Annotated in this window: 116 protein-coding genes, 2 pseudogenes and 1 riboswitch (1 of these 119 cut by a window edge); of the genes and pseudogenes, 26 read left to right on the top strand and 92 right to left on the bottom strand. The window is 50.5% G+C overall.

The features are described from left to right. The first annotated feature begins 72 nt into the window (after positions 1 to 72). Positions 73 to 834: an IclR family transcriptional regulator gene (locus AC3G2T_RS19140; protein ID WP_474680842.1), complete on the top strand. Its 762-nt coding sequence runs from the start codon at positions 73 to 75 to the stop codon at positions 832 to 834. Positions 835 to 962: 128 nt separating this feature from the next. Further along, positions 963 to 1226 (top strand): hypothetical protein, encoded by a 264-nt coding sequence (locus AC3G2T_RS19135; RefSeq protein WP_488436549.1) that lies wholly within the window; start codon positions 963 to 965, stop codon positions 1224 to 1226. A gap of 59 nt (positions 1227 to 1285) precedes the next feature. Here AC3G2T_RS19135 and AC3G2T_RS19130 read toward each other — a convergent pair whose 3' ends face one another. Continuing rightward, positions 1286 to 1972 carry a PIG-L deacetylase family protein gene (locus AC3G2T_RS19130; RefSeq protein WP_474680841.1) on the bottom strand — a complete coding sequence of 229 codons (687 nt, stop codon included), beginning with the start codon at positions 1970 to 1972 and terminating at the stop codon, positions 1286 to 1288. A gap of 184 nt (positions 1973 to 2156) precedes the next feature. Between AC3G2T_RS19130 and AC3G2T_RS19125 the strand changes: the two genes are divergently transcribed. Continuing rightward, the gene (locus tag AC3G2T_RS19125) at positions 2157 to 2381 is read left to right on the top strand and encodes a hypothetical protein (RefSeq protein WP_474680840.1); all 225 of its coding nucleotides are present in this window, start codon (positions 2157 to 2159) and stop codon (positions 2379 to 2381) included. Positions 2382 to 2396: 15 nt separating this feature from the next. Next, complete coding sequence (locus tag AC3G2T_RS19120) at positions 2397 to 2708, top strand: hypothetical protein (RefSeq protein ID WP_474680839.1); 312 nt, start codon at positions 2397 to 2399, stop codon at positions 2706 to 2708. An 11-nt stretch (positions 2709 to 2719) separates the two neighbouring features. On the opposite strand, the gene AC3G2T_RS19115 is transcribed toward AC3G2T_RS19120, so the two are convergent. From AC3G2T_RS19115 to AC3G2T_RS18980, 28 genes are all read right to left on the bottom strand, one after another. Next, positions 2720 to 4807, bottom strand: a complete 2088-nt coding sequence (locus tag AC3G2T_RS19115; RefSeq protein WP_488436548.1) for an MMPL family transporter — start codon at positions 4805 to 4807, stop codon at positions 2720 to 2722. Between the two features lie 12 nt (positions 4808 to 4819). Then, complete coding sequence (locus AC3G2T_RS19110) at positions 4820 to 5974, bottom strand: NAD(P)/FAD-dependent oxidoreductase (protein ID WP_474680837.1); 1155 nt, start codon at positions 5972 to 5974, stop codon at positions 4820 to 4822. Positions 5975 to 5998: 24 nt separating this feature from the next. Beyond that, entirely contained in the window at positions 5999 to 6706 is a 708-nt protein-coding gene (locus tag AC3G2T_RS19105; protein ID WP_488436564.1) for a methyltransferase domain-containing protein, read from the bottom strand. Then, positions 6699 to 7850 (bottom strand): type III polyketide synthase, encoded by a 1152-nt coding sequence (locus AC3G2T_RS19100; protein ID WP_488436563.1) that lies wholly within the window; start codon positions 7848 to 7850, stop codon positions 6699 to 6701. Before AC3G2T_RS19100 ends, AC3G2T_RS19105 begins: the two co-directional genes overlap by 8 nt. 164 nt (positions 7851 to 8014) lie before the next feature. After that, positions 8015 to 9559, bottom strand: coding sequence for an FAD-dependent oxidoreductase (locus AC3G2T_RS19095; RefSeq protein WP_488436547.1), 1545 nt, complete (start codon positions 9557 to 9559; stop codon positions 8015 to 8017). A gap of 118 nt (positions 9560 to 9677) precedes the next feature. Beyond that, positions 9678 to 11114: a hypothetical protein gene (locus AC3G2T_RS19090; protein ID WP_488436546.1), complete on the bottom strand. Its 1437-nt coding sequence runs from the start codon at positions 11112 to 11114 to the stop codon at positions 9678 to 9680. 99 nt (positions 11115 to 11213) lie between these two features. Further along, entirely contained in the window at positions 11214 to 11654 is a 441-nt protein-coding gene (locus AC3G2T_RS19085; RefSeq protein ID WP_488436545.1) for an AAA family ATPase, read from the bottom strand. Between the two features lie 2 nt (positions 11655 to 11656). Further along, entirely contained in the window at positions 11657 to 12394 is a 738-nt protein-coding gene (locus AC3G2T_RS19080; protein ID WP_488436544.1) for a tRNA(His) guanylyltransferase Thg1 family protein, read from the bottom strand. A 225-nt stretch (positions 12395 to 12619) separates the two neighbouring features. Further along, complete coding sequence (locus AC3G2T_RS19075) at positions 12620 to 13768, bottom strand: Ger(x)C family spore germination protein (protein WP_488436543.1); 1149 nt, start codon at positions 13766 to 13768, stop codon at positions 12620 to 12622. Continuing rightward, positions 13765 to 15240 carry a spore germination protein gene (locus tag AC3G2T_RS19070; RefSeq protein ID WP_488436542.1) on the bottom strand — a complete coding sequence of 492 codons (1476 nt, stop codon included), beginning with the start codon at positions 15238 to 15240 and terminating at the stop codon, positions 13765 to 13767. Before AC3G2T_RS19070 ends, AC3G2T_RS19075 begins: the two co-directional genes overlap by 4 nt. Continuing rightward, the gene (locus AC3G2T_RS19065) at positions 15230 to 16321 is read right to left on the bottom strand and encodes an endospore germination permease (RefSeq protein WP_474680830.1); all 1092 of its coding nucleotides are present in this window, start codon (positions 16319 to 16321) and stop codon (positions 15230 to 15232) included. Before AC3G2T_RS19065 ends, AC3G2T_RS19070 begins: the two co-directional genes overlap by 11 nt. A 66-nt stretch (positions 16322 to 16387) precedes the next feature. Beyond that, positions 16388 to 16774 (bottom strand): hypothetical protein, encoded by a 387-nt coding sequence (locus tag AC3G2T_RS19060; RefSeq protein WP_474680829.1) that lies wholly within the window; start codon positions 16772 to 16774, stop codon positions 16388 to 16390. Between the two features lie 24 nt (positions 16775 to 16798). After that, positions 16799 to 17221, bottom strand: a complete 423-nt coding sequence (locus AC3G2T_RS19055) for a tetratricopeptide repeat protein (protein ID WP_488436562.1) — start codon at positions 17219 to 17221, stop codon at positions 16799 to 16801. 82 nt (positions 17222 to 17303) lie between these two features. Next, a complete protein-coding gene (locus AC3G2T_RS19050) occupies positions 17304 to 17714 on the bottom strand; it encodes a hypothetical protein (protein ID WP_474680828.1) in 411 nt (136 codons plus the stop codon). A 27-nt stretch (positions 17715 to 17741) separates the two neighbouring features. Beyond that, positions 17742 to 18149, bottom strand: coding sequence for an immunity 22 family protein (locus AC3G2T_RS19045; RefSeq protein WP_474680827.1), 408 nt, complete (start codon positions 18147 to 18149; stop codon positions 17742 to 17744). 47 nt (positions 18150 to 18196) lie between these two features. Then, positions 18197 to 18994: a hypothetical protein gene (locus tag AC3G2T_RS19040; protein WP_488436541.1), complete on the bottom strand. Its 798-nt coding sequence runs from the start codon at positions 18992 to 18994 to the stop codon at positions 18197 to 18199. Between the two features lie 5 nt (positions 18995 to 18999). Next, a complete protein-coding gene (locus tag AC3G2T_RS19035) occupies positions 19000 to 19482 on the bottom strand; it encodes a hypothetical protein (protein WP_488436540.1) in 483 nt (160 codons plus the stop codon). 206 nt (positions 19483 to 19688) lie between these two features. Next, the gene (locus AC3G2T_RS19030) at positions 19689 to 22268 is read right to left on the bottom strand and encodes a heavy metal translocating P-type ATPase (RefSeq protein ID WP_488436539.1); all 2580 of its coding nucleotides are present in this window, start codon (positions 22266 to 22268) and stop codon (positions 19689 to 19691) included. 315 nt (positions 22269 to 22583) lie between these two features. Beyond that, entirely contained in the window at positions 22584 to 23582 is a 999-nt protein-coding gene (locus tag AC3G2T_RS19025) for a type I glyceraldehyde-3-phosphate dehydrogenase (RefSeq protein WP_488436538.1), read from the bottom strand. Positions 23583 to 24012: 430 nt separating this feature from the next. Beyond that, positions 24013 to 24762, bottom strand: a complete 750-nt coding sequence (locus AC3G2T_RS19020) for an HpcH/HpaI aldolase family protein (RefSeq protein ID WP_488436561.1) — start codon at positions 24760 to 24762, stop codon at positions 24013 to 24015. 30 nt (positions 24763 to 24792) lie between these two features. Continuing rightward, positions 24793 to 25932 carry a M20 family metallopeptidase gene (locus tag AC3G2T_RS19015; protein WP_488436537.1) on the bottom strand — a complete coding sequence of 380 codons (1140 nt, stop codon included), beginning with the start codon at positions 25930 to 25932 and terminating at the stop codon, positions 24793 to 24795. 6 nt (positions 25933 to 25938) lie between these two features. Further along, positions 25939 to 27447, bottom strand: a complete 1509-nt coding sequence (locus tag AC3G2T_RS19010; RefSeq protein WP_488436536.1) for an alkaline phosphatase family protein — start codon at positions 27445 to 27447, stop codon at positions 25939 to 25941. Between the two features lie 48 nt (positions 27448 to 27495). Beyond that, complete coding sequence (locus tag AC3G2T_RS19005; protein WP_474680818.1) at positions 27496 to 28809, bottom strand: ABC transporter substrate-binding protein; 1314 nt, start codon at positions 28807 to 28809, stop codon at positions 27496 to 27498. A 33-nt stretch (positions 28810 to 28842) separates the two neighbouring features. Further along, complete coding sequence (locus AC3G2T_RS19000; protein WP_488436535.1) at positions 28843 to 29667, bottom strand: carbohydrate ABC transporter permease; 825 nt, start codon at positions 29665 to 29667, stop codon at positions 28843 to 28845. Continuing rightward, entirely contained in the window at positions 29664 to 30575 is a 912-nt protein-coding gene (locus AC3G2T_RS18995) for a carbohydrate ABC transporter permease (protein WP_488436534.1), read from the bottom strand. Before AC3G2T_RS18995 ends, AC3G2T_RS19000 begins: the two co-directional genes overlap by 4 nt. A gap of 47 nt (positions 30576 to 30622) precedes the next feature. Continuing rightward, positions 30623 to 31840 (bottom strand): pyridoxal phosphate-dependent aminotransferase, encoded by a 1218-nt coding sequence (locus AC3G2T_RS18990; RefSeq protein WP_488436533.1) that lies wholly within the window; start codon positions 31838 to 31840, stop codon positions 30623 to 30625. A 179-nt stretch (positions 31841 to 32019) separates the two neighbouring features. Continuing rightward, complete coding sequence (locus AC3G2T_RS18985) at positions 32020 to 32808, bottom strand: DeoR/GlpR family DNA-binding transcription regulator (RefSeq protein ID WP_488436532.1); 789 nt, start codon at positions 32806 to 32808, stop codon at positions 32020 to 32022. Between the two features lie 573 nt (positions 32809 to 33381). Further along, positions 33382 to 34272, bottom strand: coding sequence for an aldo/keto reductase (locus tag AC3G2T_RS18980; RefSeq protein ID WP_488436531.1), 891 nt, complete (start codon positions 34270 to 34272; stop codon positions 33382 to 33384). A 77-nt stretch (positions 34273 to 34349) separates the two neighbouring features. Here AC3G2T_RS18980 and AC3G2T_RS18975 point away from each other — a divergent pair, with 77 nt between their 5' ends. Further along, positions 34350 to 34880: a TetR/AcrR family transcriptional regulator gene (locus tag AC3G2T_RS18975; RefSeq protein WP_488436565.1), complete on the top strand. Its 531-nt coding sequence runs from the start codon at positions 34350 to 34352 to the stop codon at positions 34878 to 34880. A gap of 205 nt (positions 34881 to 35085) precedes the next feature. Here the strand turns inward: AC3G2T_RS18975 and AC3G2T_RS18970 are convergent, their stop codons facing one another. The 4 genes from AC3G2T_RS18970 to AC3G2T_RS18955 are packed head-to-tail and all read right to left on the bottom strand — an operon-like array spanning position 35086 to position 39163. After that, positions 35086 to 36174 carry a GerAB/ArcD/ProY family transporter gene (locus tag AC3G2T_RS18970; protein ID WP_474680812.1) on the bottom strand — a complete coding sequence of 363 codons (1089 nt, stop codon included), beginning with the start codon at positions 36172 to 36174 and terminating at the stop codon, positions 35086 to 35088. 16 nt (positions 36175 to 36190) lie between these two features. Beyond that, positions 36191 to 36415, bottom strand: coding sequence for a hypothetical protein (locus tag AC3G2T_RS18965; RefSeq protein WP_488436530.1), 225 nt, complete (start codon positions 36413 to 36415; stop codon positions 36191 to 36193). Between the two features lie 24 nt (positions 36416 to 36439). Beyond that, entirely contained in the window at positions 36440 to 37564 is a 1125-nt protein-coding gene (locus AC3G2T_RS18960; RefSeq protein WP_488436529.1) for a Ger(x)C family spore germination protein, read from the bottom strand. Positions 37565 to 37624: 60 nt separating this feature from the next. Next, a complete protein-coding gene (locus AC3G2T_RS18955; protein WP_488436528.1) occupies positions 37625 to 39163 on the bottom strand; it encodes a spore germination protein in 1539 nt (512 codons plus the stop codon). Between the two features lie 245 nt (positions 39164 to 39408). Between AC3G2T_RS18955 and AC3G2T_RS18950 the strand changes: the two genes are divergently transcribed. Continuing rightward, the gene (locus tag AC3G2T_RS18950) at positions 39409 to 39918 is read left to right on the top strand and encodes a GrpB family protein (RefSeq protein ID WP_488436527.1); all 510 of its coding nucleotides are present in this window, start codon (positions 39409 to 39411) and stop codon (positions 39916 to 39918) included. A gap of 130 nt (positions 39919 to 40048) precedes the next feature. Here AC3G2T_RS18950 and AC3G2T_RS18945 read toward each other — a convergent pair whose 3' ends face one another. The 8 genes from AC3G2T_RS18945 to AC3G2T_RS18910 form a co-directional block, all read right to left on the bottom strand. After that, positions 40049 to 42187 (bottom strand): glycoside hydrolase family 3 N-terminal domain-containing protein, encoded by a 2139-nt coding sequence (locus AC3G2T_RS18945; protein WP_488436526.1) that lies wholly within the window; start codon positions 42185 to 42187, stop codon positions 40049 to 40051. 4 nt (positions 42188 to 42191) lie between these two features. Then, positions 42192 to 43577, bottom strand: coding sequence for a family 4 glycosyl hydrolase (locus AC3G2T_RS18940; RefSeq protein ID WP_474680806.1), 1386 nt, complete (start codon positions 43575 to 43577; stop codon positions 42192 to 42194). 45 nt (positions 43578 to 43622) lie between these two features. Next, complete coding sequence (locus AC3G2T_RS18935; protein ID WP_488436525.1) at positions 43623 to 44456, bottom strand: carbohydrate ABC transporter permease; 834 nt, start codon at positions 44454 to 44456, stop codon at positions 43623 to 43625. Between the two features lie 4 nt (positions 44457 to 44460). Then, positions 44461 to 45381, bottom strand: a complete 921-nt coding sequence (locus AC3G2T_RS18930; RefSeq protein ID WP_474680804.1) for a carbohydrate ABC transporter permease — start codon at positions 45379 to 45381, stop codon at positions 44461 to 44463. 78 nt (positions 45382 to 45459) lie between these two features. Beyond that, positions 45460 to 46776, bottom strand: a complete 1317-nt coding sequence (locus tag AC3G2T_RS18925) for an ABC transporter substrate-binding protein (RefSeq protein ID WP_474680803.1) — start codon at positions 46774 to 46776, stop codon at positions 45460 to 45462. A 28-nt stretch (positions 46777 to 46804) separates the two neighbouring features. Then, positions 46805 to 47530, bottom strand: a complete 726-nt coding sequence (locus AC3G2T_RS18920; RefSeq protein ID WP_474680802.1) for a glucosamine-6-phosphate deaminase — start codon at positions 47528 to 47530, stop codon at positions 46805 to 46807. Next, positions 47527 to 48465, bottom strand: a complete 939-nt coding sequence (locus AC3G2T_RS18915) for an ROK family protein (RefSeq protein ID WP_488436524.1) — start codon at positions 48463 to 48465, stop codon at positions 47527 to 47529. The genes AC3G2T_RS18920 and AC3G2T_RS18915 overlap by 4 nt, the downstream gene beginning before the upstream one ends. A 206-nt stretch (positions 48466 to 48671) precedes the next feature. After that, on the bottom strand, positions 48672 to 49799 hold the full coding sequence (locus AC3G2T_RS18910; protein ID WP_488436523.1) for an ROK family transcriptional regulator: 1128 nt from the start codon (positions 49797 to 49799) through the stop codon (positions 48672 to 48674). A gap of 320 nt (positions 49800 to 50119) precedes the next feature. Between AC3G2T_RS18910 and AC3G2T_RS18905 the strand changes: the two genes are divergently transcribed. Both AC3G2T_RS18905 and AC3G2T_RS18900 read left to right on the top strand, forming a co-directional pair. Beyond that, a complete protein-coding gene (locus AC3G2T_RS18905; RefSeq protein WP_474680799.1) occupies positions 50120 to 50635 on the top strand; it encodes a helix-turn-helix transcriptional regulator in 516 nt (171 codons plus the stop codon). A gap of 217 nt (positions 50636 to 50852) precedes the next feature. After that, positions 50853 to 51221 carry an HsmA family protein gene (locus AC3G2T_RS18900; RefSeq protein WP_474680798.1) on the top strand — a complete coding sequence of 123 codons (369 nt, stop codon included), beginning with the start codon at positions 50853 to 50855 and terminating at the stop codon, positions 51219 to 51221. A gap of 261 nt (positions 51222 to 51482) precedes the next feature. On the opposite strand, the gene AC3G2T_RS18895 is transcribed toward AC3G2T_RS18900, so the two are convergent. The 4 genes from AC3G2T_RS18895 to AC3G2T_RS18880 form a co-directional block, all read right to left on the bottom strand. Continuing rightward, positions 51483 to 53087 (bottom strand): extracellular solute-binding protein, encoded by a 1605-nt coding sequence (locus AC3G2T_RS18895; RefSeq protein ID WP_488436522.1) that lies wholly within the window; start codon positions 53085 to 53087, stop codon positions 51483 to 51485. 69 nt (positions 53088 to 53156) lie between these two features. After that, a complete protein-coding gene (locus AC3G2T_RS18890; protein WP_488436521.1) occupies positions 53157 to 54029 on the bottom strand; it encodes a carbohydrate ABC transporter permease in 873 nt (290 codons plus the stop codon). Between the two features lie 13 nt (positions 54030 to 54042). After that, positions 54043 to 55005, bottom strand: coding sequence for an ABC transporter permease (locus AC3G2T_RS18885; RefSeq protein WP_488436520.1), 963 nt, complete (start codon positions 55003 to 55005; stop codon positions 54043 to 54045). 176 nt (positions 55006 to 55181) lie between these two features. Further along, positions 55182 to 56003 (bottom strand): helix-turn-helix domain-containing protein, encoded by an 822-nt coding sequence (locus AC3G2T_RS18880; RefSeq protein WP_488436519.1) that lies wholly within the window; start codon positions 56001 to 56003, stop codon positions 55182 to 55184. 407 nt (positions 56004 to 56410) lie between these two features. Between AC3G2T_RS18880 and AC3G2T_RS18875 the strand changes: the two genes are divergently transcribed. Further along, positions 56411 to 57760, top strand: coding sequence for a cytochrome ubiquinol oxidase subunit I (locus AC3G2T_RS18875; RefSeq protein WP_488436518.1), 1350 nt, complete (start codon positions 56411 to 56413; stop codon positions 57758 to 57760). Continuing rightward, positions 57757 to 58773, top strand: a complete 1017-nt coding sequence (locus AC3G2T_RS18870) for a cytochrome d ubiquinol oxidase subunit II (protein WP_488436517.1) — start codon at positions 57757 to 57759, stop codon at positions 58771 to 58773. Before AC3G2T_RS18875 ends, AC3G2T_RS18870 begins: the two co-directional genes overlap by 4 nt. A 14-nt stretch (positions 58774 to 58787) precedes the next feature. Here AC3G2T_RS18870 and AC3G2T_RS18865 read toward each other — a convergent pair whose 3' ends face one another. Beyond that, the gene (locus AC3G2T_RS18865) at positions 58788 to 59168 is read right to left on the bottom strand and encodes an ArsR/SmtB family transcription factor (protein WP_488436516.1); all 381 of its coding nucleotides are present in this window, start codon (positions 59166 to 59168) and stop codon (positions 58788 to 58790) included. Between the two features lie 273 nt (positions 59169 to 59441). Between AC3G2T_RS18865 and AC3G2T_RS18860 the strand changes: the two genes are divergently transcribed. Beyond that, positions 59442 to 59786: a hypothetical protein gene (locus AC3G2T_RS18860; RefSeq protein ID WP_488436515.1), complete on the top strand. Its 345-nt coding sequence runs from the start codon at positions 59442 to 59444 to the stop codon at positions 59784 to 59786. A 45-nt stretch (positions 59787 to 59831) separates the two neighbouring features. Beyond that, on the top strand, positions 59832 to 60857 hold the full coding sequence (locus tag AC3G2T_RS18855; protein ID WP_488436514.1) for a cation diffusion facilitator family transporter: 1026 nt from the start codon (positions 59832 to 59834) through the stop codon (positions 60855 to 60857). A 71-nt stretch (positions 60858 to 60928) separates the two neighbouring features. Here AC3G2T_RS18855 and AC3G2T_RS18850 read toward each other — a convergent pair whose 3' ends face one another. From AC3G2T_RS18850 to cidR, 7 genes are all read right to left on the bottom strand, one after another. After that, entirely contained in the window at positions 60929 to 61318 is a 390-nt protein-coding gene (locus tag AC3G2T_RS18850; protein WP_474680790.1) for a winged helix-turn-helix transcriptional regulator, read from the bottom strand. A gap of 213 nt (positions 61319 to 61531) precedes the next feature. Beyond that, on the bottom strand, positions 61532 to 62089 hold the full coding sequence (gene hxlB, locus AC3G2T_RS18845; RefSeq protein WP_488436513.1) for a 6-phospho-3-hexuloisomerase: 558 nt from the start codon (positions 62087 to 62089) through the stop codon (positions 61532 to 61534). A 5-nt stretch (positions 62090 to 62094) separates the two neighbouring features. Then, the gene (gene hxlA, locus AC3G2T_RS18840) at positions 62095 to 62727 is read right to left on the bottom strand and encodes a 3-hexulose-6-phosphate synthase (protein ID WP_488436512.1); all 633 of its coding nucleotides are present in this window, start codon (positions 62725 to 62727) and stop codon (positions 62095 to 62097) included. Between the two features lie 124 nt (positions 62728 to 62851). Then, the gene (locus AC3G2T_RS18835) at positions 62852 to 63145 is read right to left on the bottom strand and encodes a hypothetical protein (RefSeq protein WP_488436511.1); all 294 of its coding nucleotides are present in this window, start codon (positions 63143 to 63145) and stop codon (positions 62852 to 62854) included. A 48-nt stretch (positions 63146 to 63193) separates the two neighbouring features. After that, a complete protein-coding gene (map, locus tag AC3G2T_RS18830; RefSeq protein WP_488436510.1) occupies positions 63194 to 63943 on the bottom strand; it encodes a type I methionyl aminopeptidase in 750 nt (249 codons plus the stop codon). 1 nt (position 63944) lies between these two features. Next, the gene (locus AC3G2T_RS18825; protein WP_488436509.1) at positions 63945 to 64547 is read right to left on the bottom strand and encodes a TetR/AcrR family transcriptional regulator; all 603 of its coding nucleotides are present in this window, start codon (positions 64545 to 64547) and stop codon (positions 63945 to 63947) included. Positions 64548 to 64696: 149 nt separating this feature from the next. Beyond that, on the bottom strand, positions 64697 to 65608 hold the full coding sequence (cidR, locus tag AC3G2T_RS18820) for a cidABC operon transcriptional activator CidR (RefSeq protein ID WP_488436508.1): 912 nt from the start codon (positions 65606 to 65608) through the stop codon (positions 64697 to 64699). Between the two features lie 201 nt (positions 65609 to 65809). Between cidR and AC3G2T_RS18815 the strand changes: the two genes are divergently transcribed. From AC3G2T_RS18815 to AC3G2T_RS18795, 5 genes and pseudogenes are all read left to right on the top strand, one after another. After that, positions 65810 to 66193: a CidA/LrgA family holin-like protein gene (locus AC3G2T_RS18815; RefSeq protein WP_474680783.1), complete on the top strand. Its 384-nt coding sequence runs from the start codon at positions 65810 to 65812 to the stop codon at positions 66191 to 66193. Beyond that, positions 66181 to 66870, top strand: coding sequence for an LrgB family protein (locus tag AC3G2T_RS18810; RefSeq protein ID WP_488436507.1), 690 nt, complete (start codon positions 66181 to 66183; stop codon positions 66868 to 66870). The genes AC3G2T_RS18815 and AC3G2T_RS18810 overlap by 13 nt, the downstream gene beginning before the upstream one ends. Positions 66871 to 66953: 83 nt before the next feature. Further along, positions 66954 to 67679: a polysaccharide deacetylase family protein gene (locus AC3G2T_RS18805; protein ID WP_474680781.1), complete on the top strand. Its 726-nt coding sequence runs from the start codon at positions 66954 to 66956 to the stop codon at positions 67677 to 67679. Positions 67680 to 67848: 169 nt separating this feature from the next. Further along, positions 67849 to 67987: pseudogene (locus AC3G2T_RS18800) on the top strand (cell wall hydrolase); the annotation flags it as partial. An 80-nt stretch (positions 67988 to 68067) separates the two neighbouring features. Beyond that, positions 68068 to 68154: riboswitch (cyclic di-GMP riboswitch) on the top strand. Between the two features lie 91 nt (positions 68155 to 68245). Beyond that, on the top strand, positions 68246 to 68404 hold the full coding sequence (locus AC3G2T_RS18795; protein ID WP_474680780.1) for a hypothetical protein: 159 nt from the start codon (positions 68246 to 68248) through the stop codon (positions 68402 to 68404). Between the two features lie 157 nt (positions 68405 to 68561). Here AC3G2T_RS18795 and AC3G2T_RS18790 read toward each other — a convergent pair whose 3' ends face one another. From AC3G2T_RS18790 to AC3G2T_RS18725, 14 genes are all read right to left on the bottom strand, one after another. Next, positions 68562 to 69218, bottom strand: a complete 657-nt coding sequence (locus AC3G2T_RS18790) for a FusB/FusC family EF-G-binding protein (protein ID WP_474680779.1) — start codon at positions 69216 to 69218, stop codon at positions 68562 to 68564. A gap of 282 nt (positions 69219 to 69500) precedes the next feature. Beyond that, complete coding sequence (locus AC3G2T_RS18785) at positions 69501 to 70376, bottom strand: YitT family protein (protein ID WP_488436506.1); 876 nt, start codon at positions 70374 to 70376, stop codon at positions 69501 to 69503. A 76-nt stretch (positions 70377 to 70452) separates the two neighbouring features. Next, a complete protein-coding gene (locus AC3G2T_RS18780; RefSeq protein WP_488436505.1) occupies positions 70453 to 71196 on the bottom strand; it encodes a DUF3105 domain-containing protein in 744 nt (247 codons plus the stop codon). Positions 71197 to 71203: 7 nt separating this feature from the next. Then, positions 71204 to 71671 carry a signal peptidase II gene (lspA, locus tag AC3G2T_RS18775; RefSeq protein WP_488436560.1) on the bottom strand — a complete coding sequence of 156 codons (468 nt, stop codon included), beginning with the start codon at positions 71669 to 71671 and terminating at the stop codon, positions 71204 to 71206. Position 71672: 1 nt separating this feature from the next. After that, on the bottom strand, positions 71673 to 72536 hold the full coding sequence (locus AC3G2T_RS18770; protein ID WP_488436504.1) for a VOC family protein: 864 nt from the start codon (positions 72534 to 72536) through the stop codon (positions 71673 to 71675). Positions 72537 to 72808: 272 nt separating this feature from the next. Further along, on the bottom strand, positions 72809 to 73501 hold the full coding sequence (locus AC3G2T_RS18765) for a response regulator transcription factor (protein ID WP_474680775.1): 693 nt from the start codon (positions 73499 to 73501) through the stop codon (positions 72809 to 72811). Next, the gene (locus AC3G2T_RS18760) at positions 73498 to 74976 is read right to left on the bottom strand and encodes a sensor histidine kinase (protein ID WP_488436503.1); all 1479 of its coding nucleotides are present in this window, start codon (positions 74974 to 74976) and stop codon (positions 73498 to 73500) included. Before AC3G2T_RS18760 ends, AC3G2T_RS18765 begins: the two co-directional genes overlap by 4 nt. A gap of 15 nt (positions 74977 to 74991) precedes the next feature. Continuing rightward, positions 74992 to 75738, bottom strand: coding sequence for a DUF2705 family protein (locus AC3G2T_RS18755; RefSeq protein WP_488436502.1), 747 nt, complete (start codon positions 75736 to 75738; stop codon positions 74992 to 74994). Then, positions 75731 to 76468, bottom strand: coding sequence for an ABC transporter ATP-binding protein (locus AC3G2T_RS18750; RefSeq protein WP_488436501.1), 738 nt, complete (start codon positions 76466 to 76468; stop codon positions 75731 to 75733). Before AC3G2T_RS18750 ends, AC3G2T_RS18755 begins: the two co-directional genes overlap by 8 nt. 101 nt (positions 76469 to 76569) lie before the next feature. Then, positions 76570 to 77487, bottom strand: coding sequence for a hypothetical protein (locus tag AC3G2T_RS18745; protein ID WP_488436500.1), 918 nt, complete (start codon positions 77485 to 77487; stop codon positions 76570 to 76572). Positions 77488 to 77642: 155 nt separating this feature from the next. Next, positions 77643 to 78992, bottom strand: a complete 1350-nt coding sequence (locus AC3G2T_RS18740) for a polysaccharide deacetylase family protein (RefSeq protein WP_488436499.1) — start codon at positions 78990 to 78992, stop codon at positions 77643 to 77645. A 2-nt stretch (positions 78993 to 78994) separates the two neighbouring features. Next, positions 78995 to 80197 carry an MFS transporter gene (locus AC3G2T_RS18735; RefSeq protein ID WP_488436498.1) on the bottom strand — a complete coding sequence of 401 codons (1203 nt, stop codon included), beginning with the start codon at positions 80195 to 80197 and terminating at the stop codon, positions 78995 to 78997. Between the two features lie 86 nt (positions 80198 to 80283). Continuing rightward, positions 80284 to 81399, bottom strand: a complete 1116-nt coding sequence (locus AC3G2T_RS18730) for an MGDG synthase family glycosyltransferase (RefSeq protein WP_488436497.1) — start codon at positions 81397 to 81399, stop codon at positions 80284 to 80286. Between the two features lie 183 nt (positions 81400 to 81582). Beyond that, positions 81583 to 82857, bottom strand: coding sequence for a glycoside hydrolase family 18 protein (locus AC3G2T_RS18725; protein WP_474680767.1), 1275 nt, complete (start codon positions 82855 to 82857; stop codon positions 81583 to 81585). A gap of 162 nt (positions 82858 to 83019) precedes the next feature. Here AC3G2T_RS18725 and AC3G2T_RS18720 point away from each other — a divergent pair, with 162 nt between their 5' ends. Next, positions 83020 to 83697, top strand: coding sequence for a phosphatase PAP2 family protein (locus AC3G2T_RS18720; RefSeq protein WP_474680766.1), 678 nt, complete (start codon positions 83020 to 83022; stop codon positions 83695 to 83697). 23 nt (positions 83698 to 83720) lie between these two features. Here the strand turns inward: AC3G2T_RS18720 and AC3G2T_RS18715 are convergent, their stop codons facing one another. Then, positions 83721 to 84302 carry a DedA family protein gene (locus AC3G2T_RS18715; protein ID WP_488436496.1) on the bottom strand — a complete coding sequence of 194 codons (582 nt, stop codon included), beginning with the start codon at positions 84300 to 84302 and terminating at the stop codon, positions 83721 to 83723. Between the two features lie 191 nt (positions 84303 to 84493). On the opposite strand from AC3G2T_RS18715, the gene AC3G2T_RS18710 reads away from it, so the two are divergent. Further along, the gene (locus AC3G2T_RS18710) at positions 84494 to 85315 is read left to right on the top strand and encodes an undecaprenyl-diphosphate phosphatase (RefSeq protein WP_488436495.1); all 822 of its coding nucleotides are present in this window, start codon (positions 84494 to 84496) and stop codon (positions 85313 to 85315) included. On the opposite strand, the gene AC3G2T_RS18705 is transcribed toward AC3G2T_RS18710, so the two are convergent. Beyond that, on the bottom strand, positions 85263 to 85715 hold the full coding sequence (locus AC3G2T_RS18705) for a hypothetical protein (protein WP_488436494.1): 453 nt from the start codon (positions 85713 to 85715) through the stop codon (positions 85263 to 85265). The genes AC3G2T_RS18710 and AC3G2T_RS18705 overlap by 53 nt on opposite strands. Positions 85716 to 86226: 511 nt before the next feature. Here AC3G2T_RS18705 and AC3G2T_RS18700 point away from each other — a divergent pair. Together AC3G2T_RS18700 and AC3G2T_RS18695 are read left to right on the top strand one after the other, a co-directional pair. Next, entirely contained in the window at positions 86227 to 86694 is a 468-nt protein-coding gene (locus AC3G2T_RS18700; protein ID WP_474680763.1) for an Rrf2 family transcriptional regulator, read from the top strand. Between the two features lie 94 nt (positions 86695 to 86788). After that, entirely contained in the window at positions 86789 to 87451 is a 663-nt protein-coding gene (locus AC3G2T_RS18695; RefSeq protein WP_474680762.1) for a nitroreductase family protein, read from the top strand. 129 nt (positions 87452 to 87580) lie between these two features. Here AC3G2T_RS18695 and AC3G2T_RS18690 read toward each other — a convergent pair. Next, positions 87581 to 87742, bottom strand: a pseudogene (locus tag AC3G2T_RS18690) (ATP-binding cassette domain-containing protein); the annotation flags it as partial. Between the two features lie 181 nt (positions 87743 to 87923). Between AC3G2T_RS18690 and AC3G2T_RS18685 the strand changes: the two are divergent. Continuing rightward, positions 87924 to 88586, top strand: coding sequence for a nitroreductase family protein (locus tag AC3G2T_RS18685; RefSeq protein ID WP_488436493.1), 663 nt, complete (start codon positions 87924 to 87926; stop codon positions 88584 to 88586). A 52-nt stretch (positions 88587 to 88638) separates the two neighbouring features. On the opposite strand, the gene cntE is transcribed toward AC3G2T_RS18685, so the two are convergent. From cntE to AC3G2T_RS18660, 5 genes are all read right to left on the bottom strand, one after another. Then, a complete protein-coding gene (gene cntE / locus AC3G2T_RS18680) occupies positions 88639 to 89847 on the bottom strand; it encodes a staphylopine family metallophore export MFS transporter CntE (RefSeq protein WP_488436492.1) in 1209 nt (402 codons plus the stop codon). Positions 89848 to 90206: 359 nt separating this feature from the next. After that, entirely contained in the window at positions 90207 to 91154 is a 948-nt protein-coding gene (locus tag AC3G2T_RS18675; RefSeq protein ID WP_488436491.1) for an alkaline phosphatase family protein, read from the bottom strand. 24 nt (positions 91155 to 91178) lie between these two features. After that, positions 91179 to 91763: an undecaprenyl-diphosphatase gene (locus AC3G2T_RS18670; RefSeq protein ID WP_488436490.1), complete on the bottom strand. Its 585-nt coding sequence runs from the start codon at positions 91761 to 91763 to the stop codon at positions 91179 to 91181. Next, positions 91760 to 93205 (bottom strand): HAMP domain-containing sensor histidine kinase, encoded by a 1446-nt coding sequence (locus AC3G2T_RS18665; RefSeq protein ID WP_488436489.1) that lies wholly within the window; start codon positions 93203 to 93205, stop codon positions 91760 to 91762. Before AC3G2T_RS18665 ends, AC3G2T_RS18670 begins: the two co-directional genes overlap by 4 nt. Continuing rightward, the gene (locus tag AC3G2T_RS18660) at positions 93202 to 93876 is read right to left on the bottom strand and encodes a response regulator transcription factor (RefSeq protein ID WP_488436488.1); all 675 of its coding nucleotides are present in this window, start codon (positions 93874 to 93876) and stop codon (positions 93202 to 93204) included. The genes AC3G2T_RS18665 and AC3G2T_RS18660 overlap by 4 nt, the downstream gene beginning before the upstream one ends. Before the next feature lie 188 nt (positions 93877 to 94064). Between AC3G2T_RS18660 and AC3G2T_RS18655 the strand changes: the two genes are divergently transcribed. Then, positions 94065 to 94364 (top strand): hypothetical protein, encoded by a 300-nt coding sequence (locus AC3G2T_RS18655; protein WP_474680755.1) that lies wholly within the window; start codon positions 94065 to 94067, stop codon positions 94362 to 94364. A 26-nt stretch (positions 94365 to 94390) separates the two neighbouring features. Here AC3G2T_RS18655 and AC3G2T_RS18650 read toward each other — a convergent pair whose 3' ends face one another. Next, positions 94391 to 94654 carry an HPr family phosphocarrier protein gene (locus AC3G2T_RS18650; RefSeq protein ID WP_474680754.1) on the bottom strand — a complete coding sequence of 88 codons (264 nt, stop codon included), beginning with the start codon at positions 94652 to 94654 and terminating at the stop codon, positions 94391 to 94393. A gap of 150 nt (positions 94655 to 94804) precedes the next feature. On the opposite strand from AC3G2T_RS18650, the gene AC3G2T_RS18645 reads away from it, so the two are divergent. Both AC3G2T_RS18645 and pdaA read left to right on the top strand, forming a co-directional pair. Continuing rightward, entirely contained in the window at positions 94805 to 95761 is a 957-nt protein-coding gene (locus AC3G2T_RS18645) for an SPL family radical SAM protein (RefSeq protein WP_488436487.1), read from the top strand. A 107-nt stretch (positions 95762 to 95868) separates the two neighbouring features. Continuing rightward, positions 95869 to 96630: a delta-lactam-biosynthetic de-N-acetylase gene (gene pdaA / locus AC3G2T_RS18640; RefSeq protein WP_488436559.1), complete on the top strand. Its 762-nt coding sequence runs from the start codon at positions 95869 to 95871 to the stop codon at positions 96628 to 96630. A gap of 184 nt (positions 96631 to 96814) precedes the next feature. Here pdaA and AC3G2T_RS18635 read toward each other — a convergent pair whose 3' ends face one another. The 7 genes from AC3G2T_RS18635 to AC3G2T_RS18605 form a co-directional block, all read right to left on the bottom strand. Then, the gene (locus tag AC3G2T_RS18635) at positions 96815 to 97063 is read right to left on the bottom strand and encodes a hypothetical protein (protein WP_488436486.1); all 249 of its coding nucleotides are present in this window, start codon (positions 97061 to 97063) and stop codon (positions 96815 to 96817) included. Positions 97064 to 97167: 104 nt separating this feature from the next. Further along, on the bottom strand, positions 97168 to 98112 hold the full coding sequence (locus AC3G2T_RS18630) for a glycosyl hydrolase (protein ID WP_488436485.1): 945 nt from the start codon (positions 98110 to 98112) through the stop codon (positions 97168 to 97170). 39 nt (positions 98113 to 98151) lie between these two features. Beyond that, entirely contained in the window at positions 98152 to 98976 is an 825-nt protein-coding gene (locus AC3G2T_RS18625; RefSeq protein ID WP_474680739.1) for a carbohydrate ABC transporter permease, read from the bottom strand. After that, entirely contained in the window at positions 98973 to 99857 is an 885-nt protein-coding gene (locus AC3G2T_RS18620; RefSeq protein ID WP_488436484.1) for a carbohydrate ABC transporter permease, read from the bottom strand. Before AC3G2T_RS18620 ends, AC3G2T_RS18625 begins: the two co-directional genes overlap by 4 nt. Before the next feature lie 11 nt (positions 99858 to 99868). Further along, entirely contained in the window at positions 99869 to 101161 is a 1293-nt protein-coding gene (locus AC3G2T_RS18615) for an ABC transporter substrate-binding protein (protein ID WP_488436483.1), read from the bottom strand. Between the two features lie 123 nt (positions 101162 to 101284). After that, entirely contained in the window at positions 101285 to 102799 is a 1515-nt protein-coding gene (locus tag AC3G2T_RS18610) for a response regulator transcription factor (protein ID WP_488436482.1), read from the bottom strand. Between the two features lie 19 nt (positions 102800 to 102818). Then, the gene (locus tag AC3G2T_RS18605) at positions 102819 to 104657 is read right to left on the bottom strand and encodes a cache domain-containing sensor histidine kinase (RefSeq protein ID WP_488436481.1); all 1839 of its coding nucleotides are present in this window, start codon (positions 104655 to 104657) and stop codon (positions 102819 to 102821) included. A gap of 670 nt (positions 104658 to 105327) precedes the next feature. Between AC3G2T_RS18605 and AC3G2T_RS18600 the strand changes: the two genes are divergently transcribed. Next, positions 105328 to 105561, top strand: coding sequence for a hypothetical protein (locus AC3G2T_RS18600; protein WP_488436480.1), 234 nt, complete (start codon positions 105328 to 105330; stop codon positions 105559 to 105561). Here the strand turns inward: AC3G2T_RS18600 and AC3G2T_RS18595 are convergent. From AC3G2T_RS18595 to AC3G2T_RS18555, 9 genes are all read right to left on the bottom strand, one after another. Continuing rightward, positions 105527 to 106309: an SDR family NAD(P)-dependent oxidoreductase gene (locus AC3G2T_RS18595; RefSeq protein WP_474680733.1), complete on the bottom strand. Its 783-nt coding sequence runs from the start codon at positions 106307 to 106309 to the stop codon at positions 105527 to 105529. The two genes, AC3G2T_RS18600 and AC3G2T_RS18595, sit on opposite strands and share 35 nt — an antisense overlap. 27 nt (positions 106310 to 106336) lie before the next feature. Continuing rightward, positions 106337 to 107275 carry a DMT family transporter gene (locus AC3G2T_RS18590; RefSeq protein ID WP_474680732.1) on the bottom strand — a complete coding sequence of 313 codons (939 nt, stop codon included), beginning with the start codon at positions 107273 to 107275 and terminating at the stop codon, positions 106337 to 106339. Positions 107276 to 107459: 184 nt separating this feature from the next. Then, complete coding sequence (locus AC3G2T_RS18585; RefSeq protein ID WP_488436479.1) at positions 107460 to 108299, bottom strand: 1,4-dihydroxy-6-naphtoate synthase; 840 nt, start codon at positions 108297 to 108299, stop codon at positions 107460 to 107462. Beyond that, positions 108296 to 108955: a futalosine hydrolase gene (locus AC3G2T_RS18580; protein ID WP_488436478.1), complete on the bottom strand. Its 660-nt coding sequence runs from the start codon at positions 108953 to 108955 to the stop codon at positions 108296 to 108298. Before AC3G2T_RS18580 ends, AC3G2T_RS18585 begins: the two co-directional genes overlap by 4 nt. Before the next feature lie 89 nt (positions 108956 to 109044). Then, entirely contained in the window at positions 109045 to 109890 is an 846-nt protein-coding gene (locus AC3G2T_RS18575; RefSeq protein WP_488436477.1) for a carbohydrate ABC transporter permease, read from the bottom strand. A gap of 15 nt (positions 109891 to 109905) precedes the next feature. Beyond that, positions 109906 to 110808, bottom strand: coding sequence for a carbohydrate ABC transporter permease (locus tag AC3G2T_RS18570; protein WP_474680728.1), 903 nt, complete (start codon positions 110806 to 110808; stop codon positions 109906 to 109908). A gap of 100 nt (positions 110809 to 110908) precedes the next feature. Next, positions 110909 to 112171 carry an ABC transporter substrate-binding protein gene (locus AC3G2T_RS18565; RefSeq protein WP_474680727.1) on the bottom strand — a complete coding sequence of 421 codons (1263 nt, stop codon included), beginning with the start codon at positions 112169 to 112171 and terminating at the stop codon, positions 110909 to 110911. A 201-nt stretch (positions 112172 to 112372) separates the two neighbouring features. Beyond that, positions 112373 to 113971 carry a response regulator gene (locus tag AC3G2T_RS18560; protein WP_488436476.1) on the bottom strand — a complete coding sequence of 533 codons (1599 nt, stop codon included), beginning with the start codon at positions 113969 to 113971 and terminating at the stop codon, positions 112373 to 112375. After that, positions 113968 to 115343 carry the 3' portion of a cache domain-containing sensor histidine kinase gene (locus AC3G2T_RS18555; protein WP_488436475.1) on the bottom strand. Its footprint extends 406 nt past the window's final position, so the window shows 1376 of its 1782 coding nt (coding positions 407-1782); the start codon falls outside the window, past its right edge; its stop codon occupies positions 113968 to 113970. The genes AC3G2T_RS18560 and AC3G2T_RS18555 overlap by 4 nt, the downstream gene beginning before the upstream one ends.

Below are 115343 nucleotides of genomic sequence, written 5' to 3'. Positions count from 1 at the left end.
GAAATGGCCTTATTATCGAATTGGCGAGTGGGCATCACTAAATTGAACTCGGTTTTGGACAGGTGAGGAAAGATGGAGGATATCAAAAAAGGGACGGTTATCCAGTCCCTGCAAGTTGGACTTACGATTTTGAATTTAATTGCCAAGCATGGACAGCCCATGTCTTTTACGGACATATCCGAAAGGCTGGATATTACCAAAAGTAATTTGTACAAATATTTAAATACGTTTTGCCAAATGGGTGTATTGTACCGCGATAAGAAAAACAGTACATATATTTTGGGCAGCAAACTGATCGAATATGGGATGACTGCGGCTAATCAGGAAAATTTAGTGGACCGCGTTACCCCGTATTTGCACGAAATAACCCGGGAATGCAACGAAACGGCGCTGCTATCCGTGTGGACCGCGAACGGACCGGTGGTGGTGCAGCTTGTTAGCACAAGCCAGGGGTTTAACATCGGGGCCCAGTTGGGAACGAACCTGCCTCTTCTCTCAGCGGCGGGGAAAGTGTTTGCGGCATTTGCCGACCCGGTATTGATCGAGGAATGGAAAAAAAGCGAGCTGCAAAAGATCCCTTTTGACCGGCGAAAAGAGATGGATAAAGAAATTGAGGTTATACAGGCGGAGAAAATCGCTTTCGCGCGGGAGCCGCTAGTTCCGTCCGTTTCCTCCGTATCCGTGCCGATTATGAATTTTAAAAATCAGCTTTTAGGCGTACTGACCGTTGTCGGCTTCAATCATACGATCCCGGATCGCGCCGACGAACAATTGAGCCGGTACTTACTGAAAATGGGACAAGAACTTTCCGAAGGATTCGGGTATTCGTTATAAAAGAATCTGAGGCTGGCGACCCGGGTCAAATCGCCTGTGAAGTCTCGACAGGGCTGGGAGCTAGTGGGATAACACGCGCCGCTCCACCGGGGTAGTTCGTGGAACCGCGTAACTGGGCAGGCAGCAGCTTGGCAAAGAGAAAACCTGCAAAAGTGCAGGTTTTTTCTTCGAAATTGGTTCATTTTGGCGAAAAGCCTGCAAAAGTGCAGGTATTTTCGCTGAAAGTGAGTCTGAGTCCATGTGTTCGGCGAAAAGCCTGTACTTTTGCAGGAATTCAGCGTGGCCAGCGGTCAAGAACGAAAATTCATGTATTTTTGCAGGTTTTCTTCGTACAGCCAAGGCAGATAGTGGCTATCGACTCTGATGTAGGGGTCTTGCACAGCCTGACCTGAGGCCAAGCCTCAGGTCTTTTTGCGCTTCATGCATTACAGCCGGCTGACACGCCTGCCCTTCACCAAATCCACGCCTCATCTGTCGAAGGCCAATGAACGCCATCCTCCCAAGCCAAAACGAACGATTCGTACCTGCGCTGCTCAGGACACGCATCCAAAGGGCCAAAATACCGCCCGATCGCCAACTTTTGCGACTGGTGCGCCTGCAAAGCTTTCGCTTTGACGGGCCAATAGGGTTTGGAATCAACGGTTAATGACGCGCGGCGCCCTTGTTCCAGCAGCGGATTGGACAAGACGTAGTACAGCTTTTTGACCGAAGGGCACCTTCCCTCCAGCACTGCTTTTGTCACTATGCGCGAGATAGCCATGTGGTCCGGATGATAGTTGCCCCCATCTTCAGGAAACGTAACCACAACCTGCGATTCGTGGACTTGAATAAAGTCCGCTACCCGCTGCACAAACGTTTGTTCCTCTGCCGTATTCAGTTTGCCGTCCGGGTAGCCCAGAAACTGCACGGCGGACAAACCGAGAATTTCGGCTGCCGTCCGCATCTCCTTCTCGCGGATTGCGGCCAGCTCCTCATCGGTGGCGTGGCTGTAGGCCCCATTCTTTTTCCCCGCCTCCCCATTCGTCGCCTGCAGAAGAACGGATTCGTTCGCCTCATCGGCAAGTTTGCGGATCAGCGCCGCACAAAGAAACGACTCATCGTCGGGATGGGCAAAAATAAACGCAACGGGCTTAGTCATTTCGGCAAGTCTCCTTTTTCATCTGCTGGTAGCAAATCTCCTTTTTATTTTAGCGCATTCCGGCTGCTATGTGTACAGCCCTGCCCGCGATGAAAATTCAAGGAATTGCTTTTCACCGTCATGGACAACCTACCAATGAAACGGGTTCAACCACAAATTCAACCGTCAAGGAGGCCGAAACCCGATGATGCTGACCGTCTTGCTTTCCGTGGCTTTCATCATCGCCGCCGTTGCATTTATTATGACCGTCGCAGTCATGCGCAAACAGCAAAACGATGAGCTGGACAAAGGAATGAACCTCACCTCGGTGCGCCATCCCTTTATAGCGAATCCGATTTTTATCGCGCTTGTGCTGTTTCCGTTTGCCGTCGTTTTGGGCGCGGCGATCTGGATGTATTATTTCCGCTGATTTGGAGGGGCAGACATGGACAGGGACAAATATTACGTATCCGTTCAATCGAGAACGATTATGCAAAATCAAGGCGACGCCGCGTACGAATTGGATATCCTCGCTACGCCCGAAGAGATTGTGATGCTTCAGGAATTGTTTGTGAACGAGGAAGATTACGATGAAGCGACTTTTTTCAGAACGCATGCGGCAGCCGTTCCTTACCATCACGATCACGACAATGACGGCCATGACGCCAGCCTGAAAGACATTTATCAAACACTGTACAACCTGGGAACGGCGGAGACGAAAGCTCATATCGAGCGCATGGGAATTTTAAGCGATTGAACATTCGCGGCTTATTTCATCCAACCGGGCGCCCACCAATTCCATTTGCCGAGCAGCTTCATTAAGGACGGTACCAAAATCATGCGGACCACCGTAGCGTCTATGAAAATAGCGGCCGCAATGCCGACGCCCAACTGCTTGACTCCGGCAACTTCTCCGAATGCGAACGGTGCTGTCACCGCAATCATAATGGCCGCGGCCGAGGTGATGATTTTGCCCGTTGAAGCCAGTCCTGTCCTTACTGCGAGGTCGTTGTCCGGCTGGCGGCGGTAGGCCTCGCAAATGCGCGATACCAGGAATACCCCGTAATCCATGCTGATGCCGAAAACGAGCCCGAAAATAAATACGGGAATCATAATGGCAATCCGGTCCGGTTCCATCCCCAAATGACCCTCCTGGAAAATCCATACAAGAATGCCAAACGAGGCTCCTATGCCGAGCAAGTTCATGACAATCGTTTTGAGCGGAATAAGAACGGAGCGGAACGCGACAAACAGGACAACGAAATTGGAAATAAAAATAAATGCGAATACTTTTCCGATATGTTCAAAAATAGCGTCAAAAACTTCCTGCTCGTACTTCGGCTCCCCGCCAATAAGAAAAGGAATGCTTCCCGCCTTCCCCTCCTCCTCCCACTGCCTGACCCAATTGAGCGTTGCCGGCGCAGCCCGATCTCCTTTTAACATGACATGAATCAGGACGGGAATCTCCCTCACGGTAGGTCCGGACATCGCAGGCCAGCCGGGTGAAACGAGCTGCGCCCGCTGCACGTACGGGTCGCTTTCCAGTCTGCGCAGCAACGCGTCAAGCTTGCGCCGCCCGTCCTCCTGCTTCAAGAAGCGCGTGCTCTCTTGGACGGCGATATAAACCTGCGAAGTGACCGGCGAAGCAAAATGCGCTTGATACGCTTCGGCGGCCGCGCGGGAATCGTAGCCTTTCGGCAAGGAAGCGGCGTCCGGAATGGCGACCTTCATTTGGCTTAAAGGCAGGAAGCATACGAGCAGCAGCAGCGAGGCCAGAATGGCCGATCGCGCCGGCTTTTTCATGGCGTACAGTGACAATCCGTACCAAAAGTTCGCTTTTCCCGGCCTGGCAGCGGGCCTGCTTTCCGCTTGAATCGCCGGCCATACAAACGAAAACAGCGCAGGCAGCAAAGTGAACGTCAGCAGCACCGACACGGCGAGCACCGCCATCGCGCCTAGAGCAACCGTAGCGAACATCGGCAGCGGGATAAACAATATCCCCGCTAAACCGAGAAATACGCATGCTGAGGAAAATAACACGGCCTTCCCCGCTGTACGCGCGGTGGCGAGAAACGCCTGTTCCGGAGCGGCGTGCCTTAGCTCCTCGCGAAACCGGCTGACCAGCATAAGCGCAAAATCGATGCTGAGCGCCAGGCCCACCATCGGAATGACATTCAACACAAAATTGGAAACTTCAATCGCCGTGCCGATCCTATACATCAACCCCATAGTGACCGTCACTCCGATAACGCCGGCGATTACGGGAATCATCGCGGAGACGATGCCGCCAAAAGCGAGCCACAATATACAAAAAGCGGCCGGAATGCCAATCAGCTCGGCGCTCAGCAAATCACGCCGGCTGGCCGCGTTTACATCCGCCTGCACCGCGGATTTCCCCGTCACCGTCACGTTGATGGAAGACTGCTTCGGCAGCCGCCGATGAATGTCATCAAGAACCGGTTTCATTTCATACGGCTTTTGCTGAAAGCCGAGAAGCGCGTAAGCGTAATTGCCGTCAAGCATGTCCGGCTTTTCCAGCGGCGACGCAGAGAAGCTCAAACCTTCGATTCCGTGAAGGCTCAGCATCGTTTGCCGGATGAACTTGCGGAATTGCTCACCGGAAACGTGCTGCCGTTTTTCAAACACAAGGATAACAGGCTCTTCGGGAATGTGGAAATTAGCGGCCAGGATGCGCTGAACCTGGGCATAGGAGCCATCCGGCCGCAAGCCGTGATCTTTCAGGACGGAAGCCAGTCTGGGGGCGTCCTGCCCGACCAGCAGCAGGAGCAGCGTCCACAGCACGACGATGCTTTTCGGATATCGCAGCGGCAGAACGGCAAGCTTGCGGAAGCCCATATCCGCGCTCTCCTACACATCTAACTGCCGGTTCGGATTGCTTTCTTTCAACCGGGTCCTCTGCACAAAGCCCGACGCCAGTCCCGGCGCGGCATGCGCAAGTCCAAGCAAAACCCGCGGCAAGACCGGGACGCCCAGCAGCCGGTGCACAAGCGTTCCCCACCTCAGGGGGCCCGTGAATTCCCTGCGGACGGACGCAGCGTAATCGCGCTGCCAGTCCGTGAGCGAGATCGCTCCCCGCAAAAAGCGGTCGGCATACGACGCGCACAGCTCGGCCGAGCGCAGAGCCATCGACATGCCGTCGCCGCAAAGCGGCGGGATCATCGAGACTGCGTCCCCTGCGAGGGGAATCTCGTCCCACGCAAGCGGTTTGCGGCTCAGCTCAACCGGCGCAACGGCCGCCTGGGTTCCCGCAACCGGAGCGCCTTGCGCCAGCTTTTCCCGCAGCCTTGGACTACGGCGGGCGGCGGCTTCTATCATCGCCGGAATCGTTTTGTGCGCGTTGTCGGCAACACTTCTTGCCAGCAGCGCCGCGACATTGACGAGTCCGTTCTCAACGGGTGAAATGCCCAAGTACCCGCCGGAAAAAAAATAGAGCTCAACAACCGGCTCCATGTCGATTCCGCTATAGTGGGATTTTACGCCCACATAGGCATGTTTGGCGGAAGCGGCGGGCTTCCGGCCCGGCAGCCCCTTGGCGCCACACGCGGCGATGACGATCCGCGCCCGAAAGGTGGCTGCCGCCTTGTGCCGGCGCGCTTCAACCGTGTACCCTGCGGCATCGGGGTACACGTTCGTTACCGTCGTCGCGGTGTGCAGCCGCACGCCCGACCTTACCGCGGCGCCGTGAAGCGCGGAGTCGAGCGCATACCGGCTCACGCCCCAGGCGGTGCCGGGCAAAGCAATGCCCAGCGGGGCGCCGCCGCCGGGGATCAGACTCGCCCGATGGATCGGACGAGGACAAAGCGCTTCCACGGTCTCGCGCAGCCCGAGCGCCGCCAGCGTGCTTTGCGATTCCGGGGACAGAAATTCCCCGCAAACTTTATGGCGCGGAAACAGCCGGCGGTCGATCAGCACCGTCTCCCACCCTTTGTCCGCGAGAGCTTTGGCCAGGCTGCTCCCGGCAATTCCCGCGCCCAGAACCGCCGCATCGTAGTACCCGTTCATCGTCCTCAACTCCGTTGAATGAATTCACGTTTTTCGAATGACCGCCACGTATCGGAACAGCGGCCTCCAGGCATAGAACAGCTCGGCTGCGTCCAGCGCTTCTCCGAGCTTCTTCCAATCTTCGGAACGAAACCCTTTGGCTACGGACAAAGGCCCGTCATGAACAATGTACCGGTTGCGGGAAACGATTCGCGCGGTCAGCCATACCGCAAACCACGGAATCCAGTGCCGGTGTATGTCATTGATCACCACGCCTAATCGCGACGCTCGGAGCATGCTTCCCACCGCCACAGGCAGAACGCCTGCGGCAAAATGGTGCGCGAACTGCGTTCCCGTGACCACATCTGCGCACGCCGCCTCAAGCTCAAACAAATCGCGGCGCACAACCCGAACGCGCGGTTCGCTGCGAAAAAGCCGGCTGGCCTCTTCGCACGCCTCTTCCGTAATGTCTGCGAGCGTAATCCGCAGATCGATCCCGCTGCTGTCCGCCCATCTCAGAAGCTGCCGGTTCACATCGCCCGACCCCGATCCGATGTCCAATATGGATAGCCGGCTCGGCTTATTCGATTCCGCCCATAATCGCCGTATCCCGTAAAGGGCGGGGCCGGCGGCGCCGAAAATCCGGTTCAGCAATCGCAGATCCCGCAATGCCTCCTGAAGCTCGGAGCCCCCTTGGGACAGATCGTCCATCAGTTCGGGCTTCTCGGCCCGCCGCCGCAGCAGGCTAAACATGTGCGGCACCTGTCAGCCGCCTCGGGATAACGGGGCTCGGAACATAGTCGAACCGGAGCAGCTCGGCGGTAAGTCCGGGGCCGAAAGCAAGCGCGATGCCGCTGGCCGGTTCTGCGCCGCGGTTCGCCAAGTCCCGCTTCATTTGCTGCAGGACGAATAAAATCGTCGCCGAAGACATGTTGCCGTAATCGCGAAGCACCGCCCGGCTGGGGCCTGCCTGCTCGTCCGCAAGTTCAAATACGTCCTGCAGCGTATCGACGATGCCCCGGCCTCCCGGATGAATCGCCCAAAGATCCGGCTTGCGCTTGCCATGCAGCAGCAGTTCCGCCTCTGCGGGAATGAATCGGCCGATCAGTTTGGGAATATGCGGCGAAAGGTATAGATCGAAACCGTAATTGCCAACCTCCCACACCATTTCGCCGGCGGAGTCCGGCAGCAGCACGGAATGCCCCTGGCCCAGCTGAAAAATGCCTCTGTGATGAGGCCCTGCGGAGCCGATGATACAGGCGGAAGCTCCGTCGCCGAAAAACGATGCGCCGAACAGCGCTTCCCGCGTGCCGGAGGGCTGCATATGCAGCGTGCACAGTTCCACGCAGACGACCAGTACTTTGGCGGCCAGATCGCCGGAAACGATGTGCCCGGAAAGGGCGACGGCCTTCAATCCGGCCGCACAGCCCAAAAATTGCAGCGGAATCCGGGTCACTGTAGCGCTCAGTCCCAACTGCCGGACGAGCTCCGCATCGAGGCCCGGCAAAAACTGTCCGGTACAGCTGACCGTGATCAGATGGCTTATCTCCGAAGCGTCCGTTCCGCTGTCCGCCATAGCTTTCCGGGCGGCTTCCAGTGCGAGGGGAACGGATTCTCTCTTATAAACTTTCATGCGTTCGGCGGTCGTCGGGACGTCATCGAACGAGTCGCGGGGCAAATACCGGCATTCGGCAGCCGATTCGAGCAGGTTCGGCTCGCACGTATACCGCGTCTGTACCCCGCACTGCTTGAAAATCCGCTTCGCCCAGCGTACGGAATCGGGGTGATTTTTCAATGCCTCGGCCAATCTGTCGGCCGTATCCGACTGATCGATACGATACGCCGGCACGGCCGTCCCTATTCCCAGGACCGCAGTGATGGGAGCTTGCTTTTCCATTTCCAACATCCATCTCCTCCCGCAATGTGCGACGTTCTCAACTGGGACAAGTGCTGCCGCTTTAACCATAACTATTCCCGTTTGCTTCTCAATATGACTGACGTCTGCCGCCGGGCAAAAATAAAGAGCCGCTCTGTAGTCAGAGCAGCCCTTCGATCCGGACGTCACGAGGATTCGACGACGGTTTGCAGCGGCTTTTTCGCCGGCCCTTCAAGCACGTCTCCTTTATAAGAAAATCTGGAGCCATGGCACGGGCAATCCCAGGAACGTTCCCCCTGGTTCCATTCGACTTCGCATCCCATATGCGTGCATGTCGTGTCTACCATATGCAGCCCGCCTTGCTGATCCCGGTACGCTCCGGCTCTCTTGCCGTTCACCCTCACGACGGCGCCTTCGTCGGGCTCCAGCTCCTGCGGCGTCCTGTGAACCATCTCCAGCTTGCCTTCGACAAGATGCTTCGCCACGTCCGCATTTTGCACGATGAACGTCTTCAAATCCGGATCGGCATGAAATCTGGCCGGTTTGAAAAGATCCCGGTACGGGCTCCCTTTGCCCGTTATCTCCTTTTCCAGCAGCAGCGCCGCCGCAGTTCCCGTAGTCATGCCCCATTTCTTGTAGCCTGTCGCAATCCAAATGTTTGCTTCGTCCGAGCCCGTCTTTCCGATATAAGGGAACTTGTCCAGCGTAACTAAATCTTGAGCCGACCAGCGGTAGCGGATTTCCTTCAACGCAAAATGATCTTCGGCAAAATATTGCAGCGCCTCGTAATGCTGCATCGTGCAGACGCCTTGCCCCGTTTTGTGGCCTTCGCCTCCGATGAGAATAAGCCTTTCGCCATTCACCGTGGCCGACCGGATAGATCGTTTGGGCGCTTCCGCGCTGATGTACATACCCCCCGGATAGTCTGCGCCGCTTGTAATCCCGAGCACGTAGGACCGCTCCGCATGCAGCCTCGCAAAATAAAAGCCCCCTCCGTCGTAAAATGGAAAGTGGGAGCACGAAACGACATGATCGCAGGTGATCTTGTGCCCCTCGTTCGTCACTACCGACGCGGGCTTCCCTTTTTCAACGGTTGCGGCAGCCGTAAGTTCGTAAATTTGGCCCCCTTGTTTGACGATCTGGTCGACCAGATGAGTCAAATACGGCACAGGGTTAAACCTGGCCTGATTGTTCATCATAACGGCGGCTTTGACGCCGAAAGGCAGCGGGGTCTGTTCCGTGTACGAGCCGGGGATCCCGAGCGATTCATAAGCTTTCATTTCGGCTTGCAATTGCGGCACATACTCGTCAGAATTCGTATATACATAAGCATCTTCCTCGGAATAATCGCAAACAATTTGCCGCTCCTGAACCGTTTGCCTGATGAATTGCATAGCTTCCCGGTTCGCCTCGTAATAGAGCTTTGACTGCTCCTGACCGAAATGGGCGATAAATTCGTTGTAAACAAGGTCATGCTGGGCGGTTATTTTGGCCGTCGTGTGTCCTGTCGTGCCGTTCAATATTAGCCCCGCATCGATCAAGGCCACTTTGAGCCCCTGCCCCGACAGCAGGTAAGCGGTCGTGATCCCGGTAATTCCGGCTCCGACGATCGCCACATCCACGCTGATGCTGTTCGTAAGTTTGGGAAAGCGCGGAATGCCTGAAGAGGTGATCCAGCACGATTCCGGAAATTGCGGGAGGGTGGATGGAGAAATCTGTTGTTTGTCCATGAATCTTCCCCTTTCTTCCTTTTAAACATAATATCACCTGTACCGGTTTTATTATGCATGTGCCGGGGCGGTGGCAAAACGCAAATAAACCCGCCCCGGTTTGAGGCGGATTTAATGATTAACCGATATGCATCTCTTTGGCGAACATGCGGACGGCTTTAAGCCCCATAAGCGGCGGCTGCACCGTGCTGAGCGGATTGAACGATTCTTCGATCGTTTTCGTCTTTCCATTTGTTTTGTGCGAAATCGTAGCTGAATATTCGATATTCGAGGCCAGCCATTTCGTGGCGGGGTCTTCCAGCTCGGGGGTAACCTCGAACGATACTGTGCTAACGTCCGGCCTTTTCAATGCGACCGCCAGCCCCTCCTCAATCTCCATCATTCGGGTGTTCGCTTCCTCCGTACCAAGCACCAGATTGCTTGGAATTTGCGGCTTGCCGGTCCCTCCTCCAAAACGGTGTGCGATAAGATGAAGCCACTCCCATTTGCCCGCATGCCCAAGCCCAAGCTCTGCGGCCACTTCGTTCGGCGACGATTGCATCGCTTCGATTTGATCGGGCTTGCGGTCGCGCCCTTTCCAATAATTAAGCGTTTTGGATGTGGCGGTCCCGTCCATGCTTCCCTGGGATCGCTTGCTGCCGTCGTTCTTCGTCTCTTGGCTTTTTGCGCCATTCTGAAGTCTCGTAGCCAGGTCGGCCGGAAAATCGGCAGCATCCGCTCCACCCGTCTTTTTCCGATAGACCGTGTAGCCGAAGCCGCTGACATGATCCACTTCGTACTCCATTAAATCGATATCGTCAGGATCATCTGTCACATATTCTGCGCCGACCTCATCCTTCAGCGCGTCCGTATCCAGATTGCCGTCATCGACAAGAATCATAAATGAATCGTCGTCATCGTCAAACCGGCCGAAAGGATTCCCCTGAGCGGGAACTTCTTTGGGAGCTCCGATATCAATCTTGCCAAAGTTGGTTCCTTTCAAAATATAGCTTTTCGGCATTTTCACATGATAATATTTGCCGCCGGTTTCGCTGTCACCCGTATAAAAAGGAATAATGTACGTGTCCTTTACTTTCGTTTGAAAAATGCCGCGCCTGCTCGCTTCTTTCGGTCTCGCCACCGACGCATTCTTCGTAGGATGCATGAGCAGCTTCGGCGGTTTCTGATTCTCATCGATATAGAGCTTCAGCTCCAAAAGCCGATCCGTAATTTTTTGGGCTTCCCTTTTTTCCCGAATTCGCGCGTTTCTTTGTTTATCTTGTTCGAGCTTCTTTCTCTCATCCCGGCCGGTGCCTCTCTGCACATCGCCGCCCGAACCGGAGCTAATTCCGGGATAGTTACGGCTGGAATCGGCGCCGAACAACCGGGACACCGCCTGGTTTCCGTAAGTACGCTGCAGTTGAAGAACATGAGCTCGTGTCCAGGAAGCGGAGGAGAAGCCTCCGCTCAATAATTCTTTGCCATCTTCGGCCGAAACGGCAGTCTCTTCGCTTTTTGCGTTGTCCCTCCGCTGCGTGTCGTTATGTTTGCTTACCGCCTGCCTATTCACTGACACAAATTTACTCCTTCCAGTTGTTTCCTCTCTTTGTTATTGTAAAAGAGTTCTCTTTTACCGACAATAGGAAGGGGCTCTCATGCTTGCCCGCAACGATGATTACCGGATCAATTCTTCCACGTAAAACGTTCCTTGTCCGGTGCGGACCCGGTACAGCTCGTCAAATCCTTCGTCAAACCGTGGCGCCTGAAGTTTTTTCATCACGCTTTTAATGCCGATTTCCGGAATCCTTTCTTTCCCGCTGCGCACTTCATTTCTTTGGATCGACTCCGCATAATCAGGTTCAAAATAGTAGCCAACAACTCGAAAATCGTGCTTTTTTGCAAGTTCGATATACTTTCGCCTGTCTTCAGCCGCAGGATTGGTGTTATCTATGACAAAAGGCTGCTTGGCTTGAAAAGAGGCGTTAATGTATATGTTCTCCCTGTGCCGGGTCCGCAGCATGTCCAAATTAATTCGCATATGAGTTTGAAACAATCTTTCCTTGCAAAAAGTCGACTTCCCGGAAGCCTGCAATCCCATCAAAATTACACACTCCAAGGTCACTCATCCTTTTCCAGGTATACATATTGGTTGATATAATCCCTGTTTTGCGAAAAAAACGGAGTATCTTCGTCAACCTCCCACTTGCTTCTCTCCGCGCCGCCTTTCAAATAGAGCTGTTTCGTTATGCACACGCCTCTTTTCTGCCACACGGGAAGGTCATTCCAGTTCATCCCTTTTTCTGTAAAAATCTTGTCCTGGAGCTGCTTGCCGCTTAATCCTTGCAACTCGCTATGAGGAAAGTGAGCTTGCGCAACCATGGAAATACTATTTTTCGCAGCATCCTGCTGCCTCCAAAGAAAGTAATTGGTGACCTCATCGGCCGGCAGCACCCATGCCCTGCTGTCAAAAACCGCTAATTCCTTATGCGGATACGACTTTCTGATTTCCTCATTGAATTTGGCTGTCGCGAGCGATGCGGAAACGGAAACTATTTTCTGTATGTTGTTATCGAACCAAGATTCTGTCGTGAGCTTATCGTAGTTGGTAAGCAAAATGGAAATTTCATCGCTTTGATGATAAACCAGTTTGCAGCCCATAATATTGGCGGCGAGAAATTTACATGTCTCCCACAATGCTTTAGTCAAATGCTCATCAAAAGGTTTGGCAAGCCCTCGCGTAAAAGTATGGAAATGGCAGCCATCGATTCTTAATATAACAGGCAGACGCCGCGGCAAACTGTGCCGGAACGCATTTTCGTACTCCTTCATTCGATTTCCATAATCATCCTTTTTCATTCCCTTGTCCTCTCTTGTTTGTCCTATTTGAAATGAACGTTATCATCCATTATAACAACTTTTTCCAATGCGCGCCTCTCTCTCTACGTTCGTTGCAAAACGGTGGAACCGTTTCATTAAGCGGTTAGGCTCCCAAGCCAAAAAGCCTGCAATTATGCAGGCTTTCCGGCCTCCTTTCTCCGGCAAACAATTTGTCGGGATCATTGAATATGAAGCGCAATGGCTTCAGGTGCGTAATTTATATTTGCCGGTATTTTCAATCCTCAACTGGGCGTCTACGGAGCGCAGTGAATCCATTTGCAGAGGGAATGAATCCGAATCGAAAAACTGCTTCCACTTCGCGGGATCGCGCAAATACAAAGCATGTCCGAGTTGATAAATATCAATATGACGTTTCAAACCTTCATTATAGGTCGTATAAATTTCCTCGACAATTTGTTGCTTTGCCATTTCCATAAGTTTTTCTTCGCTTGTGTTTTGTGCTAATTCGTTTAAACTGCCCTTGAGGCTGATCCGGATCGTATAAGATAATATATTTCCCTGAATAATAGGTTCAATATGAACCTTCGGTTTGTTAAAGACAATGGTTGCAACAATATGACCATCTTTTTTGATGACCACTGGCGTCCGTTCCGTTTTGGAACTGACCCATCGCAAGCCGATCAGGTCATCCTTCGAGAGATATCCGCTCATTTTCTTGTGATCCATGAATATACAGCCGACTGTCTCTAATAACTCGTGTTTTTTAAGATTATTGCTCCATGATGTTTTGTTTATTGAAAGAGATGGAAGCCATGCGATCCTCCCTTGTTCATTAAAATATGAAATAAAGCGTTGGAATTGGATAGGAACAATATACGAACTTTGTTTAAAAGTACCTCTGGGCTCGTGGAGAATAGAGGAAAGCGGCGATTCGTTAAAAAATGGAGTCGTGCTAAGCAAAGCTTCGATTGAGTCGCGAGTGCTGTAAACCCATTTGGTATAGCGGAGTTCTCTGTAGCGATTCGTCAAATCGAACGCGACCTCCGGCCCATGTTTCAAAACCGTTTCACTATAAATGATCGCGTTGATATGGGAATAGAACATCAACTGTTGAGAAGATTGGTATAATTTATCCAGAGCATCGTTTAAAGAAGCGCCAACGTGTTTGCCGACCCAAACATTCGCTTTTTGAACCGGCTTACCTCCTTCTTGTTTGGCTACGCTTGTAAAATCGAACATTTGTACATATACGACGTACTGATCTTTTTTATAATCCACGCCTAAAGCTGTAATGTAGTTGATGTCTTGAATTTCTTTCGCGTCCCAGCATCCGGAGAGTGCACATGTCATAACAGCCAAGGCTAACGCGCGCAGTATTCGATACTTGCTCATGGTTGGTCCGGTCCCTTTCTTGTCGGATCTTGCGGACTGAGAATAGCGGGGCGCTTGGAAAGCCGCCGCCGCGTTGTCGCCATCACTCCCTGCATCGCTTCTTTAAAAGTTAAAGGTGAAACCGGGGATAAATAAGGAAGACCGAAAGACCGTAACGTCGCCAAATGCAATACAAGAAGGATGACGGATATGATAAATCCATACATGCCCAGAAAGGACGAAGCGAAAAAACAGAACAATCTTATCCAGCTAGCCGCACCTGCAAGAACTTGGTTAGGTATCGTAGAAGTAGCTACGGAAGCAACGGACGCGATGACCAGCAAGGTCGGCGATATAATTGCAGCTCGAATTGCCGCATCTCCGATGACAATACCTCCGACAACGGTCAGTGTTTGACCGATCGTTCTGGGCAACCGGGAACCCGCTTCGCGGAACATATCCAGAAGAAAAAGCATGAAGAACATCTCCATGGCCGCAGGCATAGGCAGACCAATGCGAGTTTGCGTTATCGTGGCCAGTATCGGGAACGGAAGTTGATCCAGATTAAATTGGGTTAAAGCCAGCCAAAAACCGGGCAAAAAGAAAGCAACGAGCAAGCCGAAGATCCGCATTACTCGGCCCGTGGCTGCAATCCAAAAGGGAAAATGCGCGTCCTCGGGGCTTTTCAGCACAAGAAATAAATTTGCAGGAGCAATTATCGCCAGAGGATTTCCTTCCACTAACAAAATGAACCTGCCCCGAGTCAAGCAATCGACAGCAAAATCGGGTCTGCCTGTGCTAATAAGTAACGGAAATACGGTGAATTTCCGCTCACTGATAAACTCTTCCAGCTGTGCGGCGCTGATAAGGGCATCCACGTCGATTTCTTTTAAACGGCTTTGTATTTCCTGGATATACTCGGGATTTGCAATATCGTGAACGTACAGCAAGCCTACCTTTGTCGCGCTCCGCTTACCGATCGTATATTGTTCCAGAACAAGAGATTCCGAACGAAACCGATTTCGAATAAGAGCCAGGTTTGTACTGTAATTTTCTACAAACCCGTCCCGGGGTCCCTGGATGGATATATCCAATGCAGACTCCTCTGGAATCCGTTTAGGAATATCAGCCACGTTTAAAATAAATACTTGTTTTTCCAGTTCGTACGCGAGAACAAGTTCTCCCGAGAATATGTGTTTCGACAAATTGGCTGGTGTCACAGCCTGCTCAAACAGTTTGGATTGCCCGGAAATATCCGTTATTTCCTGATGGGGATTTGTTTTATGCAATGCCGGAAGCACTATCTCTTTAATTTGGTTATGGTTGCACAAATTTTCACAATAAATCAATAGGATTGAGGCGTCGGAACTCAACTTGCGATTCTCGATGATGACATCCGGGCAATCGGCAAACCATTCGTGAATTGTTTTTTCATTCCATTCAGTGTTTGAACAGTGCATATCGGAATGTGCCGTGAAATATTCACTTTTCAAGAGTAGGTCCTCCTTGCGGTTTGACGAAAAATGAATACACCCAGACGATCAAGGATACTCCTACCCATACAGCCACACTTGCAGGTAAAAAATAAGCCGTTAGCAATTTCAAACACAAATTGTCCGACAAAGGCCAAAATGCAAAACAGAGCATGACGATACCCGTTATTGTCAAGAAAGCAGTCTTCCGTCCGTTAAAGAATTGGGACAGGCATTCGGCAATTAGCCATAGAGAAAAGGCAACGCGCACAAAAGCGCCGGACAGCCATTGATAGATCGACAGAAAATCCATATGTGAAATAAATCGGCCGATCTGAACGATTCTCCACTCTTCGTATGCAGGAAATCGCTGCTTGGTTGCTTCAGGAGTTCCGAATTCGGCAATGGCACCCGTCAATGGACCTATAGTCAAACCTGTGAGAATAATGACAAGGACAATAAGGGCAGGATAACCGATCTTTCCGAATACTCGATGCTGCAGCAAAACAATGAGAAATAATTCGCTTAGACCGCTTCCCGCATATATGATTCCCTGGATTACGGGACGAAAACCGTTCAATAGAACCGGGCGTAACAACGTATAGTCTTTGTGAGGCATATTTCCAAACATAACAAAATAACCGAAAACTACGACGAAAGGCAGCAGTATGCCCGTTGTTATCGCCAAAGCCTTCAATCCTGACTTTGCAGCAATGAACCCGGACAAAACCAAGATGAAAATAATAACCGACGACGGGGTTCGCGGCAAGTAAGACACATGAGTCCATGTTACCGTCTCTTTGAGGGTACAAGCCCCCATTCCGAACAAAGCCAGAAGTAAAGGAAACAGCAATATCAATGACCAATACCCCCAACGATGACGAATCCACTGTAAAAACGAACGATTGTCGATAACACGATTCACGCGTATCAAAACAGGCAACCATATCAAACAGCAAATCATGGCAATACCGACAGCAATCCATGCGTCTTTCCCCGAAACGTTCAATAATATCGGAATTACCGTGACATGATTCAACAAACCTGCCGACATCGTTAAGATCATAACAAGTTGGAGAACCGAAATGTTGTTGGTTTTCATACATGATATCCTTAATTTGGTTAAAATTTGATATCCGTATTATGTGCAGAAGAGGCAGGTTTATTCCTAACCGGCGCTTTCATACTGGCAGCCATCGCCGCAGGCCGTCTTCATCGGGGAGTTGTCGGGGGAATTTTCGGCCAAAAGCAGCCTACCGCTTGAATCATCTTCAATATCGATGCGAATTTCTTTTTCCTTATTCCAGTGAAAGGACAATGGAGAGTCTTTTGAAAAAGTCAGAGTAAGCGTTTTACCTATTAATGAATAAGAAAGCTCGGTTGTCTCGCGACCATATATTTGATCTTCTGCCTCCATATAAACCGCATCCGGACTTTCGAGCTCATCCCTCGACAAGGCGATATATCTTGGGGGTTCACTATCAACCCAAAATGTGACACTAATCAAGCCATCATCTTCAAAATCCTCGTCAATTTTCATTTCCCTGACTTTCATAGGATCTACCACTCTCCTGGAATTTCATATCTCTATTTTCGTCTCCAAAAACTCAAGATACTTCGGATCATCTTCCATAAAAATCCCAATACCGGCACCCATATAAGCCCGGGTTAATTCGTCTGCCGCCTTTTCAAAATTTTCCTGCTCATAATATAACTGACCTAGCCGGAGATGAATGTAGGGATTACCCAAGCCTTTCGGACTCTGTACAGCATTAAAAAAGCACTTGAATGCCTTATCGTAATTTTTCATGCGAAAATGGACATCGCCAATAGCCACGTATATCCATGTAGCGGCTTCCCATTCTCGATGATTTTCCGGCAATAAGCGGAGGGCGGCAATATACTTTTGCTTGCCTGCCTCAAGATCGCCTGCATTCACCAGCTCATCGCCTTGTTTACACAGAGCGGTAATTTCGGAATAAGTGGAATCTGAAAGTTGCAACGCTATCTCCCCTGTTCTGTTCTTTTCGATTTGATTCATGTCTAAAGGTTTGCCCGTGCCCATTCACTCTCATTCATGAGTTTTAGCGAATGATCGTTTGTTGACTTTCATCAAAAATGATTGCGCCTGGTATTTCCAATAAATAGTCTATCGCCCAAATGATATGATCCGTGAAATCACGTTCTTTATCAGGCGAGAATACGAAGCGAATGCGCTCGGTGCAGTCCTCGATTTCAGGCGGACAATCCTTGACGACGCCAGCAATGTAATTTGCATCTGCGACTACATTGGGGCCTGTTTCAAAATGTGCCGAAAAATTCCACCCTGACCAACGAAGAATTACATATCTTTCTTTCGTGAACGGATTCGCTGACGATCCAAATGTCAGACCATTCTTTGTTTCGAAATCAAAATAGGCGCTTAACTCCGATGCAAGACGCTCATATGAGTATGGATTTGACGACTTCGCAAGGTAGGCATGTATGACAGACATGATCCGATTCTCCTAGTCAATAGTTTGTCAATCGTATCGAATATTCCCGATATATTTGATATAACAGTCATTCTTTCTTGATTCTTTGATTTTCCCATGATATTTGTAGTTATATAGCAAAATTACAGCATTCGTATCGCTTGGAAGCTTGTTCTTGTTCAGTTCCAAGTACAAGGGGATAAGCACATCGTCATAGGAACACCCGTCTAATAGAACTGATAGATCCCCGCTTGGCGTATCGACGATATAGGCTTCCCGGAAATCCTCGTCAAAATGGACGATCTGAAACTCCGTACAAAATTCCGGCTTCACGACCTCATCGTCTGTATAATCGAATTCCAAATACTTTTCCAGTTGTTCTTCCGATTTGAATTGTCCTACCCACAAAGAAACTTCTCCAGGATGCTCCCATGTTACATCATCATTATTGTCCATAACCGATTCGTCCTTTCTTTTGCCAAGATATTCGTTCGGAAGAGACTCTAAGGCAAAGTTCTAGGGGGTTTTACTGACGATGGTGACTTCCAGGCAAGCAGAATTCCGGCCTCTCCACAGCATCTGCTAACACCTTCAATGTCATCTATCCCAACCTCCCAAAGCCACAAATCATTGCAGATTTTCCTTAGAGAGCCTCGGCCTCGCTCATTTACAATCCAATCTCCGAGCGGCATGCCCTGGATTTTTATGCGAAGATGTTGTTCGTTTATCATACTGCAAGGGTATACCATTCTCAACATATCTCCCCGATAGCGAGCCTCACCTTTGAATCTCCCGGGAGTTTCCGTTTTAAAAATCCTCGAATCCTCGTATGGAAACAATTTGATCAGATTTTCACCCTCTGCATAGTAAAATGCATCTGTAACTTTTTTTGCGGCGTACACGATTCCGTACGGATAGCTAATATTGTTCGATACATCCTCCACAAAACCGATGAAATTTTCATAAATGTCGTCAATAGGCAGAGCACACTGAGCATCAATGTGATGAAAACTGCCAAACTCATCGTTCATATAACCGAAAGATGCAAACCAAGGAGAATGGCCATTTTGCCCGCTGTATAATCTAAACGCCGTAACTTCTTTTGAAATGAGTTTACTCTTGAGATCGGAGAGCGATGTTTCTATCAAATCAATATCCAATCCATGATCGCCGTTTATGTATGTATAGTACCCCGCAGTTGTAATACTTGCACCGATCGCATCAAAAAAAGACTCGCCTGCATTGCAAGCCTCAATGGGAGTGATTTCGCTTGTGTCGTACATAGCCATTCCCGTACACATGTATCTCATCCTCTATATTTAAACTTATTGGGATTCCAAGATGAAAAGTCAGCTACATAGATTTCATTAAAAATCAAATCGAGCGGCATGTGCTCCGCAGCATCGGAAATTTCATTAAAAGGCGGAGGAATGACAAAAGAAAATCCAAAGTCATCATCAATAATCAACGAACCATTAAAAATACGCTGCCTGGATGTCAACCCGACGATATCCCTCATGGATTGCCCGGCATATAAGCATCCCTTATAGCGCCCCTTATAACTTTGATTGCAACCGATAGAGACGATCAGGCCATTGGAATCCGCTACAATTGTCATAGTGCTATCTAATGTATAGGCAGATCTTACCTCGCCATCCGGAACAGAATATTCTTTAAGCTCGACCCTGTGCCGCAAATAGACTTCATCAATATAATCAGATATATTTCTGCCCAAAACAACATTACCCATCGAATACCCCGATATGACTTCCGCATTAGAATCAATCATCTCACGGCCCTCCGTTCATTTTGCCCTAGATCGCGTTGTAATGGAATCCTTCGAATTTACCAATTTTACTAAAAAATATCACGTGCTGTCCATAAAGGCATCCGGCAAAAAAAATAGAGCAGCCTCCCGGCTGCTCCACTGCTACCCTTCGGCGCTCAACTGCACTCCCATGCGAGGACTCCGAGCACGCGCCGGGCACGAATCCGCTATACCGCTTTTGTAGCTTTTGATCCTGCAGGCGTCCTCAGCAGCCTCATGCCGTTCGCGATGACGATCAGCGAACTTCCGGTGTCTGCCAGTACAGCCAGCCAAAGCGACGACCAGCCGAAGAAAATAAGCGCGAGGAACACCACTTTGACCGCAAGCGAAAAAGCGATGTTCTGCTTAATAATCCGCAGCGCGCGGCGGCTAAGCCCGATGGTGTATGGGAGCTTGGACAGATCGTCGCCCATCAGCGCGACATCCGCCGTCTCCAGGGCCGTGTCCGTGCCGGCGCTGCCCATGGCGATGCCCACCGTTGCGGCAGCCAGCGCAGGCGCATCGTTCACTCCGTCCCCCACCATCGCAACTCCTTTGCCGGGGGTCATCAGTTCCTGGACCGCTTTTACTTTGTCCTGCGGAAGCAGTCCGGCTTTGTAGTCGATTCCGCCTACTTTTGAGGCAACGCCGCTTGCCGTCCCGCTGTTATCCCCGGTTAGCATCACGACCTGTTTCATGCCGAGCGCTCTGATTCGGGCGACGGCTTCCTTGCTTTCCGGGCGGACGCTGTCGGATAAAGCGAGAACCGCGATCACTTCCTGCGCAGTTCCCAGCAGCATGACCGTTTGCGTCAATTGTTCCGCAGATATGCAGCGCGCCAATTTTTCATCGCTCAGATCCATTTGCAGATCGTTTTGGAACCAACGCGGGTTGCCCAAATAATAAGCCGTTCCGCCGAGATGCCCGAGCACGCCGCCGCTTGTCACGGAGCGAAAGTTCTCGATCTCCGGAACAACAAGGCGGTCGGCTTGCGCTTTTCGAACGATCGCCTGGGCCAGCGGATGCTCGGAGTTTTTTTCGAGGGCCGCTGCTATCGCAAGAATTTCATCCTCCCTTTGCGCGTTTAGCGGGATGATGTTCGTCAATACGGGCCTGCCTTCGGTCAACGTCCCCGTTTTGTCGAATGCCACAACGGATACGGCGCCAAGCCGCTCCAAATGAGCCCCGCCCTTGATCAAAACGCCGTTCCTGGCCGCGTTGCCGATCGCCGAAACGATAGATACCGGCGTCGAGATGACTAACGCGCATGGACAAGACACAACAAGCATCATCAGCGCGCGATAAAACCAGTCCTGAAAAGATTGCTGAAAAACAAGCGGCGGAATGATGGCGATTAAGACGGCAATCACAATGACGGCAGGCGTATAATACTGGGAAAAGCGGTCTACAAATCGCTGTGACGGTGCTTTTTGCGCTTGCGCTTCTTCAACGAGGTGGATAATTTTCGCAATCGTATTATCCGTCGAAAGCTTCGTAACCCGGATTTCAAGCGACCCTTGCCCGTTCAAAGTGCCCGCAAACACATCGTCGCCCGCCTCCTTCTCAACCGGAACAGATTCGCCTGTTATCGGCGCCTGGTTGACCGTTGAGCTGCCCTTGGCGACCGTGCCGTCCATGGCGATTTGCTCTCCGGGCTTGACGATCATCAAATCGCCGACCCGGATCGCCTCGACCGGCAATGCGGTCTCGATGCCGTCCCTGCGCACAAGCGCCTCGCGCGGCGCCAGCTCCATCAACCCGCGAATCGAGTTTCGCGTCCGGTCCATCGTGTACGCTTCCAGCGTTTCGCCCAAAGAAAACAGGAACACGACGGCTGCGCCCTCTTCCCACTGACCGATCAACGCGGCTCCGATGGCCGCGATCGTCATCAGCAAGTCCATCCCGATCGTACGGGATCGAAGACCGTACAGGCCGCTTCTGGCAATCCGGTAACCGCCAACGACGATCGCCGCGGCGAAAATGACGGTAAGCACCGCGGTTGGAGCGGCGGAAGTCAGATCCAGCAGCCAGCCGATTGCAAACAACAGTCCGGACGACGCTGTAGGCACAACCTTTTTATTGCGTTTCCAAAAAGGTTTGTCTTCCGCAGGTTGGGGCTTGCCTGCCTGTTCCTCCGCAGCCGAATAACCGGCTTGCTCGACGGTTCTGATAATCGCCTGCGCGGCCGAGCCGTCATGCCTGACCGTCATTTTGGCTGCGCCAAAGTTTACGCTTACTTGACTGACCGACGGCAGCGCCCCGACCTTTTTCTCCAATTTGCTCGCGCAGTCCGCGCAATCCATGCCATCTATCCGATAGACCGACCTATGCCGGTCATCGTCAGGCTGCTCCGCAACGTCATAGCCCAGCTGCCGGATCTTTTTCACGATCGCGGCTTCATCAATCTTCGTTTCGTCAAAGCTGACGCTCATCTTGGATGTCGTAAAATGGGCCGCCACCTCCCCGATGCCGTCTGTCCGGGAGAAAACCCGTTCAATTTTCGCGGCACAATCGCCGCAGTCAAGCCCGGTCAAGGTGAACGTCATGTTGGTGTAACGGTTCTCATGGGAGTGATGATGATGAGTGTGGTCATGGTCATGGTCGTGGTGAGCATGATCGTGATCATGATCATGCCCGCCGCAGCTTGTGCCATCGGCCACAGCGGCAGCGGCTTCGCTGTGCCCTGCCGGCTCTTTGCTTGCTGCTGCCTGATCTCCGCTATCGGCAGTCGAATGCTTGCCGCAACCACATGAATGCTTTGCCTCCATGTAATATCCACCCCTTTACAGCCTATATATGATTAATTGTTCATATGTAATTTCCATATTATGCTGAACCGATCCGCGTGTCAACCGGTCCCGACCTAATTTTTACGGCGGCCTGGCTGGTTTAAATAAAACTCTTTAACAACGATATATTCTGTTTGCAAATGTTAACTTCATATTGCGTTGAAAAAAAGAGCCCTCTTAGCGGGGCTCTTTAACAAACTTAATGTCATTATTCAGTAATCATGTAGGACGTACCCTTTGGTTCAGCTCATACGTCCTGGGATGCATCGAATCCGTCAACAATAGTCAAGCTAATTATTTTGCAGCAAGATAGGCGGCCACTTCAGCCAACCGCGAAGCATAACCCCATTCATTGTCGTACCAGGTAGCGACGGATAACAGTTCACCTTGTACTTGGGTTAAAGGCAGGTCGATAATCGAAGAATGCGGATCAGCTACGATACGGGACGAGGCCCATTCCCCTTCCAAAACATCAAGAACGCCCTTTAACTCGCCCTCTCTTGAGGCTTGTCGAAACATATCGTTAATCTCTTGAACTGTGCACCGTTTTTCCGTTATCAGGTTAAGTTCCGCGATGCTTCCGGTACGGGTCGGAATACGATAGGCTTTGCCTGTGATTTGCAGGTCGCTCCAAATAAATTTCAGAGCTTTGGCTGCACCTGAGGACGACGGAATGATATTCTCGGCGGCAGCCCATGAATCCCGACGGTCCTTCATCGGCTGATCCGTTAACGATTGCGTGTTTGTATACGAGTGTACCGTGGAAAACAAGCCGTATTGAATGCCATAGTTTTCCCGGACCAATTTAACTACCGGTGCAAGCGCATTGGTCGTGCAGCTCGCCATGCTAATGATTTTATGCTTATCCGGATCGAAGCTTTCTAAGTTGATTCCCTTAAGCAATACTGCGTCGCAGTCTTCTAACGATTTGCTCGGGCCGCTGACAAGCACCCTTTTGGCGCCTCGCTCCAAATGCAGCTCAGCTACCGGTCGTGTAACGGCGCGTCCGGTACAATCAATAACCAGGTCAACGCCCAACTCACCCCAATTTGGCAATTCACTGGCAGAATTCAAATACCGGATCTCCCGGTCGCCTATCACGATGGCGCCTTCTTGGGCAGAGACATGCTCATGCCAACGCTTGTAATTTGTGTCCACTTCAAAAAGTGCCGCAAGCGTAGCTTCATCTTTAATATCCGATATGGAAAATGGGACAAACAAATTTTGCTGTAATGCCGCCCGAAGGAGTTGTCTTCCGATACGTCCAAATCCAAAAACCGCAATTTTCCCCATAACAGCCTCCATATATATTAGATTAGTTATCCATTTTTGCTGCTGTGAAAGAATCGTTCTTCTTGCACCAGGCGTTGCACCTATCACACCTAAGCCAACTTCCTGAATCCTTTCACATGTAATCATATAATACTTTCAAAATTTTGTGTAGAATAACTTTAGTTTAGGGTGCGCCCGCCGGCCGCCCCTGATTTAGGAAAATAAAGTTTTTTAATTGAAAGCAATTTAACTTCACATTTGTAAACAAGCCAATATTAAAAATAAATCCAAGGATTTCCTTGGATTTATTTTTATATTATCCGATTACTTCTTGTCCACTTGACACTTGTTCTTGCATCCTGAGAGGTCTCCATTTTTGATTCAACATTTTCACTGTCTTCGCTGGGAATAACCCCGATTCTCGACTTATTAATCCTTTCAAATCATTGATTCAATCCTTGACATTCCCTAAGAATACGGAAGATGAATAAGCCAGCAGCGTTGTTAAATGCGTATAGTAATATTTAACGCCTTGTTCCAAACGTCTTGGCGTTATTTCAAGGTTCCCTGCCGTACCCGCTACCTTTCCAGATGCTATGATTTTTGAAAAAGCATCATCCATAACCTTTTTCACTATAGGATGCCCGGCATCTCCGGGATGTCCCAGAGATTGAGAAAGGTCGGATGGGCCTATAAATAACACGTCAATTCCTTCAACTTTAGCGATAGAATCAAGGTTATCTACAGCATCCTTGTCCTCAATTTGGACACAGACCAACAGATCCTGATTAGCCCGTTGGGAATATTCAGTTAAAGTGATCCCAAATCCGTAATTGGCAGAGCGTGTTCCCACAGCCAAACTTCTGCTGCCGATCGGATAATATTTTACAGCATTGATGATTTCCTGAGCCTCTGCCGCAGAACTGACATGTGGCGCTTGTATCCCCATCACACCGCGATCCATGTATTGCCCGATTAGCTCCGGATCGTTTTTTAGCGGTCTAATGATGGGTGTAATGTTGCTCGCTTCCGCTGCCATTACCATGTATTCAACTGTTTCCAAGGATATGGAACCATGCTCGCAATCAATCAGCACCCAATCGTACCCTAATTTGCCGGCCATTTCTACAAGTTGAACAGAAGGGATCATAATGGAGACCCCTAAAACAGCTTTACCTGCTAAAAGTTTTTGCTTCATCATATTTCGCAATGCAGTATCCCCTTAAATGGTTTATTCACGACTTAATCGTTTAATCAGGTTAGCCAGCAGCCTTGTTCTTGGCACCAAGCTTTCGATAACCACAAATTCCTCCGCAGTATGTGCGTTTCCGCCACGCGGACCTAACGCATCAATCGTCGCGACCCCTACGGCCGCAGTCAGGTTGCCGTCCGATCCTGAACCTATTTTCATATCCGATAACGACTCTCCCAGTTGCATCGCTTCTTCTTGAACGATATTCAATAAATGCTCAGTATTTGCATTTTTGATCATCGGCAGTCTTGTAATACCGCCTTGCAAGACTAATGTGGTTCCTTCAATCATTGTAGTCGAGCAAATGTGTTTGATTTTGCGCTCCAACTCCACGGCCTGTTCCGGTGTCTCCATTCGTACATCAATAGAAGCTTTGGCGTGGGCAGCGATCGTGTTGCTGGTCGTTCCGCCGCTAACCACCCCGACATTGACATGTACGCCTGCATTTGGATCGGTCAAAGCATGAAGTTGAACAATTTTATACGCGAGTTCGCCAATGGCGCTTCGTCCTTTTTCCGGTTCTTCTCCGGAATGTGCCGCTTTTCCGGTTACAAGCAATTCGAATTTACCGCCGCCGCGCCTGCCGGTTATAAGCCTCCCCGTCATATCGCTCGGTTCAACGATCAAAGCATACTTAACGTCTGCCGCTTCCTGCTCAATCAGTTTCCTGGAATAGATCGAACCGTGCTCTTCGTCCGAATTCAGAATGATTTTGATCCGCTTGAAACTCTCGTCTCCTTGTTCAATCAAGGATTTTATCGCAAACAGCATCATAACCAAGCTGGCCTTCATATCGTATACGCCAGGCCCGTAAGCAAAAGATTCATCTCGTGAAAAAGGTCGGCTTTGCGTTGTACCTACAGGAAATACCGTGTCCATATGCCCGATAATCAAGATGTTGGGATGTTGCGCTTCAGGATGAACGATGATCAAATGATCGCCCCGTTCGGACTGCCGATCGACCGTAACTTGAAATCCGAGAGCCTGATAAGCAGAGGCCAACACATTCCCTACCTGATCCACACCCGCTTTATAAAATGTCCCGCTATCGATATTGACAAGCTCCTCAAGCAGCTTGAGCATATCCGTTTCCTTGTCTTCCCAAAATTTTGTTGGCATTGCGCCTCATCCTTTCTTTGCGGCTTTCAAAAGAGCTCCTCTCGTATTTTCACAAAAACAATCAACGAGATACGTCGATCCATTCACATCCACGATCCGAATTCCTTTTGTTCGTTCGGAATCCGCATATATGTCCTCATACTTAACAGTGTCGTGCTGAACCGCCTGCTCCTCGTAACCGTTCAAACCTTCAAATAAAACCCTTCCCGAAAAGCCGCTTTCGCCCGTAACTCCAAGCAAGTGCAAAACCGTTGGGGCAATGTCAATAATGCCTGCCGGAATATGCGCCGCATAGTTCTTTTTAAAGCTGGGTCCGAATCCCATGCAAAACGGCCGCATATCTTCATTTCGGATAGAGCCATGATAGGATTTATTCTCCGTCTTGGAGTTTAGGTAATGAACAACTCCTTGAATGCCATCCGGGTTCACTTCATCGGTCCACGCTGGAACAACGGCTAACAGAGGCGCTCTGTCGTGAGTAATGCTGCCGAGTACCGCGCTCAAAGGCATCGCATTGTTCAGCTGCTGATCAAGCGGTTCTTTCGCCAATAGCATACCGCACCAAGGTTGGGCAGAGAGCCAGTCAGCGAGCGCCTGCAATTCCTCTACTTGATTTTCGTCCCCATAAATAAAAGCGTCCACTGCGACAAAATTCAGTTCTCTGTTCAATTCTTTCCGGGCTTGATTCAAATAATGCTCCAGACTGCCGACCATGTTTGCTGTCGAATGTCCGTGATCGCTGATGAGCAATATATCCAATTCATCCTCGAGGCCAAGTCGCGAGACAGCCTCCAAAATCTCGGACAAACATTGATCCACTAGCTTTTGGGCTTGTCTAGTCTCATGCGATGCGATGCCGAAATAATGCTGCGTATCGTCCGGTTCGGGAAGCCACAGCACCATGACAGTATTCTGTTCATCGGGCAACTGCTGTTCAATGAGCGTCCGAGTTGCCCATAAAGTGCGTTCCTTCTTTTTGATCCAGACATCGGATTCGCTAGCGGCAGGGCCTCGCTCGGCATGCAGCTGGCTAAGCTCCGGGATCCCATAGTCGGTAGAAGGATTCATGACATGCTGCGGATGATGAAAATTCCAGATCAACGAAGCCCCGGGCGAGCTTCCGGCCGAAACCGTCAAACGCAAGTCCGCTTGGGCTAAACGATCCCCTAACGTCGGACGCAAGAGCAGCTCTTCCCCCGTTCGCTGTTGAAATTGCATTAATTCTCGGTGGTCTCCTGTCTGGAGCAGTCCGTCCTCTGAAAAACGGGGCGCGTACATGAGATTGTTCATCAACCCATGCTGTCCCGGATAGCATCCTGTGGTTAAAGAGGCCATGCATACCCGTGTAAGCGATGGATATACCGAATAAAAAGATTGGAACACCGTCCCGCTTTTCATTAACCGGCAATACGTAGGCATCGTATCGGCTTTAACCTGATCGGGCCTTAATCCGTCCGCTCCGATAATGAGTACCCGCCGTCCCGAAGGACTTTTCTTCTCAGCCGTTTTTCCCATGGTGTTCATTCCTTTTTATTTTATAGTCATCCGTTTTTTTGCTATCCTCTATTTCTTAAGCAGCGCACGTATCTGGTCGGCGGCTTCCTTCATCGATTCTTGGGCCGGAACATTTTGAGCATAGGTTTTACCGATTGCCTTTTGGAGCTCTGCTTCGATTTTATCGAAGTCAGGCACGACCGGGAGTGCCCTTCCGTAGGGAAGCTCATCGACAGCGGTTTTGAAGAACGGATTTTGTTCATAAAACTTCACCATTTCAGGCGCTTGAGCGGCAGATTTTCGAATCGGCATATATCCGGTGTGCTGAGTGAAATAAATGGTTTGCTGTTTATCGGTAAGAAACTTGATGAACTTCCAGGCCGCGTCTTGCTTTTCCTTGGGGGCCTTCGCTACAATGGCGAGATTCCCCCCGGAAGACGTAGTTACGGCATACTCTTTAAACTTTGGTACGAAACCGACGCCAAGGTTAAACTTGATACTTTTTTGAATCTCACTCAAGTCGGCTGTCGAGGCCACCAGGAAAGCCACCTTGCCATTTTTAAAATTGACGAGTTCCTGCCCGCTGTCGGTAGTCGTCCCGCCCGTAGGCTGCATCATCGTTTTCGTGTCATATATCATGTTCCGATACATTTCCAAACCTTGAATCGCCGGCGCTTGGTCGAGCACAACCTCCTTTTGATCTGGGCTGAAAATATCTCCGCCATTGGACCACATCAACGAGTAGTAATAGAGAGGCGGCAGATAGGTCGAGAAGCCGAATCGTTCTGTTTTCCCATCCTTGACGACGGTCGCTTTCTTCGCGGCGGCCACCAATTCGTCCCATGTGGACACCGGATGCTCCGGATCAAGCCCGATCTCCTTCACGATATCTTTGTTGTAATACAAGATCGACGTACTCCGGTTGAAGGGAAGGGTGTATGTCTTTCCATCGATTGAAGTGTTCTTTACAAAGCTGTCCACAAAATCGCCGTAATCCAAGTTCGAATCGTTTTGAATATAAGAGTCAAGTGGCAGCAATGCTTTATTGTAAGCAAAGGTTGGCCAGAATCTGGCGTTCAACTGAACAACATCCGGTACAGCATTGCCCACAATTGCCGTCAATAGCTTCTTGCCGATATTATTCGTAGTCTCCTGGAACACCGCATTGACCTTTACCTCATTTTGCGATTGATTAAATTGTTCGACCAAACTCTTGGTGGTATCCCCGATCACCCCGCCATTGCCATACCAAAACTCAATTTGCACCGGCTTCCCCTGCTGATGCTGCGATGAGGAAGAAGACGGAGCTTCTTGCCCGCAGCCTGCCAGCAACATGACCGAACATGACGCCACGATAACACTTTTAATGAATTTACGTTTCATTGGTTTCACCTCATATTTATAATGGCTTATCGCTTACTTTAAACCCGTAGTGGCCACGCCTTTTACAATAAACTTCTGCATGGAAATGAACAATCCGGCTAATGGCGCGATAATGACTGCGGCAACTGCCATGACCAGATTCCACTGCGTTCCTCCTTCCGTAATAAATCGCGTCAGTCCTAACTGAACCGTTCGCAAATTTTCATTATTAGTCACAATGAGCGGCCAAAACAATTCATTGTAACTCTTGATAAAGGACAACAAGATATACGTCACAACGGCTGCTCCCGACAAAGGGATAATCAAATGGCGCATGATTCTGGCGTGTCCGCAACCATCGAGAATGGCGGCTTCCTCCAATTCCTTCGGTACCTGCATAAAGGCCTGCCGCAGCATAAATATGCCAAAGGCATTCACACTGAATGGCGCGATCAAGCCCGCATACGTATCCACCCACCCAAATTGTTTGATCGTCAAAAAATTAGGGATAAACGTGATTTGGTTCGGAATCATCATAGTAGCCAGAACCGAGAGAAATAGAAAGCCACTTCCTTTGAACCGCAGTCTGGCAAAAGCATAAGCCGCCGGGATGATCAGCAGCAGTTGCACGATGATAATGACGCTTGCTGTAAACAGGCTATTGAACAGATACCGAAGCAGCGGAGCGGAATTCCATATTTCTACGTAATTTTCCGGGCGGAATACTTCCGGGATCAAGGTCGGAGGGAACACGAACACTTGATCGAAGCTCTTTAATGAAGTGCTCAACATCCAAACAAAAGGAAATAGCATAATGAATGAAAAGAGACTCAAAAAGGCGTATCCGAACCATCGAAATGCAACTTGTTGCAATCTCATTGATAGTGCACCCACCTTTTGGAGACCTTCATCTGGATAAACGTGATGAACAGAAGGATAACAAAAAGCGCTGTCGCGGCTGCGGAAGCATAGCCAATTTCAAAAAAATCAAAGGCATGTTGGTAAATGTAATAAATCATCATATTTGTGCTTTCGGCAGGCCCGCCTCGCGTCATCGAATACAGCAGATCAAAATCCTCAAAAGCGCCAATTAGCGCGACGATAAGAACAAAAAAGATATAAGGAGAGAGCAGCGGCAACGTAATATTTTTAAACAACTGCAGCCTTCCCGCTTCATCCATCTTGGCCGCTTCATACAGCGAATCCGCTATGTTTTGCTTGCCGGCCAGCAGAATCACCATGTAGTAACCGACCACCTTCCATACTTTCGTAATGATTAGCGCAGCCATGGCCCACCCCGGCTTGGCCAGCCAAGGAGCAGGAGGAATCGAGAAGAAACCGAGCACCCAGTTAATAAGACCGAAATTCTGGTCGTACAGCCATACCCATAGGGTGCCAATAGCCGCCATGGGCGTAATGTAGGGCAAAAATACGACCGAACGAAACAACCTGACGCCCCGCAGTTTTTCATCCAGCACAACAGCCAGTACTGTAGCCAGTAAGACCGTAAAGCCGACTGAGAAGATTCCAAATATAAACGTCTGTCCAACCACCTTCCAAAATTCGGGCGCGGTAAGCATCTTCGTATAATTGCCAGCGAAAATCCAATTAAAATCAGGGGTAATCAGATTCCAATCCGTCAAGCTCAGAAAAAATGTCATACACATCGGATAAAGATGAAATACAACGAGCAGAACAACGGCTGGAAAAACCAATAAATAAGCGGTTAAGTTCGTATACGCCCATTTGGCTCTGCTTGTTTTGCTTTTCACCGATTGCTCGCTCAAACCCCTCTTCCTTTCCAAAATTCTATGGTTATCCATGTGCCATGGATTCAAGTCAGATTCTCCTCTCTCATTTTCAATGGAGACAACGCCGACCTGATCAATGCAACAGCCTCCTGCAATTGTGTCATGGATGTGGCGTATGAAAGCCGAATAAAATGGGGAGCCTGAAACATTTCCCCCGGCGTCACAACGACACCCGCCTGCTCCAGCAAGTATTCGGCAAAGTCTTTGCTGCTAGCAATCGTCCCCTTCTCATAAACAGAACCAAAGTAACGGGACACATCAACCATCAAGTAAAAAGCGCCTCTCGCATTGGGACATGCCAATCCTCGAATCGATCGAATCTCACGAATCAGATATTGCCTCCGTTCATCAAATGATTCGGTCATTTTCTTTACCGTATCTCCTTCATCTTTGAGCGCGGCAATCGCCGCGTATTGACCAATCGAGCTTGGATTGGAGGTGGTGTAACTTTGAAGGACCGTCATTGCCCGAATCACAGGCAATGGGCCGCAGGCGTAACCGATTCGCCAGCCCGTCATGGCAAACGCTTTGGATAACCCGTTTATCGTAATCGTCCGCGATTTAATTGCCTCGCTTAAAGCCGCGATCGAAGGAACTTTATCGCCGTAGATCAAATGTTCATAGATTTCATCCGCAATAATGTAAAGTTGATGACGAACGGCAATCATGCCAATGGCATACAACGTTTCCCGATCAAGCACCGTTCCGGTCGGGTTGTTGGGATTTGTCAGCAAAATAGCCCGCGTCTTGGAAGTTATTTTACTGCTAAGCCGCTCCACGTTTAGTTGAAAATCTTGTTCCGGTTCGGTTTCAACAAACACGGGACGCGCCCCTGCATGTGCGATCATTTCCGGGTAACTCCCCCAGCAGGGAATCGGCAAAAGAACTTCGTCGCCTTCGTTGCATATCGAGAGCAACGCATTCGCCACTGCTTGTTTGGCACCGGTGGTGATTATCACCTCCTCCGGGCTGTAACTAAGACCGTTTTCTCGCTTGAGTTTTTCGCTGACTGCCTGCCGAACTTCATATGTACCCTGCACGGGGGTATATTTTGTCACACCTTTAATAATCGCTTCTATACCTGCATGAGCGATATGGATCGGTGTGGGAAAATCCGGTTCGCCCACGTTAAGAGCGATGAGCTTGCGCCCCGATCGGCGGAGCGCTTCGACTTTATCTCTTAATTCCGCTCCGATGTAAGGATTTAACGCACAAACACGATGGCTCAGTTCGTAATTCAATGATTGTTTCCCCTTTCGTTCCATGTGGTTTCTACATAGAAATCTTAACATCTGAATGTAATACAAGTGTAAAAACAACGTAAATATATTGTTAATTTTATAAAAAACCAATATAAAACAAATTAAAAACAACACGTCATTTGTTTCCAAACGACGTGTTGTTTTTATCGCACTTGAATTTAGATAGAAACCCATTTTAATGAGGACAATTCGATGTGTGTTTTCCATTCTTCAGGCAAGTTCGTATCCGTAATAATCATGTCCACTTCATGTATGGTTGTTACTTTATACAGATGCTTGACTCCCATTTTAGAGGCATCCGCTACAAGCACTTTCTTTTGGCTTTGAGTGAGCAAGCCTTTCATCATTAGCGCGCTCTCGCTTTGAAACGTACTTATATTATCAGGTGTAAAGCCTCCGCAGGAAAAAAAAGCTTTGTTTACGGTAATGTCCTTTAACATGTCTTGAGCGAGTACGCCCGACATCCCCATCGAAGAAACTTGAAGCTCTCCGCCTATCTGAATCACTCGCCCGTCAAATACTCCGTTTCGCTTATATTGAGCGAATTCAAAAATGATAGGAACGGAATTGCTGACTACCGTAAGCTCCTTTTTGTCTCTTAAGAATGGCGGCATTTGGGCGATGGTGCTCCCTGCCTGGAGGAATATAATATCGTTGTCCTCCACCCATTTGGCTGCCTCGGCAGCCAGTTTTCTTTTGACCTCCAGATTGATCGACTCTCGATCGTTATATGCCCATTCCAGCTTTTGATGGCTCGTTTTGATCGCTCCGCCAAATATTTTTTTTAATTTGTTCAGACCTTCCAGCTTGTCCAGGTCTCGACGAATGGTCTCGGTTGTCACGCCGAATTTTTCGGCAAGCTCTTGTACATAGACTTTGTCGTGTTCCTCCAGTTCCTTCAATATCTCTTTCCTTCTTTTTTCCACTTCACTATAGGAAGAATGCATCCTTACCCTCCAAACTATGTATGTCATTCCATTACATTTATCTTAACTGAATCACACCAAAGAATCCATGGGGAAATGACGTATTTAACCTTGCTTTTTGATCATTTACAATTCAATAACAATGCAATTTCATCCTATTACCACATTCAGTCGGAATTTACAACATAAAAACCACATATTGGATTATTCAAGTATTTGGTAGTATAAGCCGATTAGATTTTGTTCGGTATATATACTAAGCGTTATGTATACAAGATGCAAGAATACTACTACCTGACAGATTAATTTGCTCATTTTATTACGGAGACTTGACATTATTCTGCCCGACTAGATGAGCGAGGCTGCACAAAATTCTTTCGATCTGGGTATAAGAAAACACTGCCCGCGAAAGGCAGTGTGCTTCAGCCTTGAAACAAAGATACGCAATCTTGCAGCGCTTATTCGAGTTCCTCTTTTTCTTTTTTAGTGTCATCACACTTTCAACCCCAAAGCTTTGGGAGTCCAATGAATGTGTCGGATCCCCGTCATGCTTTTTCGTGAATTGCGAGGGGTTAATCTGTATTTTTCCCCCGGTTAGACCATACCGGGATACCGTCCACCGAATGCATTTGGACTAACGGCATCAATACGGGCTAAATCATCAGAAGTAAGTTGAATATCTAATGCCCCAACATTTTCTTCAAGATATTGTCGGCGTTTCGTACCTGGAATCGACAAAGTGCCTTTAGCTATTGTCCATGCTATTGCCAACTGTACAACCGTGCAGTTCTTCACTTTGGCGATTTCCCCAAGTTTGTCAACGATGTCAACATTCTTTTGGAAGTTTTCACCTTGGAACCTAGGCAAATTTCTACGAATATCATCGACTTTAAGATCCTCATAATTACGAAGTTCGCCGGTGATAAATCCCCTGCTTAGAGGACTGTAAGCTACAAAAGTGATGCCCAACTCTCTTACGGTAGGAAGGATTTCTTCTTCAACGTCCCGACTCCAAAGGGAGTATTCCGTTTGTAATGCAGAAATGGGATGTACAGCATGTGCTCGACGAATAGTAGAAGCATCTGCTTCAGAAAGACCAAGATAACGCACTTTCCCGGCCTTAACTAGATCAGCCATTGCACCAACCGTCTCCTCAATTGGGACATTAGGATCGACCCGGTGCTGGTAATAAAGATCGATATAATCCAGATCAAGACGTCGCAGGCTCTCGTCGATTGCTTTCTTTACGTAATCAGGGTGTCCACCGATGAACTCCCAATTGGATCCAAATGAAAACTTGGTAGCAACAATTGCTTGCTCCCTCCGCCCTTTTAAAGCTTTGCCTAAAAGTTCCTCGTTATGACCGTTGCCATACGTATCAGCTGTATCAAGCAACGTTACTCCAAGTTCCAGAGCTCGATGAATGGTCTTGATGGACTCTTCATCATTGATGGTGCCGTAGATTCCCGGGGACATCCCCATCATACCCAATCCGATAGAAGGAAAATGGACTTCAATCCGTTCGAATGGATGAAATCGCAAAAGTGATGGAGATTAGCAGAGTGACTCTATATAAATATTTTTCAACCAAAGAAGAAATAATCGGATTCATCGTGGATGGATTTGTTGATTACATGAATGATCCGACTTTCTGCCCATTGGATTCGGATCAAAGTTTCGGTACCCGATTCCAGCAAATATTCGAGCAGTCCGTTTCACTTACCGAATATTTCACGGATATTTTCTTAAAGGAACTCGAAACCAGTTACCCGGATTGGTATGATCGATTGAATGTAGCCATGAAGCAGCGAGAACAGCAGGTTTTGACTTTCTACGATGAAGGAATTCAAAAAGGGATTTTTAATCATATCAATGGCAAGCTGTTAATTAAGCAGGATGAAATTCTAAGGGGGATGTTCAATGCTAAATATCTAATGATGAATCAATTAACTGTTCAACAAATTTTATATGATTATTATCAATTAAAGAAAATTCAGTTATTCAAATCCGAAAAGCTTTCAGCAATTGATGATGAAATCATGATACCGAGAATTGAGTATTTGACTCAAAAGATTACCAAAAACCTTTTTTGACATAAATACGCAGATGACCTGCGTGTTTCGGTTTCGTTAAATTGCCCTTTTCAGCGATACCCCAATAACAAGAGGCTCCCACTGATCTGATAAGCTTCTTGACACTATTTCGGTGTTTGAAAGGCAAAAAAACCCGCCTTTCCGTTCGGGATTGGCGCGTTCCTCATTCGATTTCCGCTTGGTCCTTGCCGCCACTTCGCATTTTTCATTTTTGGGGCATTTTAACTCGAATCCATGCCGTTACGAACAGGAGCAGTCCGAGAAAAACGTAGAAGAAATCGAACACAACTTGGCTCGTTGCCAAGTAAGTCTCGAATACGTCCACGCTTGAGGGTCCCCACATGCTGATTACGAGAGTAAAAAAGCCGATCGGGAACACAATCGCCCGATATTGTTTGAGTCCGAGCCATTGGGCCGCCCCCAATACTGCCGTATACAAATAGGAAGTCAGTTGAACGAACGTACCGAGAATCCAGACGGCCAACATCAAAACGTCAATGTGCTGGAAAAATTGGCCGACGCCGATATAGCGGACAACTTCAATGAACGGATAATTCAACGTGTGGGCATGCTTGCCGAAAAGTAAGACGGATACGAGCCCGGAAACGGATAGCGTAACCATGAGCCCGAACCAGGTTGCCATCATGCACCTCATCGTTTTCTTCTGATTCGACACGAACGGAAAATACAGTCCGAGCATCATATAGCCGGAGAACCAACTGAACGGGACAATGGCCCCCTTGGCGGAAGGAGCAATCCCTTTGCCCATGATCGGTAAAATACGGTTTGCGTCCCATTCGGGAATCGATAAGATAATCAGCAGTCCGAACACGAGGAATGTGAGCGGCAGGAACAGCTGTGCCAGCCGCCCCAACACCTCGACGCCTCCTCTGACCGCAAAGGAAACAAGCAGTAGCATGCCGCCCATGGCGACAAGTGCCGGTGTTTTTTGCAAAAAGACGACCGATATGAAGTCGCCATACTCTCTCAAGATGACGGAAGTCAAATTTACACCGTAAAAGATGACGGTAAAGCCCGCCGCTTTGCCCAGCCACGGACCGAGCAGCCGCCCGCTGTACTGGATGATGGTTTCCGTCGGAAACATACGGCTAAGCCGAAGCATCGCAAGCACGAAGAGCAAACCGGCCAGGTGGGCCCAGATCGGCGACAGCCACAAATCGCGCTCGGCCTCCTCCCCCGTTATCTTCGGAATAAACAGAATCCCGTCGTATGCGGCTACCGCATAAAAAAGAAGTCCTAGCTGTGCTGCGGAAATCTTCCCTTTCTCCACCATCGGCAAACCTCCCCCCTCACTTCAACCCGGCGGTCAGCGGTTTGAGTACACTATTGAATAGCTCGATCGGTCCGGGCATATTCGGAAAAACAAGGACGAGCACGGCCGCGATCCAGCCGGCAGCTGTGACGGCGATCAATGCCGCCCGTTCTCTCTTGCATTCGAATTCGAGACCGCGCCATTCGGCCCAAACCATCAACGCGGCTGCGCACGTTACTCCCGCTATGTTCAACCAAGTCACGGGCTCGACACCTCTTTTCGCGGTTCATCCGGCGGGCTCGTTGTACATCCCGATATGCCGGACGCTAACCTTGACCTTCACCTTGACTTGCATAGAAGGAAAAATCCGCTCCCAGCGGTCTTGCAATTGTTGCCATTCCCTCGGATGACGGCGATTGATCACTTCGCCGAAACCGAAAATGTCGGCCCCCATCCCCTGGGCTTGCTTGATTGTGGTCTTCACACGATGGCGGATGTCGTCGGCCGCCGCTTTTTCGACCTGGCGGATGAATTTCGGATCGGACGTTTTGAAGCGAGTCGTATTTTGAACGACGCTCACCTCAGCTTCGATCCCGACCTCCATTCGCGGCATTCCTTCCTCCAAGCCAGGAACGAATCGGGTGCTGGAAGTAAGAACGCCAATCGATATGAGCGAAGATGTAGGCTCTTTCAACTTCACGGTTTCGACATCGCCTTTCACTTGATGAAGCAGCCATTTCACTCCCGAGAACGACTCCCCTTGGATCACTCCAGCCATGCGGTCGCGGGAAAAAACGGCATAACCTTTCACATAGGGAACGCTTTCCTTGCCATCCCGCGTGATATCGAGGTAAGGCAGAATCGCCGTTTCCGATTTTTTGCCGAGCTTTTGCACCAGGAGGTTGAGCGTTATCGGCCAACGGAAGACGCGAGCGGCTTCACCGCCCAGAAAGTCCGCTTTGGTCTGTTCGAGCGGTGAGGCGGAAGTGAGAAAATCGCGCACGGCTCCCTTGCAGACGAACGGCTGAACCCTCAAGCGAATATGATTGTCGCGCACAAAATAATCCAACTGTTCCCGGAACTGATCGCGGGACAACGCCTCCCCTACGACCAACATTTCCAGTTGCCCCCAGTAGATGTCGCGGGGCAGCTTGCGCTGCAGTTTGGAGGCTGCGGCAGCAGCCGTCGCTCCCGAAGCGGACCAGATCAAAGTCGGACCGCTTCTTTTGGAGGTGTTGCCGCTCATCTGCGTCTTGCTTCCTTCCTGCTTCGGCACGACGATCTCCAATGTCAATTCGATCTCCCCGTCATCCTTTCGGTCCAACCCGGCGATCGTCACGATCGCCAGATCGTTCACTTCCTTTCGGTCCCAGCAACCCGTCGACAATAGCAAAGCGGACACCGCTATCACGAGCGAAAGCCGCTTGCAGGCACATATCCAGGGGAATGCCCTCCTTATCTCCATATTCCGTCAGCGTCCGCCTCCTTCGCCTGGCTCCGGTTTCTGCCCCCGGGCAAGTCGCCGGCGGTTTCGCATACTCGCAAAACCGGGACGCATCGTCATATTCCATCTTGGAGCCCGAATCGCGGTATCCTTCATTTCGTTTGCCTCCAATGGCGCGAACGGGGATAAATAAGGGACGCCGTAGGAGCGAAGCATGCACAAATGGATGGCAACGGCGATAATGCCGAACATAACGCCGAGCATGCCCAGCGTCCCTCCGAGCACGATGAGCGGCAGCCGCAAAAGGCGGATGGCGAGCTCCAGCGAATAATGCGGAGCCGTAAATCCTGCAATGCCCGTGAACGCGATGATGATGACGATCGGCGCCGACACGAGCCCCGCCGATACTGCGGCTTCTCCGACGACGAGCGCACCGACGATCGTAACGGCCGAACCGATTTGCCGCGGAAGGCGAAGCCCGGCTTCGCGCAGCACCTCGAATGCGAGCTGCATCATCATCACTTCCACGAACGTCGGAAACGGAATTGCCTCGCGTGCGGAGGCGATGCTGGTCAACAATTTGCCCGGTACCATTTCATGATGAAAATTCAAAATCGCGACGTACACCGCCGGAAGAACCATGGAAATGAACAGTGTTATGTAGCGTAAGAAACGCAGAACACTGGCGTATAATGCGCGGTTGTAATAATCGTCCGCAGCTTGCAGAAGCGTCGCCAACGTCGCGGGAACGATCAGCGCATCGGGCGTGCCGTTGACCAGCAGAACAATGCGGCCTTCGAGCAGGCCCGCAGCCGCTATATCGACCCGTTCCGTAAATTGCTGTTGAGGAAACGGCGAGAACGGATTGTCTTCCGTCAGTTCTTCTATGTATCCCGATTCCAGCACGCCGTCCAGATCAATGTGCTCGAGCCGGCTTTGCACCTCTTGCAGCAAGGAAGGCTTGGCCAGACCGTCAATATAAGCGATATAGACTTCCGTCCCTGTATAGCGGCCGATCCTTTGTGATTTTAGCTTCAGCTTGACACTCTGAATTTTGCGTCGCAACAGCGATAGATTGGTCGCAATCGATTCGGTGAAGCCTTCTCGCGGCCCCCGCAGCGACGGTTCGGTCTTCGGCTCTTCCACATTGCGCTTGTCCCACTTGGAGATTCCAAGCAGCAGAGCGCCGGTGCAACCGTCGATCAGGAGCACGGTATACCCTTTGATCAATTGCCCGGCGCATTCCTCGACAGTCGCGACCTCATCGGCGGACACGATGGGCAAAAGTCTGTGCTTGACCGCTTGCAAATCGGCGCATACCGCGTCCTGTGATTGCATGAGCGGCTTCAGGACGCTGTTGTCAATCTCCTGCCCGTCCGACATGCCGGGGATGTTGACGAGCTCCGCCCGGATCGTTCCGGCCACCTGGAAGGAGCGGAACGAAACGTCGTCGGCTTCGCCCAAGACCTGTTTGAGCGCCTCTACATTGCGGTCCAACTCCGGAACAAAAGCCGTGTGATCAGCGGATTCGAAGCTGCCGTCACAGGTAGAATTTCGTGTCCGCATGGCCCCCTCCTTGCCGTTCGATTCCATCACTGGCCGTATCATCTTGTTAACGCACCATTATTTTATCCATAAAACGGCTTTTCATCCCATCTTTCACCAGCCGTAGTAACAAGTATGGACATAATTTTCATTCATTTGTGGCGCCGCCACAGCACCGTGGAAGTCTGGATATCCGAAAATTTTATTGTGATTGCTTTCACTTGCTTCGCGCGATACAATAGACCAAATAAAGGAAGTGAAATAGGATGGGAATTGATGAGATTATTCGTGTAGTCGCTTATGATGAAAAGTGGCCTACTTTATTTCAAAATGAAAAAGTAAATCTTTTTCAAGCTTTTGGAGACAATGCTATCGACATACAGCATTTCGGCAGCACCTCGGTACAAGGGATGTTTGCAAAACCGATTATTGATGTTTTGGTAGGCGTGAAAACGCTTGAGTTAAACAACACTGTAACAAACAACCTAATACAGCTTGGTTATGAAGGGTTCGGAGAAACAAAGGGAAGATTATATTTTCGAAAACGCCAAGAACATGCCTATAATCTTGCTGTTGTCATTTGGAATGGTGAGCAATGGGTAAATAACCTTCTCATAAGAAATTACTTAAGAGATAACCCGCATGCAGCCAAGCAATATGGCGAAAGAAAACTCAACGCCATCAATAAAGGATATACGACACTGCTCTCTTATTCGGACGAAAAAGCCGATCACGTATCTAATTTACTCGAACAAGCAAAGAAAAGTAATGGATAGGTACAGACAGAACCGTTACTACTTCAGCGGCCCCTGTTAGTCATGCACAGCTGATTCATATTGTAATTATAATGTAAAAAAAGCCGAGTCAGGGCTTAAACTGCTCCTGAACTCGACTTTTCTCGCGCCCTTACACTTGCGACTGTACATAGTCAATCGTAAATACCGGTTGCTCCATGTTATTGATGTAGATATGAAAACTCCCCGGCTCGACAGTCCATTGCAAATCGGCATCGAGATACTTTAGATCTTCCAAGCTGATGGACATCTGGGCGGCATACTCTCCGAACGCCGGGACTTGAATAACTTGATATGCCTTCATTTCGCGTATCGGGCGAACCGTCTTGGATACCAAGTCTTCAATATATAGGATTACGATTTCCGAGTAGTCATATCGGCTCGGATTGTGAATCTTAAAGGTTACCTTCAGTTCCTGATCCTCGCTGATTCGATGACTCGATATGTTGAAATCCGAGTACGTCGTTCCTGTATAGGTCAACCCGTGTCCGAACGGAAAGAGCGGCCCGATCTCGCAATCCTGATATCGGCTGCTGTAGCTGGACGAATTGGCCGGTCTGCTCGTGCTGTATTCGTTGTAATAAACCGGTGCTTGCGCCGAATAACGCGGGAACGACATCGTCAATTTCCCCGAGGGGGTTGCCTGGCCGGTGAGGAGCGCAGCGACTGCCGCACCTGCGCTGGTACCCGGGTACCAGCACCAAAGCAATGCCGGTATGTTGTCGATAATATCCTGCAAAGCCAACGGCCGGCCGGAATAGCAGACGCATGCGTAAGGCAGATTCGTTTTCTTCACGGCCCGAATCAGCTGCTGCTGCCGTTGTTCCAGCTCAAGCTTGACGCTGCTGTGGCCTTCACCGCTTCGCTCCCAGTGTTCGCCGATCGTTACGATAATATAATCGCAAGAGGCCAAAATATCATTCGGGCAATCCTCGAGTGTCTCATAAGCGGCGATTTGAAGCGAGTTATCCGCCTGCTTCAAGCCCGTCGCCAGTGTCACCACATCGTCGAAGCTTCCTTTGCAGGCCCAATTGCCGAGCAGCTCCCTCGTATCGGCAAAAGGTCCGACAAGGAGAATATGTTTATGCTCCTTGCGCAGCGGTAAAAGTGCATTTTCGTTTTTCAAGAGCACACAGCTTTTGCGAGCCGCTTCTTCAGCAGCCTCCATAGACTCGCGATTCAAAATAATCGTCGGTTCCAAGCCTTCGTCCGTATACGGATTTTCAAAAAGGCCCAACTCATTTTTCAACTGCAGCACTTTCAGGACAGCCGCATCCACATCTTCCAGCAGCGCCGGCTGCTGTTCGATAATCGCTTCAAAATTTTCCAGGTAGAGAGTGGACACCATTTCGATATCGACCCCTGCATTTAACGCCAGCTCAGCCGCTTCCTTGCCATCCTGAGCCACACGATGCTTTTGAAGCTCCGCAACTGCGCCCCAATCCGAGATAAGCAAATCGTCAAATTGATATCGATCCCGCAGTATATCTTTTAACATGGTTCGGCTCGCTGTAACCGGAGTCCCATTGAAACTATTAAATGAGCTCATGACGAATTTGGGCTTTTCCTGCAAAGCAATCTCATAGGGCTTGCCATAATAGGCAAAAAATTCTCTCATCGACATATCAACGGCGTTGTAGTCTTTTCCGCCGATGCCCGCCCCATAAGCAGCGAAGTGTTTCAAGCAGGCCGCTACCCCGCTCGGAGAAATTTTCCCCTCGTGAATTTTCTGGTAGCCCTTGATCATCGCTTTTCCCAGATTTCCGGACAGCAAATGGTCCTCCCCGAACGATTCCATGACCCTGCCCCATCTGGAGTCTCGCACGAGATCCACCATCGGGGAGAAATTGACATGGATTCCTGCAGCTCTTAATTCGGACGCGGTCTTTTCGGCCACCGTCTCTACAATCTTTTCATCCCAAGTACAGGAAAGTCCCAACGGGATCGGAAAAATCGTCTTATAGCCATGTATGGCATCGTGCATAAAAAGCAGAGGAATCTTCAGTCTGGATTTCTTCAAATACTCCGATTGAATCAGATTTGTAATCTTGGCGCTGGATGCGCCGATGACGCTGCCAATCGTGTACAAGGTCTCGTCTTCAAGTATGCGCCGTGAATACTCCGGTCCGGTTTCGACCATTTCCTGATCGATTCTGCCTACATAGGGTTCACCTGTAACTTGAGTGAGCTGTCCGAATTTCTCTTTCAGCGTCATTTTCTGAAGCAATTCGTGCAATTGATTGTTATCCATGATCTTATTTCCACTCCAGGGCAGGAAGAATTTCCTTCTGCAGCTCGCACATCTCGTCAATCATGGCGCAAGCCTGATAATAAGTCGGCGCTTGCGGATCAAGCAAAATCGCTTGCAGCAGTTTGGTTTTCGATTTTTCAACAAACGCCTCCAGCAGCAGTTTATGGATCGTCCCTTGGATATGGATCGTTCCGATAACCGCCGTCGGCAGTTCAACGGTCATAGGCTTCAGGAAGATGCCTTTTCCGTTCACGATAGCTTGAGTTTCCACCACCATATCGTCAGGAAGCCCTTTAATCGCTCCATTATTTGGCAAATTGACCGAATTCAACTGAATTTCATCGTCAAAGAAAATCGCTTCGACGATCGGAATGGCATATTCACCGCTCGACTTCACCGTTTCTTTACGGAACGTATACGCCTCATTCGTCCATGTTTCCTGCGTCTGTACAGGCTCGTACAATCCTTTGTCCAAAATGTTGCCGCTCGCACTATAGACAAAGTCCGGCGTTCTCGAGTCTTTCTTCCAGAGCTGCTCCTGCGTCGGTTCATATCTGTATTGAAGCGCTAGGCCCGCGTAGAAATCCTGCGCATAGGAGATATATTCTCCGATATGATTCGTTCCCGGATACGGGTAATAGCCGTAAAGATGATACATCGTTCTGGAGAGCCCGATGTGGTCGAAATGAGCCAGGCGGTTAGCCTTTTGTTCCTTTTCGCGGAAGAGCGGGTACAAGTCTTCGCCTGTCTTCTTATCCCAAATTTTGGTGAAAAAGCCGAAGTGGTTCAAGCCGCCCCCTTCCATGCCGATTTCTTCGGGCTTCCGCTCGAGAAAATCGCACAGCTGATGAATCCCTATATCCAGACCATGACAGAGACCCACGATCTTAATGGAAGTTAACTTGGAGATGGCTTCCACCAATTTCGCTTCCGGATTCGTATAGTTGATAAACCAGGCGTCGGGGCATACTTTTTCCATCATCCGGGCAATCTCCAGCATCGGCCCCAGGTTGCGGAGCGTATGGAACATGGAGCCCGGACCTCCGTTTTCCCCGTATATTTGCTTGCTTCCGAAGCGACGCGGGATGTGGAAATCTTGAGACCAATAATAATAGCGGTTCACTTCAATGGCTACGATGGCAAAATCCGCATTTTGAAGAGCTTTTTCCAAATCGGTAGTTTGCCAAATGTTGGCCGGATGAGAGAAGGAGGTGAACATCTCATTCGCATACTTAAAAGTCCGATTCACATTTTCTTCCACTATATCCATAAGAGCGATTTCAAGATCGACCTGAGTTTTCAATCTCGCTGACAATACAATATCTTGCAATGCTCCTAAGGCAAACGAAACGCTCCCTGCTCCGATTAATGCAATTTTCATCTTTTTCATGGTTCCAGCTCCTTTGATAATGTAGAAATTATAATTTAGTGCAGGCTATTCCTTTAATGCCCCTACCATAACACCTGACATAATGTTCCGCTGAAAAATAACGTAAATGACAGCAGTAGGCAATGCCGAGATAACCGCTGCGGTAGCAATCATCGGATAATCGATTGTAAATTTGGTTTGGAAAAAATTGAGTCCTACCGGAAGTGTCCGCAGCATGTCGTTTTGAATAAGAATCGTCGGAAGCATGAAGTTGTTCCATGTCCCGATGGCTGTAAACACAATTAGCGAAACTAACGGAGGATACAGCATCGGTACGATGATTCGGAACAAATTTTGCGTTTCGTTCGAACCGTCGATTCGCGCCGACTCAAGAAGCGCTACCGGTATATCCTTCATGAACCCTCTTAATAAAAAGATGGAGAAAGGAATATTCAACGCGATTTGCGGCAAAATGATGGCCCAGAGCGTATTCAGCAAGCCGATGGATTTCAAGTTTGTAAATAAAGGGATAATAATCAGATCCAATGGCACCGTAAGTCCCCACAGGATCAAGAGAAAAAGCATACCCTTCCCCTTAAATCTCATATAAGCGAACGGATAGGCACCGAGCAAGGATAGAAGGACTACCACCGCAACAACAACGATGGTGACAATGACGCTATTCTGAAAATAGGTCACAAAATTTCCGACATCCCAAATGCGTGAATAATTTCCCCAATGCAGCGCTTGCGGCAGTGCCAAAGGTCCGTTGATATTGATTTCGTCCGTTGTTTTTAGAGAAGTATTGATAATGAGCAGGAACGGAGCGATCGTCAACAGCGCCGCTGTAATCATGACTGCGTAGACGAGTGTGCGGCTGATATACGAAATTCTGGTCATAAGCTTATTGATCCTTTTCCCTGATCAGAATGATGGTTCTGGTAACAATTAAAATGAACACTGTCAAAATAATGGAAGCCGCTGCCGCAAACCCCAAACGATTTTCAATAAAGCCTTGGTTATAGACGTAATATGAAATAACATAAGAGCTGTATCCCGGACCGCCCTTGGTCGTTGCCATAACGATATCAAACACGCTGAAAGAGCCGATCGTCATTAAAATGACGACGGTAGTTATCGTTTGCCGCAAGCCAGGAATCGTAACATGGCGGAATTGGCCCCACGCCCCGCATCCGTCTATATTTGCAGCATCATACAATTGCGAATCGACACCCTGTAAAGCCGCAGTAAAGAGCATCGTCGTATATCCGTAGCTTCCCCACAAGAAAATGACGAATAACGCATACATCACAAGATCGGGATTCCCAAGCCAACCCGCGGCAGGCTTGCCGATGCCGATGTTATCCAGAATTGCGGACAAGGGTCCGAAGTTCGGGTCATAGATCCACTTCCAAATTACAGCGGCTATCACAGATGAGATGACTTGCGGAAAGAAAAAACCCATCTGAAACCATTTGGTAAATTTGACATTGCCTCTTACAAGCAGGTTTGCAAAAACGAGCCCGAGCCAAACGGGAATCGTAGCCCCGCCGACAACCCACATTAAAGTGTTCTTGATCGCCTGCCAAAACATCGGCTCTTCGCTAAACAGACGATAATAATTTGTAAGGCCTACAAATTTCTTGGGACTAATTCCATCCCAATTCGTCAGGCTGATATAAAAAGTTTGCAGCGCCGGCCAACAAACAAAATAGATGATCATGGCGAATGCCGGAAGCAGAAATAAGTATGCAAGCGGATTTGTTTTCCCCGCATCCTTCCGTTTATTGCTGCGCTGCAATAAGGGTATGGCTTCTTGTTTCACAAGAATCGCCTCCTCTTATAGGATGGATGCCCATTAGCCCATGGCAGGCTAAAGGACATCTTGTTTCAACATTCAATCTTATTGGCCTTGTGCAGCTTGTACCAGCTTGTTATATTGATTTTTAATTTCTGTCCAAGCCTGTTCCGGAGTGGCCTTATGAAAGAACATCAATTGCAGCTGCTTATTCAAAATATCTCCAAGTCCAGGAACAGCATTGTCCAAGTAGAAGCCCATCTGTGTCGATTGTACCGATTGGTCCACTTCTTTTTTCAACTCAGAAGCTTTAGCACTGGACATATCAGCCTTAACCGTCGGTGTAGATCCGCCTTCATACCAGAGTTTCACGACATCAGGATTCAAGAACGTGTCGACGAAATCCAAAGCGGCTTGTTTCTTGTCGCCGCTCAGCTTCGCATTGAGCGCCCATCCGCCGTCAGTCGCATTGACGGTCGGGTTCGCCGAAGCATTTGCATTAGCCGACGGGAAAGCAAATGCGCCGGTCGCAACCTTTGTACCCTCGAATGTCGGAATGTCCCAGTTTCCGGCAAGCACCATTGCTGATTGGCCCTTTGCATAATACTGCGGTACTGCAGCTCCATCGATGGAAGCATCGTCACTCCGGTAATATCCTTTATCGGTCCAGTCGTTAATTTGATTCAGAGCGTTTACAAACCCTTTTTCAAACGCCGGTGTGATACCTTTTTGGAAATAAAACTGTTTGATGTCGTCCATCGGTACTTGATTGTAGAGAATATCGAACAGCGACCACATCTTCGGCAAGTTGGACAATCCGCCATTTTCCATCGGCACGTAGCCCGCTGCTTTTACTTTATCCAAAATGGCGTTGAATTCATCCATCGTTTTTGGCGGAGTGAGGTTCAATTTACTAAAAATATCTTTATTGTAGAAAACCGTAACAGGTGCCGTCATGAAAGGAACACTGTAATACTTGCCTGAAGTTCTTGCGTTTTGGAAGTCGAATGCGCCGGGAACCTCTTTATCCATCCAACCGCGGCTTTTCACATCATTGGTGATGTCCATCAAGTAGTTATTTTTTTGCAGCATTTGCTGCATCGTGTCATCCACATACACAATATCCTGCCCGGAATCGGTATTGAAAGACAGCTTTAAATTTTGAGCATAGTTGGACCAAGGACTCGGATCGTATTTAATCGTTACGTTCGGATGCGTCTGGTTAAAAATTTTGATCGTTTGATTCATAATGTTAACACGGGCTTCGTCGGTCATCGTAGAAGTTACCGTCAAAGTAACTTTTCCGGCGCCAGCGCCGCCTGAAGCTTTTGCGGCATCATTTGATCCGGATGTGCAGCCGGCCATGCTGAACGCCGTCATCGACAGCAGGAAAAATATTGAATACGTTTTTAATTTTTTCATGTTGCATCCCCCTATTTTTTATTTTGGCCTATATTAACGATGCGGCCGCTTCATCCAGGCAAACGTGCACATTCGGATGCCGCTGCAGTACCGTAACAGGAACTTGATTCGTCACTTCATCGTGCAAAGCTTTTCTCATGATCTCCGCTTTTTTGGCTCCATCGGCGATAAGAATGGCTGTATTCGCTTCCAGCACATGCTTGATTCCAAGCGTTATTCCTTGCTGTACATCCTGCTGCTGATTTTGGAAATATTTCACGGAAACTTGTTTGGTAACGGAATCGAGATCGATAACATGCGTGTACAGATCAAAGCTGACGCCTGGCTCGTTAAAGCCCAGATGGCCGTTCATACCAACTCCAAGCAGCAATAAATCAATGCTCCCATGAGTCTTAATCAGTTCATCCATCGACTTGCATTCGGCTTCCAAGTCGCTGCTTTTGCCATTGAAAAAATGAATGTTTCTTTCCTCGATGCCGCATGGTATAAAAAAGTGTTCATTCATCGTTTGTCTGCAGCTGCCCTCATCCGATTCATCGAGTCCGACCCATTCGTCGAGGCTGATAAAGCGGCACCGGTCAAAATTCACCTCGCCTCGACGCGCTGCTTCCACTAAACAAGATAATGTACCGAGCGGCGAATTTCCGGCTGCAAAGCATACTAAGGAATCAGGCTTTCGATTGATACACTGAATGATCAGTTCGGCTGTCTGCAAAGACATTGCCGTATAGTCGTGAGCTACATACGTTTTCATGCCGCACCTCCTTGTTGGTTAAATATGCCCATTTGTTCGAAAGCAAGAGCAACGGCTCCAACAGCTCCCGCTTCCTCCCCTAAAGCTGTAAGCACGATCTCCGTCGGAATCGGCGTTAAATTGGCTACGGATTCACGAATGAGATCGATTACAAAATGAAGCGATTGAGAAACTCCGCCGCCAAGTATAACTTTTTTGGGGTTCAGCAAGCTGACGATATTGGCAATTCCGATGGACAAGTCGGCGACAAAACGATCAATAATCGAAATCGCTTTTTCGTCCCCTTCGGCATACTGCTCAAACAAAATGTGGGGCAAAATGCCATGCTGAGACAATGCCACCCCGGATATTTTTTTCTCGAAAAGCCCGAATTGACCGAACGCATTGAACTTGTTGTCAAGAACATCCTGCTCCGAAACGAGATAACCGACTTCACCCGCCATATGACTGCTTCCTTGGATGAGGGAGCCGTTCGCAACAATCGCGCTTCCCACTCCGGTTCCGATCGCCACAACAACGAAGTCGTTCGAATTCGGTGCCGAGCCGATCCATCGTTCGCCTAATGCCGCACAATTCACATCGTTTTCTACAAAGACGGGCTTATTCAAATACTGCTGCATTTGATCTCTGAATGGAACATGGCTCCAATTTAATGCGGGAGCTTCGATAATAATCCCTTCTTTGCTATTCGTGACACCCGGCACGCCGAAACCGATTGCAACAACTTGTTCCAGCGATATAGCGGCGGCACTTAAGCTTTTCATAATGTGCCCATAAATTTTTTCAAGCCCTTCCGTCGTTTTTACTTTTTCCTTGTAAACGATTTCTCCGTTTTGATTGGCAATTATGACAATAATTTTTGTTCCGCCGATATCGACTCCAACAGCATAGGTTTCTTCAGCAGAGGTTTGCTGAGAATTGTTCGTACTTAACATAATTTTTTTTTCTGCACCTCAGTTCGGCAATTTGAAAATGTGTTGCTTAGTTAGTTTGTTTGTTCTTCGAACGTACTATCTAAAACGAATATACACCGTTTTCATAGTTATGTCAATTAAAAAACAAACTAAAAAAACACAGCTTGTTTGTAATGGACATACAAACAAGCCGTGTTTAGATTATCCCGTGCATGATAAAAAAATCATTACATAATATTCTGCTCTTGTTCGAAAGCATAAGCAATAACCCCAAGTGCTCCTGCTTCCGATCTCACCGCAGCAGTTTCGATGGTCGTTTGAATCGGCGTCATTTTACTTACCTTGGATTGAACTTCGTTCAAAACAGGCTGCATATAGCCTGACACTTCACCGCTGATAATCACTTTCTCCGGATTGAGCAGACTGACCATATTGGCAATTCCAATAGACAAACTGGTTACAAAGCGGTTCACAGCAAGGACAGACTTCGGTTCCCCCTGCTCGTATGCACGGAACAACTGTTGTACCGAGCCTTGGCTCCCCACGAGTGCAGTTCCCGAAATCTTCTTCTCAAAAACTCCGAATTCGCCGGACACGTTCGTCCGATTGCTCGATACATCTTCCTCAAGCAGAAAATAGGCGATCTCTCCGGCCATAAAATCTTTTCCAAGCACCAAATTCCCGTTCGCTATAATCGCACTGCCGACACCGGATCCCATGCCTATATAAATGTATATAAAATCTTCCAGGTCTTTGGCCCCGCCAACCCATCGTTCACATAAAGCCGCGCAGTTCACATCGTTATTGATGTAAATGGGTTTGGCCAAATACTTCTTCATTTCATCGACAAAGCGGACATTTTTCCAGCCAAATTCGGGTACATCAACGATAATTCCTTCTTTGCAGTTGGTTAAACCGGGAATGCAAAAACCGACCGCGACCACAGCATCCATTGGCACGGAAGCTTTATCTAAACTTGAGAGAATGCATTCATAAATCGTCCGATAGTCTTTATCGGTTTCCCTCCGCTCCTTCCAGACAACATTCCCGTCAAGATCCGTGATGCAAATAAACAGCCCCTTTAACAGGAGCTCAACCCCAACTCCAAAGCCGGACCGCGGGTTAAACCCTAGCTCGATCGCCTTCCGTCCGCCTTCTCTGGTAGATGTACCGAACCCGGTCTCCATCACAAACTTCTTGGAGATCAATTCATCGACGATAGCGGAAACGGTCGAGCGGCTAAGGTTTAATTTTTGCGCTACCTTGGCCCGACTGATCGGTTGGTCGGAACGAATCATTTCCAATACGAGGTTGCGATTTAATTTTTTCAAATGTTCCAAACTGCCTTTTTTCAATTTCCCTGTCTCCTTGGATTTCGTATAAATTTAATTTAAACGAAGAAGCCGATCACGTCAATGAACGCAACTTTCCTTACGGCGAACTAGCCAAAACTGGTACAGGACAACTCAATGGAAAAATTTACAGAGGATGCTGTATAATATTCCAATAAGTTGAGGAGGATCAGCATGGCAGGAGATGCTACAGATTGCCAAGGAAATGGTTAGCGAGTGACTGAGAGGAACACGGGGATAGGCTCTTCCTTGAAGCTTTATTAAATAATGAAATTATTGTAAAATATAATAAATCATATCGGAACGAGCAGAAGGGGAAGGCTATGGACGAAAGAACGCTGCTATTACTTGGAATATTAAAGTCCCAAAGTCTGCATGGCTATCAAATTAATGAATTTATCGATAAAAACTTGAGCAGGGTTACCTCCATGAAAAAAGCTACAGCGTATGCCATTTTGGACAAGCTGAACGCTGCAGGTTTTATCAGCGTACGCGAGGACCAGGAAGGAAACCGCCCGCCGAGAAAGGTGTATTCCATTACTCCGGCCGGCGAAGAAGAATTTTACTTGCTTCTTCGTGGAAACCTGTCTGAGCAGGATACTACGTCCTTCAAGGGCGATATTGGACTTATGTTCATGGACTATCTACCCAAAGAAGAAGCGATCGATTGTCTCTTGCTGCGTTTGAATGGGTTGACCGAACAAATCGAAGAATTGCAACAAATGCCTAAACATAAGTTCTCAAGAGGGGTTGATTTATCGATCGAGCATCATCTTGTATGCAAACAGGCTGAGAGGAACTGGTTGCAATCTGTTATTGAAGAATTACAAAAAGAATAGGCTTTCGTTCGATTCGTACATTTCATAGCGGGTTTTGCGCTGCAGCGCAGAGCCTGCTTTTTTTGTGTCGGTTTTAGCATGAATATTACCAAGAAAGAAAATTAAAGATAGTCAAAATTCAAATAGTCAGTATTGACTAATCATATTATGCAATATATAATCAATTATGAATTAGTCAGTTATGACTAATCGAAAATAAACTATTCAGGAGGAAATCATGTTATTATTTTTCGCGGTTCTGTTTATAAACTTAGCGTTGGTTGCTTATACTATCGGTGTCTGGGCTGAAAAAATTTCAGGTCGGCTGAAACCGAAGCATCTCGCTTTCTTCTTTGCCGGTCTATTGTTCGATGGAATAGGTACTGGCTTTATGGGGCAGCTGAACCCAAACAGAGAGATTAATTTGCACGGTATTACAGGCATGGTCGCCCTTCTGCTGATGCTAATTCATGCCATATGGGCAGCAATTGTATTATGGAGAAAGAAGGAAAAGCAAATCGGTCAATTCCATAAGTTTAGCTTAGTGGTTTGGGGATTGTGGTTAGTACCTTACTTGATTGGGGTCGGACTAAGTATTTTCAAATAAGCCATCGCTTTGCCCCATCTCCCGAATATTAAGGGATATGGGCATGGCAAAAAACGCCTCTGTTATACTTCATAACAGAGGCGTTGCTGTCTTGTGGTCCCCGACTCCGGCGCGTACCGGAACTTCACGTTTTTCGTTCCCGCGGAAGCACAATAGATGCTGTTCCACCGAACGGCTGCATCAGTTAAAGCATTAAAGTTGAAAATGATGAAACTCGGTCCCCCCATAGAGAGAGAACCGAGTTCATTAGGCGGTTAAGGATTATTTTTTGTAAAATTGTTGATACGCCTGTCTTCTTTCTTTCATAATGGCTTCGCCCCCCGCATCCTTCCATTCCTTGAACTGCTGGTCATAGATACTGTCGACTTCGGTAGACTTGGCGGTAATAATCTTAGCCAACATCTGCTTGACCTTGTCGTTCAGAATCTGCGAATACTTGATTTCCGCTTGAATTGGAATGTCGACGCGAGGACCTGTATAGCCGTCACGCGCACCGGTCTTAATGCTGCTGATTGTAAAGTCTTTAAATTGCGGATCGGCTGCGTTGGCTGCAATGTTCTTGTCTGGCGAGTCCGTGCTTACATATTTGCCGTTCATAATCATGGCGTAATCTTGATTATTAAAGAGAATTTGGGTGGCTTCAGGCGTTGTCAATGCAAATGGAATGCCGTCGTCGCCTGTTTTGTAAGAAACGCCTTCTTTTCCGAATTGCAGTGCGATAAGATTGTTCGGTTCCGCCATCCAGTTCAAATATTTGATAACCGAATCGACGTTTTTGCTCGCTGCCGGAACCATCAGATAAATACCGCTAGGGGAATACATCGGTTTAGGATACTTGCCGTTCGACGCTTTGAACGGATCGATCGTCGCGAGAACAGCTTCAGGATTGTTTTTCTTCAGGTTCGCATAGTAGCCGCTGTAAACCGGATCATTTGTGTTCGGTGTAGCAGACCCTGCGAGGCCGTTGACGACTTGTTTGTTGAATGTCTGACTGAAGTCTGCCGCAAGCGGGAAGTCTTTATCGAGCAGACCTTCATTATATAGTTTGTTTAAGAACTTGAAGGCTTCCTTGTTGCCAGGCAGCGTCCATCCATCCGGATCGGCGAACAGATCCTCTTCTGTGATTTTGCTCCAATCCCAGAAGGAGTTGGTTAGCGGCTTAATATGGAACATATCGATCAACGAAAAAGGAATAACCTTTCCGCCGGTATTGCCCGGGTCCTTCTCTTTAAACGCTTTCAATGTTTGATACCACTCGTCCGTTGTCGTTGGCAGCGGCAGATTCAATTTATCCAGCCAATCTTTACGAATGATTGTTGTCGTTTGCGATTGAATGACCCTCAGCGCCGGAATGGTATACTGCTTGCCGTTAAAAACGCCGTCCTTCAACGTAGGAGCAAGAACTTTCTTCAACTGTGGACCGTATTTGTCGATCGCCGGCCCGAGATCTGCGATACCGCCGCTTTGCACGTAGCTTTGAACGGTTGGCTTGTCATACGTAAAAACGAGATCCGGGGCTGTTCCCGATGCCATCAATACATTCAGCTTCTTGACTTCCTCAGAGCGAGGAACGGTGACGAACTTGACAGTAATGTTGTTCGGATCGCCAAAGTTTTTCTGGATGTACTGCGTCATGAAATTGTCAGTGATTGGCGGGGCGCCCGCCGGCGCATTACTTCGATCAAACAGCTCGACCGTTAAAGTGATCGGCGGACCCTTCGGGGTCTCGTTCGCCGCAGTTGAACTTCCCGGAGTGGTCGAGTTACTTGAGCTGTTTTGCGAGCTGCTGCAGCCTGCAAGCGAGATAGCGGTCGTCGCTAAAACTGCCATTGCTACGTTAATGGTTTTGCGAAATTTGACTCGCATGTTTGTATCCTCCCTTTAATCTGTCGAATGTATAGTGAATTCAACCGCTTGAAACGGTCGAGACAGCTATCAGCCTTTTACTGCACCTACAAGCATGCCAGAGATAAAATAACGTTGGAGCCACGGGTATACGAGTAGAATGGGCACCGTTGCGAACATGATGCTTGCCGCCTGCAAGCTCTGCGGCACCGGAGCAGATCCTCCAAAGCCTTCTTGGGCAGTGGCGTCGTTCACCTGGCTGTTGATCACGATCTCATAAAGCTTCTGTTGAATCGGATAAAGTTGTGAGTCGTTGATATAGAACAGCGCATCCTGAAACATGTTCCATCGATCGACCGCCGAATAAAGAGCCAATGTCGCTATAATCGGCAACGACAGGGGCAGCGCGATCCGTAACAAATAACGGAAGTGCCCGCATCCGTCCATCCAGGCGGAATCTTCTAATTCAGCCGGGAGCTGAGAGAATGAAGTTTTTAAGATAATCAATAAGAAAGCATTGATAAGCAAAGGAATCACTAGCGACCAAACACTGTTCAACATATGCAGCTGTTTAATCAACAAGTAATTCGGGATAATCCCGGGATTAAAAAACATCGTGATGATAATGAGGGCAAACAACAAGTTCTTTCCCTTGAAATTCCGCCTGCTAAGCGGATAGGCAGCCAAGATGGTGGCGATCAAACTCACGCCCGTATAACCGGCCACGAGCCAGACCGTAAACATTAGCGAGCGAATCATACTCATGTCGCCAAACACGTTCTTGTACGGTTCGAAATTCAAATCAATTGGCCACAAAGTCACTTCGCCGGACATAACAGCCCGGTTGCCGCTAAGCGATAGAGCAAAAATATGAAGCATCGGCACAACACAGAATAAACAAAAGATGCCCAGCAGGAACATAATAATGATATTGCCGATTTTCTCAGTCGGATTTTGAATCATGGATGTACCCCCTTTAGAAAATGCCCTGATTGTTGATTTTTCTCGAAATGAATTCTGCTGACAGAAGGAGAATCAATCCGACTACAGATTGGAACAAACCGACGGCCGTTGCGAGAGCGAATCTTGCCGACTGAATCCCTACGGAATATACATAAGTGCTGATTACTTGGGCGTAGTCCATAACATACGAATTTTTCAGCACATACGGCTGCTCGAAGCTAATGTTGGCCATATTGCCGATTTGAAGAATGAACAGGACAACGATCGTCGGCTTGATGCCCGGCAAAGTGACATGCCAGATCTTGCGCATCCGGGTTGCGCCGTCCACTTCTGCCGCTTCATACAATTCCTTATTGATTCCTGTAAGCGCTGCGAGGTATAGGATCGTTCCCCATCCCGCATTACGCCAAACTCCGGTCCCCACATAGGTTGTAATCCATAGCACCGGTTTCTCCAAGAAAGGAATAGGGGAAGCGCCAATCGCCGTCAGCATATGATTGATCGAACCGTTATTGGTTGAGAGCAATTCAATGGCCATTCCCCCTACGATGACCCAGGAAATAAAGTGGGGCAGATACATCAATGTCTGGCTTACCTTTTTGTACCATTGAACCCGCAACTCGTTCAGCAGAAGCGCTAAAATAATGGGAACTGGAAATGTGAGCAAGCCAAGCACGTTCAACATCAAAGTGTTGCGAAGCGCCTTATAAAACTCGGGCATGGCGAAGATTTCTTTAAAGACTGCAAACCCTACCCAAGGACTGGCCCAAACGCCCTTGAATATGTTGTATTCTTTGAAAGCAACCATAACGCCGGCCATCGGAATGTACTTGAAAATGATGAAGAATGCCATCGGAACGACCATCATGATGTAGAGCGGCCATTGTCGTTTCAAATAGGCGATGCCACCTCCTTTGACTGCAAGAATGGAGGTTTTCGTGCTTGCTTCCGTTTTCATTACATCGTTCCTCTCCATTTGGTGTACTCTCCTTTTTGTATTTTTTATATTTGAATTGTAATTTTAAGCGCTTTCAATATCCATGGACAAACTTTTAACCGTTTGTATTAATTATGGATAACATTTTTATTAAACTCCCCTATCTTTGCATAAAAAAAGACCTATCGCTGCTTCCGCGATAAGTCCGATTTATTCTACTTGTTTAGGGTTTCAAATTCCTGCCGATCAGATCTGCTATTTTCTATTAAAATTCTGGAGGGGGGAAAACCCTTTATTTTTTTGAATAGCTTGCTGAAATAATAAATGTCTTCAAAACCGCATTTATAAGCAGCTTCCCGAACGGTAAACTCACCGCTAAGGAGAATATTCTCAGCATTGTTGATTTTCATTCTATTGATATACTCTTTAACGGATGCCCCCATGTATTTCTTAAATAGAGTTCCAAAATACGCGGTAGTCAAGCCGGCAACAGATGCCAGCTCCTCAACTTCAATTTGATTCTGCAAGTTGCTTAAAATGTATCTAATAGATTTCTGAATGCGTTTGTCTATATTCGCATTGTTGTCTTTATAGTACAAAGACTTGAAATAATAATGAAGAATCAGAAACAGCAATGCACGCGCTTTCAATTCATGACCTTTATTTTTCTTTAACCATTCAAATGTCAACTCATTGTACAATGAATGCAATTCTTCTGGCTCGTCGATATGTGAAATTAAAGGAAACGGCAAATGAACGTCCTTGCCTTCCAGATCATAGAGTTGGATGTTCAGTGCATAACTGGTCATCAAATTTGTGGGGTCAGTGGTTGCGCTTCGGCGGCTGCCTTTAGGAATACATATGAGATCCCCTTGATTGACTTCATGGACAGTGCCATTAATGGAGTAGTAAGCCCTTCCCTTAAAAATATATGTTAAATCGACAAAATCTGTCGTCGCATCTTCAATAATCCAAGTGGGTGTGGAGTGTCTGTTGATGAATAATTCAATTCGAGGATTAATTTCGACATATTCCATAGAAATTATCCTTTCTAATATAAAATTATACAATTAACCCAATACCTACTGATTGAATCTATTATATTATGATCTTTTTGTGGATTCAAGGAAACTCTACATGGAAAGATATAGGGACATGCTGCCGAAGAATGAAATTTCAAATCCCCCCCTTTCGTTTTGAATATTGTAAAACTTTGTTCAATGCGTCTTCACAGTTTATGTGAAATAAATCACAACCATGCGGTAATATAAAACTAAGCAGTCCCAACATGATGATAAGAAGGTGATCCGCTTGAGCCCGTCGCAAAAACACGAAAAACGCCTCATGATTTTAATGTTTGCCGTCGCTTTTGTAATGCTGGCCTCTTTTGTCAGAAAGCTTTTTTGAAACCCGCCAACACCATGAAAAAAGGAGATGAAACCTTATGCCTAACTACGATCCCGTTTTTTACAGCCGCATGCTCACGGAGCTTACTTTATCGTTTCATATCATTTTCGCAACGATCGGCGTCGGCGTGCCGGTGATGATTATGCTCGCCGAACTTGTCGGCATACAGCGCAAAGATCCTTACTACACGCTGCTCGCCCGCAGATGGGCGCGCGGATTTGTCATTACCGTGGCCATTGGCGTCGTAACCGGGACGGCCATCGGCCTCCAGCTCAGCCTGCTTTGGCCGAATTTTATGAAAATAGCCGGTCAGGCCATCGCCCTGCCGCTTTTTCTGGAAACGTTCGCCTTTTTCATCGAAGCGATTTTCCTCGGCATCTATTTGTACACCTGGGAACGGGTCAAACCGAAGCTTCATTTGCTGCTTCTGGTGCCGGTCGTTTTGGGCTCCTCGGCTTCCGCATTTTTTATTACAACAGTTAACGCGTTTATGAATACTCCCCAAGGATTCACCTTGAAGGACGGAATGATCACGAACGTGAAGCCGCTGCTCGCGATGTTCAACCCTTCCATGCCGACCAAAGTGGCCCATGTGCTCTCCTCGGCCTACATGACCGGCGCTTTCATACTGGCAGCTATTGCCGCCTACTCGCTTCTCCGAAAAAGAGGCGACGACGCATACGCCAAAAAAGCACTGAAACTGACGGTCGCCGCAGGTCTCGTTTTCTCGCTGGCTACCGCCTTCATCGGGGATTTGTCGGGGAAATTTTTGGCCAAAAACCAGCCGGAAAAGCTGGCCGCAGCCGAATGGCATTTCGAAACTTCCACGAATGCGCCGCTCGTGCTCGGCGGTATTTTGACGGAAGACCGTGAGATCAAATACGGGTTGAAAATCCCGTACGCGCTCAGCATTTTGGCCGGAGGCACACCGGGTGCGGAAGTCAAAGGACTGAACGATATTCCGGAGGATTTGCGCCCTCCGCTGTACGTTCATTATTTTTTCGATATCATGGTCAGTATTGGCATGTTTACGATTGTCGCGGCGGTTTTGCACCTCTGGTTTTCCCGCAAAGCCTATGGCAAGCCGTATCCGAAGTGGCTGCTGTTCGTCATTATTTTGTGCGGACCGCTGTCGATGATCGGGATTCAATCCGGATGGTTTTATGCGGAGGTCGGACGGCAGCCCTGGATTTTGCGCGGGTATATGAAGGTTGCGGAAGCAGCCACGTCTTCCCAACAGGTCGATACGATGCTGCTCCTGTTTTGTCTGCTGTATCTGGTGCTGGCGCTGACTGCGGTTAAAGTACTGTCCAAGCTTTTCCGAAAAAACAACGTCTCGAACGAGCTAATCGCGCTTGGCATCGCAAAGGAGGGCGGTCAACGATGAATTTGGAATTATTGGGAATAACGGTGTTATGGATATTTTTGTTCGGTTATTTGATTGTGGCATCCATCGATTTCGGCGCAGGATTTTTCAGCTACTATTCCGTGATCACGATGAAAAAGCATATCATTCATAAAGTCATCGAAAGATACTTGTCGCCCGTCTGGGAAGTCACCAACGTCTTCCTCGTCTTTTTCTACATCGGCATGGTCGGCTTTTTCCCGGAAACAGCCCGCTATTACGGGACTGCGCTGCTCGTTCCGGGCAGCATCGCCATCGTCCTGCTTGCCGTCAGGGGAGCCTACTATGCGTTCAGCACGTACGGTTCCAAAGACAACAAATGGTACATGCTGATCTACGGCGCAACGGGCCTGCTCATCCCGGCGACGCTGTCCGCGGTGCTGATCATTTCCGAAGGCGGCGTTGTTTTCGAGCGCGGCGGAGACATCGTCATGGACTGGAGCGCGCTTCTCGGAAGCACGTACACCTGGGCGGTTGTCCTGCTGGCGCTTGTCAGCGTGCTATATATTTCGGCCATGTTTCTGAGCTACTATGCTCACAGGGCGCACGATTTGCCGGCGTTCAAAATCGTACGCGGCTACGCCCTCTTTTGGAGCGCTCCGACCATCGCAGCCAGCCTGTTCGTATTTTTCGCGATCAGCAGGCAAAATCCGGACCATTTTCGGAGCATGCTCGATCTGGGCTGGATGTTCGGCGCTTCACTGCTCTGTTTTCTGGCCGCCGTCTGGCTGGTCTGGAAGCAGCGCCGGCTTGGGCTCGCTTTTATCATGGTCATTTTGCAGTTTGCGTTCGCCTTTTTCGGTTACGGAAAAGCCCATTTGCCGTACATTCTTTATCCGTACATTACGATCCACGACAGTTTTACCAACCCGTCTATGGGCATGGCGCTGGTGATTGCCTTTATTGCGGGACTGCTTATTTTGATTCCGTCCCTAATCCTGTTAATGCGCCTGTTCCTCTTTGACGCCGATTATGTGCAGGGCAAGCGGGCTTGAGCCAGGCCGGTCGGTCAACTATGTTTGACGTGCTGGAGCGTCTGCGTAAAAATTTGCTCGATATGGCTGTCATCAATCGAATAAAAAACCGTCTTCCCCGCCTTGCGCCGTTTGACGATCCGCAAATTGCGCAGGTAGCGGAGCTGGTGGGAGACGGCAGATTGTCCCATGCCGAGGATAACCGTTAAATCGTGGACGCATAGCTCGCCCTGCAGCAAAGCGTAGATCAATTTAACCCGCGTCGGATCTCCCAAAGCCTTGAAAATATCGGACAAATCCGCCGCGGTAGTTTCGGAAATCATTTTTTCTTTAATTTCGGCAACATTGGATGTCCCTTCGCAGGAATCATCGCACTGCTCTTGAAATGGTGTTATTTCTGCGTGTACGTCCGCCATTATGACCGCTCCCTCTTTTTTCTGATTGATTCATTATAACAAAAAAGAAAAACCGGCTCTACACTACCGGGCATATCACATACTTGCACGGGAACAAGTTTATACTAAAACTTGTTCTTTTGTTATGCGCCTATGGCGGCGCGGCCGTTCTTCCCCAACTAATGCCTCTCCTGCACGATTTGTGGTGTTGAAGTGGGCCTTCCCTCTCCTGCACAGGTAGCGGGCGCAGAAGTGAGGGGGACAAGGCGGCTTTGCAAGGAAAAGCCTGCGAAAGTGCAGGCTTTTTCCTCGGAAATGGTTCATTTTGGCGAAAAGCCTGCGATTGTGCAGGAATTTTCCGTTACCAGGAGATCACCGGGCAAAAAGCTGCACTTTGCCAGGTTTTCTTCACACAACCTGGCAAATTGCGCGATCGGCTCCGGCGTGTGGGTTTCCGGTCAGGCCTCATATGGTCGACCGACCGCCATCATGCAGCGTAACACCGAACGCTCGAAGCTGCGCGCGGTGCACTTTTACAAGCATGTTTCGCATTGCGCTAGTGCCGGCTCCAGCAGTCTCAACAAGCCTAAATTAAGGCTTGTTCTTTTTTATTGCCAATCGGCGCATTCTGGAATATAATACATATGAACAAATGCTCATATATTAATTCAGGAGGGATCACATATGTCGTCGCACAACCACTCCCATCGCGATCATTCCCATGATCATTCGCATGAACACGATCACTCGCACGGGCATCATGACGGACAGAATCACGGACATAACCATGGAAACAGTCACGGCCACCACCATCACGGACACGGGCATGGACACTCTCACGCCCCCAATAGCAAAAAAGGGCTGACCATTGCGCTGATCATTACGAGCGCCATCATGCTGCTGGAATTTTTCGGAGGACTCGCTACGAACAGTCTCGCCCTTCTCTCCGATTCCGGCCATATGCTAAGCGACGCGGCTTCGCTCGCATTAAGTCTGACAGCCATGTGGTTCGCGACCAGACCTTCGTCCCCACGCAAATCGTTCGGGTACTACCGCTTTGAAATATTGGCGGCTTTGTTCAACGGAGTCTCCTTGTTCATCATCGCCGCGTTTATTATCAAAGAAGCTATCGACCGTTTCTTCGCTCCGCCCGAAGTTTCCAGCGGCTCGATGATTCTTATTGCCGCTGTCGGATTAATCGCAAATCTGGCAAGCGCCTGGGCGCTGATGAAGCAAGGGGATATCGAGGGCAACATCAATGTAAAAAGCGCCTACTTGCACATTATCGGGGACGCACTAGGCTCGGTTGGCGCGATCATAGCCGGATTGTTCATGCTTTCCTTCGGCTGGTACGTTGCGGACCCTATTATCAGCGTGGTCGTCTCCGTCCTTATTTTGAAAAGCGCTTGGGCTGTAATCCGCAATGCGATCCATATTTTGATGGAAGGCACGCCGATCACGATTGAAATGGATCAGGTGAAACAAACGTTGGAACGCATTGACGGAGTTATTAACGTGCATGACCTTCATGTGTGGACCATTACGTCCGGCCTCGATTCTTTGACCTGCCATATGCTGATCGAGGACGATAAGGACGGTCAAGACATTTTGCAGAAGGCGATTCACGAAATGGAAAACAAATTTCAAATCCGTCACACGACGATTCAAGTGGAAAAATCCAACCTGCAGCATGCGGAATGCAAGATATAAAGCTGCAGGCAACAACAAAAAGGCTGCGATGAAGTTAGTTATCGTAGCCTTTTATCATGCATAATCGGCCATCATAAGGTGACCGTTGCCTCCTGACAAGTCCCTTCCTCGTTCCATATGACGCGTTCTCCGTAATTTTTCCCCCAGTTGTACATCATTTTCAATACGGGCATTAAACTTTCACCGTGTTCGGTCAACGTATATTCGACACGGGGCGGAACTTCGGGATACACTTTCCGGTAGACCAACTGATCTTCTTCCAATTCACGCAGCTGATTGGTTAACATCTTTTGCGTAATATGGGGGATCAACTTTTTCAGTTCGCTAAACCGTTTGGTTCCCTCCAGGCCGAGATGCCACAATATGATTAATTTCCATTTCCCCCCGATAACCGCCAAAGTTAATTCTTTCTCGCAATTTATCTCCATAAGATTGATTCGTTCTTTGACTTCACTGGCCATGATCATCCTCCTCCTTTCCTTAGTATACTATAAATTCACGGTTCGTTTTTATATAGTTTGCGCTATTTAATGCCGGCGCCGATTTACCGAAGCGGCAAAAGGTCAATGCATCCGCTCATGCGGACGCATTGACCCTAACAACATGATGTGGTTGACGACCGTCATGCGTCTCCACACCGCGCGCAGCGCGCGGGCGCTTTCGCGCCCCGCGGCTTATTCCAGGTTGGCGTGTCTGCCGTACATCCGGCCGGAGTCCAACCCCTGTTTGTCCATCAACCTGAGAATGACGGCGTCGTAAAACACCAACAAAGTTTGCTCGAATAAAGAAGCCATAGGCTGAATAGTCGTATGGCCGCCGCTCGCTTGATCTTTGGGCGAACCCGGCAGTTTCACGGCAACATCCGCCAACCTTCCGATGGTGGACTCGGGAGCAATCGTGACGGCAACAACGGACGCCCCGAGACTTTTCGCTTTCTCGGCCATCGGAACCAAGCTTTTCGTTTCCCCCGAGCCCGTGCCGATGACGAAAATATCGCCCCTGCCAATGCCCGGAGTCACCGTTTCACCGACCACATAGGCGTCAATCCCGGTGTGCATCAGGCGCATGGCGAATGCCCGCCCCATTAAACCCGATCTCCCGGCTCCGGCCACAAACACCTTCCCGGATTGCAAAATAAGACCGGCCAATTTCTCGGCCTCTTCCTCGCCGATCTGCTCCACCGAACGCACAAGCTCCTTGACGATCTCGGCTGCGTATTCGATCGTTTCCATGGCGGTTAAACCTGACGGATCAAACGTTTCATTTCCGCCGCGGCCGCCTTTTTATCTTCATGGCCGGTAATGCCGCCGCCTACGATGACCAGATCCGGATTGGCTTTGATAACTTCCGGCAGCGTATTCAGCTTGATGCCTCCTGCGATCGCCGTTTTCGCATGCTTGACGACGCGCTTGATCGCCGTAAGCTCTTCGAAAGAGTTTTTGCCTGCGGCCTGATGGTCGTAACCGGAATGAACGCAGATATAGTCAACGCCGAGAGCGTCGATTTCTTTTGCCCTGCCTTCAATGTCCTTCACGTTGATCATGTCGACCATAATTTTTTTGTTTTGCTTTCTCGCTTCCTCTACCGCGCCGCGAATCGTCGAATCGTCGGACGCTCCCAGAACGGTAATGATATCCGCTCCCGCTTCGGACGCTTTCATGACCTCATACCCGCCGGCGTCCATAATTTTCAGATCGGCCAGCACGCGCAGCGACGGAAACGCCGCTTTGATTTCTTTTACGGCTTTCAGCCCTTCGTTAATGACGACCGGCGTGCCGATTTCGACGATATCAATATATTCCCCTACCTCCGCAACCACTTGCTTCGCTTCGGGAATATCTACTAGATCCAGTGCTAATTGCAGTTCCATCCTCGTATCGCTCCTTCTGAAATAAAGTTGTTCTTCAACACATGCTTATTGTAGAACCTTAATTTCATTTAAGGAAGTAGGCACTTTGGCGTGCGGTAGTTACGCAGAGGATACTATTGGCGTATTACACGGCCCGGCCTCTCGGATTTTTGGCGGAAGATCCCTGCAGCAACCGTTCGTATTTTTTCTCCAGCGAATCCCAGCGGTTGCTGAAAATAATAATCCCGATCGTAGGCAGCACGACAACCCGCGCAATCATATAGCTCAAAATAAACGATCCGTTCGTAATCAGTTCAATCATGCTGAAAAGCAGTGCGAGCCCGACCCCAAAACCGAGAAAACCGTGCATGAGCACGTATTTTCTCCTGCCCATTTCACGTTTCGCCCGCCACTTCGATATAAATTTTCCATGATCCATGCTCTCTCTTCTCCCCCGCGGAATTTTGCCAACTAACTGCACCCGGATCTATTCCTGAGCAGTCAAAATGACAGGTCCCGCTTTCGTAATGGCAATTGTATGTTCATACTGAGCGGACAACTTCCCGTCAGCGGTTCGCGCGGTCCAACCATCGTCGTCGATCGTCATGCGATACGTTCCCGCGTTCAACATCGGCTCAATAGTAAAAACCATCCCTTCCTTAAGGCGGAATCCTTTGCCCGGCGACCCGACGTGCGGGAAATTAGGCTCCTCATGCATGCTTCTACCCACTCCATGGGCAAGCAAATCGCGCACGACGCCAAAACCGTTTTGCTCCGCATGGTGTTGAATCGCATGGACGACATCGCCGATCCGGCTGCCGACGGTTGCCCGTTCGATACCGATGTACATGCACTCTTTCGCGACCCGCATCAACTTCTCGGCTTCCTCCGAGACGGAGCCGACCGCATAGCTCCATGCGGAATCGCCGACCCAACCGTTCAGCTCCGCAACGATATCAATGGTGACGATGTCTCCCTGCAGAAGCGGCTTGCTATTCGGGAACCCATGCGCGATCACATCGTTGACGGAAGCGCACGTTGCATACCGGTAGCCATTGTAGCCCAAAGTGGGCGCTCTCCCTCCGGCGTTCGTGATAAGCCGCTCCACTTCGTCGTTAATCTCCTGCGTCGTTATGCCCGGGCGAATCAACTCAGCCACTCTTTTGTGGCATGCCGCCACGAATGTCCCGGCTATTTTCATTTCTTCGATTTCCGCCGCCGATTTCAAAGTCACCATATTATCTGCTCCCTCCCGGCAAAATTCCCGTAATCAAAGTTTCCGCTGCCTCGTCGCCATCCATCTCTTCATGCTGATGATGAATATGCAATCCGGCATAGCCGACCAGCGAGCCAATCAGCATGTTGGCCGCCTTTTCCGGGCTTCGCCCGCCGGCGCATTCCCGCACAACCTCCGCCAGCGGCAAGTACAGCTCTTCGTGGAACCGCTGGGACAGCTCCCGGTAACGGCCGGTGGGCAGCTGATGAAAATTTTCCGCCGACATTTTGTACAGGATGAACACCGATAGATCCTCCGACCACTGGCGAAGCATGAGCACGATATAATTCCGCAGCCGCTCATGCCATGGTCCTCCGCCACCCAAGGCGGTTTCCGTGACCGATTTCGCCTGTTCGAAAGCGCACCACAGCAAATCGTCAAACAATTCGTATTTATTTTTGTAATAATGATAAACCGTTCCATAACCGAGTGCGGCTTGGGCCGCTACATCGCGCATTTCCATAGTTATGCCTTTATCGATATACACCTGCGCAGCCGCCCGCAGCATTTGCTGCATCCGGTTCGCACGAATCTCTTCGTTCTGTTCCTTCGTTCGGGGAGACATGATCGGAAAGCCCTCCTTTTTTGACCTACTGCAATGTCAAAATAAAAATACAATAATTTTCCTTTCCCGTCAACCCGAAAATACACTGCACGTATTCCCCGCTTCAAAAGAGGCGTCGACAAGCCGTATATTTGAGGCGAGGCACTCATCTATGTGGGAAAAGGTCCTGCGCCGGCCATTTCCTCCAGCATTTGCTGTGTAAACCGAATCCACTCCCGGGCTGCGAAGGATAAATATCCGTTGCGCCTCCATATCATGGCCAGCTGCCACGGAATTTCCGGCTCGACCAGCGAAAGCAGGCGCACCCGGCTCCGATCGAGCGCTGCGCATATCGTCTCGGGCAGCATCGCGATGCCGAGGCCGGCCGCGACCATCTCGCTGATGAAATCCCATTGCGAGCTTTCAAAAAGCACGGCAGGCTCAAAGCCCTGCTGTTTGCAGGCCGCAAGGATCCGGTCGTGCAGGGCGAAGTCTTCGCGAAATAAAATAAACGGCTCGGCGGCAAGCTCGGCCAGCGATACCTGCGTGCGCCCAGCCAACGGGTGGGACGGGTGCACGACCAGTTTCAGCCGTTCCTTGACGAAAGAGAACGCATGAAACAGCTCCTCATCCGTCGGCAGCAAAATGACACCCATGTCCAGCAAGCCGCCGGCGACGCCGGTCTCGATTTTTTTGGAGCCGTCTTCGACCATATGGATCGCAAGGCCGGGATAACGCTGCCGAAACTTGCTCATGACGACCGGAAAAAAGCTCGATCCTACCATCGGCGGCAGTCCGATCCGAATGCTTCCGTGCTTCAAGTGCGTCAAATCGTTCAGCTCCGACTTTAAATATTCGAACGATTTCATGATCGGCTCGGCGTGTTTGACAATGACCTGCCCTGCATCCGTCAGCTCGATCCGCTTCCCGTTGCGGACAAACACCTCAACCCCCAGCTCGTCCTCCAAATTTTTGATCGTCTTGCTGATGGTCGGCTGTGTCAGATGCAGCTCCTCGGCCGCTTTTGTAAAGCTGCTCCAGCGAACTACCTCCAGCACATACTGCAAATGGCGCAAATCCATAAGACTCCCCCACTCTCCCATTCTGTATAGATAAATGGAATGCATGACATTCATACTATTCATTTTACCTATGAAAAGCTTTCATGTACACTTGCATGAGATAAACCTCTATCGAGGTCTTTTCGAAGATGAGCGACCGCGTTTAGAGGTAGGTTTAATCGCCAATAAGAATGCGGTTCAAAAAACGAAGGAGGCTGGGGAATGAGAAAAGCTCTCCTGGTCGCGGCGCAAGTTTTGTTTTTCACCGCGGTTTCGTTCGGAATGAATGCCCTGACAGGCTGGCTGCACGTCCCTGTTCCCGGCAGCATTGCGGGCATGCTGCTCATTTTTGCGCTGCTGCAAACGCGAGTTCTCCGGCTGGAATGGGTTGACCTCGGCTCGAAATGGCTGCTGGCGGAAATGCTGCTGTTCTTCATCCCTTCCGCCGTCGGAATGATTCCTTATAAGTCCCTGTTGCTCACGAACGGGCTGCGCATTTTTATCGTTATTTTCGCAAGCATGATCATCGTGATGGCCGGTGCAGGCCTGCTGGCGCAGCTGCTCGCCAAACGCAAAGAAAGGAAGCGGGAAACATGCTCCCACTAGGCTGCTTCATCATGACGGTGCTGTTTTATTACGCTTGCCGACAGCTTTACCGCCTTTTCCCGTTTGTGTGGCTGTCCCCCCTGCTGCTCGTTCCGATCGCGCTGATCGCGGCGGTAGCGTATACGCACATTCCTTATGAAGCCTACGTCGCAGGCAATCGCGTGCTGACGGACATGATCGGTCCGGCTACTGTGGCCATGGCTGTTCCGCTGCACAAAAACTTTGCCATGCTCAAAAAGCATGGCGCTACGATCGTGATCAGCGTGTTTTGCGGAGCTGTCCTTGCGATATTGACTTCGGCGCTGTTCTCCGCCTGGCTTCACCTGGGGGCGAATCTGACGGAAAGCCTCGCACCGCGCTCCGCAACTACGCCTATTGCGGTTGCGGTTTCCGCATCGATCGGCGGCATACCGAACATCACCGCCGTATTCGTCATGGTGACGGGGCTGCTCGGCATCATCGTCGGGCCGCTTGCGGTGCGGGCATTCCGCATCCATAACGACATCGCCCGAGGCATTATGTTCGGAACGAGTGCACATACGGCCGGAACGACCAAAGCGTTCGAATTCGGCTCCGTGTCCGGTTCCATCTCTTCGATCGCAATGATTTTGACGGCTTTCTTTACGTTGTGCGCCGCGCCATGGGTGATGCGGCTTCTGGAACGGTTTGTTTTTTAGCCCGGCCTCCTTCATGTTCTGATAATTTTTCAGGTATTGGCGTATGCTAGTTCCTAACAGATCAACATGACATTGGAGGCAAAATGAGAATTCTGATAACGCTAAGCATTTGCTTTTTGCTGTTTCAGACCGCTGCGGAGGCGGCCCCCCAGAAGGATCGAAAATATTATGAATCCCGCGGAGAAGTTGTTTGGGAGGTAGCGACGAGTGAGAAAGTGATTGCCTTAACATTCGATGACGGCCCTCATCCCGTGCATACGCCGCAAATTTTGGATCTGCTTAAACAATATGACGCGAAAGCGACTTTTTTTGTCGTCGGCAATAAAGTGAAGCTGAATCCGGACCTGCTTCGGCGGGAGGTCAATGAAGGACACGAAATAGCCAATCATACGTACAGCCACGCCTATTTAAGCCGCAGAACAAATATGAAAAAAGAAATCAATCAAACGGAGGAGCTGATCGGCTCCATTACCGGACAACGCAGCCATCTCTTTCGTCCGCCGGGCGGCGTTTTTAACGAACGGCTTGTCGATATCGTCAAGCAGGAAGGCTATAAAATGATTATGTGGACATGGCAGCTCGACACCAGAGATTGGAGCACCCCGGGGGTGGACAAAATCGTCAACCGAGTGTTGAAACACTCCAACAATGGAAATATCGTCCTATTTCACGATTATGTAGAGGGTCCCACTCAGACCATTGACGCTTTGAAAAAGATATTACCGGAATTGAAACAGCGGGGCTACCGTTTTGTCACAGTTACCGAGCTGTTGAGCTACAGCAATGCGATTCCCGCCAAAAAGCCGTAAAGCGCATCGACGGCTGCGCTAAATTCCCTTCATCCTGCACCTGCCTTTGGTCCCGTGCGGGATTCTTTGCTGTCCCCCGCCGGCCGAGCCGGTGAAGTGGCCAATTTTATGGCGGATGATCATCCATTACATAGACAAATGTTTATGACCGTTACGACAAAATGAGGTGAACTTCAGTTTGTGGTATTTCCGGCCCCCGGCGATTGTCCTCCACCTGGTATAACCAGCCGTTTGTAGGTCGCTTTAGAAAGCACTGCTTCTATCAGCCTACCGGAGCCACCTGCGAAAACAATTATAATACGTATTAATACCTATTATTTTCGAACAAATTCGTGACAAACTGGCAAATTTCGCAAACATCTAGTACAATGAAACTATGATTGAGATCTGCTCGAAACGGCAAACTTGGCGAAAGCCAAGGACGCAAAGCTACAGGGACTGCGGTTTTTCCAAACCATGTCAGCCAGCTGCCGAAGGATTGAGAGCGAGCAATTGCCTCCCTTTGGCCACCTGTAAGAGTGGCTTTTCCAATCAATTGATGGAGACCCAAGGAGGAACATTCTCAGATGAGCGACTTACAAAGATTCGACCTTTCCGTGCGTGAACTTAGCGAAATGATCGGCAACGAACCGGCGCAAGAATTAGTCAATTGTCTGCAATCTCTTTCTTTGCAAGAGCTGGAAGAACTCAGCGAATCATTTGAGATCATGATGTCTGCGAAGTAATCAAGAAATAAGCTTAGTCCGAACCCCGCCTGCCGGGGATATCAGACTAAGCTTTTTTTCTACGCTTGCATGGTGCTACCTTGTTTGCGAAACACCCTGGATACGATGGCCGTCCGAATATAAGGACGTATGGTCAGCCCCATCCGATCAGCTGTGTCTAGCCTGTTACACTTTCCACAAACTTCTCCAAAGCGGAAATGTCCGTGATGTTTTTGTTGCATTCATGGCCGTTCATGCACAAATAATTGCCTACCGCTTTATAATAATCGGGCGAAGAATGAGCTGGCCTTTTTTTGGATATCGCCGTAAATAAAGCGAGCTCCTCGTATCTGCCGCATAAAAAGCAATAACTTTTCTTGTTAATGGGCGTAAATCGGCCCTCAACCCCAACGAACTGCCCGTCTTTATGGTAAACCATGAACAATTTATTGGTCGAGATGTCGGTCCAGCTCAAATAAGTTACATAACGGTAGTCTATCGTCGATAAATCAGGAACCTTTAGTTTCTTGTTTTTCGGAAAAAGCTTCTGAATCTGTTTTTCCGAAATTTGCGGAAATGCCGCCAAATGCGGCTCTACCGCCCTCAAATACGTTTGGAAATCGTCTGCCGTTTCCAATGCGGAGATCCGTTCCACGATTTGTTTGCGGTCGTCGTCTGCAGCTTCCTGCAGCAGTTCCGCTATTTTCGTTTCCGTGCCGTATCTGACGGATTCCAGCACCTTCGGATCGGCAACCGTTCTGAGCGTTTGCAGCAGCAAATGCGTCTGCTTTTTAATAAAATTATATTGATGGTTTCTAATAAATGGTTCACACATACAGGTCCAGCCCCTTATTTGTTAATAGATTGAAATAAGGTGCAAAGCCAAGTATTAGAAACGATGTATGCTTTGTTCGGGCGATTATTTTGGAACAATTGTACGCCCATGCAAAGTATCGCCTCTAAAATGGGCTTTGCATGAGACTGTGCCAATCCGGCAATCTCTAATTGCCATCTGTACCACCTCCACGTCCGGCGATATGGATATTATAAACAAAATTGCCCGTTATCTCAATCCCGTCCGGGGATTGTGTCCCAGCCGAGGATTGCCGCATCGGCTTTAGTGGATATCTTTTTTGCGGAAATTTCCGCCTTTGACATCGTGAATATTGCCGACAGCAAGAAACGCCGAAGGATCGATCTCATCCACGATCGACTTGAGCTTGGCCTCTTCCAGCCGCGAAATGACGGTGAAAATGACTTTTTTGTCGCCGCCGCTAAAGACGCCTTCGCCATGGAGATAAGTAACTCCCCTGCCCAATCTGTCGTTCAATGCGGCCCCGATGTCCTCGGAATTGTCGCTGATGACCCATACGGCTTTGGACTGGTCCAGCCCTTCGATCGTAATATCGATCATTTTGAAATCGATATAATAGGCGATCAGGGAATACATCGCATGATCGAAGCCGAAGACGAAGCCTGCGCTCCCGAGTATAAACAAGTTGATGAACATGACGATTTCGCCTACGGAAAAAGGAGACTTCTTGCTGATCAGGATAGCGACGATCTCGGTCCCGTCTAGGGAACCGCCCGAGCGGATGACCATCCCGACGCCGATGCCCAGAATGACGCCGCCGAATACCGCGGCAAGCAGCGGGTCTACCGTAATCGCCTTGACCGGTATGAGCAGTGCGGTGCCGACGGACATCAAGATGACGGCGAACAGCGTCGAAACGGCAAACGTTTTGCCGATTTGTTGGTAACCGACGTAAAGAAAAGGGAGATTGAGCACGGACAGCAGCAGCCCGAGCGGCAGATGAAACAAATGCGCCAGCATAATCGAAATGCCTGTAATGCCGCCGTCGATAATTTGATTAGGGACGAGAAAAATTTCCAGGCCAACGGAAAATAAAGCCGATCCGAGCACAAGTAAAAAGATGCGCCGAATCAGCTTTATTTTCGAAAGTTTGGGATGTTGGGCGATAACGGTATGCATGCGGGAATCCTCCGAAAGTTTCTTCCGCCTATTATATCCAATCCGACGGGTTCTACTCTCTTCTTCCCTTGCGCTCTTACATGGTGCCGCCGCCTTGCCTGATCTCGGGAGGAATAACCTCCGGTCCTTTATTTATATACTGATAAATGAAAGTGCCGATCTGCTTCTCGTCAAACGCCGTCAATTCCATCGTCTTGGTCCACGCATTCACGACGATCTGTTTGTCGGCCGGAATGTCCGTGTTCGGCACTCCGAGTACGCCTGAGCCCGCTTTTTTGTACTTGGAGAGCGTTTTGATTTGCTCGATTACGCTTGCGTCCGCATCCGGTTTGTAGTAGATGATGATATCTCCATGCTCCAAATTGTGGACAAGCTTCTCAGTCGGCGGTTTTTCCGTGTAAAAGCCGAATTTCAGATCGTGGGGACTGTGCGTGCCCGATGTCGGAATTTTCATCTCGTAATGCTGCGGATCGTCGGAATGCCCTCTGCCGTAATCTTTATCGGTCGTTACTTGAATCGGAACGCCGAAATTTAAAGCCTCAACGTTATATTTGCCGCTTGCGTTCACGATGAAGTACGTTCCGGTAACAAGGACGGCGGCAGCGAGCAGCACGTGCGAAACGAGCAGCGCGGTTTTGCTTTTCTTTTTCAAAGCGGCTTTCTGATCTTTTTTCAACCGGCTCGTATTTTCTTTGTTCAGTCTGGACGCATAGACGTATCCGATTACAGCGAGCGCAAGAAGACCGATGCCGAGTAACAGCAGCCATAAGTATGAAGAACTTGCTGCATGCGATGAATGATCCATTTGATTCATATCCATAATTGTGTTAACCTTCCGTTCTTCGAGTAAAAAGTGAGAGTTTGGACAATATCAACACATCAAGCACAAACAAAATCAAACCGATATTAATCGCGTAATCCGCAGCATTCAATATCCCGTTCTTGGATTGAAAATGAATGAAATCCGTTACCTGGTTAAACAGGATCCGGTCCACTGCGTTGCCGGTCGCACCGCCGACGAGGAACGCGGCTGCCGCTTGCTTGACGGGACCTTGCAGCACGCCTTTCCGGCGGTAATACAGGACGGCGGCGACGAAAAAGACGGCGACCGGTACGAACAAGCGGCCGTAACCCTGAAAGGAGCTGAAAGCCGCTCCGCTATTTTCGTAACGGGTAAACTCCAGAACGCCGTTCCAGATCACGATCGAATCGCCGACCTGCATGTGCAGGCGGATCCATATTTTGGACAACTGATCGACGCCCACAACCAGCAGTGCTATAAGATAAAAAAGCATCTCAAGCAAGGACCAGTCTTATGGCGATATTGGACGGATCTTGAATAACCCATGCTCCGGCCTGTTCGTGGGCCGGAATTTGCGCTTGCCGCAGCCGTTCGAGCGTAAGCGCAAGTGCGGCTTGATCGGGGAATCGGATCGTAAAATAAGCAAGCCCCGTTCCGTTCGGCGGCGTCGCCGGCGTCCCTACTCCGGCCCAGATGTTGAGTCCGATGTGATGATGGTAGCCGCCTGCCGATATGAACAATGCGCTCATCTGTCTCCGGGCGTCAGCGGCAATGTCGAACCCCAGCACGTCACAGTAAAATTGCTTCGCCGCCTCAAGGTCGCTTACATGAAAATGGACGTGCCCGATCGCCGTACCCGCTGGCAGCCCTTGCCAGTCGCGGCCTTTGGTTTCTTCCAGCAAGCCGTCCCAATCAATGGGATCGCTTGCCATCACGTAGTTGCCTTCCGCGTCGCGGCGCCAGCTGTCGCGGGGGCGGTCGCGGTAAATTTCGATGCCGTTATGATCGGGATCGGTAATGTACAAAGCTTCGCTCACCAGATGGTCCGCTTGACCGATGTGAATGCCGGACTCGATCAGATTGCGCAAGGAAAGTCCGAGGTCTTTCCTTTCGGGCAGCAGTATCGCGAAATGATACAGCCCTGCCGCAGACCGCCGGGGTGTGACGATGGCGTTCGGAACTTCCTCAAGCACGATCAAGGTGCTTTCCCCGTCCGCGGTAAGGTTGGCCGTATTGGCCCCGAGACTCAGCACCTTCAGGCCGACGACATCCTGATAAAACCGGACGGACCGGTCCAGCTGACTGACTTTCACTTTCAATTCTCCAAGCCGGATATTTGCATCCATTTGCCCAGCCATACGATCATTCCTTTCTGAAAATCATATCATCGAATTACGAAAGTTAATTACTTTTCGTAACTTAGTGTATAATAATAAACTTCGTGTGTAAAGTTTTATGTTTTTGCGCACCCGCTCCGCTCATTTCGCCGGCAGCGGTCCTGTATAAACCGACTGCGGGCGGTAAATCGACGGCTCTCATGACAGCGGCGGTATGGAACTCCACAAAAAACGCCAAAAGAGCTTAACCCGCAAGTGAGTCGGTCACTGGCATGACTTAAGCTTTTGGCGCATTAATTTAACCGGAATCTGTAACCCGCTCCCCATACGGTCTCAATGTATTGGGAATTGGAGGCGCCAGCTTCGATCTTTTCCCGCAGTTTGCGGATGTGGACGGTAACGGTCTGGGAATCGCCGAGCGCGTCCATCCCCCATATCCGCTCGAAAAGGTGGTCTTTGCTGAACACGCGGTTCGGGTTCACAGCGAGGAAATAAAGCAGATCAAACTCCTTCGTCGTCAAAATCGCTTCCCGCTCGTTCACAAAAACTCTCCGCGAACCGTAATCGATCAGCAGCCCGTGGACGCGAATTTCGTCCTTGTTGTCCTTGGCGCCGGTCAGCCGCTCGTACCTGGCCAAATGCGCCTTGACTCTGGCGACCAATTCCCCGGGCTTGAACGGCTTCGTAATGTAATCGTCGGCACCGAGTCCGAGACCGCGGATGATGTCGATATCTTCCTTTTTGGCGGTTACCATCAGAATCGGAATGTTATGCTTCTCGCGAATTTGCCTGCATACCTCGAAACCGCTGATCAGGGGCAGCATCAAATCCAAAATGATCAGGTCGTACTCCCCGCTCATGCCCAGCGTCAAGCCCTGCTCGCCGTCGGTTGCGATATCGACTTTGTAGCCGTTGACCTCCAGGTAGTCTCGTTCCAACTCGGCAATAAGCTGTTCGTCTTCTACGATTAAAATACTCTGGTTCATCGTTTATCACCGTCTTTATCCGTTTTAAGCGGCAGTGTGATCGTTATGGAAGTGCCTTCGCCCTTCACGCTGCGCGCTTCGATCGTCCCGCCGTGGCCTTCGATCATTTGCTTGGAGATGGCCAGGCCAAGCCCGCTGCCGCCCGTGTGGCTGTTTCTGGAAGGATCCGCCCGGTAGAACCGCTCGAATACGTAAGGAAGCGCAGCCGTATCGATCCCCTGCCCGTTATCCGTCAGTTCGATGACGGCATGTTCATCCGTTTTCCAAGCCCGCAAATGAATGCGCTTCTCCGGCTTGTTCATATATTTAATGCAATTGTCCATAATGTTGGAAAATACCCGCTTTATTTTATCACGGTCAATAGACACTTTTGTCTGCTGTTCGAATATGATATCCGAATCATAATGGACGCCTTTTTTTCCAAGTTCAAATTCCAGTTCATCCGACCAATCCAATAAGAAAGCGCGAATATCTACGGTTTCAAAATGGAACGGCAGCCGTTTCAAATCCAGTTTGGAATACAAAAACAGCTCATCGATCAAATGATCCATTTCCTCGGCTTTGGATGAGATGATCTCGATATATTTTTGCCGTTTGTCCGGCGTATCCGCAATTCCGTCGCCGATTCCGTCGACATATCCCCGAATGGCCGTCAGCGGCGTGCGCAAATCGTGGGAAATGTTGGAGATCAGCTCTTTGCGGTTTTCTTCGTATTGCAGCTGCGTTTGAATCGATTGGTGCAGCTGTCTGCGCATATCTTCAAATGCGATGCTGAGCTGCCCGATTTCATCCTTGCTGGTCGGTTCCATATGAAAATCCAGATCGCCCGACTTCATTCGTTTCATCGCGTTTTTAAGCTTCTGAAGCGGTTTGATGATGCTTCTGGATACAAAATAAGTCAGCAAAGTATGCGTAAGAATAAGAATAACGACAAGAGTTATGAACAAGATCGGGAAAAATTTTTGGGCAAAATTCACCAGCGGATCGACGGCCGTCACCGCGAATGCGCTTCCCGGGGACTGATCTGCGTACATAAAATCGAAATGCATGATTTCTTCCAGCTGGTTTCCGTACCGGACGGGCTCTTCTTTTTCCGTATGCCCCGGACGGTCGAAAGCTGGCAAATGGTTCAAAACTTCAGCCTGCTGAAAAGCGGGCGAAACGTAGACAACATGGCCGCCCTTGCGGACGATCAGATACGATTTGTTCGCCTGCAGCTCTTGATCCAGATCGGCCAAATAAGCCGCGTCCGCCAGCATCGACGGATTTTTTTCGGCTGTACGCCGCATCTCTTTCATCGTCCGCTCCACGTTGTGGTTCTCGAAAAACCCTTCGCCGGTGCCGTACTGATCGCGGATGCTTTGAAAATCGCCGCGGAAAACGACGACCAGCAGCATGGCGGTAATGATCATCATGACTAGCGGAATAATGAGCATGGCTGCGTAAGAGAGCAGCAGCTTTACACGTATCGACATAAGCGGATTCCCCGTTTACACTTCTTTTCGGTCAAATTTATAGTAACCAAGCGCCAAAAACAACATGCAGCTGGAAATCAGGAAAAGCGAAGCTGTCAGCAATTTGCCGGCCGCGACCGTCGGACTGAGCCAAAGCATGTGCCAATCCGTGTAAGAAGCCGGCGAAAAGGCGGAAACCGGGCTGTACAGGAACGGAGCGATTTTGGCGGCGGCGTACACGACGATAGTAAATACCATGAAGCCGCTGGCGCTTTTAAAAAACTGGGCGATGCAAACAAAGACGGCGGACAGAGCGACCATAGAGACGAAAGCGGCCGCATAAGCTTTGATGATGCTGATTCCTTCCGCAAGGCCTGCCGTCGTACCTGCAAACAGGTTGCAAATCCACGTAACAATGGCCAAAATAACGAGCAAAGCTGCGATACCCGTGGCCAGTGCCGCTGTTTTGGCGAAAAATACTTGCAGCCGCGAATTCGGCCGCAGCAGGGCAAGCTTCAAAGTCCGGGAAGCGACCTCATGCGGAAACAGATCGGCAGTAATCGTCAAAATAAACAGCGGAATCCATACGGCGGTGTAGATGTCCAGCATTTGAACGGGAAACGATTGGCTGACGGCGACGAGCCCTAATACAGGCTGAAGCGCGTGCAGCGAAAGCGCAAGCAGTATAGGCAATATGGCCGAAAAGATGCCGAACATGACCACTTTTTTGCGGTACAGCAGCAGAAGCAATTCGTTGACATACCCCGCTTTCCATCTATGCACAATGCTGATCCCCCTTTGCGAGCTGCAGCTCGTCGATATAAAATTGCTCCAGCGATTGATTGCTGTGCAGCAGATCGGAGACGTGCCCCTCTTTTTGCAGCTGCCCCTGCACAATAATGCCTACCCGGTTGCACAGCTGCTCCAGCTCATGGATCATATGGCTGGAAATGATGAACGATGTCCCTTTTTCTTCGGACAGCCGTTTGATCAGCTTTCGGAACATGACCGTGCCTTCGATATCGAGGCCGTTCGTCGGTTCATCCAGGATGACAAGCTTCGGTTCCGGTAAAATGGCCGCGGCTAACGCCAGCTTTTGCTTCATGCCTGTCGAGAAATGTTTGATTTTCTCTTTGCGTACTTTCAGCAGGCCGACCGCATCCAGCGCTTCTTCCATGTGCCGTTCACCGATGCCCGGATAAAATCGCGCGACCAGTTGCAAATACTGCCATGCGGTCAGAAAATCGTGAAAATCGGCCGATTCGATCATGCAGCCGACGTGCCGCATACCCGCCTCGTATCGATCCGACATATCGGCGCCAAATAAGGTGACCGTGCCTTGATCCGCGCGGATTAGCCCGGTGATCAGCTTCAGGAACGTCGTCTTCCCCGCCCCGTTGGGACCGAGCAATCCATACACGTCCCCTTCGTACAGCTGAAGGCTGATGTCGCGTATCCCTCTTTCATTGCCGTAAACTTTCGTTAGACACTGCGTTTCCAGTATAGGGTCCATCCGGCATTCCTCCTCGGAATTGTGGTGAAGCAGGCAGGCCGTACAGATAAAAGGCCTGTCTGCTTCAAATATGTGTAAAAGCATAAGAACGAATTTATTCGTTAGTCGTTGTTTTCGTGCTTGCCGCCGCGCTCATGCTTGATTTGCTGTACGGTTTTGCCCGTAAGGTCGATCGTATCCGGCGTCGTGCTGCCGTAGCCCGAAAGATCCGCCTGCAGGTGCAGCGTCACCTGGTGTGCAGTGCCGGAGGCATCTTTTCCGGACACCGTTACGTCGGCTTCCTGGTGATCGATATAGTTGGACGCATTCACGTCCGCTTTGACAGCTACTTTTTCAACCTTGATGTTTTGGGTTAATTGAGGCACGGCCGCTTTCAGGAAATTTTCCTGGAACGGCAAATCTTGAGGATCGCTGTTGTCTGCCGCGCTCCGCTGTCCATGCTCTTTGGCCGCTTCTTTAATGGCGATTGGCGCGATCGCATTGACGACTGCCGGAAGCTGCGTGCTATCAAGGGAAACGGAAATTTGTTTCGAACCGTCTGCCTGTTCGTTTACCGCGACGTAATCTTTCAAATTGCCTACCAGCGCGTCGATGACCGTTTCAACTTGCTGGGAAATGGCCGGATCAGCCGTTTCTTTTGCTTTTTTATGCTTTTGCTCCGATTCCTGTTTCACGTAATAGACATCGCTTGCGCCGGATTTGAATACAGTTTCATTGTTTTGCTTATAAATGTCAAACGATTGCTTCGAGCCATTCGAAGTTACGTTCGCACTTCCGCTCAACGTTTTGGTATCCGGGCTCACTTTAAAATTCCCGCTTGCCTGAATCAGTGAGGCTCCGTTATCCTGCAGATCCGCAGCGGCTTGGACGGTTACATTTTTGACGGTTTTCGTGTTTTTGAGCGCGGATTTGTAGGCATCGTAGCCGGACGTGCTGGCTAGTGCGCTAAACCCGGTCGTTACCATGACGATGCTGCTAATCCCAACAGCGCTTCCCAGAATCAACCACTTCTTTTTCATGTTATCCTCCTATACGGTGTATATATTTTGTCTTACACCGCTAATCATAGGCGCCAAAAATGAAACCCTTGTGAAACATTTCTTAAATATTTCTTAAATCAGATTGATGTGGAAATAAAACAAAGAGCTGCCGGCAGCTCTTTGAATATGAACGATTATAGCACTTCCTCGACCTGGGCGGCGCTCCACCCTTTCGAATCGACTTCTAATTGTACGTCCGGGCGGACCGGATATCTGCGCAAAAATTCTTTGGCCGAAATGGCGATGATTTTAGGCGAGGCGAGGTTTCCCGGCGCTTTGAGCCGCTTCTTGCCGTCCGGATGCATCATATAAAGCAAGAGCCGCAAGTACAGCTTCGATAGCCGGGCAAATGCGCCTTTCGGTAAATCCTCCACGGTAAATCCCAATTTCCCGGTGCCCTGATGAATCATTGTGACGCCGTATAGGGCCTTCACATCGTTTCTCTCGGCTAGCCACTCCGATATGTTAGGGAAACATCGCCTGGCTTCGCGGATCATGTGGACTGCGAGATGTACGACCGAACCCGATTTGGAAGCCATCTCAAACAGCTGCTCATTGTTGAAATGCAGCTCGACAACAACGTCCCCCGAACGCAGCTCATCCCCTTCTTGCAGTTGGATCGTCTTCCCGTAATACTTGCATTGTCTGATATAGAATATCCGGTTGTGCGGACTTACCGGTTTTACTTTGAAAAAAAAGTGAAATAAGTGCTCCCACTTTAACCATACATACACGAGAATTCTTTTCGATAAAACAACCGGTTCTTTGTCCGCTTCTTCGTCCAGCCGCATTTTTTCGTCAATCCGCAAAAATACGCACCCCCTCAGCTTGCATACTTCGAGGAATTCCTGGAGAGCTTCCAGCATATAATCGGGGGCATCGGCGTCCGCGCCGAACGTCTGGCCGCTATCGTGCAGCACGATCACATCGTTGCTGTTCAGCTTGGACAACAGCTCCCGCTTGATCCTTTCCTTTCCCCCCGTACTGCTCCAGTCTCTCACCATCAAGGACCACAATATCATTCGAAACCGCTTGAGCAGCAGCAAGTCGAATAAATTGATAACGCCCCACGGAGGACGGTAGTGCACCGGCTTCTCTCCGATGATGTTCTCGATCGCCTGCACGGATTGCTCAATTTGCTTTCTGACTTTTTTCGGGGTCATTAGCGCATTGGCCCAATGCACATAATTATGTATCCCCAGCAAATGGCCTTCCCGATGGATGCGCGTGATCAGCTCCGGATGCTTCTCCGCCTTCGATCCAAGAACGAAGAACGTCGCTTTCACGTCGTAACGCTTGAGCAGATCCAGCAGCTGCGGCGTATATTCGGGATCGGGGCCGTCGTCGAACGTCAGCGCGATTCCGCTTGCGCTTGCGTTTTTCCCTTTTTTGTACACGCCGAATCCGAACAAACGGATCAATAACGTCGGAAGTATCGTATAGATCAAAAATATGATGATGATGAACCACATAAAGTCATCCATGCTCAGCGCACACCCCCTGGAAGATCGTCTTTATGTTTGTTTCCCGAGCCCTCGGGCGAAAAGATCAAGTAATATACGGCGATAAAGCCAAGCAGCACGGAACTTGTCAAGACAGCGGCGTTCTCACTCCAGACAGCTGCCAACCAGCCGCCCAGCACCGGTCCGATGATGCCTCCGATTCCTTCCACGCTGGAGAACAATCCCCAACCCATCCCCGCTTGCTGCTTCGGCACATATTGAGCCAGCAGCGCGTTCCACGCAGGAAGCACCGCCGCGTAGGACAAACCGAGCACGGCAGCCATAACTACAGCCGCCCAAAATACGGGATGCAGCGTCAATCCGTACAAAGAAAGGGCAAAGACGGAAAAACCGATGATCAAAAACCATCTTCTTCCCCATTGATCGGAAAGCTTGCCCATCGGAATCAAAAACAGCATCGTACACAAACCGCCCGCAATCAAAATATAAGAATATTGCGAATAATGCAAACCTAGCTGTTTCACGGCAAAGCTCGGCAAAATCGGGACTAACATGCCTGCGGCCGTCGTCTGCAAAATCATGCCCGGAATGAGTGACTTCATCGTCCGCAAACGATCCCACAGCATGCCCAGTTGCTTGTCGAATGAAACTTGCATCACCGCGCTTTGCCTGGCATTGCTTATAAACAGCGACAATGCCCAGCTTGCGGCCCACAGCAGCATCATCAGGATGAAAGCCGTCTTGTAGCTTTGGTCGATGATAAAATTGATGACGATCGGACCGGAGCCGATGCCGGCCAGCCAAAAGGAATACAGCATCCCCATCTGCGAAGCGCGGTTGTCCGGCTTTACTTTGCTGAGGCATACGAGCCATATAGGCGAAATGCCGATGCCAAAAACCGCCGCGGCGGCCACCAGAACCCACGGATAGTAAGCGTACCGAACCATCAAAAGTCCGGCGAACGATATGCATAAGCCCAAATTGACGATCCATCTCAAAGAAAAACGATCCAATAAATAGCCGGCAAAACTTTTTAGGAGTGTGTCCGTTATATAATGAATGGAAACGGCGATTCCTACGGTCGCAACGGAGAAACCTAATTGATTCACCGCGTACGTCGGCAAAAACGAAACGAGGAACGCTCCCCTGACAAACTCCACTAAAAATAGAACGGCGGCATATAAAATAAAGTGCCGGGGCAGGAACTTGCTTAGATTAGGGATCAAGTCATTCACCTACCTATACAAATTGCGTGAATCCATCGCTCTTATACAGTGGTATCCCCTTGTGCTTCGAGAATCATGCACCCGCCTCAAGAATAAGCGGAGGCAGGGTCCGATCGGCCCAATTCGGTTAATATGTCCCTTACGATGAGGTCCGCGGCGTTTGTTTTCTGCAGCGAGGCCATCCGCAGTTTGATTTCGTCAAAGCGCGATTCATCGGATACAAACCGTTCCATTTGGACAATCAATTCATTCATATGATTGGAGATGGACGTCACCCCTTTTTCCGAGAAATAAATGGCATTTTCCCTTTCCTGGCCGGCAAACGGTTTAAATATAAATACGGGAACCTGCAGGGCGAGCGATTCGGCCAGTGTAAGCCCTCCGGCTTTGGTTATGATGCAGCCGGAGTGCGCCATCAGCTCGTGGATATTTTCCACAAAGCCGAATATCCGCACATGAGGCCTGTCTGCAAACCGCTGCTTAAGAACTTGTTCAAGCCGCTGATTTCGGCCGCATACAACAGTGACCCGGATGCCCTGAATCGCCAAAAGTTTGCCGATCATTTCCGCGGTAGTCCGGGGCACGCTGTGCGAGCCCGCCAAGATCAGAACCCGATTTCTCGCAGCATCCGTGCTCAAATTTTCGTCAAACGTTTCCCGCAGAGGAATTCCCGTGACGGCGATTTTGTCCGGATGAACCCCGGACGAGATGAGGGCGTTCATTAAATCGCCGGAGGCGACGTAATATTTATCGATTCCGGTATGTACCCAGCGGGAATGAAGCGTGAAATCCGTTATGATCGTGTAGACCGGAATTTGCAGTGCCCGGCCGACCGAAGGCGCCGCTCCGTAGGGAAACGTGCTGACGATCGCATCCGGCCTCTCGCGGGCAATGATTTGCGTCAATTTTTTTTTGCCCATCAGGTTGAGGCATGTGCTTAACGGATTTTGCTCGCTGGATTGGCTTGTTAAATAGTAGCTCCAGCCATAATAATTAAGGCCGAAGCGGGAAGCCTGAAAGCTCCATGAATATGTAATGGTCGACATTTTATTGATCAACGGGTGAGCTTCCTGCATTAAATCGATTGTCTGGACGTGCGTAATACCGCGCTTATGAAATCGCTGTTTCAAAGCATGGGCCGCTTTCAAATGCCCATCTCCGTAACTGGCCGTAAGTAGCAAGATTCGCGGATTTTCATTCAAAGCGAAGGCCTCCTCCTTTATTCTCCCTACTAGTATGGGACAAAAATGAGAAAAACATCGATTGCATCTATATAGAAGTATATCAAACAAGGATGAAAAGAGTATATGTGGAAATCATCAAAAATGAGCGCTCATGATGATCTCAGCCTGAAGGAGGCCGTTCAACAGGCTAAAAAAGCCATTTTACAGCAGTTTGCGAATTTGAAAATTGTTTTCGAGCAGTATCCAATTTTGTGGAAAAGGATAACCCAGCACCCAATAGCTAATTCCTCTCAACCGGTATTCCTTGACCAGGTCGAACTTCGCTTGAGCGCTTCTTGCGTCCTCGAACCATACTTCATGCAGCCGCCGCCTCTCATCGGCATAACGGAAATACGGAGTTTGGGATTTGCGGTCATATTTGATCTCGGCTCTGTGCCGGATCGCGCGGCGCACCGCTTCCTGCATATCGAATGTTTCCGCCTGCTGTCCATGTACATGAGGAAGCAGCCAATCTCGCGCATATAGTTGGAAGCCCATCATAATTTTGTTTCTGGGAATTTCGGTAACGGCGTAATCCAGAACCCGTCTGATCTCCTGAATCGGCGATATGGCTTGGGGAGGACCGAAGCGGTATCCCCACTCGTAGGTCATGAGTATGACGAAGTCGACACTTTCTCCGTGCGCGGCATAGTCGTGCGCTTCGTAGAGCAGGCCTTTTTGTTCCCTTCTCGATTTCGGAGCGAGTGCGGATGAGACGAAAAACCCGCGTTCATGCAGACGGCGCACGGCAAGCCGGAGAAATTGATTGTACGATTCGCGGTCGGCAGGATACACATTCTCAAAATCGACATTAAGGCCGCGGTACCCTTTTGCTTCCATGATCCGAATGATGTTCGTCAACAGCTTTTCCTGCGTGTCGGCGCTTGACAATATGTCATGTGCCAGCCTTGAACCTGTTTCTACGGCCGAAAAATTAGTAATCGACATAACCGGTACTACGCGGTTCGCATAGGCTTCGGCAATAAGTCTCTCATCGCGAACGGGCGACAAGGTCCCGTCCCTCTTCATGCGATAGGCAAAAGGAGTCAAGTAAGTCAAATGCTTGCCGTCCTCCCTGACCGCCTGCACGTCTCTCTCGCCAAATGCGTTCGTATAGGCGTTAACGTCGATCATCGGCTTCGGTTGCTCCGGAATTTTCAGAATTTGTCCCGGGTAAATGCGGGTCGTATCGGTAATCGAATTGATTCGGGCCAGAGCCTCGACGGTAACGCCGAAGCCGGCGGCAATCGAGCCGAGTGTGTCCCCTTGTCGTACTATATATTCGGGATACAGCCCGGGGATGACTAACGCCTGACCGACGGCCAGACGATTCGGGTCCTCGAGCCCATTGGCTTCGGCAATCCTCTTCGTATCAATCCCATAACGCCCGGAAATCAGCCACAAATTTTCTCCTCTTCGCACCACATGAATGAGCACGGCCTTCCCTCACTCTCGCCTAAAGCATTCTATATCCACATTATTCCGCCGGTGCCTTAGAGGTTCCAAACATAGTATCGGTCAAAATTCGTATTAACCGTCCATAATATGGTATACTACTTAAACTTCGTCCATTTTACATACAGCAGGTGAACCCGTTTCATGAAATCAAGCTCGAAAATTGCATTTGTACCGATTTTGGCCGTTTTGTGCTTCCTTTGCTTCGCGGTGATTGCTTCCATAATCAACGGAAGGCGAGTCGCGAATTTTGACAGCAGCGTTATAGGTTTTGTGCAAGGTTTGGAGTCACCGTGGCTCACTGTAATCATGAAATGCTTTACGCTGATCGGCTCGACCCAAAGCGTGGTCGTCATTTCGGTCTGCAGTCTGTTGTTTCTTTTTTTCATCCTGCGGCATCGCCTGGAGCTTATCCTGTTTCTCGCCGTTGTTGTCGGGACCCCAATAATCAACTCCATTCTCAAAAGCATATTTCGCCGTGAACGGCCCACCCTTCACAGACTGATCGAAGAGACGGGCTTCAGCTTCCCTAGCGGCCATTCCATGGCGGCTTTTGCTCTGTATGCCTCGATCGCTTTTCTGCTTTGGAGACACATTTCCACCCGCCTCGGAAGAACGGCCGTTATTCTGTTTTGCGTCTTTATGACGGTCATGATCGGCGTCAGCCGCATTTATTTGGGCGTACACTATCCGAGCGACGTCGTCGGCGCCTACTTTGCGAGCGCGTTTTGGTTCGCTTTATGCGTCTGGCTGTTTCAATGGTACATGGAGCATCGCGCTCCGCAAAAGATCGGTCATCAAAAAACCTCCAAGCCCACTTAATGTGGATTTGGAGGTTTTTGTTTTCATGAAAACCGGCGCTGGCGAAGCCTGCTTTTGATACAAAATGTCCCGATTCCGATAAGCGCCAGCACGACGATCCCGACCGGGTGGTGCAAAAACGCGAAAAGCTGGTGCCAATGCTGTCCGACCTTTTGACCGACCAGCACCAGAATAAGAATCCAGCCTAACGCTCCGGCGTACGCAGTCCATAAAAACCGGGAAAACCGCATCCGGATAGCGCCGGCAATAAAAGGCGAAGCGTGTCTGAGACCTGCTACAAAGTAGCCGAACAGTACGAGCATGAAACCGTATTTGGTAAAGGAATCGGCCCATTTCTCCAGTTTGCTTTCCGAAAGACCGACCCATTTGGTGACGTAACCGATTCGTTTGAGCCCGACGCTTCGTCCGAGCGCGTAGTTTAAAGTCATTCCCGCGCTGGCTCCGAGCCAGGCGAAGAAGACGATCCAGACGATATGAAGATTTGTTTTGAGGGCGATGGTGCCTACCCCCAGCAGCAGTAGTTCTACGGGTAACGGCAAACCGACAATACCTATGAACAGCAGCGCGAATACGGCCGCGTACCCATAATGGGAAATAAATGTCATAAAAGAGTGACTCATCAGCAGCACCTGCCTTTACTTACATGATCGTAACACATCCGGCGGCAATTAACATGAGAGAACGATGAGAAAAAAGTCTGCTTTGCAAAATTAATGAAATTCTCATGAAACTATGGATCGAGATTGATATAGTAGTTGAGGCTGGATTTGACAAATGTATGGGAGGCAATTGAATTATGGGATTTTGGGAAACGATTTTATTTGCGATTATCCAAGGTATTACCGAGCTATTTCCCATCAGCAGCGTAGCTCACGGAGTGCTTACACCTTTTGTATTTCAATGGAATTTGGACGACCAATTTTTAAAAGAGCATTTTTTGCCTTATGTCGTAATGCTCCACTTGGGGACCGCCGCCGCCCTGCTCGTTTTCTTTCGCAAAGAGTGGTGGGAAGTTATCCGCTCGCTCTTTGACCGGACTGACGGCAAAGCGAAGCTGCTGCTGGGCAGACTCGTGATCGCGACGATCCCAGCGGCAATCATTGGCGTTGTTTTGGAAAAAGCGCTGCGCCATATGTTCAGCAATGTCGGCTCTACGGCATTTTTCCTTATCGTAAACGGCTTTCTACTCTACATAGGGGAAAAATCGGCGCACCGCGGAACGAAGGAGATTGAGGAACTCAGTTGGAGGCAGGCGCTTATCGTCGGGCTGTTCCAGTCGCTTGCGCTCATTCCCGGATTTTCCCGCTCCGGCGCCAGCATGACGGCCGGGTTCTGGGTAGGGCTCAAGCACGAAGCTGCCGCGCGCTTCTCGATGCTGCTGGCCACTCCGATCATCATCGGCGCGGGAATTATCGAAGTGCCCAAGCTCGCCAAATCCGGCGTCGGAGGCCTTCTGCAAATGTCCCTGATCGGCGGGCTTTTTTCAGGTATTTTCGCCTACCTCAGCGTCTGGTTCCTGATGAGATGGTTTAAAAAGCATGAATTTCATGCGATGCGCCCTTTCGCTATTTATTGCTGGGTCGTCGGCGTCGTGATGCTGCTTTTGTACTTTTTGTAGTGCGGGCGGTGGTGAGCGCCTGGGCGCGGCAGGTTTGCGCTGCATGACGGCGGTCGGCCGGACGAAGTCTGCTCCAGCCGAAGGCGCTGATCAGCGGCGGCAGCACGCCTGCCTGGTTACGCCAGGAAAACCTGCGTAGAACCCCCGCGTCAAAGGCGATAACCACACTTTGCCTGGCTGCACGAAGAAAACCTGCAAAAATACATGAATTTGCGTCCTTGACCACTGTCCACGAACAATTCCTGCAAAAGTGCAGGTTTTTCACCGAACTAATGGACCCAGATTCATTTTCAGCGAAAATTCCTGCACTTTTGCAGGCTTTTCGCCAAAACAAGCCCATTCCAGCGAAAAAACCTGCACTTTCGCAGGTTTTTTCCCTACCACGATGTCTCTCTTCCATTTTGTTCAGTTCCGCGATCGCAGAAGGAGAGGTGCGCGCCCGGAAAAAATGCGGCTGTCCCTCTAATTTAGGGCCTCACTCTTTCCCGTGGCCCTACTGAGTGTCGCGGCTTTCGTGGGCAGCCTGACTTTTACCGGTTTTTCTTCGCGCAACCAGATTGTGCGACCGGCTCTGGCTTGCGGGTTTCTGGACAGCCAGCACAATTTTCGCAGACTTTTCGGACTGCCTTGCTTGGCCGCTTCATGAGCGGCTGCGTCCAAATTAGGCCCCCCTCTGGCTGCCCTAACAATGTACAAAAGCAAAAGCCCACAAGTGTACGGCTCTTCCTCTGTTCCTTTCCTCCATATCCCTGCGGATTTGCATGCTTTCCTTCGCCAACATCTCTTGATGTAACATTCCATAGCCGTGGAGTTTCTTTTTTGCACTTGCTCTACTTGTCGCATTCACGATACAATGTGCAGATAAACACAGAAGCTGGAACAGCCACCCCGGGCGTGAAAGGAGATACAGCATGGAAACGGAAAAATGTACCGGCAATGCCCAACCGAAGTGGTTTGGATTAGCGGTTCAGGCACTAATCATTTTGTCCAGGGAACATACGCTCACATGCCCAAGCGTCGAAATCGCGGGTTATTTGCAATCGGAGGCGACGCTGCTTAGGCGGGTTCTCGCCGTTCTGGCGCGCGAAGGATTTCTCGAAACGCGAGAGGGGCGCGACGGCGGCTATCGGCTGAAAAAAAACCCGGAATCGATTACGCTGGCTGAATTGTATCATGTTTTTCAGGCCGGCAACCCGCTATGCTGCGGGATGACGGATAAAACGGGAACGCATCCGTTGGGCATGCAAATGAGAGCGCTCCTCGGCGATATTTCGCAGGAAATGGACCGCAGCGTGCGCGAAGTGCTCGGCAGTTACACGATCGCCGATTTGGCGGAAAGGCTCGACAATTACGAATATGGAATTGACATCCGGCGATGAGGTCGCTATACTGTGAATTATCTGTAACAGTTTGGCAATATTTTTTTATATGATACTGTGGGAGATTTCACACAGAATACAGGAGGAGAAAACCATGTCCGTTTCACAACCGTCTCAAGCGCTGGAACAGCAACTTTTTTTCGATGTAATTCAAGGCCGTCGATCCGTCCGGAGCTATGATCCCGATGTGAAGATTTCGCGTGAGGAATTGACCGAAATATTGCAGCAAGCGACGCTGGCTCCTTCAGGCGCCAACCTGCAGCCGTGGCGCTTTCTCGTCATCGATTCGCCGGAACTGAAGCAAAAGCTGCTTCCGATCGCGTTCAATCAGCAGCAAGTGGTCGAGGCTTCGGCCGTCATCGCTGTTCTCGGGGATTTGGAGAGCGTCAAATTGGCCGAGAAAATTTACGGCCAGGCGGTCGAAGCGGGTTACATGCCTGCGGATACGGCCAAATCGTTCGTCGAGCGCTATAACGCCATGTTCGCCAGCATGCCGCCTGAAGCTATTCGCCAAGGCGCTTTGATTGACGGCGGACTGGTATCGATGCAGCTCATGCTTGTCGCTCGCGCCAAAGGCTACGACACCGTCCCGATGGCCGGCTATGACAAAGCGAAGTTCGCGGAAGCTTTTGCCATTCCGGAACGTTACGCTTCCGTTATGCTTATCGCTCTCGGCAAAGCGGCGAAGCCCGGTCATCCAACGGTAAGGCTGCCAATCGAAGATGTAGCCTTCTTCAACGAAATGCCGAAGGCATAGCAATCAACGCATCCCTACGCTGAAAAGCACCCCTAGTAATAGACTCTGGTTAAACACCCGGGTGTTTTCTAACCGATGACTATTATAGGGGTGTTTTTTGCTGCGGGACTGTGATGCATCATGGCGATGACCGAACGATTCTTTTAAATCTTTCAGATGAAGCAATATTTGCTTTTGCACGATCATGTCCAAGCTGCTGACCGATTCGTCCAGCACAATCAATTTCAGCTTAAGCTCGATCGCCCGCGCGATATTGACGCGCTGCAGTTGGCCGCCGCTCATTTGCCTGGGCATCTACCGCATATCAACCGCTTGGAGGCCAACCGTCTCTTCGCTAAGAGACTCGATAATTATCGGAATTGACAGTCAGAAACGCGGACGCTATACTGTACTTATATATGTAACAGTTTGGCAATCTTTTTTTTACACTATACTGTGTGAATTTACACACAGAATACAGGAGGAGAAAACCATGTCCGTTTCACAACCGACTCAAGCGTTGGAGCAGCAACTTTTTTTCGATGTTATTCAAGGACGCCGATCCGTCCGGAGCTATGATCCCGATGTGAAAATTTCACGCGAAGAATTGACCGAAATATTGCAGCAATCGACGCTGGCTCCATCATCCGCCAACTTGCAGCCATGGCGCTTTCTCGTCATCGATTCGCCGGAACTGAAGCAAAAGCTGCTTCCGATCGCGTTCAATCAGCAGCAAGTGGTCGAGGCTTCGGCCGTCATCGCCGTTCTCGGGGATACGGAGAGCTTCAAATTGGCCGAGAAGATTTACGGTCAAGCGGTCGAAGCCGGTTACATGCCTGCGGATACGGCCAAATCGTTCCTCGAGCGCATTAACGAGGGGTATTCGAGCATGCCGCCCGAAACAATTCGCCAAGTCGTCTATCTCGACGGCGGGTTGATATCGATGCAGCTCATGCTTGTCGCCCGCGCCAAAGGCTACGACACCGTCCCGATGGCCGGCTATGATAAAGCCAAATTCGCGGAAACTTTCGCCATTCCGGAGCGTTACGTTTCCGTTATGCTTATCGCTCTCGGCAAAGCGGCGAAACCCGGCCATCCGACGGTAAGGCTGCCAATCGAAGATGTAGCCTTCTTCAACGAAATGTCGAAGGCGTAACACAAGCCTGAAAACAAATACGTCTTCGATATTCGATCGGCAACCGGCAGACTTACGGGGCCACCACCTTTTGCCCGCGATAAAGCAGGGTCAGCACGAGCGAAGCCGCCCCGATGCAGGCTGCTGTGCCCAGCATTGCCGGGTAGGAAAATTGGTCGGCGATCAGGCCCATCACAAAAGCTCCCGAAGAGGTTCCGAAATCGGCCGCGGCAATGAACCAACCGATTGAATAGCCGCGAACCTGCTCCGGAACGACAAAAGTAATGTAAGTCATGAGCGTCGGGTACAGCAAAGACAACGCCAGCCCGTTAAAAACCGCAGCGGCAAGCAGTACAGGCGTGGAAACCGATAGCGACAGCAGTGCCGGCGATAGCGTAAAGCAGCTGATGAGCGCAACGAGCAGCCATTTCGGAAACGATTCGGAGGAAGGAATGTATTTCCGTCCAAAAAAACGGATCACGATCAGTACCGCCGTTTCCGTCAGAAAATAGAGCGGAGCCGAGTGTATCCCCCTGCCCTCCAAATATAAAGGCAGGAATGTGGGCGCCACACTGAACACAATCGACGCCAGAAGCATGACGAGCGATGGAAACACAAGCGCCCTGTTCGCTCTCCTTTTACCGCTGCCGGCTTGGAGAGCGGCCTCTGCCTGCCGCTGTGATTCCACCTGCGGCCCCATTGTCCGGTACAGCCGGAAACCCATGATAATATTGACCAAGCCCATACAGGCGAACAACAGCAGCATGGACGTCATCGATACCTCATTTTTCATAAATAAAACCAATGCGGGCACGAATGTATAAGGCAGCATGGACGAAAGCGAAAGCAAAGAAAGCCCCTGTCCCCTCACTTTGTCGGACAAAAGGTCGATAATGAGCAGGTGAATCGTCATGGAAAAAAAAGCGAGTATCGCACCTTGTAGAGCTCTCATGACGGCAAACGCCCACAAGGTCTCGAACGTGTAGCTGCCCAGCACAATGGCATTCAGCACAAGCGCTGCCAAAAATATTTTTTTCGAGCCAAAACGATCGACAACAGCGCCCGCAACCGGACGTAAAAACATGGAGACGAACATATAGGCCCCCATAATGATGCCGATCTCCGAACGGCCCGCGCCAAGCGCCTGCGAAAAAAACGGCAGCGCAATGATCAGCATATGGTTTGTCGCATAAAACAGAAAGGCAACCGCATACAGCCACACGGCCCGGTTACTGAAGGGGTTTTCTTTGAATCCCGTTTGTTTCAATTCAGGTTGTTTCAATTCCGTTCGACTCCTATTCGCTGCTGGTAACTGCCGACAATCTGGAATTCCAAAGCATTTTCGTATATTCGTTGGCAGGATTCGACAAAATTTGCTCCACAGCCGCTCTCCCCTGCGGAATCCCCGATTGTCATATGTAAATTTCGATAATGATTATCATAATCATCGAAATCGATTCTATAACAAAACGTGTCCATATTACAAGAGTTTTCTGTTTTCGATAACAAAACGCAAAAAAGAGCACCCTGGAAGCAAAATTTTCCGCTTCGGCGGCGCCCTCTTTTGACTGTTCTACGAAAACAGGCTGAGAAATCCCTGGCCTCGTGCTCTCTCCTCTTAGTTTGCCTCTACTTCATTCCTTACGGCAGCTTCCATATGCCTTGAATGGCGGACACGTCTGCCGTGGCGCCCATGTGCGGAAGCTGGTACATATCTTCGAGCGTACGCAGTACGTTCAAATGCGTGATTCGCTGATCGTACTTCGCGTTCTTGATCATCGGGCCAACCATAATCGTCGGAATATGATTATCTTTGGAGGAATCGTCTTCATCCCAGGTGAGAATGAGCATGCTGTTGTTGGTTTTGGCCCATTGCACATAGCCGTCGAGATGCTTTTTCAACCAATCGTCCGCTGCCTGGATCGTGCCGTCATGCATGTCATGATCCAAGTTCGGGATAACGAACGAGACGGTCGGCAGTTTGCTGTAATCGGCGGGAAAGCTTTCAAGCGGCATGTTGGCCTCTTTGGGCAGGTTGGTAAAGTTCACCCAAGGGCTGTGTTTGCGCCCGTACTGCTTGTGCGTGCATGCCGTTGAACCGACGGAAGGCAGATCTTCCGAGTAGCCTCCGAATGTGTAATTGGCCTGAAGCAGCTCGCTGGCCAGATTAGGCGTCTTGAAGGTGTGGCCGCAAGAATCGTCCTTAACCCCCTGATTGGAGCCGGAAAAGAGGACCAAATAGTTCGGCTGGCTCGGATGTGCGACAGCATAAGATTGGGTGAAAAAAGCCCCCTGCTCGGCCAACGAGTTGATATAAGGCACGGACGTATTCCCCAGCAGCTTCTCATAGGAGTGGTTCTCTTCGACCACGATCACAACGTGGTCCGGCTTAGCCGCGGCCGCACCTTGGGCCGATGGAGCCGTGGGCTGCGCCGGTTTGACCGGATGCGGCGTGTTCGCCGGAGCAGCCGTCGCCGTTTGCTCCGGCGCCGGAGCGGCAGGCGCGGATTGCCCGTCCTTTCCGGCTCCGGCGGGGGAACAGCCGGCGAGCAGCAGGATAGCCGACAGCAGCCAACAAATAGCTTTCATCTCAATCGGGCCTCCGTTCTTGATTTACATTTTGGAAGAATGGGAAGGTTGATCGTTCGCTCCCAGGAAAGGGAAGCATTTTCGATAAAGCTTTAAAATGAACTGTGCCACAGGCTCGAGAAGGCGTTCCGCGCGAATCACGGCGAATGCCGCCAACAGAGCTATGACGGCGCCGCCGGCAATGTCCGCGGGGTAATGGACGCCGACAAATATCCGGCCCAAGCCGATCGCAACCGCCAACGCCAGCAGGCCGATGCCCCACCTCCGGTTGGTGCGCCATATGGCAAAAGCAAGTGAAAACGAGGCCAGCGCATGATCGCTCGGAAACGAAGAATCGGCCGCATGCGGGATTAACGAATGCACCGCGGCATCAGCCATAAAAGGGCGCGGATGTGAATATACGGTGCCGATGATTTGCCCGAACAATAAGGCCAGCATTGCCGTAAACAAAGCAAAAATCGTCGATTTTTGATTCCCTTTCAACCAATATACAATTAGCAGCGCGGCCACAAGCCAATGCGCATTTTGCGAAAATACGGCCGCAAACGTATCGAGCGCGGGAAATCGCCCCGTCAGCCCGTAAATCATTTTAAAAATCGCGTCGTTCATGATGGTTCCCTGCTTTCTTTATAAAACGTAATGGTGATCGTCGTGCCTTCATTTTCGACGCTGGAAATGAGAATTTGGCCCTGGTACAAGTCTACCAGCTTTTGCGCAATCGACAGTCCGAGCCCGGTCCCTCCCTGTTCGCGGCTTCTCGCTTTATCCACCCGGTAAAACCGGTCGAATACGCGGGGCAGTTCGTCTTGCGGTATGCCGATGCCATGATCTTTGACGCTGAGATGTACGGCGCTTTTGCTTACGGTTCCTTGAACAAGCACCGATTTGACATCGGTGGAATATTTGACCGCATTGTCGAGCAGTATGAGCAAAATTTGCTCTACATGCAGCGCCGCGACAGGCAATCTCACATCTGCGAGCTCCTCCGCTTCAACTTTAAAAGCAAAATCCGGATATAAAGCCGCAAAACTGTTAACCGTATGAAGAACGACCGGCTGCAGCAGGGCAGTTTCCGGTTGAACTGTCAATCTGTTCGTTTCCGCTTTCGTTAAAGCCAGCAATTCCTGAACGATCCCTTTTAAACGGCGGACTTCCTGAAGCGACGCTTGCAAAGATTCGTCCAAAATCGCGGGGTCCTGCTTGCCCCATCTGTTTAGAAGCGACAAATGGCCTTCCAGAATCGTAACCGGTGTCCGTAATTCGTGCGATGCGTCCTCGACAAACTGCTTTTGTTGATTAAAGGATTGTTCCAACTCACTCATTAATTCGTTGAACATTTGCGCCAGCTTGGAGAACTCGTCCCCGTTCCCGGAGTGATTCACCCGTTCGTGCAGACCTTTTTTCTTGACGTTTCTAATGGCCGCCGCCAACGCCGCGACAGGCCGCATGAATTGTCCGGCCAGCATAAAACCGCCGATTCCGCTTATGAGAAATGCCAATAACCCGCCGATCACCATAACCCAGACCAAACCTTTGTTAAAATGATCGAAAGTTTCAAGATGATTGGAAATTTCTATCGTTCCTTGAAAATGGCTTGTCAGCAGCGGCTTACGATATACCAGCACGTGATCGTCGTTGATTTTCAACTCCAGCCTTTCCGGGACGGCCGCGCTTTGGGGAACAATCCAATCCGGACTGAACTTGTCCGTTAACGTTATGACCGGATTCGCATTGCGGTCGAGGATCCGGATCATTTGATTGTTTTCCAGCAAATTTTCAATAAAAGGAGCCGCATCCTTTACGGTTGCATCGTTCAATTCCGCTTTTCTTTCTTCAAAATAACTGTCCAGCTGCGACATGGATTGCTGCATAAAGCCTTTTTCCTGAGCGAGCATCCAGTTGTTCAATACAAGGTACTGGGCAAAGTTATAGCTGCCGAATAACAAAAAGATGAGCAGAGTCGACCACAAGCTCAGCTTCCATTTGACCGGCAACCGGGAGAGCCGCTGCCGGATCCGCTGAATGACAGAAGGGTGTCCGAAAATGTTCATCGCATTACGTATCCCAGGCCGCGGACGGATTGTATGAAGCTATCCGCTTTATTTTCATCGAGCTTGTTCCTTAAATATCTGACGTACACGTCAACGACATTCGTTTCTACCATCGTGTCATGTCCCCATACTTTGTCGAGCAGCATGTCCCGCGTCAGCACCAGATTCGGGTGCCGCAGGAACATGACCAGCAAATCGAATTCCCTTTTCGTCAGCTCGACCGACTGCTGCGCTTTGCTAACCGTTCTGGCATCCAGATCGACGCAAATGTCGCGAAACGACAACATGGAATGCAGGCCGCTTTCCCCTGCCTCCGCTCTGCGCCATACGGCCCGCATCCTTGCGAGCAGCTCTTCGATCGCGAACGGTTTGGGCACGTAATCGTCGGCCCCGCTGTCCAAGCCGGATACTCTGTCGACTACGGTGTCTCTGGCCGTCAGCATGATGATCGGCGTTCGTTTGACTGCGCGGATGCGCCGGCACACTTCGATTCCGCTCAGTCTGGGAAGCATAATATCAAGCAAAATCAAGTCCCACTCCTCTTGCAGCGCCAGCTCCAACCCGCTCTGCCCGTCATAAGCGGCCTGGACATGGAACGATTCATGCTGCAGTTCGAGCTCGATGAACCGAACCAAATTTTTTTCGTCTTCAATCAGCAAAATCCGTTTCATTACAGTCTCCTTTGATCTCCGCCCTCATCACTATAATGCAAATAGATGAAAATATGATGAGAAACCGGCTCTGATATTTTGATGAACGGCCGATCGTTTTATGCAAAAAAACCCCAAGCGGCCTGGGGCGTTCATGTTATAATCTGTATACTGCAACCATAAATCGCATAAAGGTGGTCTAATTATCAATGGCTTTCGGAATTACAAAAGAAGAGCTGCGGCGCTGGAAAGAAGCCGTGAGCCGCGGAGAAATCGCCTATCTTACCCACTATTGGCTGGACGACCGGTTTGCCGGCATTCGCACGGTTACGAAGGTAGGCTGCTCCGATCTGGACCGTTTGGCCAGGTGGTGCTCAGCCTACGATTTAGACCCCCGCTACATTCACAACAGGCCTCCTTACCCCCATTTCGACCTGATAGGTCCGAGGCAAAAGGAAATTTTGCAGCTGGAGAACAAGTGGGATCACATCGCAAGATTCAAATTGTGATTCCCCTCCCGGCTTTTCCGCCGCAGCTACGCTTTGTTTTCAAACCAGCCGTGTACAAAATTCAGCGCTTCCTCCTCATCCTTGCCTTTGGTCAGAAGACGAACCGTCGTACCCGATTTAATAGGCAGCAGCAGCATGCCCAGCAAGCTCTTGACATCGACCGTATGCTCGGTGTTGTCCGTTTGAAAAGTAAGCGTTATATCTGAAGCAAAATGGTTGGATATCGTCGATATTTCGGTCAGGTCATTGCGCTCCATGTCCGAATGGATCATAAATTCATGTACTCTCATTGTCTGCAACCCGCGCCTTCTCATAAAAATTTGTTTCCAATATATTCGATTATACGGAATTAATCTTGTACTTCAAGCATTGTCTTCCGGGAAATATTTTGCTACAATAAACAGAACATACATTCGTATTCCTTGGAAGGAGAGGCCGTTTTGAACAGACGCCGCGTCCAATATGAATCCGTTTCATGCAAAACCGTGCTGAATGAAGTGAAAGCTCCTTCCATGCCCTTTGACTGGTCGATCAATCCTTACCGCGGCTGCCAGCATGGGTGCAGCTTTTGCTATGCGCGTTCCACGCATGCTTTTTTGGGCAAAGAAACCGACGATACGTTTCAAAACCATATCTTTTTGAAGTCCAACGCTGCGGAGGCGCTTGACAAACAATTGGCCCGGCTGGCCCGACAAAACGGCGGAGCCGGCAGCCTTATCGCGATCGGCACAGCGACAGATCCGTACCAGCAAATCGAAGGCAAAGCGATGCTGACGCGGGCTTGTCTGGAAGTGCTGGCGAAGTACGATTTTCCGGTAAGCATTACGACCCGCTCCCCCTTGATTCTCAGGGATCTCGATTTACTGAAATCCGTGCCGATCGTTTCCGTTAATATCAGTTTGAACACATTAGATCATGCCATATGGAAAAACATGGAGCCCTCGACCCCTTCGCCCGCCAAACGGCTGGAAACCGTCCGGCAGTTAGTTGAAGCGGGAATTCCCGCGGGCATCTTCATGGCCCCTATTCTTCCTTTGCTGACAGACCGTGCAAGCGACATCGAAGCGCTGATCCGCAGCGCGGCATTGCATCAAGCGAAGTTTGTCATGCCCTCGTATTTGCGGCTCAGCACTTCCGAAGTCAAAGTGTGGTTTTTTCAAACTTTGCAGAACCGCTATCCCGATTTGGTGCCGCAATACGGCAAGCTTTACAGCGAGTCCTCCTCTCTTCCGAAATCGTACAAGGAGCCGAAAATGCAGCTCGTTCAAGCTTTATTGCACAAGTACGGTTTAAGCAATCAAGAACCCCGTTATTCTGCAGCTGCAGCTATCCCTCCCCGCAACAATGGCGGGCAGCCTCCGGTTCCCGAGCAGCTCTCCTTTTCTTTTGCGGATTAGGCCGGGCAACATACATAAAAACAGGCTCCGAAGAGAATTATGACAGTAGGTGAACAAACAAGACTGCATCCAACAAGAGGAGTGAGGCTAAATTGCCGCTTAAACGAATGTGCGTCTTTCTGACGGCGCTGCTCATTTTTTTCGGACAGGCCACAACCATTCATGCGGATGGTACGTACCATTTCGGTTTTAAGAAAAGCAAAGACGGTTCCATGCCTTCCATCGATGAAGAAGGATTTAAACCGCTTTTACAAAAATATGGAGCTGTTTTTACCGGGGATACTTCGAAAAAAGAGCTTTTTCTGACTTTCGATAACGGCTACGAAAATGGGAATACTCCGAGAATTCTCAATGTTTTGAAAGAAAAGCAAGTGCCCGCCATTTTCTTTGTTACAGGCCATTTTATTGAAACCCAGACCGAGCTGCTGAAGCGAATGGTCGACGAAGGGCATATTGTCGGAAATCATTCCTGGGGGCACCCCGATATGAGCCAAATTTCCGCAGCCCAAATCGAGAAAGAACTGACCAAAGTGCAAACGGAAGTGCAGGCACGGACCGGCCAAAAAGAGATGAAATATTTGCGGGCGCCAAGAGGCATTTTTAACGAACGGTCCCTTGCGGAAAGCAAAAAGCTGGGGTATACCAACGTGTTTTGGTCGATCGCCTACAAAGATTGGGACACCCGCAATCAAAAAGGCTGGCGGTTCGCTTACGACAGCGTCATGTCGCAGCTGCATCCCGGTTCCGTCATTCTGCTCCATTCCGTCTCCAAAGATAACGCCGAGGCGCTTGCCAAAATTATTGACGACGCCCGCCAGCAAGGCTATGAATTCAAAAGCATGGATCAAATGAACATCCATTTCCCATAAATTTCGCCACCCATCGCGGCCGTACTGACGATGCAAAACAGCGCCGGTTGTCGACCGACCGCCGTCATGCGGCGCAACACCGCGCGCTGGGAGCTGCGCGCGATGCGAGCCTTTTGCTTCAGCAATACGGCTTTTTGCCGTCCTCACCCCCAGGCAGCCGCCGTCTTTTCCATACTCAGGCCGTTCAGAAACCGGCAAGCCGGGGCTGGTCGCACAATCTGCCTGGCTGCGCAAAGAAAACCTGCAAAAGTGCAGGTTTTGCTCGATGGATATGCTCGCCACGAAAAATTCCTGCAATTGTGCAGGCTTTTCGTCGCGAACATGGGCTCAGACTCAATTTCATCGAAAATTCCTGCACAATCGCAGGCTTTTCGCCAAAATGGACCATTTTCATGGAAAAAACCTGCACTTTCGCAGGTTTTTTCCATGCCAAACCGCCTTGCGCCCCCTCACTTCAGCGCCGCAACCCGTGCGGAAAGGTATGGGTTACGGAAGAGCGGCTGCGCTCCTCCGACGAAGTTACTTTTGTGCAAACCCCTAGCCCGTTGCTTCCTCGCCGTTCAGCCGCAGCTCGAACTGTTCGTCCCGGTCGCACAACAGCACGCCGTCCTTGACGTCAAGCCTCGCGACCTGAATGGACGTTCTTCTTTCCCGGTAGGTACGCTCGGGCTCGAAGCGGCCGTCCGCCTCTATACGCTCCGGATGCGTAAAGTAAAAAATGTACGCCTCGTCGCCCTGGACGACTACGTCCGCATGCAGCCCGATAACCCGATCGTCTTCCCGGGTTCCGGGCTTGTCGAGAATAAGGCCATTGCGCTCCCAGTGCATCAAATCGCCGGATTTGTAAACGCCCTGCCCTCTCCACTCGTCGACGATCATCCAATAGGCGTCTTTAAAACGGAACACATTGGGCCCTTCGTGCGGCCGTCCCGTGATGACGGGTCCGACTACAGTCCAATGGTACAAATCCGGGCTATCCGCCGCATAGGTTGCAGATTGATTCGCCTCGTCCTTGTACCACATCCGGAAACGCCCGTCCGGCAGCGGGTACACGCAAACATCGATGACGCGGTCGGAGCTGAGCGGCAGGACAGAGCGGAACGTCCATTCGATCAAGTTCTCGCTCGTATAGTGTGCGATGCTGCGGCTATGGCCGGGCCAGTTATCCGGCACTCCCCGGATGTAGCTGACGTACATATGATAAACGCCCTCGTGCCAATAAATTTCCGGCGCCCAAAACGTATTGCGGCCCCATTCGAAATTGAGCCCTTCCAGCGTTCCCCTGTACAGCCACGAAGCACCTCCGTCCGCAGAAGAAGCTACGCCGAGGTCGGTGCCGTGAATCCAGGCAAAATCCTTCCCCTCCGCAGAAGCTCTGCGGTTCGTGTACACCATCCACCATTCCTTCGTTTGCCGGTTCCAAATGAGTACCGGATCAGCAGCCCCGTCATAGATCGGATCGCGAAATAAAGGTGCTTTCATCTGCGTTAGTGCCCTCTTTTCATCGTTTTTATGATTAGCTTAACCTTTGACCGCTCCCCCGACAATACCCTTTACGATTTGCTTTTGCATAACGATAAAGAAAATAAAGATCGGGATCAGGGCAATGACCGTCAGCGTCATGAACATCGGCCAATTAACCGAAAATTCGCCCTTCGCTTTGTAAATTTGCAGGACGAGGGTAGCCTTGCTCTGCGAATTGAGAAACAGCATCGGAGCTAAAAAATCATTCCAGATCCACATCGTCTGATAAATGATGCTCGTCACTGTAATCGGCTTAAGCAGCGGCAAAATGATGCGCCAGAAAATGCCCCAAACGCTGCACCCGTCAATGATCGCCGCCTCCGTCAGCTCGCGGGGAATCGTCTTCATGTAGCCCATCATCAAAAAGAAGACGAACACCGAACCGCCCATATAAAGCAAAATCAGCCCGGACAGCTTGTCGGTAAGATGGAAGCTCGTCATCAGCTCGAACAAAGGAATAAGCGTCGTCTGGAACGGGATCAGAAATCCCGCCAGCAAATACGTGGTGATCCATTTGTTCAGCCGGTTCGGATTAAAAACGACCGGATACGCCGCCATAGCTCCGATCAGCACCATCAGCAGGACGGAAATGACCGTCAAAATCAGGCTGTTCTCAAAGCTGCGCAGCAGCGGCGTTTCTTTAAATACTTTCACATAATTGGTGAAATCCAGATGCGAAGGCAGGCTCATCGGGCTGCGGGCCGTTTCCTGCGTGCTTTTCAACGTGTTGACGATGATCAGGTAGAACGGGAAAAAGGTGATAACCCCTACCGGCAGCATCAAAATGTCGAGCAGCCACACTCTTTTGTTCGATGACGTCATTGGATTTTATCCTCCCGCTTTTGCATCCACGTCACCTGGATATAAGTCAGAACCAGAACGATGAGGAAGAAAATAATCGACATCGCCGAAGCGAGCCCGTAGTTCGTTTCCGAAATTCCGCGAAGCACGATCACTTGCGTAATCGTGTACGTCTCAAAACCCGGGCCACCCTTCGTCAGGGCAAACGGAATTTCAAACACTTTGAGCCCTCCGGTTAGCAAAAGCATGACGCTCACTGTCATGCCGGGAGCGAGCAGCGGCAGCGTAATGTGGCGGATTTGCCGCCAGCGGCCCGCCCCGTCGATAGCGGCGGCTTCGTAATAATCCTTCGGTATGGACTGCAAAAAGGCAAGGTACAGCACGGCGTGCCAGCCTGTTCCCGCCCATACCGAGACGACGACCGTCGACAGCTTCGCCAGCAGCGGGTCGGACAGCCAAGGCTGCGGGCCGGCATGAAACAGTTTGCCCAGCACCGTATTCAGCACGCCGGACGAGATCGGGGCCAAAATAAATCCCCAAATGTAAGCCAAAAGCAGCCCGCTTGGAATGGAGGGAAAGAAAAAAATAGCTCTGTACACATTTTTCGAAAAAAAGTTTTGATCCAGAATCAAGGCGAGCGGTATAGCCAGAATCGTAATCAGAACGGTAGTAGCAATCGCGTAAAAAAGCGTATACGACAGTCCCGACACAATGGCGTCGTCGACAAAAATTTTCGTATAGTTTTTCAGCCCGATGAAGTTGAACGCTTTGGTGTAGCCGTTAAAATCGGTCAAGCTCAGGAAAAACGACTTGATCAACGGATAAATCGTAAACAACGTGTAGACAAACAAAATCGGCAGCAAAAAAACTTGATATTGAAACTGTCGGATGAATTTGACCACATCTGCCTCCTTTATTTCTTATCCATTTCTTTCATCTTCTTGTCGATCGATTTGGCGGCATCTTCCGGCGTGATTTTGCCTACGACCATGTCCTGGGTCGAAATCGTCATCTGGTTGCGCAGCGCCTCCTGATTGCGGGACCAGGAAACCATCGGCAAATAAAACTTGCCTTTCAATAAGCCTTCCTTGTACGCTTTCTCGATCGAAGGATGAACTTTGCTCTCGTATCCTTTTGCGGTAATGATCGCTCCGGTGCCTTCCTCGAACTTTTTCAAGCCTTCCGGCGAGGCCAAGTAAGCGATGAATTTCAAAGCTTCGTCTTTATGCTTCGTCTTGCTGTTCACGGCAAACCCGACGCCCGGCGCTCCGGCATAATAGTTGCCGCCCGGCTTCGGCCCGGGAATCGCCATCATGCTGTACTCCAGATTCGGATTCGCCTGTTGAATCGTATTGATGCTCCAGGGCCCGCCCGAGAACATGGCGACGTTGCCCAAAGCGAATTCGTTGACGATTTGATCGCCTGTCAAACCGATCATGTCCGCCGTCAAAATTTTGTTGTCGAGCAGCCCTGTTTTGAAAGCCTTCAGCGGTTCGGTCCAGCCCTGCTCGAACGTTTTTTCGCCTTTGAATATTTTGGCGTCGAAGTCGGGGTCCGTATTCAGTGTCATATTGGCGTACAGTCCGTCGTGCAGCATCGTGACATCCTGCATATTGTCATAGATCGGGATAATGCCTGCGGCCTTCAGCTTCTTGCAAGCGGCGATGAATTCATCCCATGTCTGAGGCTCCTGCTCGATTCCCGCTTTTTTGAACAGCGCTTTGTTGTAAAACAAGCCCCCGACCCAGCCCGTTTGGGTAAAAGCGTATACTTTCCCGTTTTTGCTGAGCATCGGCTTGTTGCCGTCGAGCATCGTTTGGGTGAACGGCTGATCGGTCAAATCGAGCGCATAGCCGCCGTCAATAATTTCGTTGCGGTTCTCGGCGGCGATAATAAAGAGGTCGGTCGCGGAATCCGACAGCAGCATCGTCTGCAGCTTGGCGATATAATCTTTTACCGGCGGCGCGGTTTGGAAATCGAAGGAAATGTTCGGATTTTGCGCCATAAAGCCGTCGATGACCGGCTTCATCTCCTTCTCGTTGTTCCAGGACAAAATGCTCAGCTTCACCCCTTTTTCGGACCCTTTGGCCGCACTTCCCCCGCCGCTATCGGTTCCGGCTCCGGTCCCGCCGCCGCTGCTGCAGCCGGATGCCATTACGGACAGGCCCACTAGTCCCGTCATCGTCAATTTCCATGCTTTTTTCATAAGCTTTCATCCCCCGTTTGCAATGTTTGTAAGCACTTACAAATCGATTGTAACTCCCGGCACGGTCCGGGTTGAATTCATATCGTTGCACGAATCGTTGCCAATTGTTGCACGCTTTCATTTTCATGCCTCCCGGCTTTCCGTGTATCTTGTCCGGTATTCCTTCGGCGTCAGCTCAAAATATTTTTTGAACGCACGGCTGAAATGGCTATCGTCCACAAAACCGGTACGCTCCGCAATGACGTTGTTTTTCCAGTTCGTCTCTATCAAAAGATGGGCCGCTTTCTCCATGCGGATTTTGGTGACGAAAGCCCAGTAATTCGTCTGGAACTGCTGCTTGAACATCCGGCTGAGCTGGTACTTGTCGATGCCGAACCGGTCCGCGACCGCAGTCAGCGAAAGATCCCCGTCGGCCCGGCATTCCACATATTCCTTGATCTCGCGGACGATGCGCTCCAGCCTGGAGGCTCCGTCGCAATCCGCGCAAATGACGGTGTCCAGCCTCTCCCGGAGCAAGCTTTCAAGCTCGTCGATCCGCTTGCAGCCTCTCAGCTCGGCGGCAGGCAGAGCCTGATGCGCGGAAGAGGCGAACGGTGTGCCGGAGAGCGCTTGAGCAGCGATCAAAAAATACCTGCCGCTTGCCTGGCAGGCGACGTCAGGCTCGACCCGCTCCTTGCGGAACCAGGCCAGCAGCTCCGTCAAATCGTTTCTCGCTTCCGCCGGCGTCAGCCCTCCCCGCGCTTTTTCCTCCAGCTTTTGCTCCAGGGCGCGCAGATGCTGTGAAGCGGATTCGCCGGCAAAACCGCGGCCGTCATAAACATGAACGGCGTTGGGCGCATAAAAGCTTAACCGGGCCGCTTGCCCGCTCTCGGCCAATCGGAGAGCCAGCTTCCCGGCGTCCGTCTCGATCGCGCTGGTGCCTATCGTAAGCGGGAGGTCTGGCTCCACCGCTTGCCACGCCCGCAGCGCCGCTTCGCCCAGCTCCCTGAGAGCCTCGGGGCTGAAACGCTTTTTCATCCCGATGCACACAACCGTTTTGCCGCCGGCCTGCACGGCATCGAACAGATGCAGCTGCCCTTCCGTCTCCGGGCCCGGCCGCCACCAGTCCGCGACGGACACGGGCGCGCCGCAGGCCAACGTCCATACGGCATACTGGACAATGCCGAGCATTTGAAAGCGATCCTGCAGCATGGACAGCTCGCCGCCGGACAACGGAAGCTGCAGCTCCGCTTTTTCCAGGCAGCTTTTTATCGCCATGCGGGTTTCTGTGTAAATCTCCTGTACAAGCTCCCGGATGACGGCCTCCAATTGACGCGTATCCACGGGCTTCAGCAAATACTGCGAAACTTGCAGCCGCAGCGCATCCCTCGCATACTCGAAATGGTCGTAGGCGCTGAGGATGACGGTCTTCGGTTTTTTGCCCAGCGTTTGCAGCCGTTTCAGTGCGCCGATTCCGTCCAGCAGCGGCATGCGGATATCGATGAGCAGCAGATCGGGCTTGTAGCCCGCCGCACGGGAGGCCGCCTCTTCGCCGTCGTATACATGCATGACGTCGCTGATGCCGAGCGCCGCCCAATCCATCATTTTATCCAAAAAAGTGTGAAGCGACGTTTGATCGTCCGCAATCATCAGTTTCATTAGGCACACACTCCTTAATTTATGGCCGAAACGGCAGCACCACATATACGCTCGTAAACGAATGTTTGACACTGCTGCGGATGCGAATGCCGTATTCCGCTCCGAATTTCAGCTTCAACCGCTGATTGACGTTATATAATCCGATATTGCCCCCGGACGATTCGGTATTGGCCAATTGAACGGCGAGCGCCCTTAATTGATCCCGGGTCATCCCTTTTCCGTTGTCCTTCACTTCGATCAGAACGCCTTTTTTCACCGGCACGATGCGGATGCTGAGCTTCGCGCTGCGCGGATTTTCCTCGAATCCGTGAACGATCGCATTTTCAAGTATCGGCTGAACAATTAATTTCACGGTCTTGCTTGCCAGCAGTCGCGGTTCCGCAATACGCGTATCGATGGCGATGCGGTTGTCGTATTTGCGGTTGACGATAAAAAGATAATCGTTCGCGTTCTGAAGCTCCTGCCGAAGTTCGACCGTATCGTCGGAACGTTTCATGGAATACCGCAGCAAATTGCTGAGCGAAAGCACCAGATGGTTGGAATCCTCCGTGTTGCCGCAAACGATTTCCGTTTGCAGCAATTGGAGCGTATTGAACAGGAAGTGCGGATTGATTTGCGATTGCAGCGTTTTGAGCTCCACTTCCTTCATCGCGATTTGAGCGACGTAATTTTGCTTGACCAGCAGCTCGATCCGGCCGACCAGTTCCTTGAATTTGTTGCCGATCACGTTCAGCTCCCGGTATTTATAGTTTTTGGAGACAACGAACAAGCTGTCCTCTCCCGTGTTGTCGACGGTGGTTAGCAGCCGTCTGAAAGGACGGGCGATATGGATCGTGATGAGGATCGAGGTAAGCGCATTCAGAATGAGAAACAAATACAAAAATCCGATCAGATTCGCTTTGAGCTGCGACGACTGCAAGCTGATTTCCGACATCGGAATCGTAGAAATCATGCGCAGCCCTTTGACAGCCGTCGTGTGGTAAATGACAAGCTGCTCCTTCCCCTCGATCGTCGAAATAAAACTGCCGGAGTCTTCCTTATAAATGCTGCCGATACCGGGAAAATCCAGCGTCTGGCCGATTGCGTCCTTGCTTTTGTGAACCATGATCGTCCGATGCTCGTCGACTATAAAAATATTTTCGTTTTTTTGATACGAATTGAGCTCGAACATTCCGTTGATTTTGTTCAAATCGAGGTTCGCGACGACAGCGCCGACCGTCGTTCTACCCGAATCCGTGACCGGAATCGCAATCGATAAAGTCGGCTGATTGTACTTGGACACGCTCGTCGTCAAATAATACTCTTGCTTGTGCAGCCCCAGCGTTACAAACCCTTTGTTCGGATTCGCCGCCACCGCCTCCCGGAACCACGGCTGCCGAGTGAACGGATAGTCCCAGCGCAGCGTCTTGCGCCCGTCCAGATTGTTGACGTATCCATTTTTGCCAAGAATCAAAATATCGCTGATCAGCGACTGGAACGACGTGACGCCGAACGCCAGATCGGCAATGTTGCGCTCGTGCTGGATGCGCTCTTCGGCCGACACTTTATCGCCGTAAGCCATCAAAGTGATGACCGAATAATGACCGGCCAGCAGAACGAGCGGGCGGGTCGCTTCATCGAAATTGAAGCTGAGCCCCCTTGCCGCCTGCTCCATCAGCTTATAGCTCGATTGGGTCATCTCCCGCGTCAGCGCCGCCGTCGAATCGCGCACGGACAATAGACCGAGAAGCGCAAGCAGCAGCACGTTCGTCCCCAAATAAGATAAAAGAATAGTGCGGATAATCGTTCTTTGCAGCAGCGAGCGAAACAAAAAAACGATCGCATCATGGAAGCTGATGCCGCGAAGCTTAGCTATCATCGTACTCACCCCAATTAATTAATAAATATATTAATTTATATGCATTTTTATTAATATGTTTATCATAAAAGCTGCCCCCCCATTTGGCAACTATGAAAAAGGGAGATGGGAAAGCCAACATGCGAGTGAGAATCGAACACATCCATCTGGAAAAATGGATGACCAACAGCACTAGCTGGGCGTGGGAAATCTACGAATGACAAGCATCAGCAGCTCGGTGTGGAAAACCTGCAGATGACAAACATCACCAGCTTGACTACAATCTCCAGTTGGGCGTGGGAATTCTGCATACGACCACCATCTCCAGTTGGGCGTGGGAAATCTGCCTGAAAGCCTGACGGTTGAGAAACTCGCACGCAAAGCGGGATCGCCCGGCAGCCTAGCTGCCTAATTGCCTGGCTGCGCGGAGAAAGCCTGCAAAAGTGCAGGTTTTTGCTCGTTCGCACGCTGAAAACGAAAAATTCCTGCAATTGTGCAGGCTTTTTGCCGCGCACAGGGGCTCAGATTCATTTTCATCGAAAATTCCTGCACTTTCGCAGGCTTTTCGCCAAAATGAATCATTTCCTCAGAAAATTCCTGCACTTTCGCAGGTTTTTCCCCTGACCTGCCTGCCAAGCCGCCTCGTGACCGCCCGCTGTGAAACGCTACACCCCGCGCCGGGAGAGGCGCATTGGGAAAGAGCCGATGCGCCAACGTCAGCACCACCGTTTTGGGTTGGCCGTGCAAAAACACCCTGGTGGCGCTGGAATACCTCTATCATGACGCCGGGACGCTGATGTGCATCGATTTTTCGCTTGCCAAAGCCCAAATGCAAAAAAAGCCCGTTACCGACGAAAACGTTTCTTTCGATAACGGGCTTGATTATACAGTTAAAGAGCGGCGCCTTTGCCGCCGTCTACATTGACCGATGTTCCTGTTACGTAAGATGCTGCATCCGAAGACAGGAACGTAATGACTTTGGCGGCCTCTTCCGCATTGCCGATGCGGCCCAGCGGAATAGCGTGCCGCGGGTCGCTGGCAAACTGCTCCCACGTCAGCTCGGGAGCCTGCTTCTTCCACCATTTCTCAATCTGGTCGCTGCGAATGGTGCCGATGCATACCGTATTGACGCGAATCCGATCGGCCGCGAGATCCTTGCTCATCGCATTCGTGAGCGCCAGTCCGGCGGCGCGGCTTACCGATGTGGGCAGCGACGATGCCGGCGGCGTTTTTGCGGCCGAGGTCGTAATATTGACAATCGAGCCGCCGCCGGCTGCGCGCATGTAAGGCACCGCATACCGCGAGCAGTTGATGGCTCCGAACAGTTTCAGATCAAGATCGTTCCGCCAAGAATCGGTTGACACCAGCTCGAACGGCATTGCCGACGAAGTGCCGGCATTATTCACGAGTATGTCGAGGCGCCCAAAATGCTCCGCCGCCCGCTCCACGGCTCGCTTGCAATCCTCTTCGTTGCTGACGTCAGCCTCGACGAAGTAAACCTCGCCGCCGCCCGCTTCAGCAATGCGCGCCGCCGCTTCCCGCAGCTGCTCCGCGTTCCGTGCGCAGATCGCAACGCGGGCGCCTTCCAGTGACAAAGCCAGAGCCGTCGCGTATCCGATCCCTTTGCTCCCTCCCGTAATCAACGCTGCTTTGCCTTGCAAACCTAATTCCATCGCGTTTAGCTCCTCTTTTGGCTTATTTTAGACGGGCGTGCTCAACTCGGCGCCGTCTGCGTTGCGAACGGCTTTCTCCCGCGGCTTCTCCAGGCTGATCCATATAAGCCCGAGCGCAATCAAAACCCCGCCGGCGATCTGCCCGGTATTGATTTGCTCATCGTACATCACAACGCCGGTGACAAGCGCCGCAGCCGGGACGACGTAGCGGAAAAAGTTCCCCCGCGCTGCGCCCGCTTTCAGCATGCAGCTGTTCCATACGACAAAGGCGATGAACGTGCAGAAGAGCACATTGTACAGAACGACGAAAATGTCCAGCGTCTGGATTTGGCCCCATGCCACCTTGCCCCAGCCCGTCAGCGTAAAAGGAGTCAGAAAGACGACTCCGAACAGAATGTACCAACTGCTGACGCGCAGCGGTGAATACTTTTTCATCAGCGGCATGCAGGCCAGATTCGTTAATGCGCCGACTATGCTGACGCCGAGCGCCAGCAAATTTCCGAGCATATGCTCGGATTTGAAATCCAGGCTTTGTTCGCCGCCCGTAATGATCAGAACGACGCCGGCCATGGCGAACAGACCTCCAAGCAGCAGCCTGCGGGTAATGGCCTCGCTCGTGAAGAACGGCGTGAACAAAGCGGCGAAAATCGGCCACGGAGCCACGTTCAGCAGCGAGGAATTGGCGAGCGTCGTAAATTTGATCGAGTACATAACCGCCATTTCAAGCACCGTAATCGCAAAAAAGCCAATAATCATCAGCTTCCAGATGTCTTTTCGCTCTACGCCGACCGACTTTTCCTTCACTTTCAAAAACAGGAACAACAATGGAACCGCTAACGAAAAACGCAAAAAAGTAGACAACTCCGGTCCGAAAGTCCCCATCGCCAATCTGGATACCCCGAAATTGACTCCCCATATCGCGGAAACCAAAATAAGTCCCGCATAAACCAGTATGCGTGCGTTCATCTTTCCCCATCCATCCATTCTATCGATTGTCTCTCTTTATCCGCTGGCGCACAACTTATCGCCGCACTCCTTCATAGTGTACGATGCGCGTCGGCTCCTGTCTATGAGAGAATAGCCGCACGGCGGCGCGAACAACCCCTGCCGATGTTCGGCAGGGGCTGTTCCATGTTCCAAGGCATGTTTATCACCGCAGCGCCGCCAGATCGAATTTCGGCACGAGGCCTTCCTCCGCCGCCCGGCTGAGCAGCGCATGCACAGCCGCATAGCCGCTTTCTCCCAAGTCCGCGGTAAACTCGTTGACGTATAAATCGATGTGGGCTTGCGCGACGTCCGGAGACAGCTCCTGCGCATGCCGCATCACGTACTCTTTCGATGCCTCGGGATTCGCCCAGGCGTACTTGACCGAGGCGCGAATCCAGCTGGAAATGAAAGCCGTATCCAGCGACCTGCGGGCGATGATCGCCCCGAGCGGAATCGGCAGGCCAGTGTCTTCCTCCCACCAGCTGCCCATGTCGGCCACGAGGCTCAGCCCGTACGACGGGTACGTGAAGCGCGCTTCGTGGATGACCAGGCCGGCGTCGATCAGGCCGTCCCGCACGGCAGGCATAATTTCGTGGAACGGCATGACCACGATCTCGCCTACGCCGCCGGGCACGCGCTGCGCCGCCCACAGGCGGAACAGCAGGTAGGCCGTCGATCGCTCGCTGGGCACGGCTACCCGTTTGCCGGCCAGCGCCGCAGGATTGCCGGCGCTGCTCTCTCCACCGCGCGTCAGCACGAGCGGGCCGCAGCCCCGGCCGAGCGCGCCGCCACATGGCAGCAGCGCATACTCGTCCAGCACCCACGGCAGTGCGGCGTACGAGATTTTGAGCACTTCCGGTCCGACGCCGCTGGCCGCCAAACCGTTCGTGATATCGATATCCGCATAAGTGACATCGAGCTGCGGAGCGCCCTGGATCAAGCCGTGAGCCCAGGCATGAAAAACAAAAGTATCGTTCGGACAAGGTGAATATGCGATTTTCATGATAGAACCTCCTGTAATACCGGGCCGGCCGCTTCAAGCGCCGCCAGCGCATCGCCGATCCGCCAGGCGGACCGGTCGCGCGGCCCGACTGCATTGGAGATCGCGCGGATCTCCAGGAACGGCACGCCGCGTAACCCAGCGGCAGCGCCTGCGCCGTAGCCCTCCATCGCCTCGGCCGCAGCCCCGGGCACGCGCGCGGCCAACGCCGCGGCGGTCGCCGCGGTGCCGGTCACCGTCGACACGGTGAGCACCGGCCCCGTCCGGGCCGCCAGCCCGGCCTGCTGCAGCGCCGCGCTGAGGCGCTCGGCGAGGGCCGCGGCGACCGGCACGCGCGCGGAGCCAAAGCCGAGCTCGTCCAGGCTGGCGAAGCCGTCCGCGGTCTCCGCGCCCAGATCGGCGGCGACGACCTCGCCGGCCACGACGAGCGAGCCGATCGCGGCTTGTCCGGCAAAACCGCCGGCGATCCCGGCCATCACGACAAGCCCGTATTCGCCGGCGGCGAGCGCCGCAGCCGTATTCGCCGCGGCTGCGGCGGCGCCGACCCCCGCCGCGATGACGTCAAACCGGCCGGCTCCGCGGAGACCGCGCAGGACGGCTTCCTTTTCCGCATCGACGGCGGTTATGACAAGTATGCGCTTTGCTGTATCGAACTCCATTTCCCCAAACTCCTTCGTGTACATCCTGTTAGTTCCCTTACACAAAGGTATCTCGTTCTGCACATAAAGTAAAGAGCAACAGCCTGAGCCTATCCCTTCAGCCCCGAATTGGCGATGCCTTCAACGAACCATTTTTGACAAATAAATACAACGATAAGCAGCGGTACTAGACCCGAAACGGAAGCGGCCATCACAAGCGGATAGTTCGTGCCGAATTCGTCCGAATAGTTCGTGAGCCCGAGCGGAATCGTGTACAGTGCTTTGTCCCGCAAAAAAATGAGCGGATTCTCGAAATCGTTCCAATGCCACGTAAACGTCAAAATGAGCAGCGTGACGAGCGCGGGCTTCGTAAGCGGCAGGCACACCCGCCAAAATATGCGGAAGTAACCGGCCCCGTCGATTCGCGACGCTTCCAGCAGTTCCTGCGGAATCGTGCTGAAAAACTGGCACATCAAAAACGTGCCGAACACCGTAAAAATGCCGGGCAATATGAGCGCTTCATGCGTGTTGATCAAACCGAGCCAGTCAAACACGATAAACCTCGGCACCAGCAGCACCTGGGACGGAATAATCATCGTCGCCAAATAGAGCAGAAAAATCGCTTCGCGCCCAGCGAAATTGATTTTGGCGAAAGCAAATCCGGCAAGCGAGCTCGTCAGCAAACTGCCGGCGACCGTCAGAAGCGTGATTTTGAGCGAATTCCCGTAATATACGTAAAAAGGCGTCTTGCCTCCCCATACCGTCTCGTAATTGTCCAGATGAAACGTTGCGGGAATCCACCGGACCGGGAAGGCGAATATTTCTCCCATCGTTTTGAACGACGCGGATATCATCCAGACGAAAGGAACAATCATCAGCACGCCCAAACCCAGAAACAGCAGCGTCATGCCCAGCTTTACCCAGATTGCGGCGCGCCCTGTCGTTGCTTCCTGCATTGTTCTCCCCTCCAGCTACATGATGTGCTGCGATTTCTTCTGGCTCTGCCACTGCAGCAGCGTAACGATAAAAATGATGACGAATAAAACCCATGAAATAGCCGCCGCATAGCCCATTTTGTTGTACTGAAACGCCATCAGGTAGATGTGATAGGAAAGCACCAGCGTGGCGTTCATCGGCCCGCCCTGCGTCATGACCGCGACCGCGCCGAACACCTGAAACGAAGCGATGACGAGCGTGACGGCGATCAGAAAGCTGGTCGGCCGGAGCATCGGCACGGTAATTTGCAGCAATTGCCGCAGCTTGCCCGCCCCGTCCATGCCTGCGGCTTCATACAGATCCCGGGGAATTCCCTGGAGCCCGGCCAAATAAATGATCATCGTGTAGCCGATATACATCCACACGGTCATGATCATGATCGCCGGAAGCGCCCAATGCGGACTCGCCAGCCAGCCCGGCGGATCGCCGATGCCGACGGAGCGGAGCCATTGGTTGATCGGCCCTTCTTTGGCGTTGTACATGACGCTCCACACGATGCCGACGGCGACGACGCTGCTGACGTAAGGCAAAAAAAACAACGTGCGGATCAATTGCTTCAAATACACATATTGATTCAGCAGCACGGCAACGATCAGGCCGACGACCATTGCGGCAGGGACGGTTACGGCTGTAAACACGACCGTGTTCGTCAGCGATTTCGCGAACCAATCGTCCTCCGCCATATGGGCGAAGTTGCCCAGACCGATCCATTCCAAACCTTTTAACCCCTTCAAATAATCCCACTCCGTAAATACGAGAATCATGCTGAACGCAATCGGCACCAGAACGAAGCAAAGAACACCGAGCAAATTCGGCAAAATAAACAAGTAGCCGGCCAAGTTCTCCTCCATCCGGCGCCGCTTCCATACACGACGCATAGGCGTCCCTCCAGTACTATTCGCGCAGCCACCGGCTTCCGCCAAGGTGAAAAAAAGCGCCTTCCAGTCTCTTGACCAAAAGGCGCGATGAGCTGCCTGATTATTTTTTGGCCGTTTGAATCGCTTTATCCGCGCGCGTTTTTGCCGCTTCGACCGCCTGGTCCAACGTTTGCGCGTTCATGACGTATTTCTCGGTTTCTTCCTTCAAAATCTTTTTCAGCTCCGGCAAAGCCGTCAAGTTGGTCCGGTCCACAAAGGTGTATTGTGCGGACAAAAACGATTTCAGCGAGTCCATGTCGAACAGCTTCGCGGAGTCGCCGACCAGCAGGCTGACGACTTTGTCGGCATCGGCCTTTTTGTTGACGGGGAGCCGTCCGCCGGCAACCATCGGCATGCTGCCTTCCGTTACGTACCAGCTTATAAATTTGAATGCGGCGTCAGCGTTCGGCGTATTTTTGTTGATAGAAATATAATCGCCCATGCCGCCAATGTTGTTGTTCGTGCCTTTCTGGAATTGCGGTTCAGGAGCAAAAGCGACGGAAAAATCGCGGGGAAAGCTTTTCACGTCCTTCACATAGCGGATCAGGAAGTTGCCGCCGTAGACCATCGCCGCTTTGCCGGTGAGCAGCTCATTTTGGATCGCCAGCTTGCCTGCGAGCGCATCGGCCCATTTGACGGTCAAGCCTTTGTCCTCCATCTGCTTTTGCAGTTCCATCCCTTTGCGTACGGCGGCATGGTTGAAATTCGACGAGCCGTCCGCCGCAAAATAAGGGTCTTTCGGCTGCGCAGCCGTCAAACTGTATTCCGCGATCGGATCGAATCCGGGGTTGACGAAAGCGCCCTTGCGGTCGCCTTTGTTCAGCTTCCCGGCCAGCTCCGCGAATTCGTCCCACGTCCAGCCCGCCGCCGGCACTTTGGCGCCGATTTCATCGAGGGCCGCTTTGTTGAACAGCACGCCGTTAATATTTTTCGTCGCCGGCAAATAGTGCAGGCCGCCATCGATCTTTTTCACATTGGCGCTGCCGATAATGCCGTCCAGATCGAAATTTTGCTTGGCGATGTAGTCATCCAGCGGCTTTGTAATTCCCGCCCGGACGCGTTTCACGAGCCGGTCGTCGCCGTAGCTGATGAAGATGTCCGGCGTATCCGACTGGGAAATGAGCGCGGTGTCGAGCTTCGTGTTGCCTGCATCGTCATTGACGTAACGCACATACTGGATCTGGATGTCCGGGTTCGCTTTATTCCAGTTCGCTACGACGTCGGCCGGACCGCTTTCTTCGGGAACGCCGCCCCACAGCTTTAACGTAACAGGCTTCTTCGCCTCGACAGTAGGCTGCGCCGACGGTTCCGCACTGGATTTCACCGCTTTTTCTCCTGTGCAACCGCTTACCAACAAGGATATCGAAAACATAGCCGATAACCAGACTGCCATTGACCTTCTCATATTCGGGCTCCCCTTTTCACGCTTTAATTTTTCACCTTCATGAAGTTGATTTTATTGTAGAGGATCGGCCTGTTTGCAGGAATGGCATTTTCTCAGCGAAATCAGGCCATTTGTAAGGTGTTAGTCGCGCTGCAAAAACAGCTTTCTAAACTCGGTCGGGTGCATGCCTTCGATTTTTTTGAACAGCTTGCTGAAATGATTCGGATCGGCATACCCTACCTTTTCCGATATTTCATATATTTTGAAGGCGGGATCTTTTAGCATTTCCCTTGCTTTCTCCAGCCTCACGCGGGTCATGTAGTCGATGATCGTCTCTCCGGTTTCTTTCTTGAACAATCCGCTTAAATAATTCGGGGCAAAACCGGCTTCCTTCGCCAAATCGGGCACTTTAAGCGGCAAATGGTAGTTGTGCCGGATGTTTCGGGCTATCGCTTGTATTTCCGGCTTCCATCGTTTGCCTGCAAGATGTTTGACATATTCCACATAGATAGGAATCCAGCCCTGGAACCATTGATGGATCTCTGCGAGGGATTGCGCGCGGCGGACTGCACGGTGGGGGTAGATGTGCCGGTAAGGGGGAACGGAGTACAAGTCTCCGCCATGCTTTTTGCAATAGGCGCCGAGCATGTGCAGCAGATTCATCCAACGCTCCCGCACGGCTTCCGGATGGAGCGGCGGATGCCGCGGCAAATCTGCGACCGAATCGTCCAGCGCGCGGATCATGTCGGCCGCCTGATGCCGGTCCAGCATGCGCTCCCATGCGGCTGCATCCCAGAGCTGCCCGGACGCTGCGCCGGCGAACGGCTGCAAACGCTCCGACCAAAGCACGGTGCCAGGGCCTTCGTAAAACCGGTGCTCGAGCGCACGCGCCGCTTCCGCCGCAATGGCCGCCACCTGCCGGATATCGCGGCATTCCGGCGAAATGCCCATGCTCAGCGATAGACGCAGCAGCGTGGCAATGGCGCTGCCCATCTCTTCCGGCATGACCGGATGAAAGCGCTCTTGAAGAATCGCGTATTGGCCCGCGTCGATTTGCACAAGCTCGCCTTTGCCGTACTTCTTCATAATCTCCTGCAAAATGTTCGTCACGCTGTAATTCAGCAGCCGTTCGCTTTTGAACGTATTGTGCTCGACGACTTGATCGTAATCGTCAATGACCGCATACACCAGCCGGTATGCATCGTGCAAACCCGGAAGGTCGAACTCCGTCCAAATTTCCCGGATTTCTTTGCCCGAGCATTGCTGGGTCAGCAGGTCGCGCAGCCGGTTTTCTTTCACTTCCCGGCCATACTGCTTCATTTTGAACGTCTGGTACGATTTGTCTATCGCATCCTGCCGCTCGTCGATCAGCTCCCGCTTGACGCGGTCCAGCTTGGCCAGCAGCTCGGCCGGCTCCATGGTCAGCTTCAGCATGTAATCGGAAGCCCCGCATTGCAGCGCTTTTTGCACATATTCGAAATCGCTGTGATTGCTGAGAATGATCACCTTGGCCGAATCGCCGGACGCCTTGATTTGCTGGAGCAGCGCGAGGCCGTCCATCTCCGGCATGCGAATGTCCGTGAGCACAATATAGTAAGGATAAGGCCGGAGCAGCTCCAGCGCCTCGACTCCGCTGGCGGCTTCGCCGATCAGATCGAATCCGTGCTCCTGCCACGGAATCAGGCTTTTGAGGCCGACTCGGATAAATATTTCGTCGTCGACGATCAGAAGGGGGATCATCGGACGCTCACCTCGCTTTGCAGCGGAATATGGATGGCGACTTCCAGGCCTTGCCCGATTCCGCCGCCGACCTCTATGCCGAATTGCCGGCCGAAAAACCGCTGAATCCGCTCATGCACGTTGTGCAGCCCCACTCCGCTGAATTTGGCGTGCGGCTGTTCCATGCTTTCCTGCACCTGCTTCAGCTTCTCGGGCGGCATCCCCATCCCGTTGTCGGTAACGCGCAAGATGACTCGGCCAGCCTGCTCCTCGGCGGCAATGCGAATATGAAGCTGCTGCCGGCGGCCGTGGATAATGCTGTTCTCCACGATCGGCTGCAGCGTGAATTTCAAAATCGCGTACGTCCGAATCCGCTCGGGTACATCAATATGCAGCATGACATGATCGTGGTATCTCATCTTCTGGATATTCATATACATTTCCAAATATTCCAGCTCCTCTGCGACGGAGATCAGCTCCCGGTCATGTCTCATGGAAAATTCGAGCAGCCGGCCAAGCGTCGTAATCATGTGACTGACGTGCTCGTCGCCCGACAGCATCGCCCGCCATTTGATCGAATTCAGCGTATTGAACAAAAAGTGGGGATGAATCTGGGCCTGCAGCGCCTGAAACCGCGCTTCCTCCCGCTGCCGTTGTTCTTCCGCAGCCAAATCGAGCGATTGCTTCAGCTGCGCCGTCATCTTGTTGAAATAAACGCCAAGCAGCGAAATTTCGTCTCTGCCCTTAACTTCCACCTTCGTCTCGAAATCCCCGGCGCCAAGCCGCTTCATGGAATGCGCCAGCAGCCGGATCGGCTCGGTAATCCGAAACATGAAGTAAACGAAAATCAAGGTGAATGCGATAAACCAGATGAGCATCCATGAAAAAGAACGGTCCGTTGCGCTCTGCAGTTGGGCGTTGAATTCCTGCTGCGGCATAAGCTGGAGCACCTTCCATTTGAACTCGGGCAGCTCCGCAGCGTTCAGCAAAAACTTGTCGCCGCCCAGCGTCAGCTTGTTTCCGGACATCGCGGACAAGCCGCCCTGCAGCGCCTGCAGCTCTTGCGGTGAAATTTCGCTGCTGCCGGCAAGCAGGCCGCCCTGTTCGTCAATGATGAACGTTTTCATCGATAGGTCCGATTGCGCCAAAGTGCCGAGCAAGGAATCCGTCGGTACCCCGATAAACACAATTCCGTAACCGCCCGACGTCCGGTCTCCCATCACAACCCGCGTAACGACGGTTAAATCCCGAATCCGGTTAACGTCGCCGTCATGAATCCATGTCCGGTAGGACAGCTCCCAATTCGGCCTGCCGTTCAAAGCAATCGTCCGCTGATACCAGCCGGCACCGGCAAACTGCGCGAAATCGGCGGTGATATCCGGCGAGAACCATG

It is taken from the genome of Paenibacillus sp. sgz302191, from assembly GCF_057749925.1.
The sequence above is the reverse complement of the archived record's forward strand: the minus strand, read 5'-3'. Positions and strand labels throughout refer to the sequence as shown.

Bases quoted from the DNA above. Each gene is read 5' to 3' on its own strand.
- AC3G2T_RS18900 (WP_474680798.1), top strand. From the start codon at position 50,853: ATGTTATTATTTTTCGCGGTTCTGTTTATAAACTTAGCGTTGGTTGCT.
- AC3G2T_RS18785 (WP_488436506.1), bottom strand. From the start codon at position 70,376: ATGCATACCGTTATCGCCCAACATCCCAAACTTTCGAAAATAAAGCTG.
- AC3G2T_RS19115 (WP_488436548.1), bottom strand. From the start codon at position 4,807: ATGGGCTTCCGCAAGCTTGCCGTTCTGCCGCTGCGATATCCGAAAAGC.
- AC3G2T_RS19010 (WP_488436536.1), bottom strand. From the start codon at position 27,447: ATGGGAAAAACGGCTGAGAAGAAAAGTCCTTCGGGACGGCGGGTACTC.
- pdaA (WP_488436559.1), top strand. From the start codon at position 95,869: ATGTGCGTCTTTCTGACGGCGCTGCTCATTTTTTTCGGACAGGCCACA.
- AC3G2T_RS19110 (WP_474680837.1), bottom strand. From the start codon at position 5,974: ATGAACGGGTACTACGATGCGGCGGTTCTGGGCGCGGGAATTGCCGGG.
- AC3G2T_RS19040 (WP_488436541.1), bottom strand. From the start codon at position 18,994: ATGTGTACGGGAATGGCTATGTACGACACAAGCGAAATCACTCCCATT.
- AC3G2T_RS18850 (WP_474680790.1), bottom strand. From the start codon at position 61,318: ATGGCCAGTGAAGTCAAAGAACGAATCAATCTTATGGAGATAAATTGC.
- cidR (WP_488436508.1), bottom strand. From the start codon at position 65,608: ATGGATTTGCGCCATTTGCAGTATGTGCTGGAGGTAGTTCGCTGGAGC.
- AC3G2T_RS18885 (WP_488436520.1), bottom strand. From the start codon at position 55,005: ATGGAGAGGAACGATGTAATGAAAACGGAAGCAAGCACGAAAACCTCC.
- AC3G2T_RS18770 (WP_488436504.1), bottom strand. From the start codon at position 72,536: ATGGCTGGGCAAATGGATGCAAATATCCGGCTTGGAGAATTGAAAGTG.
- AC3G2T_RS18685 (WP_488436493.1), top strand. From the start codon at position 87,924: ATGTCCGTTTCACAACCGACTCAAGCGTTGGAGCAGCAACTTTTTTTC.
- AC3G2T_RS19095 (WP_488436547.1), bottom strand. From the start codon at position 9,559: ATGGACAAACAACAGATTTCTCCATCCACCCTCCCGCAATTTCCGGAA.
- AC3G2T_RS18765 (WP_474680775.1), bottom strand. From the start codon at position 73,501: ATGAACCAGAGTATTTTAATCGTAGAAGACGAACAGCTTATTGCCGAG.
- AC3G2T_RS18955 (WP_488436528.1), bottom strand. From the start codon at position 39,163: ATGCGGACACGAAATTCTACCTGTGACGGCAGCTTCGAATCCGCTGAT.
- AC3G2T_RS18605 (WP_488436481.1), bottom strand. From the start codon at position 104,657: ATGATAGCTAAGCTTCGCGGCATCAGCTTCCATGATGCGATCGTTTTT.
- AC3G2T_RS19125 (WP_474680840.1), top strand. From the start codon at position 2,157: ATGATGCTGACCGTCTTGCTTTCCGTGGCTTTCATCATCGCCGCCGTT.
- AC3G2T_RS18675 (WP_488436491.1), bottom strand. From the start codon at position 91,154: ATGAAAGCTATTTGTTGGCTGCTGTCGGCTATCCTGCTGCTCGCCGGC.
- AC3G2T_RS18745 (WP_488436500.1), bottom strand. From the start codon at position 77,487: ATGAAAAAGAAGTGGTTGATTCTGGGAAGCGCTGTTGGGATTAGCAGC.
- AC3G2T_RS18980 (WP_488436531.1), bottom strand. From the start codon at position 34,272: ATGATGGGGATGTCCCCGGGAATCTACGGCACCATCAATGATGAAGAG.
- AC3G2T_RS18890 (WP_488436521.1), bottom strand. From the start codon at position 54,029: ATGATTCAAAATCCGACTGAGAAAATCGGCAATATCATTATTATGTTC.
- AC3G2T_RS18595 (WP_474680733.1), bottom strand. From the start codon at position 106,309: ATGGAATTAGGTTTGCAAGGCAAAGCAGCGTTGATTACGGGAGGGAGC.
- AC3G2T_RS18660 (WP_488436488.1), bottom strand. From the start codon at position 93,876: ATGAAACGGATTTTGCTGATTGAAGACGAAAAAAATTTGGTTCGGTTC.
- AC3G2T_RS18855 (WP_488436514.1), top strand. From the start codon at position 59,832: ATGTCGTCGCACAACCACTCCCATCGCGATCATTCCCATGATCATTCG.
- AC3G2T_RS19025 (WP_488436538.1), bottom strand. From the start codon at position 23,582: ATGGGGAAAATTGCGGTTTTTGGATTTGGACGTATCGGAAGACAACTC.
- AC3G2T_RS18715 (WP_488436496.1), bottom strand. From the start codon at position 84,302: ATGACATTTATTTCCCATTATGGGTACGCGGCCGTATTCGCGCTGCTG.
- AC3G2T_RS19080 (WP_488436544.1), bottom strand. From the start codon at position 12,394: ATGAAAAAGGATGATTATGGAAATCGAATGAAGGAGTACGAAAATGCG.
- AC3G2T_RS18875 (WP_488436518.1), top strand. From the start codon at position 56,411: ATGCCTAACTACGATCCCGTTTTTTACAGCCGCATGCTCACGGAGCTT.
- AC3G2T_RS18810 (WP_488436507.1), top strand. From the start codon at position 66,181: ATGCTCCCACTAGGCTGCTTCATCATGACGGTGCTGTTTTATTACGCT.
- AC3G2T_RS18705 (WP_488436494.1), bottom strand. From the start codon at position 85,715: ATGGAAGAGAGACATCGTGGTAGGGAAAAAACCTGCGAAAGTGCAGGT.
- AC3G2T_RS18560 (WP_488436476.1), bottom strand. From the start codon at position 113,971: ATGATCCCCCTTCTGATCGTCGACGACGAAATATTTATCCGAGTCGGC.
- AC3G2T_RS18880 (WP_488436519.1), bottom strand. From the start codon at position 56,003: ATGGAATATGTCGAAATTAATCCTCGAATTGAATTATTCATCAACAGA.
- AC3G2T_RS18570 (WP_474680728.1), bottom strand. From the start codon at position 110,808: ATGCGTCGTGTATGGAAGCGGCGCCGGATGGAGGAGAACTTGGCCGGC.
- AC3G2T_RS18780 (WP_488436505.1), bottom strand. From the start codon at position 71,196: ATGGATATGAATCAAATGGATCATTCATCGCATGCAGCAAGTTCTTCA.
- AC3G2T_RS18740 (WP_488436499.1), bottom strand. From the start codon at position 78,992: ATGGATGACTTTATGTGGTTCATCATCATCATATTTTTGATCTATACG.
- AC3G2T_RS19045 (WP_474680827.1), bottom strand. From the start codon at position 18,149: ATGGACAATAATGATGATGTAACATGGGAGCATCCTGGAGAAGTTTCT.
- AC3G2T_RS18925 (WP_474680803.1), bottom strand. From the start codon at position 46,776: ATGAAAAAATTAAAAACGTATTCAATATTTTTCCTGCTGTCGATGACG.
- AC3G2T_RS18895 (WP_488436522.1), bottom strand. From the start codon at position 53,087: ATGCGAGTCAAATTTCGCAAAACCATTAACGTAGCAATGGCAGTTTTA.
- AC3G2T_RS18655 (WP_474680755.1), top strand. From the start codon at position 94,065: ATGGCTTTCGGAATTACAAAAGAAGAGCTGCGGCGCTGGAAAGAAGCC.
- AC3G2T_RS18580 (WP_488436478.1), bottom strand. From the start codon at position 108,955: ATGGAGTTCGATACAGCAAAGCGCATACTTGTCATAACCGCCGTCGAT.
- AC3G2T_RS18790 (WP_474680779.1), bottom strand. From the start codon at position 69,218: ATGTGTGAACCATTTATTAGAAACCATCAATATAATTTTATTAAAAAG.
- AC3G2T_RS19000 (WP_488436535.1), bottom strand. From the start codon at position 29,667: ATGAGATTGCAACAAGTTGCATTTCGATGGTTCGGATACGCCTTTTTG.
- AC3G2T_RS18695 (WP_474680762.1), top strand. From the start codon at position 86,789: ATGTCCGTTTCACAACCGTCTCAAGCGCTGGAACAGCAACTTTTTTTC.
- AC3G2T_RS19130 (WP_474680841.1), bottom strand. From the start codon at position 1,972: ATGACTAAGCCCGTTGCGTTTATTTTTGCCCATCCCGACGATGAGTCG.
- AC3G2T_RS18935 (WP_488436525.1), bottom strand. From the start codon at position 44,456: ATGACCAGAATTTCGTATATCAGCCGCACACTCGTCTACGCAGTCATG.
- AC3G2T_RS18750 (WP_488436501.1), bottom strand. From the start codon at position 76,468: ATGGACCCTATACTGGAAACGCAGTGTCTAACGAAAGTTTACGGCAAT.
- AC3G2T_RS18585 (WP_488436479.1), bottom strand. From the start codon at position 108,299: ATGAAAATCGCATATTCACCTTGTCCGAACGATACTTTTGTTTTTCAT.
- AC3G2T_RS18630 (WP_488436485.1), bottom strand. From the start codon at position 98,112: ATGAAAGCACCTTTATTTCGCGATCCGATCTATGACGGGGCTGCTGAT.
- AC3G2T_RS18970 (WP_474680812.1), bottom strand. From the start codon at position 36,174: ATGGTGGAGAAAGGGAAGATTTCCGCAGCACAGCTAGGACTTCTTTTT.
- AC3G2T_RS19060 (WP_474680829.1), bottom strand. From the start codon at position 16,774: ATGAAAGTCAGGGAAATGAAAATTGACGAGGATTTTGAAGATGATGGC.
- AC3G2T_RS18700 (WP_474680763.1), top strand. From the start codon at position 86,227: ATGGAAACGGAAAAATGTACCGGCAATGCCCAACCGAAGTGGTTTGGA.
- AC3G2T_RS18905 (WP_474680799.1), top strand. From the start codon at position 50,120: ATGGACGAAAGAACGCTGCTATTACTTGGAATATTAAAGTCCCAAAGT.
- AC3G2T_RS19035 (WP_488436540.1), bottom strand. From the start codon at position 19,482: ATGATTGATTCTAATGCGGAAGTCATATCGGGGTATTCGATGGGTAAT.
- AC3G2T_RS19120 (WP_474680839.1), top strand. From the start codon at position 2,397: ATGGACAGGGACAAATATTACGTATCCGTTCAATCGAGAACGATTATG.
- AC3G2T_RS18940 (WP_474680806.1), bottom strand. From the start codon at position 43,577: ATGAAAAAGATGAAAATTGCATTAATCGGAGCAGGGAGCGTTTCGTTT.
- hxlA (WP_488436512.1), bottom strand. From the start codon at position 62,727: ATGGAACTGCAATTAGCACTGGATCTAGTAGATATTCCCGAAGCGAAG.
- AC3G2T_RS19075 (WP_488436543.1), bottom strand. From the start codon at position 13,768: ATGAGCAAGTATCGAATACTGCGCGCGTTAGCCTTGGCTGTTATGACA.
- map (WP_488436510.1), bottom strand. From the start codon at position 63,943: ATGGTGACTTTGAAATCGGCGGCGGAAATCGAAGAAATGAAAATAGCC.
- AC3G2T_RS18665 (WP_488436489.1), bottom strand. From the start codon at position 93,205: ATGAACATTTTCGGACACCCTTCTGTCATTCAGCGGATCCGGCAGCGG.
- AC3G2T_RS18590 (WP_474680732.1), bottom strand. From the start codon at position 107,275: ATGAACGCACGCATACTGGTTTATGCGGGACTTATTTTGGTTTCCGCG.
- lspA (WP_488436560.1), bottom strand. From the start codon at position 71,671: ATGCTTTTTTATCTTATAGCACTGCTGGTTGTGGGCGTCGATCAGTTG.
- AC3G2T_RS18945 (WP_488436526.1), bottom strand. From the start codon at position 42,187: ATGGATAACAATCAATTGCACGAATTGCTTCAGAAAATGACGCTGAAA.
- AC3G2T_RS19015 (WP_488436537.1), bottom strand. From the start codon at position 25,932: ATGCCAACAAAATTTTGGGAAGACAAGGAAACGGATATGCTCAAGCTG.
- AC3G2T_RS18670 (WP_488436490.1), bottom strand. From the start codon at position 91,763: ATGAACGACGCGATTTTTAAAATGATTTACGGGCTGACGGGGCGATTT.
- AC3G2T_RS18760 (WP_488436503.1), bottom strand. From the start codon at position 74,976: ATGTCGATACGTGTAAAGCTGCTGCTCTCTTACGCAGCCATGCTCATT.
- AC3G2T_RS19050 (WP_474680828.1), bottom strand. From the start codon at position 17,714: ATGTCTGTCATACATGCCTACCTTGCGAAGTCGTCAAATCCATACTCA.
- AC3G2T_RS18610 (WP_488436482.1), bottom strand. From the start codon at position 102,799: ATGAAACTGATGATTGCGGACGATCAAACGTCGCTTCACACTTTTTTG.
- AC3G2T_RS19065 (WP_474680830.1), bottom strand. From the start codon at position 16,321: ATGAAAACCAACAACATTTCGGTTCTCCAACTTGTTATGATCTTAACG.
- AC3G2T_RS18720 (WP_474680766.1), top strand. From the start codon at position 83,020: ATGAAATCAAGCTCGAAAATTGCATTTGTACCGATTTTGGCCGTTTTG.
- AC3G2T_RS19020 (WP_488436561.1), bottom strand. From the start codon at position 24,762: ATGATGAAGCAAAAACTTTTAGCAGGTAAAGCTGTTTTAGGGGTCTCC.
- AC3G2T_RS18815 (WP_474680783.1), top strand. From the start codon at position 65,810: ATGAGAAAAGCTCTCCTGGTCGCGGCGCAAGTTTTGTTTTTCACCGCG.
- AC3G2T_RS18985 (WP_488436532.1), bottom strand. From the start codon at position 32,808: ATGCATTCTTCCTATAGTGAAGTGGAAAAAAGAAGGAAAGAGATATTG.
- AC3G2T_RS19140 (WP_474680842.1), top strand. From the start codon at position 73: ATGGAGGATATCAAAAAAGGGACGGTTATCCAGTCCCTGCAAGTTGGA.
- AC3G2T_RS18920 (WP_474680802.1), bottom strand. From the start codon at position 47,530: ATGAAAACGTATGTAGCTCACGACTATACGGCAATGTCTTTGCAGACA.
- AC3G2T_RS18870 (WP_488436517.1), top strand. From the start codon at position 57,757: ATGAATTTGGAATTATTGGGAATAACGGTGTTATGGATATTTTTGTTC.
- AC3G2T_RS18575 (WP_488436477.1), bottom strand. From the start codon at position 109,890: ATGCAGGAAGCAACGACAGGGCGCGCCGCAATCTGGGTAAAGCTGGGC.
- AC3G2T_RS18835 (WP_488436511.1), bottom strand. From the start codon at position 63,145: ATGGATCATGGAAAATTTATATCGAAGTGGCGGGCGAAACGTGAAATG.
- AC3G2T_RS18795 (WP_474680780.1), top strand. From the start codon at position 68,246: ATGAGCGACTTACAAAGATTCGACCTTTCCGTGCGTGAACTTAGCGAA.
- AC3G2T_RS19030 (WP_488436539.1), bottom strand. From the start codon at position 22,268: ATGGAGGCAAAGCATTCATGTGGTTGCGGCAAGCATTCGACTGCCGAT.
- AC3G2T_RS19105 (WP_488436564.1), bottom strand. From the start codon at position 6,706: ATGTTTAGCCTGCTGCGGCGGCGGGCCGAGAAGCCCGAACTGATGGAC.
- AC3G2T_RS18650 (WP_474680754.1), bottom strand. From the start codon at position 94,654: ATGAGAGTACATGAATTTATGATCCATTCGGACATGGAGCGCAATGAC.
- AC3G2T_RS19100 (WP_488436563.1), bottom strand. From the start codon at position 7,850: ATGGAAAAGCAAGCTCCCATCACTGCGGTCCTGGGAATAGGGACGGCC.
- AC3G2T_RS18915 (WP_488436524.1), bottom strand. From the start codon at position 48,465: ATGTTAAGTACGAACAATTCTCAGCAAACCTCTGCTGAAGAAACCTAT.
- AC3G2T_RS18950 (WP_488436527.1), top strand. From the start codon at position 39,409: ATGGGAATTGATGAGATTATTCGTGTAGTCGCTTATGATGAAAAGTGG.
- AC3G2T_RS19005 (WP_474680818.1), bottom strand. From the start codon at position 28,809: ATGAAACGTAAATTCATTAAAAGTGTTATCGTGGCGTCATGTTCGGTC.
- AC3G2T_RS18805 (WP_474680781.1), top strand. From the start codon at position 66,954: ATGAGAATTCTGATAACGCTAAGCATTTGCTTTTTGCTGTTTCAGACC.
- AC3G2T_RS18625 (WP_474680739.1), bottom strand. From the start codon at position 98,976: ATGACGTCATCGAACAAAAGAGTGTGGCTGCTCGACATTTTGATGCTG.
- AC3G2T_RS18615 (WP_488436483.1), bottom strand. From the start codon at position 101,161: ATGAAAAAAGCATGGAAATTGACGATGACGGGACTAGTGGGCCTGTCC.
- AC3G2T_RS18825 (WP_488436509.1), bottom strand. From the start codon at position 64,547: ATGTCTCCCCGAACGAAGGAACAGAACGAAGAGATTCGTGCGAACCGG.
- AC3G2T_RS18865 (WP_488436516.1), bottom strand. From the start codon at position 59,168: ATGGCGGACGTACACGCAGAAATAACACCATTTCAAGAGCAGTGCGAT.
- AC3G2T_RS18710 (WP_488436495.1), top strand. From the start codon at position 84,494: ATGGGATTTTGGGAAACGATTTTATTTGCGATTATCCAAGGTATTACC.
- hxlB (WP_488436513.1), bottom strand. From the start codon at position 62,089: ATGGAAACGATCGAATACGCAGCCGAGATCGTCAAGGAGCTTGTGCGT.